The 110,827-nt window shown below is 72.4% G+C and carries 108 protein-coding genes and 4 pseudogenes; 68 read left to right on the forward strand and 44 right to left on the reverse strand.

Features of this window, described 5'->3' with window-relative positions:
- Positions 1–13 precede the first annotated feature (13 nt).
- From BU52_RS05305 to BU52_RS05335, 8 genes are all read left to right on the forward strand, one after another.
- Positions 14–664, forward strand: coding sequence for an HAD family hydrolase (locus tag BU52_RS05305; RefSeq protein ID WP_037928991.1), 651 nt, complete (start codon positions 14–16; stop codon positions 662–664).
- Between the two features lie 60 nt (positions 665–724).
- A complete protein-coding gene (locus BU52_RS05310; protein ID WP_107061086.1) occupies positions 725–1,954 on the forward strand; it encodes an MFS transporter in 1,230 nt (409 codons plus the stop codon).
- Positions 1,905–3,077 (forward strand): acetoin utilization protein AcuC, encoded by a 1,173-nt coding sequence (locus BU52_RS05315; protein WP_078903133.1) that lies wholly within the window; start codon positions 1,905–1,907, stop codon positions 3,075–3,077. The genes BU52_RS05310 and BU52_RS05315 overlap by 50 nt, the downstream gene beginning before the upstream one ends.
- A gap of 90 nt (positions 3,078–3,167) precedes the next feature.
- Positions 3,168–3,983 (forward strand): phosphatase, encoded by an 816-nt coding sequence (locus tag BU52_RS05320; protein WP_037929673.1) that lies wholly within the window; start codon positions 3,168–3,170, stop codon positions 3,981–3,983.
- Positions 3,984–4,112: 129 nt separating this feature from the next.
- The gene (locus tag BU52_RS05325) at positions 4,113–4,325 is read left to right on the forward strand and encodes a helix-turn-helix domain-containing protein (RefSeq protein WP_157847821.1); all 213 of its coding nucleotides are present in this window, start codon (positions 4,113–4,115) and stop codon (positions 4,323–4,325) included.
- 154 nt (positions 4,326–4,479) lie between these two features.
- A complete protein-coding gene (locus tag BU52_RS33265; RefSeq protein ID WP_003948845.1) occupies positions 4,480–4,578 on the forward strand; it encodes a 30S ribosomal protein bS22 in 99 nt (32 codons plus the stop codon).
- Positions 4,579–4,768: 190 nt separating this feature from the next.
- A complete protein-coding gene (locus tag BU52_RS05330) occupies positions 4,769–5,830 on the forward strand; it encodes an NAD-dependent epimerase/dehydratase family protein (protein WP_037929003.1) in 1,062 nt (353 codons plus the stop codon).
- A 14-nt stretch (positions 5,831–5,844) separates the two neighbouring features.
- Complete coding sequence (locus BU52_RS05335; RefSeq protein ID WP_037929006.1) at positions 5,845–6,921, forward strand: lysophospholipid acyltransferase family protein; 1,077 nt, start codon at positions 5,845–5,847, stop codon at positions 6,919–6,921.
- 190 nt (positions 6,922–7,111) lie between these two features.
- On the opposite strand, the gene BU52_RS05340 is transcribed toward BU52_RS05335, so the two are convergent.
- The 3 genes from BU52_RS05340 to BU52_RS05350 all read right to left on the reverse strand — a co-directional run bounded on the left by BU52_RS05340 (position 7,112) and on the right by BU52_RS05350 (position 10,734).
- On the reverse strand, positions 7,112–8,359 hold the full coding sequence (locus BU52_RS05340; RefSeq protein WP_037929009.1) for a DUF5667 domain-containing protein: 1,248 nt from the start codon (positions 8,357–8,359) through the stop codon (positions 7,112–7,114).
- A 253-nt stretch (positions 8,360–8,612) separates the two neighbouring features.
- On the reverse strand, positions 8,613–9,383 hold the full coding sequence (locus tag BU52_RS05345) for an ECF subfamily RNA polymerase sigma factor, BldN family (RefSeq protein ID WP_078903125.1): 771 nt from the start codon (positions 9,381–9,383) through the stop codon (positions 8,613–8,615).
- Between the two features lie 439 nt (positions 9,384–9,822).
- Positions 9,823–10,734 carry an HAD family hydrolase gene (locus tag BU52_RS05350; RefSeq protein WP_051857947.1) on the reverse strand — a complete coding sequence of 304 codons (912 nt, stop codon included), beginning with the start codon at positions 10,732–10,734 and terminating at the stop codon, positions 9,823–9,825.
- Positions 10,735–10,838: 104 nt separating this feature from the next.
- Between BU52_RS05350 and BU52_RS05355 the strand changes: the two genes are divergently transcribed.
- The 5 genes from BU52_RS05355 to BU52_RS05375 all read left to right on the forward strand — a co-directional run bounded on the left by BU52_RS05355 (position 10,839) and on the right by BU52_RS05375 (position 16,518).
- Complete coding sequence (locus BU52_RS05355; protein ID WP_037929014.1) at positions 10,839–11,117, forward strand: glutaredoxin family protein; 279 nt, start codon at positions 10,839–10,841, stop codon at positions 11,115–11,117.
- 289 nt (positions 11,118–11,406) lie between these two features.
- On the forward strand, positions 11,407–12,171 hold the full coding sequence (locus BU52_RS05360) for a redox-sensing transcriptional repressor Rex (protein ID WP_037929017.1): 765 nt from the start codon (positions 11,407–11,409) through the stop codon (positions 12,169–12,171).
- Positions 12,168–13,868 (forward strand): glutamyl-tRNA reductase, encoded by a 1,701-nt coding sequence (locus BU52_RS05365; RefSeq protein ID WP_037929020.1) that lies wholly within the window; start codon positions 12,168–12,170, stop codon positions 13,866–13,868. The genes BU52_RS05360 and BU52_RS05365 overlap by 4 nt, the downstream gene beginning before the upstream one ends.
- On the forward strand, positions 13,865–14,824 hold the full coding sequence (gene hemC / locus BU52_RS05370; RefSeq protein ID WP_037929023.1) for a hydroxymethylbilane synthase: 960 nt from the start codon (positions 13,865–13,867) through the stop codon (positions 14,822–14,824). Before BU52_RS05365 ends, hemC begins: the two co-directional genes overlap by 4 nt.
- Positions 14,821–16,518: a bifunctional uroporphyrinogen-III C-methyltransferase/uroporphyrinogen-III synthase gene (locus BU52_RS05375; protein WP_037929028.1), complete on the forward strand. Its 1,698-nt coding sequence runs from the start codon at positions 14,821–14,823 to the stop codon at positions 16,516–16,518. Before hemC ends, BU52_RS05375 begins: the two co-directional genes overlap by 4 nt.
- A 63-nt stretch (positions 16,519–16,581) precedes the next feature.
- On the opposite strand, the gene BU52_RS05380 is transcribed toward BU52_RS05375, so the two are convergent.
- From BU52_RS05380 to BU52_RS05390, 3 genes are read right to left on the reverse strand one after another with little or no spacing between them, the layout of a single operon-like run.
- Positions 16,582–17,181 (reverse strand): nucleotidyltransferase family protein, encoded by a 600-nt coding sequence (locus BU52_RS05380; RefSeq protein ID WP_037929030.1) that lies wholly within the window; start codon positions 17,179–17,181, stop codon positions 16,582–16,584.
- A gap of 46 nt (positions 17,182–17,227) precedes the next feature.
- Positions 17,228–17,434 carry a DUF397 domain-containing protein gene (locus BU52_RS05385; protein ID WP_037929032.1) on the reverse strand — a complete coding sequence of 69 codons (207 nt, stop codon included), beginning with the start codon at positions 17,432–17,434 and terminating at the stop codon, positions 17,228–17,230.
- Positions 17,431–18,264, reverse strand: coding sequence for a helix-turn-helix domain-containing protein (locus BU52_RS05390; protein ID WP_037929039.1), 834 nt, complete (start codon positions 18,262–18,264; stop codon positions 17,431–17,433). Before BU52_RS05390 ends, BU52_RS05385 begins: the two co-directional genes overlap by 4 nt.
- Positions 18,265–18,469: 205 nt before the next feature.
- Between BU52_RS05390 and BU52_RS05395 the strand changes: the two genes are divergently transcribed.
- The 4 genes from BU52_RS05395 (at position 18,470) to BU52_RS05410 (ending at position 21,463) form a co-directional block, all read left to right on the forward strand.
- Complete coding sequence (locus tag BU52_RS05395; protein ID WP_200881155.1) at positions 18,470–18,736, forward strand: putative ATP-grasp-modified RiPP; 267 nt, start codon at positions 18,470–18,472, stop codon at positions 18,734–18,736.
- A gap of 3 nt (positions 18,737–18,739) precedes the next feature.
- Complete coding sequence (gene tgmB, locus BU52_RS05400; protein WP_037929042.1) at positions 18,740–19,720, forward strand: ATP-grasp ribosomal peptide maturase; 981 nt, start codon at positions 18,740–18,742, stop codon at positions 19,718–19,720.
- Entirely contained in the window at positions 19,717–20,919 is a 1,203-nt protein-coding gene (gene tgmC / locus BU52_RS05405; RefSeq protein WP_037929049.1) for an ATP-grasp peptide maturase system methyltransferase, read from the forward strand. Before tgmB ends, tgmC begins: the two co-directional genes overlap by 4 nt.
- Before the next feature lie 115 nt (positions 20,920–21,034).
- Positions 21,035–21,463 (forward strand): ATP-binding protein, encoded by a 429-nt coding sequence (locus BU52_RS05410; RefSeq protein WP_037929051.1) that lies wholly within the window; start codon positions 21,035–21,037, stop codon positions 21,461–21,463.
- A 101-nt stretch (positions 21,464–21,564) separates the two neighbouring features.
- Here the strand turns inward: BU52_RS05410 and BU52_RS05415 are convergent, their stop codons facing one another.
- The 7 genes from BU52_RS05415 to BU52_RS05445 form a co-directional block, all read right to left on the reverse strand.
- A complete protein-coding gene (locus BU52_RS05415) occupies positions 21,565–23,319 on the reverse strand; it encodes a LysM peptidoglycan-binding domain-containing protein (RefSeq protein WP_037929054.1) in 1,755 nt (584 codons plus the stop codon).
- Between the two features lie 258 nt (positions 23,320–23,577).
- A complete protein-coding gene (pdxR, locus tag BU52_RS05420; protein WP_037929056.1) occupies positions 23,578–25,065 on the reverse strand; it encodes a MocR-like pyridoxine biosynthesis transcription factor PdxR in 1,488 nt (495 codons plus the stop codon).
- Between the two features lie 14 nt (positions 25,066–25,079).
- Positions 25,080–25,808, reverse strand: a complete 729-nt coding sequence (locus BU52_RS05425; RefSeq protein WP_051857950.1) for a B3/B4 domain-containing protein — start codon at positions 25,806–25,808, stop codon at positions 25,080–25,082.
- Position 25,809: 1 nt separating this feature from the next.
- Positions 25,810–26,415 carry a LysE family translocator gene (locus tag BU52_RS05430; protein ID WP_037929058.1) on the reverse strand — a complete coding sequence of 202 codons (606 nt, stop codon included), beginning with the start codon at positions 26,413–26,415 and terminating at the stop codon, positions 25,810–25,812.
- Positions 26,416–26,623: 208 nt separating this feature from the next.
- Positions 26,624–27,016: a hypothetical protein gene (locus BU52_RS05435; RefSeq protein ID WP_037929060.1), complete on the reverse strand. Its 393-nt coding sequence runs from the start codon at positions 27,014–27,016 to the stop codon at positions 26,624–26,626.
- Positions 27,017–27,026: 10 nt separating this feature from the next.
- Positions 27,027–27,794 (reverse strand): hypothetical protein, encoded by a 768-nt coding sequence (locus BU52_RS05440; protein ID WP_051857953.1) that lies wholly within the window; start codon positions 27,792–27,794, stop codon positions 27,027–27,029.
- A 104-nt stretch (positions 27,795–27,898) separates the two neighbouring features.
- Positions 27,899–28,693, reverse strand: coding sequence for an alpha/beta fold hydrolase (locus tag BU52_RS05445; protein ID WP_037929065.1), 795 nt, complete (start codon positions 28,691–28,693; stop codon positions 27,899–27,901).
- Between the two features lie 119 nt (positions 28,694–28,812).
- Here BU52_RS05445 and hemB point away from each other — a divergent pair, with 119 nt between their 5' ends.
- Positions 28,813–29,808, forward strand: a complete 996-nt coding sequence (hemB, locus tag BU52_RS05450) for a porphobilinogen synthase (protein ID WP_037929068.1) — start codon at positions 28,813–28,815, stop codon at positions 29,806–29,808.
- A gap of 6 nt (positions 29,809–29,814) precedes the next feature.
- On the opposite strand, the gene BU52_RS05455 is transcribed toward hemB, so the two are convergent.
- Positions 29,815–30,552: a DUF4232 domain-containing protein gene (locus tag BU52_RS05455; protein ID WP_037929071.1), complete on the reverse strand. Its 738-nt coding sequence runs from the start codon at positions 30,550–30,552 to the stop codon at positions 29,815–29,817.
- Positions 30,553–30,764: 212 nt separating this feature from the next.
- Here BU52_RS05455 and BU52_RS05460 point away from each other — a divergent pair, with 212 nt between their 5' ends.
- Positions 30,765–32,144, forward strand: a complete 1,380-nt coding sequence (locus BU52_RS05460) for a helix-turn-helix domain-containing protein (protein WP_051857955.1) — start codon at positions 30,765–30,767, stop codon at positions 32,142–32,144.
- A 99-nt stretch (positions 32,145–32,243) separates the two neighbouring features.
- On the forward strand, positions 32,244–33,458 hold the full coding sequence (locus BU52_RS05465) for an aminotransferase-like domain-containing protein (protein WP_037929074.1): 1,215 nt from the start codon (positions 32,244–32,246) through the stop codon (positions 33,456–33,458).
- Positions 33,459–33,826: 368 nt separating this feature from the next.
- Here BU52_RS05465 and argS read toward each other — a convergent pair whose 3' ends face one another.
- Positions 33,827–35,584, reverse strand: a complete 1,758-nt coding sequence (gene argS, locus BU52_RS05470; protein WP_037929079.1) for an arginine--tRNA ligase — start codon at positions 35,582–35,584, stop codon at positions 33,827–33,829.
- Between the two features lie 150 nt (positions 35,585–35,734).
- Here argS and lysS point away from each other — a divergent pair, with 150 nt between their 5' ends.
- Entirely contained in the window at positions 35,735–37,477 is a 1,743-nt protein-coding gene (gene lysS / locus BU52_RS05475; protein WP_037929081.1) for a lysine--tRNA ligase, read from the forward strand.
- Between the two features lie 66 nt (positions 37,478–37,543).
- Here lysS and BU52_RS05480 read toward each other — a convergent pair whose 3' ends face one another.
- From BU52_RS05480 to BU52_RS05490, 3 genes are all read right to left on the reverse strand, one after another.
- Positions 37,544–38,857 carry a DUF2637 domain-containing protein gene (locus BU52_RS05480; RefSeq protein WP_037929092.1) on the reverse strand — a complete coding sequence of 438 codons (1,314 nt, stop codon included), beginning with the start codon at positions 38,855–38,857 and terminating at the stop codon, positions 37,544–37,546.
- Between the two features lie 87 nt (positions 38,858–38,944).
- The gene (locus BU52_RS05485; RefSeq protein ID WP_037929095.1) at positions 38,945–39,808 is read right to left on the reverse strand and encodes a DUF3558 family protein; all 864 of its coding nucleotides are present in this window, start codon (positions 39,806–39,808) and stop codon (positions 38,945–38,947) included.
- A 119-nt stretch (positions 39,809–39,927) separates the two neighbouring features.
- Positions 39,928–40,749 carry a hypothetical protein gene (locus BU52_RS05490; protein WP_037929098.1) on the reverse strand — a complete coding sequence of 274 codons (822 nt, stop codon included), beginning with the start codon at positions 40,747–40,749 and terminating at the stop codon, positions 39,928–39,930.
- Between the two features lie 216 nt (positions 40,750–40,965).
- Here BU52_RS05490 and BU52_RS05495 point away from each other — a divergent pair, with 216 nt between their 5' ends.
- Entirely contained in the window at positions 40,966–42,159 is a 1,194-nt protein-coding gene (locus BU52_RS05495; RefSeq protein WP_037929100.1) for an RtcB family protein, read from the forward strand.
- A 202-nt stretch (positions 42,160–42,361) separates the two neighbouring features.
- Here BU52_RS05495 and BU52_RS35530 read toward each other — a convergent pair whose 3' ends face one another.
- The 3 genes from BU52_RS35530 to BU52_RS05505 all read right to left on the reverse strand — a co-directional run bounded on the left by BU52_RS35530 (position 42,362) and on the right by BU52_RS05505 (position 43,709).
- Positions 42,362–42,499 (reverse strand): hypothetical protein, encoded by a 138-nt coding sequence (locus BU52_RS35530; protein ID WP_167343497.1) that lies wholly within the window; start codon positions 42,497–42,499, stop codon positions 42,362–42,364.
- Positions 42,499–43,275 carry an SDR family NAD(P)-dependent oxidoreductase gene (locus BU52_RS05500; protein WP_037929101.1) on the reverse strand — a complete coding sequence of 259 codons (777 nt, stop codon included), beginning with the start codon at positions 43,273–43,275 and terminating at the stop codon, positions 42,499–42,501. The genes BU52_RS35530 and BU52_RS05500 overlap by 1 nt, the downstream gene beginning before the upstream one ends.
- A 98-nt stretch (positions 43,276–43,373) precedes the next feature.
- Positions 43,374–43,709: a YnfA family protein gene (locus BU52_RS05505; RefSeq protein ID WP_037929102.1), complete on the reverse strand. Its 336-nt coding sequence runs from the start codon at positions 43,707–43,709 to the stop codon at positions 43,374–43,376.
- Positions 43,710–43,804: 95 nt separating this feature from the next.
- On the opposite strand from BU52_RS05505, the gene BU52_RS05510 reads away from it, so the two are divergent.
- Positions 43,805–44,287: a MarR family winged helix-turn-helix transcriptional regulator gene (locus tag BU52_RS05510; RefSeq protein ID WP_037929691.1), complete on the forward strand. Its 483-nt coding sequence runs from the start codon at positions 43,805–43,807 to the stop codon at positions 44,285–44,287.
- Here the strand turns inward: BU52_RS05510 and BU52_RS35890 are convergent.
- Positions 44,284–44,478: pseudogene (locus BU52_RS35890) on the reverse strand (winged helix-turn-helix transcriptional regulator); the annotation flags it as partial. The gene BU52_RS05510 and the pseudogene BU52_RS35890 sit on opposite strands and share 4 nt — an antisense overlap.
- Between BU52_RS35890 and BU52_RS36175 the strand changes: the two are divergent.
- The 8 genes and pseudogenes from BU52_RS36175 to BU52_RS05555 all read left to right on the forward strand — a co-directional run.
- A pseudogene (locus tag BU52_RS36175) lies at positions 44,465–45,064 on the forward strand (zinc-binding dehydrogenase); the annotation flags it as partial. The pseudogenes BU52_RS35890 and BU52_RS36175 overlap by 14 nt on opposite strands.
- 88 nt (positions 45,065–45,152) lie before the next feature.
- Positions 45,153–46,247: an LLM class flavin-dependent oxidoreductase gene (locus BU52_RS05525; RefSeq protein ID WP_037929105.1), complete on the forward strand. Its 1,095-nt coding sequence runs from the start codon at positions 45,153–45,155 to the stop codon at positions 46,245–46,247.
- The gene (locus tag BU52_RS05530) at positions 46,244–46,852 is read left to right on the forward strand and encodes an FMN reductase (RefSeq protein WP_037929107.1); all 609 of its coding nucleotides are present in this window, start codon (positions 46,244–46,246) and stop codon (positions 46,850–46,852) included. Before BU52_RS05525 ends, BU52_RS05530 begins: the two co-directional genes overlap by 4 nt.
- Before the next feature lie 73 nt (positions 46,853–46,925).
- Positions 46,926–47,657: a response regulator transcription factor gene (locus BU52_RS05535; protein WP_037929112.1), complete on the forward strand. Its 732-nt coding sequence runs from the start codon at positions 46,926–46,928 to the stop codon at positions 47,655–47,657.
- On the forward strand, positions 47,658–49,100 hold the full coding sequence (locus BU52_RS05540) for a HAMP domain-containing sensor histidine kinase (protein WP_051857957.1): 1,443 nt from the start codon (positions 47,658–47,660) through the stop codon (positions 49,098–49,100).
- Between the two features lie 697 nt (positions 49,101–49,797).
- Positions 49,798–51,063 (forward strand): ArgE/DapE family deacylase, encoded by a 1,266-nt coding sequence (locus tag BU52_RS05545; protein ID WP_037929114.1) that lies wholly within the window; start codon positions 49,798–49,800, stop codon positions 51,061–51,063.
- Positions 51,064–51,134: 71 nt separating this feature from the next.
- Positions 51,135–51,842: an AAA family ATPase gene (locus BU52_RS05550; RefSeq protein WP_037929116.1), complete on the forward strand. Its 708-nt coding sequence runs from the start codon at positions 51,135–51,137 to the stop codon at positions 51,840–51,842.
- Positions 51,843–52,012: 170 nt separating this feature from the next.
- Positions 52,013–53,902 carry a sigma-70 family RNA polymerase sigma factor gene (locus BU52_RS05555; RefSeq protein ID WP_051857958.1) on the forward strand — a complete coding sequence of 630 codons (1,890 nt, stop codon included), beginning with the start codon at positions 52,013–52,015 and terminating at the stop codon, positions 53,900–53,902.
- Here BU52_RS05555 and BU52_RS05560 read toward each other — a convergent pair.
- Positions 53,896–54,513 (reverse strand): VOC family protein, encoded by a 618-nt coding sequence (locus BU52_RS05560; protein WP_037929120.1) that lies wholly within the window; start codon positions 54,511–54,513, stop codon positions 53,896–53,898. The two genes, BU52_RS05555 and BU52_RS05560, sit on opposite strands and share 7 nt — an antisense overlap.
- A gap of 67 nt (positions 54,514–54,580) precedes the next feature.
- Positions 54,581–56,089 carry a SulP family inorganic anion transporter gene (locus BU52_RS05565; RefSeq protein WP_037929122.1) on the reverse strand — a complete coding sequence of 503 codons (1,509 nt, stop codon included), beginning with the start codon at positions 56,087–56,089 and terminating at the stop codon, positions 54,581–54,583.
- A 398-nt stretch (positions 56,090–56,487) separates the two neighbouring features.
- Between BU52_RS05565 and BU52_RS37095 the strand changes: the two are divergent.
- Positions 56,488–56,805 (forward strand): annotated as a pseudogene (locus BU52_RS37095) (sigma factor-like helix-turn-helix DNA-binding protein); the annotation flags it as partial.
- Positions 56,806–56,877: 72 nt separating this feature from the next.
- Here BU52_RS37095 and BU52_RS05570 read toward each other — a convergent pair.
- Positions 56,878–57,759 (reverse strand): NAD(P)-dependent oxidoreductase, encoded by an 882-nt coding sequence (locus tag BU52_RS05570; protein ID WP_037929124.1) that lies wholly within the window; start codon positions 57,757–57,759, stop codon positions 56,878–56,880.
- Positions 57,760–57,855: 96 nt separating this feature from the next.
- On the opposite strand from BU52_RS05570, the gene BU52_RS05575 reads away from it, so the two are divergent.
- Together BU52_RS05575 and BU52_RS05580 are read left to right on the forward strand one after the other, a co-directional pair.
- Entirely contained in the window at positions 57,856–58,194 is a 339-nt protein-coding gene (locus BU52_RS05575; RefSeq protein WP_037929125.1) for a winged helix-turn-helix transcriptional regulator, read from the forward strand.
- A gap of 115 nt (positions 58,195–58,309) precedes the next feature.
- Positions 58,310–58,720: a four-helix bundle copper-binding protein gene (locus BU52_RS05580; RefSeq protein ID WP_037929129.1), complete on the forward strand. Its 411-nt coding sequence runs from the start codon at positions 58,310–58,312 to the stop codon at positions 58,718–58,720.
- Positions 58,721–58,743: 23 nt separating this feature from the next.
- Here the strand turns inward: BU52_RS05580 and BU52_RS05585 are convergent, their stop codons facing one another.
- From BU52_RS05585 to BU52_RS05600, 4 genes and pseudogenes are all read right to left on the reverse strand, one after another.
- Complete coding sequence (locus BU52_RS05585; protein WP_037929132.1) at positions 58,744–59,292, reverse strand: DUF4396 domain-containing protein; 549 nt, start codon at positions 59,290–59,292, stop codon at positions 58,744–58,746.
- 165 nt (positions 59,293–59,457) lie between these two features.
- On the reverse strand, positions 59,458–60,093 hold the full coding sequence (locus tag BU52_RS05590) for a DUF305 domain-containing protein (protein ID WP_037929135.1): 636 nt from the start codon (positions 60,091–60,093) through the stop codon (positions 59,458–59,460).
- 118 nt (positions 60,094–60,211) lie between these two features.
- Positions 60,212–60,622, reverse strand: a complete 411-nt coding sequence (locus tag BU52_RS05595) for a DUF6153 family protein (protein ID WP_037929136.1) — start codon at positions 60,620–60,622, stop codon at positions 60,212–60,214.
- Positions 60,623–60,719: 97 nt separating this feature from the next.
- A pseudogene (locus BU52_RS05600) lies at positions 60,720–61,073 on the reverse strand (alpha/beta hydrolase); the annotation flags it as partial.
- Between BU52_RS05600 and BU52_RS35545 the strand changes: the two are divergent.
- The gene (locus BU52_RS35545) at positions 60,994–61,248 is read left to right on the forward strand and encodes a hypothetical protein (RefSeq protein ID WP_167343496.1); all 255 of its coding nucleotides are present in this window, start codon (positions 60,994–60,996) and stop codon (positions 61,246–61,248) included. The pseudogene BU52_RS05600 and the gene BU52_RS35545 sit on opposite strands and share 80 nt — an antisense overlap.
- 46 nt (positions 61,249–61,294) lie before the next feature.
- On the opposite strand, the gene BU52_RS05605 is transcribed toward BU52_RS35545, so the two are convergent.
- Complete coding sequence (locus BU52_RS05605; RefSeq protein ID WP_037929139.1) at positions 61,295–61,714, reverse strand: arsenate reductase ArsC; 420 nt, start codon at positions 61,712–61,714, stop codon at positions 61,295–61,297.
- A gap of 123 nt (positions 61,715–61,837) precedes the next feature.
- On the opposite strand from BU52_RS05605, the gene BU52_RS05610 reads away from it, so the two are divergent.
- The 3 genes from BU52_RS05610 to BU52_RS05620 are packed head-to-tail and all read left to right on the forward strand — an operon-like array spanning position 61,838 to position 64,337.
- Positions 61,838–62,146, forward strand: a complete 309-nt coding sequence (locus tag BU52_RS05610) for an ArsR/SmtB family transcription factor (RefSeq protein WP_037929142.1) — start codon at positions 61,838–61,840, stop codon at positions 62,144–62,146.
- Positions 62,143–63,255, forward strand: a complete 1,113-nt coding sequence (gene arsB, locus BU52_RS05615) for an ACR3 family arsenite efflux transporter (protein ID WP_037929146.1) — start codon at positions 62,143–62,145, stop codon at positions 63,253–63,255. Before BU52_RS05610 ends, arsB begins: the two co-directional genes overlap by 4 nt.
- Positions 63,252–64,337, forward strand: a complete 1,086-nt coding sequence (locus tag BU52_RS05620) for an ArsO family NAD(P)H-dependent flavin-containing monooxygenase (RefSeq protein ID WP_037929151.1) — start codon at positions 63,252–63,254, stop codon at positions 64,335–64,337. Before arsB ends, BU52_RS05620 begins: the two co-directional genes overlap by 4 nt.
- Here the strand turns inward: BU52_RS05620 and BU52_RS05625 are convergent.
- A complete protein-coding gene (locus BU52_RS05625) occupies positions 64,252–65,367 on the reverse strand; it encodes a flavin-containing monooxygenase (RefSeq protein ID WP_051857961.1) in 1,116 nt (371 codons plus the stop codon). The genes BU52_RS05620 and BU52_RS05625 overlap by 86 nt on opposite strands.
- 46 nt (positions 65,368–65,413) lie before the next feature.
- Here BU52_RS05625 and BU52_RS05630 point away from each other — a divergent pair, with 46 nt between their 5' ends.
- Positions 65,414–65,761 carry an ArsR/SmtB family transcription factor gene (locus tag BU52_RS05630; RefSeq protein ID WP_051857963.1) on the forward strand — a complete coding sequence of 116 codons (348 nt, stop codon included), beginning with the start codon at positions 65,414–65,416 and terminating at the stop codon, positions 65,759–65,761.
- A gap of 25 nt (positions 65,762–65,786) precedes the next feature.
- Here the strand turns inward: BU52_RS05630 and BU52_RS05635 are convergent, their stop codons facing one another.
- Complete coding sequence (locus BU52_RS05635; protein ID WP_037929156.1) at positions 65,787–66,152, reverse strand: ArsR/SmtB family transcription factor; 366 nt, start codon at positions 66,150–66,152, stop codon at positions 65,787–65,789.
- A gap of 74 nt (positions 66,153–66,226) precedes the next feature.
- On the opposite strand from BU52_RS05635, the gene BU52_RS35550 reads away from it, so the two are divergent.
- The gene (locus BU52_RS35550; RefSeq protein WP_167343499.1) at positions 66,227–66,397 is read left to right on the forward strand and encodes a hypothetical protein; all 171 of its coding nucleotides are present in this window, start codon (positions 66,227–66,229) and stop codon (positions 66,395–66,397) included.
- A gap of 30 nt (positions 66,398–66,427) precedes the next feature.
- Positions 66,428–67,816: an NAD(P)-binding domain-containing protein gene (locus BU52_RS05640; RefSeq protein WP_037929159.1), complete on the forward strand. Its 1,389-nt coding sequence runs from the start codon at positions 66,428–66,430 to the stop codon at positions 67,814–67,816.
- Positions 67,817–67,910: 94 nt separating this feature from the next.
- Here the strand turns inward: BU52_RS05640 and BU52_RS05645 are convergent, their stop codons facing one another.
- Positions 67,911–68,348 carry a hypothetical protein gene (locus BU52_RS05645; protein ID WP_003992141.1) on the reverse strand — a complete coding sequence of 146 codons (438 nt, stop codon included), beginning with the start codon at positions 68,346–68,348 and terminating at the stop codon, positions 67,911–67,913.
- 488 nt (positions 68,349–68,836) lie between these two features.
- On the opposite strand from BU52_RS05645, the gene hemL reads away from it, so the two are divergent.
- The 7 genes from hemL to ccsB all read left to right on the forward strand — a co-directional run bounded on the left by hemL (position 68,837) and on the right by ccsB (position 76,638).
- Complete coding sequence (hemL, locus tag BU52_RS05655) at positions 68,837–70,153, forward strand: glutamate-1-semialdehyde 2,1-aminomutase (RefSeq protein ID WP_037929166.1); 1,317 nt, start codon at positions 68,837–68,839, stop codon at positions 70,151–70,153.
- Positions 70,154–70,194: 41 nt separating this feature from the next.
- The gene (locus tag BU52_RS05660; protein ID WP_051857990.1) at positions 70,195–70,842 is read left to right on the forward strand and encodes a histidine phosphatase family protein; all 648 of its coding nucleotides are present in this window, start codon (positions 70,195–70,197) and stop codon (positions 70,840–70,842) included.
- Between the two features lie 155 nt (positions 70,843–70,997).
- Positions 70,998–72,272 carry a polysaccharide deacetylase family protein gene (locus BU52_RS05665; RefSeq protein WP_037929172.1) on the forward strand — a complete coding sequence of 425 codons (1,275 nt, stop codon included), beginning with the start codon at positions 70,998–71,000 and terminating at the stop codon, positions 72,270–72,272.
- Positions 72,273–72,350: 78 nt separating this feature from the next.
- Complete coding sequence (locus BU52_RS05670) at positions 72,351–73,010, forward strand: TlpA family protein disulfide reductase (RefSeq protein ID WP_037929178.1); 660 nt, start codon at positions 72,351–72,353, stop codon at positions 73,008–73,010.
- 1 nt (position 73,011) lies between these two features.
- Positions 73,012–73,785, forward strand: a complete 774-nt coding sequence (locus BU52_RS05675; protein WP_037929182.1) for a cytochrome c biogenesis CcdA family protein — start codon at positions 73,012–73,014, stop codon at positions 73,783–73,785.
- A 4-nt stretch (positions 73,786–73,789) separates the two neighbouring features.
- Positions 73,790–75,529, forward strand: a complete 1,740-nt coding sequence (gene resB / locus BU52_RS05680; protein WP_037929184.1) for a cytochrome c biogenesis protein ResB — start codon at positions 73,790–73,792, stop codon at positions 75,527–75,529.
- Positions 75,526–76,638 (forward strand): c-type cytochrome biogenesis protein CcsB, encoded by a 1,113-nt coding sequence (gene ccsB, locus BU52_RS05685; RefSeq protein WP_037929187.1) that lies wholly within the window; start codon positions 75,526–75,528, stop codon positions 76,636–76,638. Before resB ends, ccsB begins: the two co-directional genes overlap by 4 nt.
- 18 nt (positions 76,639–76,656) lie before the next feature.
- Here the strand turns inward: ccsB and BU52_RS05690 are convergent, their stop codons facing one another.
- Complete coding sequence (locus BU52_RS05690; RefSeq protein ID WP_037929189.1) at positions 76,657–77,115, reverse strand: nucleoside deaminase; 459 nt, start codon at positions 77,113–77,115, stop codon at positions 76,657–76,659.
- A gap of 108 nt (positions 77,116–77,223) precedes the next feature.
- Here BU52_RS05690 and BU52_RS05695 point away from each other — a divergent pair, with 108 nt between their 5' ends.
- The gene (locus tag BU52_RS05695) at positions 77,224–77,988 is read left to right on the forward strand and encodes a CDP-alcohol phosphatidyltransferase family protein (protein ID WP_037929192.1); all 765 of its coding nucleotides are present in this window, start codon (positions 77,224–77,226) and stop codon (positions 77,986–77,988) included.
- A gap of 27 nt (positions 77,989–78,015) precedes the next feature.
- Here the strand turns inward: BU52_RS05695 and BU52_RS05700 are convergent, their stop codons facing one another.
- Positions 78,016–78,615, reverse strand: coding sequence for a TetR/AcrR family transcriptional regulator (locus BU52_RS05700; protein ID WP_037929198.1), 600 nt, complete (start codon positions 78,613–78,615; stop codon positions 78,016–78,018).
- A 173-nt stretch (positions 78,616–78,788) separates the two neighbouring features.
- Here BU52_RS05700 and BU52_RS05705 point away from each other — a divergent pair, with 173 nt between their 5' ends.
- Positions 78,789–80,546, forward strand: a complete 1,758-nt coding sequence (locus BU52_RS05705) for a serine/threonine-protein kinase (protein ID WP_037929204.1) — start codon at positions 78,789–78,791, stop codon at positions 80,544–80,546.
- Positions 80,547–80,561: 15 nt separating this feature from the next.
- Here BU52_RS05705 and BU52_RS05710 read toward each other — a convergent pair whose 3' ends face one another.
- Complete coding sequence (locus tag BU52_RS05710; RefSeq protein WP_037929207.1) at positions 80,562–80,897, reverse strand: PLD nuclease N-terminal domain-containing protein; 336 nt, start codon at positions 80,895–80,897, stop codon at positions 80,562–80,564.
- A 67-nt stretch (positions 80,898–80,964) separates the two neighbouring features.
- Here BU52_RS05710 and BU52_RS05715 point away from each other — a divergent pair, with 67 nt between their 5' ends.
- The 3 genes from BU52_RS05715 to mqnP are packed head-to-tail and all read left to right on the forward strand — an operon-like array spanning position 80,965 to position 83,806.
- Positions 80,965–82,422, forward strand: a complete 1,458-nt coding sequence (locus BU52_RS05715) for a menaquinone biosynthesis decarboxylase (protein ID WP_037929209.1) — start codon at positions 80,965–80,967, stop codon at positions 82,420–82,422.
- On the forward strand, positions 82,419–82,889 hold the full coding sequence (locus BU52_RS05720; RefSeq protein ID WP_037929212.1) for a hypothetical protein: 471 nt from the start codon (positions 82,419–82,421) through the stop codon (positions 82,887–82,889). Before BU52_RS05715 ends, BU52_RS05720 begins: the two co-directional genes overlap by 4 nt.
- Positions 82,886–83,806, forward strand: a complete 921-nt coding sequence (gene mqnP / locus BU52_RS05725) for a menaquinone biosynthesis prenyltransferase MqnP (RefSeq protein ID WP_200881156.1) — start codon at positions 82,886–82,888, stop codon at positions 83,804–83,806. The genes BU52_RS05720 and mqnP overlap by 4 nt, the downstream gene beginning before the upstream one ends.
- Before the next feature lie 2 nt (positions 83,807–83,808).
- On the opposite strand, the gene BU52_RS05730 is transcribed toward mqnP, so the two are convergent.
- Positions 83,809–84,411 (reverse strand): rhomboid family intramembrane serine protease, encoded by a 603-nt coding sequence (locus BU52_RS05730; RefSeq protein WP_037929216.1) that lies wholly within the window; start codon positions 84,409–84,411, stop codon positions 83,809–83,811.
- Between the two features lie 139 nt (positions 84,412–84,550).
- Here BU52_RS05730 and BU52_RS05735 point away from each other — a divergent pair, with 139 nt between their 5' ends.
- From BU52_RS05735 to mqnE, 3 genes are all read left to right on the forward strand, one after another.
- Positions 84,551–85,189: a UbiX family flavin prenyltransferase gene (locus BU52_RS05735; protein WP_037929217.1), complete on the forward strand. Its 639-nt coding sequence runs from the start codon at positions 84,551–84,553 to the stop codon at positions 85,187–85,189.
- 84 nt (positions 85,190–85,273) lie between these two features.
- The gene (locus BU52_RS05740) at positions 85,274–85,732 is read left to right on the forward strand and encodes an Lrp/AsnC family transcriptional regulator (RefSeq protein WP_037929219.1); all 459 of its coding nucleotides are present in this window, start codon (positions 85,274–85,276) and stop codon (positions 85,730–85,732) included.
- Positions 85,733–85,789: 57 nt separating this feature from the next.
- Positions 85,790–86,953: an aminofutalosine synthase MqnE gene (gene mqnE, locus BU52_RS05745; RefSeq protein ID WP_037929222.1), complete on the forward strand. Its 1,164-nt coding sequence runs from the start codon at positions 85,790–85,792 to the stop codon at positions 86,951–86,953.
- Between the two features lie 106 nt (positions 86,954–87,059).
- Here mqnE and BU52_RS05750 read toward each other — a convergent pair whose 3' ends face one another.
- On the reverse strand, positions 87,060–89,273 hold the full coding sequence (locus BU52_RS05750) for an MMPL family transporter (protein WP_051857991.1): 2,214 nt from the start codon (positions 89,271–89,273) through the stop codon (positions 87,060–87,062).
- A gap of 157 nt (positions 89,274–89,430) precedes the next feature.
- Here BU52_RS05750 and BU52_RS05755 point away from each other — a divergent pair, with 157 nt between their 5' ends.
- The 7 genes from BU52_RS05755 to BU52_RS05780 all read left to right on the forward strand — a co-directional run bounded on the left by BU52_RS05755 (position 89,431) and on the right by BU52_RS05780 (position 94,307).
- A complete protein-coding gene (locus tag BU52_RS05755) occupies positions 89,431–90,036 on the forward strand; it encodes a TetR/AcrR family transcriptional regulator (RefSeq protein ID WP_037929223.1) in 606 nt (201 codons plus the stop codon).
- Between the two features lie 244 nt (positions 90,037–90,280).
- Positions 90,281–90,931 (forward strand): UdgX family uracil-DNA binding protein, encoded by a 651-nt coding sequence (locus BU52_RS05760; protein ID WP_107061095.1) that lies wholly within the window; start codon positions 90,281–90,283, stop codon positions 90,929–90,931.
- Positions 90,932–90,947: 16 nt separating this feature from the next.
- Positions 90,948–91,472: a GNAT family N-acetyltransferase gene (locus BU52_RS05765; protein ID WP_037929225.1), complete on the forward strand. Its 525-nt coding sequence runs from the start codon at positions 90,948–90,950 to the stop codon at positions 91,470–91,472.
- A gap of 97 nt (positions 91,473–91,569) precedes the next feature.
- Positions 91,570–91,881 (forward strand): DUF4229 domain-containing protein, encoded by a 312-nt coding sequence (locus BU52_RS05770; RefSeq protein WP_037929228.1) that lies wholly within the window; start codon positions 91,570–91,572, stop codon positions 91,879–91,881.
- Positions 91,882–92,047: 166 nt separating this feature from the next.
- On the forward strand, positions 92,048–92,134 hold the full coding sequence (locus BU52_RS36960; RefSeq protein WP_327148552.1) for a putative leader peptide: 87 nt from the start codon (positions 92,048–92,050) through the stop codon (positions 92,132–92,134).
- A gap of 68 nt (positions 92,135–92,202) precedes the next feature.
- Positions 92,203–93,504: a dicarboxylate/amino acid:cation symporter gene (locus tag BU52_RS05775; RefSeq protein WP_037929230.1), complete on the forward strand. Its 1,302-nt coding sequence runs from the start codon at positions 92,203–92,205 to the stop codon at positions 93,502–93,504.
- A gap of 104 nt (positions 93,505–93,608) precedes the next feature.
- Positions 93,609–94,307 (forward strand): TetR/AcrR family transcriptional regulator, encoded by a 699-nt coding sequence (locus BU52_RS05780; RefSeq protein WP_037929232.1) that lies wholly within the window; start codon positions 93,609–93,611, stop codon positions 94,305–94,307.
- Here BU52_RS05780 and BU52_RS05785 read toward each other — a convergent pair.
- Together BU52_RS05785 and BU52_RS05790 are read right to left on the reverse strand one after the other, a co-directional pair.
- Positions 94,277–95,137, reverse strand: a complete 861-nt coding sequence (locus BU52_RS05785) for a MaoC family dehydratase (protein ID WP_037929234.1) — start codon at positions 95,135–95,137, stop codon at positions 94,277–94,279. The genes BU52_RS05780 and BU52_RS05785 overlap by 31 nt on opposite strands.
- 7 nt (positions 95,138–95,144) lie before the next feature.
- On the reverse strand, positions 95,145–96,455 hold the full coding sequence (locus BU52_RS05790; protein WP_037929236.1) for a 3-oxoacyl-ACP reductase: 1,311 nt from the start codon (positions 96,453–96,455) through the stop codon (positions 95,145–95,147).
- A gap of 73 nt (positions 96,456–96,528) precedes the next feature.
- On the opposite strand from BU52_RS05790, the gene BU52_RS05795 reads away from it, so the two are divergent.
- Both BU52_RS05795 and BU52_RS05800 read left to right on the forward strand, forming a co-directional pair.
- On the forward strand, positions 96,529–97,815 hold the full coding sequence (locus tag BU52_RS05795) for an acetyl-CoA C-acetyltransferase (RefSeq protein WP_037929713.1): 1,287 nt from the start codon (positions 96,529–96,531) through the stop codon (positions 97,813–97,815).
- Between the two features lie 241 nt (positions 97,816–98,056).
- Positions 98,057–99,979 carry an AMP-dependent synthetase/ligase gene (locus BU52_RS05800; RefSeq protein WP_037929239.1) on the forward strand — a complete coding sequence of 641 codons (1,923 nt, stop codon included), beginning with the start codon at positions 98,057–98,059 and terminating at the stop codon, positions 99,977–99,979.
- A gap of 1 nt (position 99,980) precedes the next feature.
- On the opposite strand, the gene BU52_RS05805 is transcribed toward BU52_RS05800, so the two are convergent.
- Positions 99,981–100,634, reverse strand: a complete 654-nt coding sequence (locus BU52_RS05805; RefSeq protein ID WP_037929242.1) for a class I SAM-dependent DNA methyltransferase — start codon at positions 100,632–100,634, stop codon at positions 99,981–99,983.
- 259 nt (positions 100,635–100,893) lie between these two features.
- The gene (locus tag BU52_RS05810; RefSeq protein ID WP_003992177.1) at positions 100,894–101,097 is read right to left on the reverse strand and encodes a cold-shock protein; all 204 of its coding nucleotides are present in this window, start codon (positions 101,095–101,097) and stop codon (positions 100,894–100,896) included.
- Between the two features lie 308 nt (positions 101,098–101,405).
- Between BU52_RS05810 and BU52_RS05815 the strand changes: the two genes are divergently transcribed.
- From BU52_RS05815 to BU52_RS05825, 3 genes are all read left to right on the forward strand, one after another.
- Positions 101,406–102,254, forward strand: coding sequence for a menaquinone biosynthetic enzyme MqnA/MqnD family protein (locus BU52_RS05815; RefSeq protein ID WP_037929249.1), 849 nt, complete (start codon positions 101,406–101,408; stop codon positions 102,252–102,254).
- 81 nt (positions 102,255–102,335) lie between these two features.
- Positions 102,336–104,255 (forward strand): serine/threonine-protein kinase, encoded by a 1,920-nt coding sequence (locus tag BU52_RS05820; protein ID WP_037929716.1) that lies wholly within the window; start codon positions 102,336–102,338, stop codon positions 104,253–104,255.
- A 146-nt stretch (positions 104,256–104,401) separates the two neighbouring features.
- The gene (locus tag BU52_RS05825) at positions 104,402–108,877 is read left to right on the forward strand and encodes an FtsK/SpoIIIE domain-containing protein (RefSeq protein WP_037929252.1); all 4,476 of its coding nucleotides are present in this window, start codon (positions 104,402–104,404) and stop codon (positions 108,875–108,877) included.
- Here BU52_RS05825 and BU52_RS05830 read toward each other — a convergent pair.
- Positions 108,846–109,340 carry a DUF3592 domain-containing protein gene (locus BU52_RS05830; RefSeq protein WP_037929255.1) on the reverse strand — a complete coding sequence of 165 codons (495 nt, stop codon included), beginning with the start codon at positions 109,338–109,340 and terminating at the stop codon, positions 108,846–108,848. The genes BU52_RS05825 and BU52_RS05830 overlap by 32 nt on opposite strands.
- A gap of 12 nt (positions 109,341–109,352) precedes the next feature.
- A complete protein-coding gene (locus tag BU52_RS05835) occupies positions 109,353–110,819 on the reverse strand; it encodes a hypothetical protein (RefSeq protein WP_037929258.1) in 1,467 nt (488 codons plus the stop codon).
- Between the last annotated feature and the right edge of the window lie 8 nt (positions 110,820–110,827).

The raw sequence follows: 110,827 nt of genomic DNA on the forward strand, positions 1-110,827 counted from the left end.
CTAGGGTCGAGGAATGCGCTATGACCTCGTCATCTTCGACAACGACGGCGTGCTCGTCGACAGCGAGCCGATCTCCAATCGGCTTCTGGCCGCCTACCTCACCGAGCTCGGCCACCCGACCTCGTACGAGGATTCCATCCGTGACTACATGGGTTCCGCCATGCATCGCGTGCACGATCTCGTCGAGGAGCGGACCGGGCGGCGGTTGCCGGCGGACTTTGACGAGGTGTTCCACCGGCGGGTCTTCGCCGCCTTCGAGCAGGAGTTGAAGCCGGTCGTCGGCGCCATGGTCGTACTGGAGAAGCTGGCCGCGGACGGGGTGCCCTACTGCGTCGCCTCGTCCGGCAATCATGAGCGGATCAGGGTGGGGCATCGCACGACGGGTCTCGAGCGGTGGTTCGACGACGAGCGGATCTTCAGCTCGCAGGATGTGGGCCGTGGGAAGCCGGCACCCGATCTGTTCCTGTACGCGGCCGAGCGGATGGGTGTGGCGCCGGAGCGGTGTGTGGTCGTCGAGGACAGTCCGCTGGGTGTGCGGGCTGCGGTGGCGGCCGGGATGGATGTGTACGGCTTCACCGCGATGACGCCTGCCGAGAGGCTCGGCGGGGCCACGCGACTCTTCGACGACATGCGGGAGTTGGGCAGCCTGCTCGCGCGAAACTGAGCGTCGTTCATCTTCGACCGGATCTACCCACCAGTACCCCCGGGCTCTACGCTCGCCGCCATGACTGATGTGCTGCGGCGCGGCAGGGTCTCGCTGGCGTTCGCCTTCCTGGTGCAGGGCGTCGCCTTTGCCCTGCTGGTGACGCGGATCCCAGCCATCCAGGAGCGGTACGGGGTCTCCGACGCGCTGCTGCCCGTCTTCCTCGCCGCCGTCCCGATCCTGGCCGGCATCGGCAGTGTGACGACGGAGCGGCTGGTGAAGCGGGTTCCGCCCAGCCGGGTGCTGCGGTGGTCGCAGCCGGTCGTGCTGCTGGCGCTGCTGGGGGTCGGGGCGGGCGGGCAGATGGCCGTCCTCGCCGGGGCACTGGCCGCCTTCGGGCTGGCCGTCGGGGCGCTGGACGCGTCGATGAACATGCTGGGGGTGAGTCTCCAGCGCGCCTACGGGCGCAGCATCATGCTCAGTTTTCATGCCGCGTACAGCCTGGGCGGGATCGCCGGGGCGTCGCTCGCGTGGGTGGGGGCGCACGGGGAGCTGGCGCTGTGGGTGTCGTACCTGCCGGTGGTCCTGGTGCTGCTGCCGGCCGCGCTGGCCGGGAGCCGGTGGTACGTCGACGGCGGTGACCGGCCGGCCGCGGAGGACACCGGGGGCGACGGCGCGGCCGTGGGCCTCAGGTGGCTGGTGCCGCTGTGTCTGGTGATGACCGTGGCGTACATCGGGGACTCGACGGTCTCCAACTGGAGCGCGAAGTACCTCCAGGACGTGCTGGGCGGTTCGGAGGAGCTGGCGACCGTCCCGTACAACGTCTACATGGTCACCACGCTCCTGGGGCGGACGATCGGGGACGTGGGGGTGCGGCGCTTCGGGGCCGTGGCGGTGGTGCGGGCGGGGACGCTGGTGGCCGCCGTGGGGTTCGCCGTGGTGGCCGGGGCGCCCGGTGCGTGGGTGGGGATGCTGGGCTTCACGCTGCTGGGACTGGGGCTGTGCGTCCTGGTGCCGCAGACGTTCGCGGCGGCGGGGCGGCGCGCCGACGAGCACGGCGGGCCGAGGGCTTCCGATGCGGCCGTCGCCCGGCTGAACGTCTTCAATTACGTGGGCTTCCTCATCGGTTCCCCGTTGGTGGGGGCACTCGGTGATGTCTGGAGCTACCGCGGGGCGATGCTTGTGCCGATGGTGTTGGTCCTGGTGACGCTGGTGTGCGCCCGGTCGTTCGCGCCTCAACCGGACCGATACGGTGGCGGTCATGAGCGGCCGCACACAGCTGATGTGGGACGAGGCAGTAACGGGCTATGACTTCGGCCGGGACCATCCGATGGACCCGGTCCGGCTCGCGCTGACCCGGAGTCTGGTCGGTGCCCTCGGGCTCGACCGTGAGGTGGACGTGGTCGCCGCGAAGGCGGCCGGGGAGTCGACGCTGCGGCTGGTCCACCGGGAGGACTACATCGAGGCGGTGCGGGCCGCGTCGGCCGATCCGGCTGTGGCGGACCAGTCGTACGGGCTGGGCACGATGGACGATCCCGCGTTCGCCGGGATGCACGAGGTGTCGGCGCTGATCGCGGGCCAGTCGGTGGGTGCGGCGGAGGCGGTGTGGCGCGGGGAGGCGCCGCACGCGGTGAACTTCGCGGGCGGACTGCACCATGCGATGCCGGGTGCCGCGTCCGGCTTCTGTGTGTACAACGACGCCTCGCTGGCCATCGCCCGGCTGCTGGAGCTGGGCGCCGAGCGGGTCGCGTACGTGGATGTCGACGTGCACCACGGGGACGGGGTGCAGGCGGCGTTCTGGGAGGACCCGCGCGTGCTGACGATCTCGCTGCACGAGCACCCGCGGACGCTGTTCCCGCAGACCGGGTGGCCGGAGGAGACGGGAGCCGGCAGCGCGGAGGGCAGCGCGGTCAACGTCGCCCTGCCCGCGGGGACCGGGGACGAGGGGTGGCTCAGGGCGTTCCACTCCGTCGTGCCGGAACTGATCGCGGACTTCCGGCCGCAGGTGCTGGTGACGCAGCACGGGGCCGATACGCATTTCGAGGATCCACTGGCGCACCTGGCCGTGTCGCTGGACGCGCAGCGGGCGGTGCAGATGGCGTGTCACGAACTGGCGCACACGTACGCCGACGGGCGGTGGGTGGCGCTGGGCGGTGGCGGGTACGCGGTGGTGGAGGTCGTGCCGCGGTCCTGGACGCATCTGGTGGGCATCGCGGCGGAGCGGCCGGTGGAGCCCACGACGATGATCCCCGAGGAATGGCGGCAGCAGGTCTACGCCCGGACCCGGCAGCCGGCGCCCCGGCGGATGACGGACGGGCGGTGGCCGGTCTCGTGGGCCGCCTGGGACGAGGGGTACGACCCGGCGGACCGTCTGGACCAGGCGGTCCTCGCGGCGCGGCGCGCGGTGTTCCCGCTGCGGGGGCTGCTGCCGTAGGAGGCCGGCGTCCCGGGTCGTTGGGCCAACCGTGCGGTGTTCGCGCCGTTCCGGCCGCGGCCCGTCCGGGTGTCCCGCACCATCACTTCCGTGCTGACCTCCGACGGCCTTCGTGCGCATCTGCTGGCTGCCCGGCTCGCGGGGATGGTGGGTACGACCCGGGAGGAGAGCCTGCGGAGCTACCGGCTGTTCGCCGCGGGGGATCCGCGCCTGCTGATCGGGTTGGCTCCCGAAGGGGTGTGGGGCGAGCGGGATCTGATCACGTTGATGGCGGACAGGTGCGGGGTTTCGGCCGATCCTCGGCACACCTTCGGCCATGATGTGATCGACCCCGGGCGCACCCTGGCGGCCCTGGACGCCTGTGCGGAACGGCTGGCGGCCGCCGCCCGGCGTCGTGCACCGGTGCTGCTCGGGACCGGTCACCCGCACCGGCTGCTCGGTTTCTACGCCGCTCTGGCAGACGGCTTGTCGTCGGCGGGATGTGCCGTCCTCACCCCGGCGCAGGGTCGCCGTGTCGACATAACGACCCGGTTCGGTCTACGCACGTGCAACCTCGACTACGTACGAGGAGTCGGGCTCGTCCGGGGCGCGACCTCGCAGCGCCCCGGTTGTGAGCCGGGCGCACACACGCACTCCCCCCTCCCGGTTCGGATCGCGCTCGCCGCGGCGGCCGACGCCGGCGGGCCGCTTCCCGAGATGGTGATCGGAGATCACGGCTGGGTCTGCGGGGCAGGTCAGCTGGGGTTCGAGACCGTCGGACTGGCGGATGTGAACGACCCGGCCCCGTTCGTCGGGGAGGCCGAGGGGGCCGTATCCGTCGTGGTTCCACTTGATGACGGCGTGCGGTCCGATTACTACCTGCCGCTGACCCGCTACGTACTCAATCGAGCGTGTCTGTCACAGTAGGCCGCCGATGGGTGCACCTCTTCCCCACTCGCATCACCCGCCCCTACATTGGGGAGTGAGCACGCAGCGACGAAGAGTCACCGGAAGGGGAAGCCGGTGGCCGTCGAGTGCGGAAGGTTCAGGTGTGTCATGGCTGCAGCTGGCGAAAGGCCTCTGAACGAGGTTCAGTTCCTTACCGTGGCGGAAGTCGCCTCGGTGATGCGAGTGTCGAAGATGACCGTGTACCGGCTGGTGCACAGTGGTCATCTGCCCGCGATCCGGGTGGGACGGTCGTTCCGCGTCCCGGAGCAAGCGGTTCACGAGTACCTCCGCGAGAGTTACGTGGGGGTGGACTCCGCCTGACGGCGTGCCGGGGAGTCCCGTGCCGGGCACTCGTGGGCCTCCCCGGTCACCTCGATTACGACCTCAGCGCTCGGGCGGGTAGGCTAGCCCCTCGTAGGTCGTGTGGGCCCATGGCGCCCAAACACCGAGTGATGAGAAGTGAGCGAGGGTAGTCGTGGGCTCTGTTATCAAGAAGCGGCGCAAGCGGATGGCCAAGAAGAAGCACCGCAAGCTGCTCAAGCGCACGCGCGTTCAGCGTCGCAACAAGAAGTAAGCGGCAGCGCGACAGCGTGTCCAGTGGCCCCCCACCGCAGTCCGGTGGGGGGCCACTGCCATTCGTACGGTCCGGGGCGGCGTTCGTACGTCCGGGGATGTCGTCACGTCAAGCATCCGGCCGGTACCACAGAGCGACGACGACCCGATAGGTTGGCCGTCGGGAGCAGGGCGAGAGGAAGGCGCTGATCTTGGGAAAGGTCGTGCTCGTGACCGGGGTGGCCCGTCAGCTGGGGGGCCGTTTCGTCCGGCGGATCCTGCGGGATCCGGAGGTGGACCGGGTCGTCGGCGTGGACGCGGTCCCGCCCGAGCATCACCTGGGCGGCGCCGACTTCGTCCAGGCGGACATCCGGCAGCCCACCATCGCGCGGGTCGTCGCCGAGACGGGTGCCGACACGGTCGTCCACCTCGATGTCACGGGCACGCCGCTGGTCAGCGGCAGCCGGACCTCGCTCAAGGAGACCAACGTCATCGGCACCATGCAGCTGCTGGGTGCCTGCCAGAAGTCCCCGAGCATCAAACGCCTGGTCGTGAAGTCCAGTACGAACGTCTACGGCTCGGCGCCGCGCGATCCCGCGGTCTTCACCGAGACGACCCCACCCAAGTCGCTGCCCAGCGGCGGCTTCGCGAAGGACACGGTCGAGGTGGAGGGCTACGTGCGGGGCTTCGCGCGCCGCCGCCCTGACGTGGCCGTGTGCGTGCTCAGGTTCGCCAACATCCTGGGCCCGGCCGCGGACAGCCCGCTGGCCTCGTACTTCTCGCTGCCTGTGCTGCCGACCGTGTTCGGCTACGACCCCCGGTTGCAGTTCGTGCACGAGGACGACGTCATCGAGGTGCTGCGGATCGGCTCGCACGAACCGAGGCGTGGCACGCTCAACAGCGGCACCTTCAACATCGCGGGCGACGGCGTGCTGCTGCTGTCGCAGTGTTCGCGGCGGCTGGGCCGGCCGACCGTGCCGCTGCTGCTTCCCGCGGTCACCTGGGCGGGCTCGCTGGTGCGTACGCTGGGGATGACGGACTTCTCGCCCGAGCAGATCCGGCTGCTCACCCACGGGCGGGTGGTGGCGACGGACCAGATGCGGGAGACGCTGGGTTTCACCCCGAAGTACTCGACTGCTGAAACGTTTGCGGACTTCGCGCGCAGTCGTGGTCCCGGGCTGCTTCCGCCGGAGGCCCTCGCGGGGGCCGTCGACCGGATCGCCGCGCTGCCCCTCCCGGGCAGCGGTCACTCCCCGACGCAGAGCGCCAACTGAGGAGCGCAGCAACGATGGCGGACGCCAAGGTCATTCCGTTCGACGACGACCACCGCCCCCGCGGCGGTGCCGCGCAGCGCCCGTCGCGCCGCCGAAGTCCGGGGAGCCGGCGCCAGGGCCCCGCGCAGGCCGCGGCGGTGGGGGAGGTCCAGCCACTGCCGGGCGTGGCGTCCGTGCGTGAAGATGATCCGGTGACCGGAGAGGACGAGCAGCCCCAGCCCCAGGAGCAGACCGGCGACGGCTCCGGAGCCGGCGGCCTGGAGCGGCGGGTGGCGAGCGGTCTCGCCTTTCTGCGCCGCCGCCTCACCGGGGACTACGAGGTCGACGACTTCGGGTACGACGAGGAGCTCACCGACCAGGTCCTGATGTCACTGCTGCGTCCGGTGTACGAGAAGTACTTCCGGGTCGAGGTGAAGGGCATCGAGAACATCCCGTCGGAGGGTGGCGCCCTGATCGTCGCCAACCACTCCGGGACGGTGCCGGTGGACGGTCTGATGATGCAGGTCGCCGTGCACGACCGTCATCCGGCCGACCGTCATCTGCGGCTGCTCGCGGCGGACCTGGTCTTCGTGCTGCCGGTGGTCAACGAACTCGCCCGGAAACTCGGGCACACGCTGGCTTGCGCGGAGGACGCCGAGCGCCTGCTCGCGCGGGGTGAGCTGGTAGGGGTGATGCCGGAGGGGTTCAAGGGCATCGGGAAGCCCTTCGGCGAGCGGTACAAGCTCCAGCGCTTCGGGCGGGGCGGGTTCGTCTCCACCGCGCTGCGGCAGCGCGCGCCGATCATCCCCTGCTCGATCGTGGGGGCGGAGGAGATCTACCCGATGATCGGCAATGCGAAGACGCTGGCCCGGCTGCTGGGCTTTCCGTACTTCCCGCTGACACCCACGTTTCCGTGGCTCGGGCCGCTGGGGGCGATTCCCCTCCCCACGAAGTGGACCATCCAGTTCGGGGAGCCGATCCCGACGGACGGCTACCCGCCGGAGGCGGCGGAGGACCCGATGCTGATGTTCAACCTGACCGACCAGGTCAGGGAGCAGATCCAGCACACGCTGTACAAGCTTCTGGTGCAGCGGCGGTCGGTGTTCTTCTGAGGGTGCCTGGTCCGGGTGCGCGGCGGTGGGACGACGGACGGAGTCGGGCGCGGCTGTCCGAAGCCTGCGCGGCAGCGCGAGGGCGGCAGACGGGAGGGGTCAAGCTTCTGGTGCAGCGGCGGTCGGTGTTCTTCTGAGGGTGTCGTACGGGCCGGGGCGCCCCTCGGGTGAGAGGGGCGCCCCGGCGGGTCTACTCCGCGTCCTCCGCGTCGATGCCCAGACCCGGGAGCAGGCCGGGCAGCAGCGGCGGAAGCGTCACGTCGGGGGCGGGGGACCCGGTGGCGTCGCCCGTGGGCGGCGGTGTCGTCGAGAGGCCGCCGCTCTCCTTGGGCGGGTCGAGCAGTCCGCCGGTGTTGCCGCCGAGCAGGCCGTCGTCCTCACGGTCGGCGTCGGCGGATCCGGACGGCGCGGTGTCGCGGGAGCCGCTCTCCCCGGAGGCGCCGTCGCTGCTGCCGGGGGACTGCGAGGGGCGGGACCCGGACGGGTCGCCGGACGCCGACGCGGAGCCGCTGCGCCGTGTCCCGTCGCCGACCTTGTCGCTCGGGGGCTGCGGAAGCAGGGACTGCAGCGGGGCGACGTCCTGGTCTATGGCGTCGAACACCGACGTCACCTGCTCGCTCACGTCTCCGAGCTGAACCGGCAGCCTGTCGCGCAGCGTGCCCCAGGCTCCGCGGTGTGTGTGGGAGAAGGAGGAGAGCGCCTGCATCGGGCCCAGCGAGTCCGGGTTCCGCTCGTACGCCTCGCGCAGCAGCCGGTGGCCCTCGGAGGCGTCGTGCCGCATGCTCGAGAGGGCGCGGCGGATCTCGCCGAGGGACTCGTGGTCGAGGGGGCCGCTGCGGGCCCGCTCCATCAGCCGGCGGGCTTCGCCGAGGCGGGTGGAGGCGTGGTCGAGGTGGACCCGGCCGCGCTCGTCGCTCCCGTCGGCGAGGCCGAGTTTGACGTCCTCGATGCCGCGCTTGAGTCCGTAGAGGGAGTCGCCGGGCAGGGCGTCGGAGCTGGCGGCGGCGACTCCGCCGAGGGCGCCGGCGGCGACACCGATGGTGAGTCCGCCCGCGGTGAGCCCTTTGGCCAGCCGTGACCGTGGCCGCAGTTTGCCCAGCGGGGTCGCCCGGTGTGTGCCCCGGGCACGGCGCGAACGCTGTCCGGGTACGGCCTGGTCCGCCGCTTCTCCCGCTGCGGTGCCCTCCTGGAGCATGGCCTCGAACGCGGCCACCAGCTGGGCCCGCTGGACGACCTTGACCTCGGGGTCCAGTTCGGGTTTGGGCAGCGCGCCGAGTCCGGACGCCAGTGCGAGCAGCCGTGTCTGCTCGCGCTCGGCGGCGGGCGGGGCCGGTGCCGAACCTTCGGACTGCTCGGCCGCCGTGCCCCGGTCGGACTCTTCCTCCAGGGCCTGGGCGAAGGCGTTCGCCCGCCGGTGCGCCGATACGTTCGCGATCACTGACGGCACCTCCTCTCGTCATGACGGTCGACTCCCCAGGGGGTCCTGAGGGTTCCTCACCCCGACCAAGGTCACACGATCGGGTGATCGAAGTGGGTCGGGGGGTGACCACAGGGAGCCTGTATCCCGCACAACGAGCGGCGCGGCACTTGGGTTACGGACGCCCGATGGCCGAATGAGGGAGCCAACCGGGTTTCACATACCGTGAGTTGGAGGTCGCGGAACGTGTTCCGGTCGGCCGGGGTCGTTCGGGTCAGCGGGCGTCTTCCGGGAGCAGCCGGGCGAGGGTGCGGACGGCCCGGTACTGCAGGGTCTTGATGGCACCCTCGTTCTTGCCCATGACCCGGGCGGTCTCGGCGACGGACAGACCCTGCAGGAACCGGAGCGTGACGCATTCCTGCTGCTGGGGGTTGAGTCGTCGTACGGCATCGAGGAGGGCGGCGTTGGACAGGGACTCCAGGACGGAATCCTCGGGGGAGCGCTCGACCTCGTTGGCGTCGAGCATCTCGCCGGTGGTGACCTCGAGACGGAAGCGGCTCGACTTGAAGTGGTCGGCGACGAGGTTGCGGGCGATGGTCACGAGCCAGGCGCCGAAGTCGCGCCCCTGCCAGGTGAACGTGCCGATGCGGCGCAGTGCCCGCAGGAACGTCTCGCTGGTGAGGTCCTCCGCGGTCGCCTTCCCGCCGACGCGGTAGTAGATGTACCGGTACACGGTGTCGCTGTACTGGTCGTAGAGCCGCCCGAAGGCCTCGGCCTCGCCCGCCTGGGCGCGCTCCACGAGGTCCATCATCCGGGCACTGTCGCTGTCGGCGGCGGGGCGGCGGGTGGTGGCGGCGGGGCGCCCCCGTCTGCCGACGGCGGCGGTGCCGTCGGCGAGGGCGTAGCACGGGCCGGCGGGGGCGATGGCGAATGCGGGGACGGTGTGCGCGGTGGGGACGACACCGCGCAACATGTCTCGGGCTGTCGCGACTGTCGCGCGCAGCGTAGCCAGGCCCGAGGCGTCAACCCCGACGTGTGGGTACACGGGACTCCCAGAGGCAGAGCTTCCATCACGTGCAGTACGTAGTACGTGCAGTGCGGGACCGTTCACCCGTCGTAGCGACGGGTTGGTACCGGATTGCGTCTGAGGAGAATAACGCTTCGTGCAGGCCCTGCTACACCGAGTTGCTCAAATCATCGATTACGTCGCTTCCGTAACCGGTTGAGGCGTGTTCAGAGGTGCCGTGGTGACCGGTTGTTGACCGAAACGTTTCGCATTTGGGTTGGTAGACGGGCGAGTTGTGGCCGTGTGCGGCCCATGTGACTGGCCAGGGGCGTTATGGGGTACGGGAGTTGGAATCGGTGTGTCGGGGGCGTGGTGGGGGTGTCGCTGGGGGCGGTCGGGGTGCGTGTGATTGACGGGTGATCCGGGGGGTGGCCGCCGGGCGGGGGCACGACTGCCCGCAGCCACGCCGGCCGTATGGTCAGCGGCGTTTGCGGTGGAGGGCGATGGCGGCCGCCGTGCCGCCGGCCACCGCGCCGACGCCCGCTGCCGCGGGGATGCCGACCTTGGCGGCCTTGCGGCCGGTGCGGTAGTCGCGCAGGCGCCAGTCCATCCGGCGGGCGTGCTTGCGGAGCTTGGCGTCCGGGTTGATCGCGTAGGGGTGGCCGACCAGCGACAGCATCGGGATGTCGTTGTGCGAGTCGCTGTACGCCGCGCAGCGGCTCAGGTCCAGTTCCTCCGCGAGGGCCAGCGCGCGGACCGCCTCCGCCTTGGCCGGACCGTGCAGGGGCTCGCCCACGAGTCTGCCCGTGTACACGCCGTCGACCGACTCCGCGACCGTCCCCAGCGCACCGGTCAGCCCCAGCCGGCGGGCGATCACCGTGGCGATCTCCACCGGTGCCGCCGTGACCAGCCACACCCGCTGCCCGGCGTCGAGGTGCGCCTGGGCCAGCGCCCGGGTCCCCGGCCAGATCCGCTCGGCCATGTACTCGTCGTAGATCTCCTCGCCGATGGACTGCAGCTCGGCGACGCGGTGGCCCTGGACGATGGACAGCGCCGAGTCGCGGGCCTCCTGCATGTGCTCGGGGTCCTCCACCCCGGCCAGCCGGAACCACGCCTGCTGCCAGGCGAACCGGGCCAGCTCGCGCGTCTCGAAGAACTTGCGCTTGTACAGCCCGCGGCCGAAGTGGAACAGGGCCGCGCCCTGCATCACCGTGTTGTCCAGGTCGAAGAACGCGGCGGCCCGTTCGTCGCCGGGTACCGGGAACTCGGGTTCGCGTTCGGCAAGGTCCTGGGTGGACTTGCGTGCTGCCTCCGCCGAGGCCTCGCCTGCCAACACGCTCCGCGCCGTGGCGGAGCGCCTACGGGGAGTGAGCCATCCGAGAGCGGCCATGGCGTGAGCATAGCCAGTCCGTCAGGTGCTTCCGGAACGGCGAGGTTCGAACGTCGTGAACTTCCCGGGACGGCCTAGTCGGGGCGCGCGCGACAATGGCCCGTATGAGCCCTCTCTTCCGCCGCAACACTCCGGCCGCCCCGCGGGACCGGCTCGTCACCCTCGTCCGCAAACCCGGCTGTCATCTGTGCGACGACGCGCAGGTGGTGGTGGAGAAGGTGTGCGGGGAGCTCGGCGTTCCGTGGGAGCAGAAGGACATCACCCAGGACCCGGAGCTGCACGACAGGTACTGGGAGCAGATCCCCGTGGTCCTGATCGACGGCAGCCAGCACACCTTCTGGCGGGTGAACGAGGACCGTCTCCGCAAGGCGCTCGGTGACTGACCAGCCAGTACAAAGTGGCTGGAAAGTCGCTTAGGATCGATGGTGGCTTGGTCTCGGGGGCGGGATTGACAGAGGAGAGTGTGCGGTTTTGCCCCCAGAAGAAAAGGAACGGTGGTGCGCGCGCGCCGGTTCCATCCGAGTGCGCCGGGGGCGCGTGACCCCGGTCACGTTGGCCGGGCAAATCGGACACAATCTTTGTGCACGCGTTCACAAAGACATAGCCTGCATTCGACGGGGCGGTCCGGGGACGTATGACCGCCTGAAGCCCCGCTCTACCCGCAGGAGCACCGTGGCAACTGGCCGAACTCACCGACCGGCGACCCGTAGCCGAGGGATTCCCGAGGCCACCGTCGCCCGCCTTCCGCTGTACCTCCGCGCCCTCACCGCGCTCTCGGAGCGCTCGGTGCCCACGGTCTCCTCGGAGGAGCTGGCGGCCGCCGCGGGGGTCAACTCCGCGAAGTTGCGCAAGGACTTCTCCTACCTGGGCTCCTACGGGACCAGGGGCGTCGGCTACGACGTCGAGTATCTCGTCTACCAGATCTCCCGCGAACTCGGCCTGACCCAGGACTGGCCGGTTGTCATCGTCGGGATCGGCAACCTCGGTGCCGCCCTCGCCAACTACGGCGGGTTCGCCTCCCGCGGGTTCCGGGTGGCCGCGCTGATCGACGCCGACCCCGCGATGGCCGGACGGCCCGTCGCCGGCATCCCGGTGCAGCACACCGACGAGCTCGAGGCGATCATCCGGGACAACGGTGTGTCGATCGGCGTGATCGCGACCCCCGCCGGTGCCGCCCAGCAGGTCTGCGACCGGCTCGTGGCCGCCGGCGTCACCTCCATCCTGAACTTCGCGCCGACCGTGCTGTCCGTCCCGGACGGCGTCGACGTACGCAAGGTGGACCTCTCCATCGAGCTGCAGATCCTCGCCTTCCACGAGCAGCGCAAGGCCGGTGAGGAGGCCGCGGCCGGCACCGCCGCCGTCCCGGCCGCCACGCGCGAGCAGTCCGCCACCGACCAGGGGCCCGACGGGGACGTACCCGCTGTGATGCCGGCATGAGTCTCCTCGTCGTCGGACTGAGCCACCGCAGCGCGCCGGTCAGCGTGCTGGAGCGGGCCTCGCTGGGCGTGGACGCGCAGACCAAGCTGCTGCAGGACACGGTCGCCGCGGAGCCCGCCACCGAGAGCGCGGTCCTCGCCACCTGCAACCGGATCGAGCTGTACGCCGACGTGGACAAGTTCCACGCCGGTGTCGCCGAGCTGTCCACGCTGCTCGCCCAGCACAGCGGGGTCGGCCTGGAGGAGCTCACTCCTTATCTTTATGTGCACTACGAGGACCGGGCCGTCCACCACCTGTTCTCGGTGGCCTGCGGGCTGGACTCGATGGTCGTGGGCGAGGGGCAGATCCTCGGCCAGATCAAGGACTCGCTGGCCCGCGCGCAGGAGACGCACACCGCCGGACGGCTGCTGAACGACCTGTTCCAGCAGGCGCTCCGGGTCGGCAAGCGCGCCCACTCCGAGACCGGGATCGACCGCGCCGGGCAGTCGCTGGTCACCTTCGGTCTGGAGCAGCTCTCCCTCGGCGCGCCCGTCGAGGGCTGGGCCCGCGGCAAGAAGGCCCTGGTCATAGGCGCCGGCTCGATGTCCTCGCTGGCCGCGGCCACCCTCGCGCGGGCCGGTGTCGCCGAGATCGTCGTGGCCAACCGGACCTCCGACCGCGCCGAGCGGCTCGCCCAGATCCTCACCGAGGGCGACGACACGAACGTGCTGGCCCGCGCGGTACCGATGACCTCGGTGCCGTTCGAGCTGACACGTGCAGACGTCGTCGTCTCCTGCACCGGCGCGACGGGCCTCGTCCTCACGGCCGACGCGGTCGCGGCGGGCGTCGAGAGCCGTACCGGCGGGGAAGCGCCGGTCGTCGACCTCGACGAGGAGGTGTCGTCGGCTCCGCTGCCGCCGACCTCCGTGGGCACCGAGGAGGGCTGCCCGCTCGACCTGTCCGCCGTACGGCCCGGTTTCTCCGTGATGGGCGAGGCCGCCGTCGCCGGCATGGACGCGGCGACGCTGGAGCAGCACGCCGCGTGGGCCGCGGGCACGACCGTCGACCGCCGCCGGACCGGCCGCGGCGGCCCCGAGGCGGACGCCGAGCTGATCGGCGCGCTGGCCGCGACGGCGTCCACGGCCGGCCGGATCCCCGAGCGGCGCCGGCCGGAGCCCGTGGCCGAGCCGCCGCGCCCCGAGCCCGTGCTCTTCCTGCTGGACCTCGCCATGCCGCGCGACATCGACGCGGCCGCGCACCGGCTGGCCGGTGTCCGGCTGGTCGACATCGAATCGCTCGCCGAGGTGTCCGCGGACGCTCCGATGGCTGCCGATGTGGACCAGGTCCGGCGTATCGTCTCCGACGAGGTCGCCGCGTTCGGGGCCGCACAGCGGGCGGCGCACATCACGCCGACCGTCGTGGCCCTGCGCAGCATGGCGGCCGGTGTGGTGGCCGGAGAGATCGCCCGTCTGGAGGGGCGGCTTCCCGGCCTGGACGACAGACACCGCGCGGAGATCACCCAGACCGTGCGGCGGGTGGTCGACAAGCTGCTGCACGCGCCGACGGTACGGGTCAAGCAGCTCGCGGCCGAGCCCGGCGGCGCCGGGTACGCCGACGCGCTGCGCACCCTGTTCGACCTCGACCCCGAGACGGTGGCCTCCGTCTCCCGCGCCGAGGAAAGCACCGAGAAGAACGCAGAGAACCGAGGGCCGGGATGACTGAGAAGGCACTGAGGCTGGGGACCAGGCGGAGCAAGCTCGCCATGGCCCAGTCCGGGCAGGTGGCGGATGCCGTGAGCCAGGTGACCGGACGGCCCGTCGAGCTCGTCGAGATCACCACGTACGGCGACGTCTCGCGCGAGCACCTCGCGCAGATCGGCGGCACGGGCGTGTTCGTGGCCGCGCTGCGGGAGGCCCTGGCGCGCGGCGAGGTGGACTTCGCGGTGCACTCGCTGAAGGACCTGCCGACCACGCAGCCCGACGAACTGGTCGTGGCGGCCATCCCGGTGCGCGAGGACCCGCGCGACGTGATGGTCACGCGAGACGCGCTGAAGCTCACCGACCTGCCGCGCGGCGCGCGCATCGGCACCGGTTCGCCGCGCCGCATGGCGCAGCTGAACGCGTACGCGCGCAGCCACGGCATGGACATCGAGACCGTCCCGATCCGGGGCAACGTCGACACCCGCATCGGGTACGTCCACCAGGGCGAACTGGATGCCGTGGTGCTGGCCGCCGCCGGGCTGAACCGGGTCGGCCGCAGCGACGAGGTGACCGACTTCCTGTCGGTCGACACGGTTCTGCCCGCTCCCGGCCAGGGGGCACTGGCGGTCGAGACCACCGCGGACAACGCGGACCTGATCGCCGCGCTCGCCGAGCTCGACGACCCGTTCACGCGGGCCGCCGTGACGGCCGAGCGGTCTCTGCTCGCCGCCCTGGAGGCCGGTTGCAGCGCACCCGTGGGGGCGCTGGCCGACCTTCTCACGGGCGGGCAGACTGTCAAGGAAATGCGCCTGCGCGGCGTCGTCGGCTCGGTCGACGGTGCCACCCTGGTGCAGCTGTCCACCACCGGTCCCGTGCCCGAGACGCACGAGGCTGCGATGGCGCTCGGTCGCGAACTCGCCACCGAGATGCTCGCGCAGGGCGCGGCCGGTCTGATGGGGGAGCGAGCACATTGAGCCCCACCGCCTTTCCCGCCCCTCCGGAACACGGGCACGTCACCTTCCTCGGTGCCGGACCCGGGGATCCGGGACTGCTGACCCTGCGCGCCGTGGAGGCGCTGGCGCACGCGGACGTCCTCGTCGCCGAGCAGGACGTGCTCGATGTCGTGCGCACGCACGCCAGGCAGGGCGTCGCCGAGGTGCACACCGAGGCCGATGCCTCGGTTCCGGGCACGGGCACGCCCCAGCTGACGGTCGTTGACGGCGCGTCAACCCCCGCCGGTGTACCCGCGATGCGGGACGCCGCACATCTTGTCATGGAGGCCGCGCGGGGCGGCAGGCGGGTCGTGCGCGCGGTGTCCGGCGACCCCGGTCTCGACGCGTACGCCGCCGACGAGATGCTGGCGTGCGCCTCGGCCGGGGTGCCGTTCGAGGTCGTCCCCGGTGTCGCGGCCGCGGTCGGCGTGCCCGCGTACGCCGGTGTGCCGCTGCGGGACGCCGAGGGCGCGGACGTGCGGTTCGTCGACGCGCGTACGGCGTCCGACCGGTGCTGGACGGAGGTCGGGGCGTCGGACGGCACGGTGGTCGTCTCCACCACGCTCGACTCCGTGGCCGCAGCCGCGGGCGAACTGGTGTCCGCCGGACGTAAGCCCGATACGCCGATGACGGTCACCGTCGGCGGTACGACGACCCGGCAGCGCACCTGGACGGCGACGCTCGGGACGATCGCGCAGACGCTGAAGCAGGCGAAGGTGCTGCCCTCCCCCGAGGGCGCCCGGCCGGTGATAGCCGTGGTCGGTGAGCGTTCCGCCGCCGCCCAGCGCGACCGGCTGGCGTGGTTCGAGTCCAAGCCGCTGTTCGGCTGGAAGGTGCTCGTCCCGCGCACGAAGGAGCAGGCGGCGTCGCTCTCCGACCAGCTGCGGTCGTACGGGGCCGTGCCGCACGAGGTGCCGACGATCGCCGTCGAGCCGCCGCGCACGCCCCAGCAGATGGAGCGGGCGGTCAAGGGCCTGGTGACGGGCCGCTACGAGTGGATCGCCTTCACGTCGGTCAACGCGGTCAAGGCGGTGCGGGAGAAGTTCGAGGAGTACGGACTCGACGCGCGTGCCTTCGCCGGCATCAAGGTCGCCGCGGTGGGCGAGCAGACGGCGAACGCGCTGGTCGCCTTCGGCGTGAAGCCGGACCTGGTGCCGAGCGGTGAGCAGTCGGCGGCGGGGCTGCTGGAGGACTGGCCGCCGTACGACCCGGTCTTCGACCCGATCGACCGCGTCTTCCTGCCGCGCGCCGACATCGCCACGGAGACCCTGGTCGCCGGCCTCATCGAGCTGGGCTGGGAGGTGGACGACGTCACGGCGTACCGGACCGTGCGCGCCTCGCCGCCCCCGGCGGAGACCCGCGAGGCGATCAAGGGCGGCGGCTTCGACGCGGTGCTGTTCACGTCGTCGTCGACGGTCCGGAACCTGGTCGGCATCGCCGGCAAGCCGCACAACGTGACGGTCATCGCCTGCATCGGCCCGGCGACGGCGAAGACGGCCGAGGAGCACGGCCTGCGCGTCGACGTGATGGCTCCCGAGCCGTCGGTCCACAAGCTGGCGGAGGCCCTGGCCGACTTCGGCACCCGACGCCGGCTGGCGGCGCTGGAGGCCGGTGACCCGGTCACCCGGCCGAGCGAGCGGCGGCCGGGGGCGCGCAGGCGCCGGTCGACGACCTGAGGTCGTAGCCGTGAGGTGGCGGGGCGTGCCGTGACGGCACGCCCCGCCACCGTGCATTGCGGTTCAGGACACGGGCCATCCCAGTACGGTCAGCTCGGGCCACTGTCGGCGCCAGCGTGCGGCCTTGGCCTCGTACACGGCGCGCGGCGCGAGGACCGGGTTGGGGCGTACGACGAGCCGGAACACGTCGGAGAGCCCGTGCGGCGCGTAGACGCGCCACCGGCCATCGGGTTCCAGCCGTACGCCCAGGCAGCAGGTGGTCGCGGCGAAGCTGTCGATCGCCGCCTCGGTGGAGGTGTGCGGGGGGCACGGGACGCCGAACTTCTGCTCGTACCAGAGGTGGACGCGGGCCTCGTTGCGGACCTCGACCTCGGCCGGGAGGTCCGCGAAGGCTGCGGCCGCGGCGCGGATCACCGCGTCCTCCGCCTCCCAGGACAGGTCGCGGTCGTCGAAGTAGAAGACGTCGTAGTCCTTGATCCCCTCGGTGGGAGGTCTGCCGGTGACGACGTTCCACACGGTCTGGAAGAGGCAGCCCGCCGTCAGGTACCAGCCGGGCAGGTCCAGTGCCGCGGTCCGGTCGAGCACCTCCAGCAGGGTCTCGTTGCGGGACAGGGTGGTTTTCAAGGCGGCGAGTTGCTCGTCCAGCGGAAGTCGACCGGTCACCGCGCATGCCTACCATGGCGATGACCGGCCGGTTCACTCGGGCACGTCAGCCATGAGAGGCGTATGGCAGGAAGGCGGCCCAGGTGGTGGGGGTGAGGGCAAGGCGGTGGCCGTCCGGAATCTTGGAGTCGCGCACATGGATGATCGCCGGGGTGGTGGCGACCTCGACGCAAGACGGACCGTCGTCCGAGCTATAGCTGCTCTTTATCCACTCCAGCTTGCCATCGGCTCCGTCAGAGGGCTTGAGGGTCATGACTCTCCCAGCGCTTTCTCGATGAAGGCCAGCGACTCTCGTGGTGCGAGAGCCTGCGCCCGGATGATTCCATAGCGCATGTCGAGGACCGTGGTCTCTTTCGGGTCGGTGATCACGCGGTTGGTCAGCTGGATTTCGCTCAGACCCACGGACGCTCCGTCCTTGAGCTTGAGCAGTCGGAAGGGGCCGCCGAGGCCGGAGTTCTCCTCCCGGCTCAGGGGCAGCACCTGTAGGTCGACGTTCCGCAGCCTGGCCACCTCCGAGAGCCGGTCGAGCTGGTTGCGCATCACCATCTTGCCCCCGATCAGGCGGCGCAGCGTCGCTTCACACAGCACGAAGCTGAAGAGGGGGCGGGCTTTTGGGGCGCAGAAAATCTCTTGGCGATCCAGCCGAGCGGCTACCCGCTGCTCCAACTCCTCTTCTGCGAACTGCGGTCGTCGAGAGCTGAACACGGCCCGTGCATACGCCTCGGTCTGCAAGAGTCCGTCGATGACGCAGTTGTTGTAGGAGCAGATCTCGACGGCTTCGGCTTCCAGGCGCTTCACGTCTCGCACCTTCTTCGGGTATCGGGCTTCCGCCACGTCCCCCTTCATCGCTGCGATCTTCCCGCCCGCGCCCAGGACTTCGTCCGCCGCGTCCAAGTACTCCGGCCGGGGAATCCGCCGCCCCCGCTCCACGCAGGAGACCAGCTCCTCCCCGTACCCGATCGCCGCCCCGAACTCCGCCTGGGTGAGGCCGGCCGCCTCCCGCCACAGCTTCAGCTGCCGGGTGACCGTCCGCATCACGGCCCCGGCCTCTTCGTCGTCCCGCCCCGCTTCCCACCCGCTCATGCTTGCCGTCCTCCCGTCGCGCGCCCTCCCCGGACCAACTCCGGCCGCCCGCGCCCGGTCACCCCGGGCAGAGCGGACAGAAACCGGACAGCCGGCGTACAACCACCGGCCGTACGAGCTGCCCGTACGCACAGTTTGCGCACGTGTGAGCACACTGAGTGGCGAGAATCTGGAACTCCGCATCGCGGACAGAGGAAGGACCCCCATGACGACACTCGCCCCTGAAACCCCCTGGGCGCTGCGCATGGTCACCGACCGGCTGCCGGTCGGGCCACCGCCGTACGCGACCGTGATGCTCGACCCCGTCACACAGATCGCCCGCTACACCGACACCGCCGGGCGTCCGGTCGAGATGGGCAAGCACGGGACGTCGAGGACGACCGGCACCGCGTCCGTGTCGGGCGGCGGTGACGGGAACGGCCCGCAGCCCCAGACGCAGGACGACAGCACCACCGACTACGAATCGGACTGACCCATGGCCTCCACCGTCCTGGTCGTCACCGCCCTGGAGGACGTCACGGCGGACCGCGTCGTCGCCGCGTTGAACGCGCGCGAGGTGCCCGTCGTCCGCGTCGACCCCGCAGACATCGGGACCGCCCTGACGTTCGGCTTCCGCATCGGCGCGGACCGTCCGGCATGGCGCGGACGACTGCGTACGGCGAGCCGGGAGGTGGAGCCGGGGGAGGTGGCGGCGGTGTACTACCGCCGCCCCACTCCGTACTGCACCCGGTTCGCGCATCTGCCCCGGCAGCAGCGGGACTTCGCCGCCGCCGAGGCGCGGCACGGGCTCGGCGGCGTCCTGAACGCCCTGTCCGGCGCCCGGTACGTCAACCACCCGACCGCGGTGGCCCGCGCGGAGTCCAAGCCCGCCCAGCTCCGCAGGCTCGCCCGGCTCGGGCTGAGGATTCCTCCGACGCTGATCACCAACGACCCCAGGGCGGCGCAGGAGTTCGCCGCCGTCCACGGCCCCGTCGTCTGCAAGACGTTCCGCGGCCTGCCCGCAGGCGACGACGGACGCGCCGGGGCGATCTGGACCCAGCGGGTCGACCCGGGGACCTTCGACGACACGCTCGCCGTGACCGCCCACCTGTTCCAGGCCGAGATCCCCAAGACCGGTGACGTGCGCGTCACCGTGGTCGGCCGTCGTGTCTTCGCCCAGCAGATCGCCGCACCGGACGGCGCGCTGGACTGGCGCCGGGGCGACTGGGACGCCCTGCTCCACGCCCCGATCACCGTGCCGCCGCCCGTCGAGGCGGCGCTGCACGCCTACCTGGCCTCGTTCGGTCTGGTCTTCGGCTGCTTCGACTTCGCGCTCACCGGTGACGGGGACGACCCGGAACACTGGACGGCGATCGAGTGCAACCCGAACGGCCAGTGGGGCTGGCTTCCCGACGCCGACGACATCACCGAGGCGTTCGCCGACCTCCTCACCGTGGAAAGGAAGGGCCGTTCATGACACTGCCCGTCGACCTCGACACTGATGCCGCGCGGCTGCGCGCCGTCATGGCGGAGGACCTCGCCGCATGCGGGGCGCTGGACGATCCGGGTTGGCGGGCGGCGGTGGAGGTGGTGCCCCGGCACCGGTTCGTGCCCGGCTTCTACCTGCCCGCCGACGGGCGGGACGGGCAGGGGCTGACCCTGTGGCAGCCGGTCACCGCCGCGCTCGACCAAGGGCGCTGGCTGGCCGCCGCGTACTCCGACACCACACTCATCACGCAGTTCGACGGCGACGAACCCGACTGGGAGCACCCGGCCGAGCGTCACGGCGGAGCCCCGACCTCGTCCTCCACCCTGCCGTCGCTCGTGGTGCGGATGTGGGCCGATGCCGACGTGCGGGAGGGGCACACGGTGCTGGAGATCGGCACGGGGACGGGATACTCGACCGCGCTCGCCTGCGAACGCCTCGGATCCGCCGGCGTCACGAGCGTCGAGGTGGACCCGCACCGGCTGGAGCGGGCCGCGAGCGCGCTGCACGACTGCGGTTACGCGCCCACCCTCGCGGTCACGGACGGACTGTACGGATACTGGCCCGAGGCCCCGTTCGACCGGATCGTCGCGGCCTGCTCCTTCCGCGCCGTGCCCCCGGTCCTCATCGCCCAGACCCGGCCGGGCGGGAAGATCCTGCTGACGCTGTCGGGCTGGCTCTACGGGTACGCCCGCGTCCTGCTCACCGTCGCCGGGGACGGTACCGCCGAGGGGCGTCTGCTGGGCGGCACGGTCTCCTTCATGTCGGCGCGTACGCACGCGGCGCCGGCCTTCGGCAACCCCGCCCACTGGGCGGCGGGACTGCCGGGGGAGGCGCGGGTCGCCCGGCACGGGCCCGAGCGGATCACCGCCGCGACCGAGGAGGCCTTCCACCTGCGTTTCCTCGCACAGAGCGCGGTGCCCGGCGCGCAATTGACCACCGTCGGCGACGTCGTGCACCTGGTCGACGTGATCAGCGGGTCGACCGCCACGCTGACCCCCGACGGTGAGGGCGGCTGGCGCGTCCGGGAGGGCGGACCGGTCAGGCTGTGGGAGAGCGTCGAGCGGGTCGTCGACGTCCACGACGCCGCCGGACGGCCGGGGCCGGAGACCTTCACCCTGTGCGTCCACGACGGCGGGCAGCACCTGCGGCACCCGCGGATGCCCTGCCTGCCGTTGCCGACGCCCTGAGGGGAGACCTGACGCACCGGGCAGCCCGGACGGGACCGGGCGCCCCACGGACAGCCGGTGCCCGCACGGGCCACTCGCCTTCACGAATGGTGCGCGTATCGCCACTCTGGGTGACGTGAATCAGAGAACCGCCGCATCGCGCTCCCCGCTCCACCAGTACTCCGTACTGCTCTCCGCCACCCGCCGGGGCGCACGGCTCGCCCGTCTGCTGGCCGCCGAGCAACTGGCATCCTGGGGACTGCCGTTGGACCCGGCCCGGGTGGTCGTCGCGGAACTCGCGGCCAACGCCGTTCTGCACGGGCGTGTGGCAGGGCGCGGCTTCCGGCTCGGTCTCACTGTCACGGTGCCCGACACCCTCCGTGTCGAGGTGACCGACCCCCGTGGTGACCAACTGCTCACGCATGAGAGGGCGGTCGTCGGGGCGGAGCCCGGCGAATCCGGATACGGCCTCCTCCTGGTCGGTGAACTGGCCGACCGCTGGGGCGTGCGAACAGGCCCCGTGCCGTGCAAGACCGTGTGGGCGGAGCTGGACCTCGGCCGGTGAGTCCGGCCTCAGTGGGCCGAGCGCTTGAGGCGGAGCGTCCCTTCCGGGGGCGCTCCGCCTCGTCGTTCTTCGCGGACGGCTCCGTACCTCGGGGAGGCGTCCTACTTGGACTTCGACTTGGGGGTGAAGACCAGCAGGCGGTCCAGGAGGAGTGAGGACAGGGCCGGGTGGGTGAGGGTCTCGGGCTGCATGTAGGCGCGTGCCACCGCCTGCATGCGGCTCATGTCGACGGGCCGGTCGGCGCCGTACTGCGCGCAGAAGTCGGCGCCGGCGGAAGGGAGTTCGGTGACGTGCGGGCCGGTCGGTCCGGCGTCGCCGGCCCGGCTGAAGGTCCAGGCGTAGAGCCTGTCCGCGTCCGGGCTGTCGGGGAGGTAGTCACGGGCGGTGCCCCGCAGGTCCCGGTGGTTCTTGGCGGTCACCGAGACGGCGGCCTCCTCGTCGGCGTAGAGCGAGATGCTGGAGTAGCTCGCCTGCCGGGTGGCCACGTGGTTGGTGCCGTAGGCGACGACGAAGGAGCCGTCCGGGAGACTGAAGCTCGGGCTCAGCGGGTCGTCGGCGTCGTTGGACAGGGCGCCGATCCCGGGCGTGGGGGGATCGATCACCTTGTTGGACTGCAGCCCCGGGTACGACTGCTCGAACCCGCGCTCCGTGACCAGGTCGCGTGCCTCGAAACCCGGGTGGGCTTCGATGATGCGCTGCCGCAGCTTCTGCAGGGCGGGATTGAGGTCGAGTTCCGTGGCCCCGGTCCCGGCGGTGCGCAGCCGGGGCACGGGCAGCGGGGCGGGGGCGTACACCGGTTTCGTCTGGTCGGCGGAGGTGCCCTTCGGCCGTACCCGCAGGATCTGGAGCGGGGGCGCGGCGCGGTAGGCGTCGAGTGCCTTCTCGAAGCCGGGATGAGGCGCGGCCGTGCGGATGCCGAGCAGGAACTGGTCGGCGTCCTTGCCGAGGCCCAGGCGGAACATGGCCGGGGGAACGGTCGCGTCGTTGATCGCGCCGCCGAGCCCGGACGCGGCCAGCATCTCGTGCACCTCGGCCCGCGTGCGCTCGTGCCCCGTCATCACGAGGGCGAACGGCTGCCCGTAGGGGGTGGGGCCGGCCGTCTTCACGGTTCCTCTGTTGACCGGGTCGCCGACCGCGGGCCACAGGACCGGGCCGGTGTGCAGGGACCCCCTCACCATCGTGAGGTCGAAGGAGAAGTAGTCCTCCGGCGGCGGGGTCGTCCCGATCAGGACCACGGCCTCGTCCTCGCGCAGGCGCCAGGTCACGGGCGGGTTGGTGTTGGGCGTCTGTCCGGGCACCTCGGGCAGGTTGGTGACGATGTAGGGCGACTGGGGGTTCGGCCACATGCCGCTGAACAGGACGCCCTCGCAGTACCTGCGGTCCAGGTCGAACACGGCTTCGCTGCCGGACTGGGAGGCGTAGCCGGACCGCGCCAGCTGGCGCTGGAACCGCGCGACGTGCGGGTCGGTCTTCCGGTCCGGGGTGGCGGCGCCCGCCGGTGCGGACGCGGGGGTGTGGATCGCCGTTCCGGCGAAGATCCGGTTCCCCTTGCCGTCCGACGGGAAGCCGTGGGCCCGCGCGGCCTTCTCGATGCCGTCACGGCTGGCGCGGTAGAGGTCGGGCCACTTGGCTCCGGACCCGTAGATCTCCTCGGCCATGGACCACAGGGTGTCGCCGTCGGTGACGGTGCGGACGTTGTCCCTGCCGTTCCCCGCGTCCTTGGCCGGGGCCGGCTGTGGGGCGGTCAGTGCGGTGGGCGCCGGGGTGGTGGTCGTCGCGGGCTGGGCGAGGGCCGTGGTCGCGGGGCAGAGGGCCGTGCAGCCGGCCGCGATACCGCTGACGGCCGTGACGGCCATGCGGCGGTGTCGGCGTGACGCTTTCGAGGGTCGTATCGGAAGTTTCTGCACACAGAGCTCCAGGGGGTGAGTGCGGAGCGTTTTCGCATGTCACGCTAGGTGCTCGCGCTTGGCTGTGCATGTGCCGTTCACCCGGACGGGTGGGGCGCTGCGGTCCGCACCACGCGAGGGCGGGGGCGGGCCGTCGCTCAGTCCGCCGGTGTCCGCCGGCGTACGGCAGGAAGCGTGCCCCGGCCCGCGGCCGTGTCCTCGGGGGCGTCAGGACAGCGCGCGCAGGGCCCGGCCCAGCAGGGCCACTGCTTCGGTGAGGGTTCCGGGCGGGTCGGCCGCGTAGCCGAGGACCAGGCCCTGCGGGCCGGGGAGTTGGCGGTGCCAGGACAGGGGGTGGCACTTCACGCCGTGGGCGAGTGCGGCGGCGGCGAGGTCGGTGTCGGGCACGTCCGGCGCGTAGGTGACCGTCAGGTGCAGCCCGGCCGCCGCGCCGTGGACGACCGCGCCCGGGAGATGTTCCCCGACGGCGTCGATCACGGCGTCGCGGCGGCAGACGTGGCGGGCCCGGAGCAGCCGCAGGTGCCGCTCCAGTTGGCCCGATTCCATCAGCCGGGCGAGGACCAGCTGCGGCAGCACGGCGTTGCCCAGGTCCGCGAAGCGTTTCGCGCCGGTGAGCGCCTGAAGGTGGTGGGGCGGCGGGATCAGCCAGCCGATCCGCAGCGCGGGGGCGAGCAGTTTGGACACGCTGCCCATGTAGTACACCCGGTCGGCGAGCAGCGAGCGCAGCGCGGGCACGGGCGGGCGGTCGTAGCGGTGCTCGGCGTCGTAGTCGTCCTCCAGGATCAGCCCGCCGTCCGCGGCCCAGCGCAGCAGCTCACGGCGGCGCTCGCCGCTCGTCACGACGCCGGTGGGGAACTGGTGGGCGGGGGTGAGCAGGACCGCCGGGGCGCCGGTGGCGCGCAGCGCGTCGACGCGCGGTCCGTGGTCGTCCACCGGGACCGGTGGGGTGGCCATCCCTTCGTTCCCCAGGTGCTGGCGGGTGCCGAGCGCGCCGGGGTCCTCCACCGCGACAGCGGTGATGCCGTCCGCCAGCAGCACGGGGCGCAGCAGGGTGAGCGCCTGGGCGGTGCCCGCGACGATCAGGATCCCGTCCGGCTCGACCCGGATGCCGCGGCTGCGTGCCAGCCAGTCGGCGACGGCGCGGCGCAGCCGCGGTGCGCCGCGGGGGTCGCCGTACCCGAGGTCGGCGGCGGACAGCTCGGCGAGCACGGCCCGTTCGGCGCGCAGCCAGGCCGTGCGCGGGAACGCGGAGAGGTCGGGCCGGCCGGGGGTGAGGTCGATGCGGGCGTCGGCGGCGCGCAGCACGTCGAAGACGTCGGCGCCGGGCTCGCCGGTGAAGGGGGACCGCGGCACGGCTCGTCGGGAAGAGGGCTGTCCGGGGGCAGGGGGTGCGGCGACCACCACCGTGCCACCGCGCCGGCGGCCCTCGACGTGCCCGTCCTCGGCGAGCCGCCGGTACGCCTCGGTGACCACGCCCCGGGAGACGCGCAGTTCGGCGGCGAGCACCCGGGTGGCCGGCAGTCTGCTGCCCACGGTGAGCCTGCGGTCGGTGATCGCCTGCCGCAGCCGTTGTGCCAGCCAGTCCGCCTTGCCGCCCGCGGGCGCGTCGCCGGGCCGCAGTTGCAGGAAGTCGGAGCCGTGCGCCCGGGTGACTGCGTCCGCCGCCGTACCCTCCACCTCGCTCACCGTACCCATGGTGCCATGCGCCGTCACGGCGCCCGGGTGCCGGACAGCGGTTCGTCGGCGAAGGCGAACTCGCGTGCCGTGGCGGTGAGAAGGGCGGTGGCCGGGGTCGTCCGCCAGTGCGCGGTGAGTTCCCGGGCGATCGTCTCCAGAACCTCCGCGACGGTGTCCGCACCGCCGTCGTGCACGGCTTCCGCGACCACGAGGATCCGGCCGGTGCGCTCACTCACCGCGGAGTGGCCGCTCTGCCGGTGGGTCCAGCGGCGGGCGTGCGCCCGTCCGGCGGAGTCGGCGTACGTCACCTCGCCGGGGGCCGGGTGCTCGGTGGCGCCGCCGAAGGCCGTGTACTCCTCGTCACCGCGGGCGTGACGCACCTCCAGCAGGGGGCCGGTGACACGGTCGGCGTCGAGGACCGCGACCGGGACGGCGTACGCCGCGGAGATCGCGTTGCACAGGTCGACCACCGGGTGGATGCGCGGCAGCGTCCCCTCCTTGCGCAGCCGCCTCAACAGCGACTCCGAGGCGCACCGGTACTGCGTCGGCTTCAGCCCCATCCGGGCGAAGACCCGCCGCCAGGCCAGCACTTCGGGGAACCGGCCTTCCAAGGCGCCGTCCAGCCGGGCCCGGGCGCGGGCGGTGTACTCCGCGACGCGCGGGCCGGTGTCGGCCACCGGGCCGACGCCGGTGGTGTGGAGCGCGCCCGCGGCGAGGCGGGGGTGCTCGGACCAGATCGCTTCGGCGTGCCGGAACCGCATGTCACGCCACCGCCATCCGTGCGCTCAGTCCCACGAAGCAGACGGCGAACACCCGGCGCAGACCGGTCGTGACCCGGGGCCGGGCCACCAGACGGTCGCGCACGGCCGCGGCGCCCATGCCGTACGCGGCGAAGACGACGAAGGTCAGAGCCATGAAGACCGCGCCGAGCCGCAGCATGAGGCCGGTGGAGCCGGGCGTGCCGGCGGGGACGAACTGGGGGAGGAACGCGACGAAGAACATGGTCAGCTTGGGGTTCAGCAGGTTGAGGAGTACCCCGGAGGTGATCACGCGGAGCGCCGGGCGCGGCGCGGCGTCCGTCTCGACGGTCAGCGCGTCCTTGTCGCGCAGCGTCGCCCACGCCATGTACAGCAGATAGGCGACGCCGAGGTACTTCACGACCGCGTAGGCGACGGCGCTGGTGTGCAGCAGCGCGGCGAGGCCGGTGATCGTCGCCAGCAGGTGCGGTACGACACCGAGGGTGCTGCCGAGCGCGGCGATCACGCCGGCCCGGCGGCCGTGGGACAGACCGGCGGCGAGGGTGTACACCACACCGGTGCCGGGGGTGACCACCACCACGAGGGTGGTCAGCAGGAACGCGAGACTCAAGGGAACCCTCCGCGAGATCGACGGTTCCCTCAGCCTGCTGCACTCATGGTCCGGAGGGGAGAGCCAAAAAGGGACGGTCCGAGTGGTCCAAACGGTCGGGTCGGCCGGAGAACCCCGGCCTGCGGGGCGGTGGGGGTGACGGCACCTGTACGGCACGGGGACGGGCCCCCGGCGGTGGGTGCCGGGGGCCCGTGGTGGGAAGGGTGCGTCAGACCAGGCCGACGGACAGGAGCCCGCCGCCCGCGGCGACCGCGAAGGCGAGGCCGCGCTGCCCCGCGGTGACCGCTGCGGGGTTGCCCCGCGTCGCCAGCACCATCACGGCGTTCGCGGCGAACGCCGGGAGCAGGATGCCGAACAGCGCGAACGTACCGACCGCCCTGAGGGTCAGCTCGACCGGTGCGATGACGGCGCCCGCCACCATCGCGACCGCGGCGATCGCGTACAGCGTCCCCGAGGCGAGCGTGATGTCGTCCCGCTTCAGAGGGGTGGGACCGCGCCCCTTGGCGTGGCTCCAGTGGCGCCGCTCGGTGCCCATCCGCGCCAACACCATGATCACCACTTCGACCGCCAGGGCGGTCACGGCGACGTGCTCGATCGTCATTGCACTCACCTCACTTGCTGCACGCGGACGAGATGGCGGAGATGCCGATGAACGCCTTCACGGCCTCGCGCTCCTTGGAACCGACGTGCTTGCCGTTCACGAAGCGCCAGATGATGTTCGCCGTCTTCTTGGCGCCGTAGCGCTTGAACAGGGCCACCGCGCGGGCGACCTTGATGCTGGAGCCGGCCGGCGCGAAGCTGATCAGGACGGCGGCGACGGCGGCACTGCACTTGACGACGAACTTCGTCTGGTCCCACCATCCCGCCGCGGCCGTCATCGGCTTCTTCCCGCCGGGGGCGGCAGCGGCGGAGGCCGGGGAGAGCTGGGCCAGCGTGGCGGTGCGCACCTCTTCCTTGGAGAAGACGGGCAGCAGCGCGGCTTGGGCCTCACCGTCCCCGGGGTAGGCCGCTTGCACGAGCTGTTCGGCGCTCGGCTGCGCCGTGAGCGCGGCGAGGCGCGTACGCAGGGTATCCGCGTCCGGAGCCGGCCTGGTCAGGGCCACCTCCAGTGCGGCGGCGAACTGCTCCTCGGTGACACCCAGTCGGGCTATCCCCTGGGCGAGCGTCGCGCCCTGCTCCTGCTCCGCCGCGGTGAATCCCGGGTCGTCGACGACCGGGACGCCGTTCGCCGCAGCGGTCTGCCGTGCCGCGGGATCCGCGGCCTGGGCGCCGGTGGCAGTGGCGAAGAGGGCGCCCGCGGTGACGGCGGCGACGATCATGGCGCTGGTACGCCGTGCGGCACCGTGTCGCTGAGTGTTCGTGTTGATTCTGGTGGTCATGCCAGAGTCCCCGTACTTGTATTCAGTTGAGAGGTGATGTCCACCTCTGGTCGGGAACGAACTTAGCTACCGGCCGGTAGTCACGGGAAGGATCTTGAGGAAGATCAGAGGCTTCCTCCGGTCGGCCCCGCCTCCGGCGCGAGGGCCTCGGACACGGCCCGGGCGAATGCCTCGGGGTTGTCCAGCATGATGTTGTGCCCGCAGTCGGGGATCGCGGTCAAGAGGACCCCGGAGGCGCGGAGTTCGGCGGATCCGGGGAACGTGCCGTCTGCCTCGGGGTGGAGGAACGCCCGGGGGATCGGCAGGGTGAGCAGGAGTTCGCGCATCGTCGGGATGGTGCCGCGGACCAGGTGGGTGGCGCTGCGGTGCAGGGCCTCCAGGCCCGCCAGGCGCATCGTCGACCACCAGTGCGCGCCCACGCGGTCGCGGACCTCGCGCCAGGCGCCGGACACGAACTCCTCCTCCGTGTACGCGGCGATGCCGCTGCTGCCGGACGTGCCGGGGACGCGGGGCAGCGGGTCGAGGTTGGCGTCGACCAGGACCAGGCGGGAAACCAGCTCCGGGTGGCGGGCGGCGAGCACGACGGCGACCGAGCCGCCCATGCTGTGGGCCACGAGTTCCGCACCGGCGACGTCCGCGGTGCGCAGGGCGGCGGCGAGCGCGTCGGCGTGGTCCTCGAGGGTGTACGCGAACGTGGTGGGGCGGTCGCTGTGGCCGTGACCTAGCAGGTCGACGAGGAGGGAGCGGTGGCCCGCGAGGAGCGGGTGGACGGCGGTCGCGGTGAAGTAGGCAGGAGAGGTGGCGCCCAGACCGTGGACGTACACGCGGGCCGGGTCCCGGCCCGGCAGCTCGACCCAGCGGATGTGGTCGCCCTCGGCCGTGACGGCGGCGCTGTGCACGGTGTCATTCCCCTCGGTGGCGTGATCACGACAGACAGGAAACGGTACACACGCACGGGGCCCGGCCGCCGACTGGGCGTCGGCAAAGGCACGGGTGGGGCGGGCGTAGCGTAGGTGGTATGACGACGTACGGATCCTTCCCCGGCACGCGGCCGCGGCGTCTGCGGACCACTCCCGCCATGCGGCGCATGGTCGCCGAGACCAGGCTGCACCCCGCCGACTTCATCCTCCCCGCCTTCGTGCGCGAGGGGACGGCCGAGCCGGTGCCCATCGCGGCGATGCCCGGGGTCGTGCAGCACACACGGGACAGCCTGAAGAAGGCGGCGGCCCAGGCCGTGGCGGCCGGTATCTCCGGGATCATGCTGTTCGGTGTGCCGGAGGACTCGAAGAAGGACGCCCTCGGCACGCCGGGGACCGACCCGGACGGGATCCTCCAGGTCGCCCTGCGCGACGTGCGGGCCGAGGTCGGGGACGACCTGCTCGTCATGTCGGACCTGTGTCTCGACGAGACCACCGACCACGGGCACTGCGGTGTGCTGGACGAGCACGGCCGCGTCGACAACGACGCCACGCTCGAGCGGTACGCCGAGATGGCGCAGGTGCAGGCCGACGCGGGCGCGCACGTGGTCGGGCCCAGCGGGATGATGGACGGTCAGATCGGTGTCGTCCGTGACGCCCTCGACCAGATCGGGCGGGAGGACGTGGCGATCCTCGCCTACACCGCCAAGTACGCCTCCGCCTTCTACGGGCCCTTCCGGGAGGCCGTCGCCTCCTCGCTCCAGGGCGACCGCAAGACGTACCAGCAGGACCCGGCCAACCTCCGTGAGTCGATGCGCGAGCTGGCGCTCGACCTGGAGGAGGGCGCCGACATGGTGATGGTGAAGCCGGCGGGCCCGTATCTGGACATCCTCGCGCGGGTCGCGGACACGGTGGACGTGCCGGTGGCGGCGTACCAGATCTCCGGTGAGTACGCGATGGTCGAGGCCGCCGCCGAGAAGGGCTGGATCGACCGGGACCGGGCGATCCTCGAGACGCTGACCGGCATCAAGCGGGCCGGCGCGCGCAACATCCTGACCTACTGGGCCACCGAGGTGGCCCAGAAGCTCGAGCGCTGATCCCGCTCAGTACGTCAGGGCGTCGTCCATCGACTGCTGCCAGTACGTCACCGTCAGCGTGCTGTCGTAGTACACGCCCTTGGCCGGCAGGGACGGGGTCGCGGCCGGGCCGCCGCTGCTGTTCGGGGTGTGGCCCTGGAAGCCGACGGTGAGCGCCCGGCCGGTGGTGCCGCCGTCGCCGCTGCCGTCGGCGGCCGACAGGAGGACGCCCGCGTACGCCGACCGGCCCGGGTCGATGCCGACCACGGCCTGCGGCTTCGACGCCTCGACCGGCTGCGGCACCCACTGCATCTCGTCGAAGCGGAGCACGGGGTAGTAGGTGAGGTCGCAGGGCTTCGAACCGGTGTTCCTGACCGTGATCAGCATGTGGTTGAGGGGGCGCGGGACCGGCCGGGCGGTGACGGTGGTGTTGGAGCCGTTGCAGGCGACGCGGGTCTGCGGATCGCCGGAACCGCCCGACGTGCCGGTGCCGCGGTCCGCGCCCCGGTGCGTGTCCTTGCCGCCGCTCCTGCCGCCGCCGGTGTCCGCGCCGGCCGGGGAGGGCCTGCTCGGGCCGGTGCCGTCCGCCGGCGGGGCCGAGGGCGCTTCCGTGGGCGTGTTCGTGGGCGTGCCGGCGGACGCCGTCGCGTTCGGCCGGGACGCGCCCTCGTCCTTCGTGCCCGTACCGTCCTGGCAGGCCGTCAGGGAGAGGGCGGCGAGGGTGATTCCGGCGGCGGCGAGCAGGCGGAGGCGCGACGTACGCATGGCGGATTCCTTGTCTTCGGTACGGGTGCGGCGTGGCCGTCCGGCCGGTTGCCGGGAGCGGCGTGCTTGGATGACCAGAGCGTGTGGTGGGATCCGTCCCGGCCGCCACATCCGACGGAGGATTCGGGACGCTGGAACGCTCAAACCGCTGTGACCTGGGAGAACGACCGCTCCCTGGAACGGCGGAATGGGACACGGGGGAGGGAGAACCGGTGTCGGAAGGCACGCCCGCGGTGGAGTTCGCCGCGCTCCTGCGGGAGTTGAAGGACCGGTCCGGGCTGAGCTACGGGGTCCTCGCCAAGCGGCTCCACATGAGTACGTCGACCCTGCACCGGTACTGCAACGGGGACGCGGTGCCCACGGACTACGCGCCGGTGGAACGGCTGGCCCGGCTGTGCAAGGCGGACCCCGGGGAACTGGTCGAACTGCACCGGCGGTGGGTGCTGGCGGACGCGGCGCGGGGGCGCAGGTCCGAGCCCGCGGCGACGCCGGCGGCACCGGCCCCGGAGGAGCGGGCCGAGCCGGGCACGGGGGCCGGCGATCCAGTGACCGAGGTCCCGGTGACCGCGGACCCGGAGGCCGGCGATCCGGCCGGCGATCCGGTGAGCGGGGTGCCGCAGGCGGGAGGCGTCGGCGCACCGCGTCCCGGGTCCCGTCCCCGGCGCCGTACCCGTACCGCCGTCCTGGCCGGGACCGCCGTCGCCGCCGTGCTGGCCGGGGTCACGCTCGTCGTGGGCCTGCCGGACGGCGGCACGGGCGGTGAGGGCCGCCGGGGACCGGTCGGAGCGGCGACCGTCGGGGGCGAGGACGTCACCTCCTCGCCGTCCCCCTCGGTCACGTCCTCCGCCTCCGCCTCCGCCTCCGCCTCCGAGTCCCCGTCCGTCCCCGGTTCCCCCGACGCGAAGGGCGAGCACACGAGCGACCCGCCGGCCGCCGGGTCCGCCGCCCCGCCGGGCACTCGGCCCGGGGACGGCGCCGTACCGCTCACCGTGCGCACCGACCCGTACGTCTGGGAGAGCCCCTGCTCGCAGCGGTACCTGATCGACAAGGCGCCGGGCGAGGTGCACCCGCCGCCGATCGAGGACGACGCGACGGCGTGGGTCGCCGCGGAGCGCGCCGTGTCGTCGGGGGAGCAGTACGTGCGGCTCACCGTGCAGGGGACCGGCGCGCGGACGGTGGTCGTGGAGGGCATCACCGTGCGGGTCGCCGGCAAGCGGGCGCCGCTCGCCTGGAACGACTACGCCATGGGCTACCCCGGCGTCGGCTGCGGCGGCGGCGTACCGACGCGTGCCTTCACGGTCGCCCTGGACGCGGCGCGGCCGGCCCTGACGCCGAAGTCGGGGCACCGCGACTTCCCGTTCAAGGTGAGCGAGTCCGACCCCGAGGTCTACTACGTCACCGCCGACGCCTCCGCGTACGACGTGAGCTGGTACCTGGAACTGAAGTGGTCCAGCGGCTCCCGCAGCGGCACGCTCGTCGTGGACGACGGGGGCCGCCCCTTCCGCACCAGCGGCAACAACGGGCGTCCGGCGTACGAGTTCCCGCTGGGCGGCGAGAGGTGGGTACCGGAGGGGACGACGACGTTCGACTAGCCGGCCGGCTGTCCGATGCGCGGAAAGCCGCGTGTAGAGGACACACGGTTTCCTAGGCTGCCGGGCACGCGCCGTCCCCACAGCCCGAGGAGCCCTGCCATGACCGTCACCGAGCCCGAACCCGCCCGATCCCTCGCCCCCACACCGCCGCTCGCCGCGCGGGCCCGCACCGTCGGGGGCTCACCCGTACGGGACATCCTGGCCGTCACCGCCCGCCCCGAGGTGATCAACTTCGCGGGCGGGCTGCCGGCGCCGGAACTGTTCGACGCCGAGGGCATCGCGGCGGCGTACCGGACGGTGCTCGCCGAGACACCGGCGCGGGCGCTGCAGTACTCCACGACGGAGGGCGAACCGGCGCTGCGGGCCGCGCTCGCCGCCCGCACGGCCGCCCGCGGCCTGCCCACCGCCCCCGACGACCTGCTCGTGACCACCGGCTCCCAGCAGGCCCTCTCCCTCCTCGCCACCGCGCTGCTGGAGCCCGGTGACACGGTCCTCGTCGAGCGCCCCTGCTACCTCGCCGCGCTCCAGGCCTTCGGGCTGGCCGGGGCACGCGTGGTGGCCGTCCCCGGCGACGGGGATGGCCTCGACCCGGACGCGCTGGACGCACTGGTCGCGCGCGAACGCCCCAAGCTGCTCTACACCGTGCCCACCTTCCAGAACCCCACCGGCCGCACCCTGCCCGCCGCGCGACGGGCCGCCGTGGCCCGGGTCGCCGCCCGGCGCGGACTGTGGATCGTCGAGGACGACCCCTACGGCGAACTGCGCTACGACGGCGAACGGGTGCCGTGGATCGCCACCCACCCCGGCGCCGAGGACCGCACCGTGCTGCTCGGCAGCTTCTCCAAGGTCATGGCCCCCGGCCTGCGCCTCGGCTGGCTGCGCGCACCCGCCGGACCGCGCCGCGCCTGCGCCGTCGCCAAGCAGGCCGCCGACCTGCACACCCCGACCGTCAACCAGCTCGCCGCGGCCCGCTACCTGGCGGACAACGACCTGGACGCCCATGTCCGGCGCGTCGCCGGCGTCTACGGCGAACGGCGCGACGCCATGCTCGCCGGACTGCCCGCCGCGCTGCCGGACGGCTCGACCTGGACCCGGCCCGAGGGCGGCATGTTCCTGTGGGTGCGGCTGCCCGACGGCAACGACACCACCGCGCTCCTGCCCCGCGTGGTCGAGCGGGACGTGGCCTACGTCCCCGGCGCCCCCTTCTTCGCCGGTGAGCCGGACCCGGCCACCCTGCGGCTGTGCTTCGTGACGCAGACACCTCAGGAGATCGCGGAGGGGCTGCGGAGGCTGGGCGCGGGCCTGCGCGACTGAGGCGCGCCGCCGCGCGGGCCGGCGTACGGTCGCCTCGAAGCACTCCAGCTCCCGCTTGTCGGCGCGGTGGCAGCAGGCCCGAACGACCGTGCCCGGCGGGTGTCCGCGCCGTTGCCGCAGAGCACGTTCATCGGGTCCTCGCCCTCGCAGGAGGCGCCCCGGCAGCGGGGCGGCGGCAGGACGGCCCCGGAGGACGGGGACGTACGGACCGATCCGGCGAGCGGCACCCGCCCAGCACACGGGCCGTCGCGGCCGCCGAGGTCGCGCCGCTCGCGGTAAGCGTCGACCACTGCGCCCGACCCGGACAACGCCGCGGCCCGTCCTTCCGTCGGGGGAGAGGACGGGCCGCGCGCGTCATGGCGGTCCGCTCAGAGACGCTCGGGCGTCCGGATGCCCAGCAGGGCCATGCCCTGGTGGAGCGTGCGGGCCGTGAGGTCGCAGAGGAAGAGGCGGTTGGCCACCTGCTCCGGCGAATCGGCCTTCAGGACCGGGCACTTGTCGTAGAACGACGTGTACAGCGACGCCAGCTGGTACAGGTACGCCGCCAACTTGTGCGGGGCGTACTCCGCGGCGGCATCGAAGACCGTGTCACCGAACGCGTCCAGGTGCAGGCCCAGCGCGCGCTCCGCCGGGTGCAGGTCCAGCTCCGGGTGCGCCGACGGGCGTACGTCTCCCACCTTGCGCAGGATCGACTGGATCCGGGCGTACGCGTACTGCAGGTACACCGACGTGTCGCCGTTGAGCGACACCATCTGGTCCAGGTCGAACTTGTAGTCGCGGTTCGGCGACGTCGACAGGTCCGCGTACTTCACGGCTCCGATGCCGACCTGCGCCGCCCGCTCCCTGATCTCGTCCTCGGTGAGGTCCCGCGCCTTCTCCCGGACGACCTCCGCGGCCCGCTGCACCGCCTCGTCCAGCAGGTCCTCCAGGCGTACGGTCTCGCCCTCACGGGTCTTGAACGGCTTGCCGTCCGCGCCGAGCACGGTGCCGTAGCCCATGTTGTGCGCGGTGACGTCGTCGTTCAGCCAGCCGGCCCGGCGGGCCGTCTCGAAGACCATCCGGAAGTGGAGCGACTGGCGCACGTCGACGACGTACAGCAGCGTCGTCGCGCGCAGGTCGACGACGCGGTTGCGGATCGCCGTCAGGTCGGAGGCCGCGTAGCCGAAGCCGCCGTCGGCCTTCTGCACGATCAGCGGGACCGGCTGGTCGTCCTTGCCGCGGATGTCGTCGAAGAACACCACGAGCGCGCCCTCGGAGCGCACCGCGACACCCATCTCCTCCAGGAGCCGGGCGGTCTCGGGCATGCCCTCGTTGTACGCGGACTCGCCGACGATCTCCTCGTCGCGGATCTCCATGTCGAGCTTCTCGAAGACGGAGTAGAAGTAGACCTTCGACTCGTCCACGAACTGCTGCCACAGTTCGAGCGTCTCCTTGTCACCGGACTGGAGGGCGACGACCCGCTTGCGGGCCCGCTCCTTGAAGTCGTCGTCGGAGTCGAAGAACGCGCGCGAGGCCTTGTACACCCGGTTCAGGTTCGACATGGCCTGCTCGCCGTCGACCTCCGACGCCGGTGCCAGCTCGCCGGGGTGCTCGAACAGGTACTGGATGAGCATGCCGAACTGGGTGCCCCAGTCGCCGATGTGGTGCCGGCCGATCGTCCTCTCGCCGGTGAAGTCGAGCATGGAGCGCAGGGCGTCGCCGATCACCGCGGACCGCAGGTGACCGACGTGCATCTCCTTCGCCACGTTCGGCTGGGCGTAGTCGACGACCGTGACGCCCGCGTCCTCCTTCAGCGGCACGCCGAGGCGCTCGCCGTCCGCGAGCCGCGCGGCGAGGTTCTGGGTGATCGCCCGGTCGGCGAGGGTGATGTTGAGGAAGCCGGGGCCGGAGACCTCGACGTCCTCGATCAGGTCACCGGTCGTGAGGTGCAAGACGACCTCGGCCGCCAGCTCCCGCGGGTTCGCCTTGGCCCTCTTGGCCAGCGCGAGGATGCCGTTCGCCTGGAAGTCCGCCCGGTCACTACGTCGCAGCAGCGGGTCCGCGCCGGCGGCCTCCGGCCGGGTGGCCGAGAGGGCGGACGCGAGCTGCTGCTGGACGGAGTCGGTGAGGGACGTGACCGAGGCCATGGAGGCTGCCGTTCTGCTCGGGTTCGTGGACTACTACGGAAGCCGAGTATCCCACGCGGTGAAAAGCGGTTTTCGCGGATGCGGGCCGTCCTGGGAGAATGGGGCGGTCAGCCGTGCGACCGTACCGGCTGCCCGAGCAGAGAGAAGGACGTGCCGATCGTGGCTCAGAGCACCGAGACCACCGACTGGGTCTCCCGTTTCGCGGATGAGGTCATCGAGGAGTCGGAGCGTCGGGCCGCGGGCAAACCTGTTGTCGTCGCGTCCGGACTCTCCCCCTCCGGCCCGATCCACCTGGGCAACCTCCGCGAGGTCATGACCCCGCACCTCGTCGCCGACGAGATCCGCCGCCGCGGCCACCAGGTCCGGCACCTGATCTCCTGGGACGACTACGACCGCTACCGCAAGGTCCCGGCCGGTGTCGCCGGCGTGGACGAGACGTGGGCCGAGCACATCGGCAAGCCGCTCACCTCCGTCCCCGCCCCCAAGGGCTCCGCGTACCCGAACTGGGCCGAGCACTTCAAGGCCGCCATGGTCGAGTCGCTGGCCGAGCTGGGCGTGGAGTTCGACGGGATCAGCCAGACCGAGCAGTACACCTCCGGTGTCTACCGCGAGCAGATCCTGCACGCCATGAGGCACCGCGGCGACATCGACGCGATCCTCGACCAGTACCGCACCAAGAAGGCCCCCGCGAAGAAGCAGCAGCAGAAGCCGGTCGACGAGGCCGAGCTGGAGGCCGCCGAGGGCTCCGGCGCCGCCGCCGAGGACGACGGCAGCTCCGGCTCCGCCGGCTACTTCCCGTACAAGCCGTACTGCGGCAACTGCGAGAAGGACCTGACGACGGTCACCTCCTACGACGACGACTCCACCGAGCTGAACTACGCCTGCACCGCGTGCGGCTTCTCGGAGACCGTCCGGCTGAGCGAGTTCAACCGCGGCAAGCTCGTCTGGAAGGTCGACTGGCCCATGCGGTGGGCCTACGAGGGCGTGATCTTCGAGCCGAGCGGTGTCGACCACTCCTCGCCGGGGTCGTCGTTCCAGGTGGGCGGGCAGATCGTCGGCATCTTCGGCGGCGAGCAGCCGATCGGGCCGATGTACGCCTTCGTCGGCATCAGCGGCATGGCGAAGATGTCGTCGTCCCGGGGCGGCGTGCCGACCCCGGCCGACGCGCTGCAGATCATGGAGCCGCAACTGCTGCGCTGGCTGTACGCCCGGCGCCGGCCCAACCAGTCCTTCAAGATCGCCTTCGATCAGGAGATCCAGCGCCTGTACGACGAGTGGGACCGGCTCGACGCCAAGGTCGCCGACGGCAGCGTCCTGCCCGCCGACGCCGCCGCGCACTCCCGCGCGGTCCGCACGGCGAGCGGTGAGCTGCCGACGACGGCCCGCCCGCTGCCCTACCGCACGCTGGCCTCGGTGGCCGACATCACCGCCGGTCACGAGGACCAGGCCCTGCGGATCCTCAGCGAGCTCGACCCCTCCGACCCGCCGGCCTCGCTGGACGAGGCCCGTCCGCGGTACGACAAGGCCGAGGCGTGGATCAACACCCACGTCCCCGCCGACCAGCGCACCATCGTCCGCGCCGAGCCCGACGCCGACCTGCTGAAGTCGCTCGACGAGCGGGACCGGCAGTCGCTGCGGCTGCTGCTCGACGGCCTCGCGGACAACTGGTCGCTGGACGGGCTCACCCACCTCGTCTACGGCGTGCCCAAGGTCCAGGCCGGCTTCTCGGCCGACGCCACGCCCAAGGAACTGCCGGCGGAGATCAAGACCGCCCAGCGGTCCTTCTTCGCCCTGCTGTACCACCTGCTGGTCGGGCGGGACACGGGACCGAGGCTGCCCACGCTGCTGCTGGCCGTGGGGCAGGAGCGGGTGCGGGCGCTGCTCGGGGAGTAGCCGCCGGCACGACGACAGGGGGCGCCCGGTGTCCGGCCGGGCGCCCCCTGTCGTCGTGTGCGCGCCTTACGCGATGTGGTCCTCTTCCAGTTCCGCCGTGTGGCGCGCCTGGAAGCGCTCGGCGAGGACCTTCAGCTCGCTCGGGCTCAGGGTCGTGCCGTAGGTCGCCTGGATGTTGTCGCCGAGGACGCGGGGCGTGGGGTAGCTGCCGTCTATCGACTGCCGGAACACCTGGTAGAAAGCCTCCTCGCCCGGGTCGGCGGCAGGGGTGCCGCCGCCCTCCCCCAGCTCGCGGGTACGGCCGCCGGGAACCACGGGAATCGGGAAGCCGCCGGTCTCCTCCGGGGAGGGCTCCTGGAGCGGCGGCTCCTCCTGGTACTGCTCCTGGTACTGCTCGGCCTGCCGCTGCTCCGCGTACCAGCGGGCGTACTCCTCGTCGGGGTCGTAGGTGGGGTCGTAACCGCCGTGGTACTCGACGGTCTGCGGGTCACGGGCCTGCAGCCACGGATTGCCCGCGGTCTCCTCCCGGTGCCCGGGATTCCGGTGGCCCTCGAGTTCCCGGCGCTGCTCGCCGGGAGGCGCGGCCACCGAGCCCACCCGGGCCCCGGCGGCACGACCGGCCGCGGCCGTGTCCGCGCGGCCGCCCACGGATGTCTCCGCGGCCCCGGGCGCCGGGGGGAGCAGTGCGGGCTCTATGCCCGCCGCCGCCAGACCCGCCGGGGCCGTGTCGGCCAGGGGGACGCCGTACTTGGCGAGGCGCAGCGGCATCAGGGACTCGACCGGGGCCTTGCGGCGCCAGGCGCGGCCGTAGCGGGAGCGGAGACGGGCCTGGTACACCAGCCGCTCCTGCTCCAGCTTGATCACCTGCTCGTAGGAACGCAGCTCCCACAGCTTCATCCGCCGCCACAGCAGGAACGTCGGGCCGGGCGAGAGCAGCCAGCGGGTGAGACGGACACCCTCCATGTGCTTGTCGGCGGTGATGTCGGCGATCCGCCCGATCGCGTGCCGGGCCGCCTCCACGGAGACCACGAACAGCACCGGGATCACGCCGTGCATGCCCACACCGAGCGGATCCGGCCACGCCGCCGCGCCGTTGAAGGCGATCGTCGCCGCCGTCAGCAGCCACGCCGTCTGCCGCAGCAGCGGGAACGGGATGCGGATCCAGGTCAGCAGCAGGTCCAGCGCGAGCAGGACACAGATACCGGCGTCGATACCGATCGGGAAGACGTAACTGAAGTCACCGAAGCCCTTTTGCAGGGCGAGCTCACGGACGGCCGCGTACGAACCCGCGAAGCCGATCCCGGCGATGACGACCGCACCGGAGACGACCACGCCGATGAGAACCCGGTGCATCCGTGTCAGCTGCAGTGGCCCGGCCACCCGTACTCCCCTCCCAGTGCGTGTTGTTGCGCGCAACAGAGTGGCACATGTGTGCGGGAGACGGATGGCCGGTTCTGATTCAGGGGGTCAGCCCTTGGCGGCGGACGGCTTCGAGGCCGACGGCGACGCCTTGCCCGACGCCTTGCCCGACGGCTTGCCCGACCCGGAAGCGGACGGCGAACTGTCCGCCTCGCCCGCGCTGTTCGCCTTCGTCACCGAGGCCACCGCCTCCTTGGCGGCCTTCTGCGCGTCCTTCAGCAGGTCGTCGGCGTCCGGCGCCTTGTCACCGGCCAGACCCGCACCGTTGTAGTCCAGGGTGACGACCGCGTTCTCAACGCGTACCACCACCGTCTGCTGCTTGAAGGTGCCTTCCTTCTTCTTCAGGTCGTAGCGCACCGTCGTCGCCTCGTCACCGGTCCCGGAGAGCGGCTCCACCTTGGTGCCCTTCGCGCCCTCGGCGGACTGGGCGTCCCGCACCTGCTTGGCGTAGTACTCCTTGGCCAGCTTGTCGCCCGGCCCACGGGTGGTGTCCGAGTCGAAGCGCAGCAGCGACACGTTCAGCCAGCGGAACTGCGACCCCTTCACACCGTTGTTGTCGAGGCTGCTCCAGGAACAGCTGGCACGCGTGGAGAGGTCGTCCGAGCTGCCCTCCTTGCCGGCCTTCGCCTCCGGAGCCAGATCCTCCAGGGTCTTCTTCGACAGCACCCCACAAGCCTCGGGGAGCTTCTTGTACGCCGCCGCCTGCACGGTCGGGGACGGGCTCGCGGACGTCGACGCGGAGGCGCCGGCGCCCTTGTCCTTGCCGTCGTCGGAGCCGGAGTCCGAGGAGCAGCCGGCGGCGATCAGCATCACCGGGACGGCCGCGGCGCAGACAAGGACGCGGGTGAGACGCTTCGCTCGCTGGTCAGCCGGGTCTCGCTGTGCTCGTCGCTGCATGGTTCCTTCACTCATGACGCTCGTGTTCCCTGCGGTCTGAACGGGGTCCGAGGGGTCACGGTACGCGGTGAGCCACCCGCGCGGTCCCTCTTCGCCCGCTTCGCGCACGGGGACGCAGGGGCGGCGAACGGTGCTCAGCCGCTCAGTGAATCGGCCAGCTCGGACGCCAGTTTCCGTGCCCTGTCCTGCATTTCCTTGCTGTCCGGCACGGCGCCGACGGTCATCGGCTGCTCCGCGTACTCGACGGTCACGATCACATTGGACGTGCGGAACGCCACAGTCACCGTGCGCTGCCGGGCGGTCGAACCGGAGCTGTCCAGCTCGTCGTCGAGGAACGCCTCGTCGCCCAGGTCCTCCAGAAGACGCGGCTGGAGCTCGGTCGGGCCGGCGGACGGCGAGGCGGCGGAGGAGGAGGCGGAGGACGAGGCCGAGGAGGACGGCGTCGAACTCGCCTCACCGGACGGGCTGATGGAGGGCGTGCCGGACTCCGTGGTCGTCACCGTCGGCTCCGGGAGCCGCGCCGCCACCTGCTTCGTCGCGAAGAGCTGCCCGGCCTGGGCGTCGTCGCTGACGGCGTTGTCGTAGGAGACGACCCGTTCCAATTCGACCAGCAGGTGGTCGGTCGCTTCGGCCGACTCCACCTTCCAACGGCAGCCCACCTTGCGGTCGGTGTCGTAGGTGAGGGTCGCCTCGCCCGCGTACGCCTTCTCGCGCTGCGCCTCGTCCGCCATCTCCCCAAGCCCGGGGAGGAGTTGGCCGAGCGTGGTGTCGTCGACCGCACCGCAGGGCTCGGGGAGTGTGGCGTACCGTCCGGGCTGGGCCGCCTGGGTCGCCGTACCGGCGCTCCCCGGGTTGGAGTTGTCCGACTGGCCGCCGTCCTCGGCACTGCCGGTGCAGCCGGCCAGCACGGCCGCCAGGAGCGCGGCGACGCCGGGTACGTACGCCCTCCGCTGCACGGTCGGGCTCCTCTCGACGGTGGGTGCGGGACGGTGCCCGCCGGGTCCTCCCAAGTGTCCCCGCTGGTTAATCGCTTGCCGCAGGGGGGCGCTCTTCGCAGACAATGTGTATCGCACGCACTGCCGTGGACGCCGGTCCGTCATCCCTTTCGTCGACCTTGGCGCCGGTTTTGCGCTTCGATACTTCTGTTGGTTTTCCGGGGGAATGGGGACGTTGTGTCGTACGTGGAAGTGCCCGGCGCGAAGGTGCCGATCCGCATGTGGGCGGACCCGGCGACGGTGAAGGAGGGCGCCCTCCAGCAGCTGCGGAACGTCGCCACCCTGCCGTGGATCAAGGGCCTGGCCGTGATGCCGGACGTGCACTACGGAAAGGGTGCGACGGTCGGGTCGGTCATCGCGATGCGCGGTGCGGTGTGCCCGGCGGCGGTGGGGGTCGACATCGGCTGCGGGATGTCGGCGGTGAAGACGTCCCTGACGGCGAGCGACCTGCCCGGCGACCTCTCGCGGCTGCGCTCGAAGATCGAGCAGGTCATTCCGGTGGGCCGTGGCATGCACGACGACCCGGTCGACCCCGGCCGGCTGCACGGCTTCGCGACGGGCGGCTGGGACGACTTCTGGACCCGGTTCGGCGGGGTGGCGGACGCGGTCAAGTTCCGTCAGGAACGCGCCACGAAGCAGATGGGAACGCTCGGCGGAGGGAATCACTACATCGAACTTTTGTTCGATGATGTCGGCTCCGTGTGGCTCACCCTGCATTCCGGTTCCCGGAACATCGGCAAGGAGCTCGCCGAGCATCACATCGGCATTGCGCAGAAGCTGCCGCACAACCAGGGCTTGGTCGACCGCGACCTCGCCGTCTTCATAGCGGACACCCCGCAGATGGCGGCGTACCGCAACGACCTCTTCTGGGCGCAGGAGTACGCGAAGTACAACCGCTCGATCATGATGGCGCTCCTGAAGGACGTGATCCGCAAGGAGTTCAAGAAGGCCGGACCCACCTTTGAGCCGGAGATCTCCTGCCACCACAACTACGTGGCGGAGGAGCGGTACGAGGGCATGGACCTGCTCGTGACCCGCAAGGGCGCCATCCGCGCGGGTGCGGGTGAGTACGGGATCATCCCAGGCTCCATGGGTACCAGCTCGTACATCGTGAAAGGGCTCGGCAGCGAGAAGGCGTTCAACTCGGCGTCGCACGGCGCGGGTCGGCGAATGAGCCGGAACGCGGCGAAGCGGCGGTTCACCGTGCGGGACCTGGAGCAGCAGACGAGTGGGGTGGAGTGCCGGAAGGACTCCGGTGTACTGGACGAAATTCCGGGAGCGTACAAGAACATCGACCAGGTGATGGAGCAGCAGCGTGATCTCGTCGAGGTCGTGGCGAAGCTGAAGCAGTTCGTGTGCGTGAAGGGTTGAGGCGCGGGGCCCTGAGATCCAGGGCCCCGCGGTCGATCACTGACTCGCTGTGCTCGCCGCCAATCCGTTTCGTGGGCGCCACCGGCGGATGAGGCAACTCTTCTCCGTGCGGCCGAGCACCGAGGCGGCCTCTGTGAGCCGCTGCGCGTACGAACGGAGCGTGACCCTCAGCCTCGTGGGATTACGGGACGACCTCTTCGGGCTACTTCGCGTGGGTCACCGCGTAGATCATGACGAAGGCCACGATGTGGATGCCGAAGAGGAAGTAGGCGAGGTAATACCAGACGTAGCGTTCGCGCTTCTTCTCCAGGGCCAGGCGGCGTTGTTCGGGGTCGGGCATCAGGGCTCCCGGTGGACCTTGGTGTTGGACGCCTGGGCGCGCGGGCGGACGACCATCAGGTCGATGTTGACGTGGGGCGGGCGGGTCACCGCCCAGGTGATGGTGTCGGCCACGTCGTCCGCGGTGAGGGGCTCCGCGACGCCCTGGTAGACCCTGGAGGCCTTCTCCGCGTCGCCGCCGAAGCGGGTGAGGGCGAACTCCTCCGTCCTGACCATGCCGGGCGCGATCTCGATGACGCGCACCGGGCGGCCGACGATCTCCAGGCGCAGGGTCTCGGCGAGGACGTGGGCGCCGTGCTTGGCGGCGACGTAGCCCGCGCCGCCCTCGTAGGTGGCGTGGCCGGCGGTGGAGGAGACGACGACGACCGTGCCGTCGCCGCTCGCGTCCAGCTTGGGGAGCAGGGCCTGGGTGAGGTGGAGGGTGCCGAGGACGTTGGTCTCGTACATGGTGCGCCAGTGGTCCGGGTCACCGGTGGCGACCGGGTCGGCGCCGAGTGCGCCGCCGGCGTTGTTGACGAGGACGCCGACGGTCCTGAAGGCGGTGGCGAACTCGTCGACGGCGGCGCGGTCGGTGACGTCGAGGGGGTAGGCCGTGGCCGCGTGGCCGGCGGCGGTGAGCTCCTCGGCGAGCGCCTCGATGCGGTCCTTGCGCCGGGCGGTGAGGACGACGCGGTATCCGGCCTCGGCGAGCCGGCGTGCCGTGGCGGCCCCGATTCCGCTGCTCGCGCCCGTGACGACGGCGATGCGGGACGCGGCGGGCGGTGCGGCGGTGGCCATGGGCTGCTCCTCGGCGATCGGGGCGGATCGGGCACGACACGCACTCCCCGCCGTGCCCGGCCAGCATAAGCGGGGCCGATGGGGTGATGGCGGGGGCATCAGCCGTTGCGCGGGGCCCACATGATCACGGCCATTCCGGCGAGGCAGACCAGTGCGCCGGTGATGTCCCAGCGGTCCGGGCGGTAGCCGTCGGCGACCACACCCCACAGGATCGAGCCGGCGACGAAGATGCCGCCGTACGCCGCGAGGACGCGGCCGAAGTGGGCGTCGGGCTGGAAGGTCGCGACGAAGCCGTAGGCGCCGAGGGCGAGGACCCCGCCGGCCGCCCACAGCCGGCCGCGGTGTTCGCGCACGCCCTGCCAGACCAGCCAGGCGCCGCCGATCTCGAGCAGCGCGGCGAGGACGAACAGGGCGGCGGAGCGGAGGATGAGCATGCGTGCAGCTTCGCATCCGGGTACGTCACCTGATGGACGGCGCCTGGTACGGGCCGTGGGTGGGATACATCCGCAGGAGCGGAGAGGAGTCGCGCATGCCGGAGACCGGGCGGGCCGGGCTGCTGGCGGAGCTGGCCGTGGTGTCCCGGCGCTCCATGGCGGCCCACGCCCTGTTCAACCAGGCGCTCTCCGACCACCTGGGCCTGCACCCCACCGATCTGCAGTGTCTGAACCTGCTGACGCTGGAGGGCGGCCCGGTGGCCACGGGCCGGGTCGCGGAGCTGACGGGGCTGACGACCGGCTCGGCGACGCGGCTGGTGGACCGGCTGGAGCGGGCGGGGTACGTGGTGCGGGAGCGGGACGCGGGGGACCGGCGGCTGGTGCTGGTGGCGGTGGTGCCGGAGCGGGCCACCGAGTTCGGGCGGGTGTGGGAGCGTCTCGGCGGCGGCTGGTTCGCGCTCTTCGAGGATCTGGACGATGCCGAACTGGCCCTGTTCATCCAGCACATGAGGCGTACGACGGAGTTCAGCGCGGAACAGGCGGCCCGGCTGCGGTCGGGGCAGGTCCCGGAGGGTTAGCCGGTCTCGGCGTCGTGGCGTTCGCGGGCGCGGTGCACCTCGTCGAAATGGGTCTCCGCCCAGTCCTTCACGGCGTTGAGGAGTCCGCTGAGGCCGGTGCCGAGCGGGGTGAGCTCGTAGTCGACGCGGACGGGGACGGACGGGGTCACCGTGCGGGTGAGGAGACCGTCGCGTTCCAGCGAGTACGTGGTCGTCCCGGCGGACGCGGTGGCGCGGGCACCGCGCGCGGCCGACGCGGCGCACGCGGCGACGCTGCCGCTGAACGCGCTCACGGCCGCGCAGGCCCTGGATCTGCTGGCGGTCCCCGAGGGCGGGTCACTGCTGGTGACGGGTGCCGCGGGCGCGGTCGGCGGGTACGCCGTCCAGCTCGCCGCGCACCGGGGGATCGCCGTCACCGCCCTGGCCCGGGAGGACGACGAGGAGCTCGTGCGCTCGCTCGGCGCCGCGCGTTTCACGGGCGGCGCGGTGGGGGCGCGGAGCGTCGACGCGGTGCTGGACGCGGCGGTGCTCGGGGAGCGGGCGCTCGCGTGGGTGCGGGACGGGGGTGCCTACGCGGGTGTGATCCCGCACGCGGAGCCGGCGCCGGAGCGCGGGGTGCGGGTGGCCGCCGTGGAGGTGGCCGCCGACGGGGCCCGGCTGGCGGAGCTGGTGCGGCTGGTGGACGAGGGAGTGCTGACGCTCCGGGTCGCGGAGACGTATCCGCTGGCCGACGCGGTGAAGGCGCACACGCGGCTGGCGGAGGGCGGGGTGCGGGGGCGGCTGGTGCTGGTGCCGTAGAGGGTCCGGCCGGGGGTGGAATAGGGAGGGGCGGGGCGTCGTTCCAGGGGTATAGTTGAAGCGTAAACAACCTGGAGGGTGAGTGGCCATGCAGTTCGGGATCTTCAGCGTCGGGGACGTCACTCCCGACCCGACCACGGGGCGCACCCCGACCGAGCGCGAGCGGATCAAGGCCATGGTCGCCATCGCGCTGAAGGCCGAGGAGGTGGGACTGGACGTCTTCGCGACCGGTGAGCACCACAACCCGCCGTTCGTGCCGTCCTCGCCGACCACCATGCTCGGCTACATCGCGGCCCGCACCGAGCGGCTGGTCCTCTCCACCTCCACCACCCTGATCACCACCAACGACCCGGTGAAGATCGCCGAGGACTTCGCGATGCTCCAGCACCTGGCCGACGGCCGGGTGGACCTGATGATGGGCCGCGGGAACACCGGCCCGGTCTACCCCTGGTTCGGCCAGGACATCCGCCAGGGCATCAACCTCGCCGTCGAGAACTACGCCCTCCTGCACCGGCTGTGGCGCGAGGACGTCGTCGACTGGGAGGGGAAGTTCCGCACCCCGCTGCAGGGCTTCACCTCCACGCCCCGCCCGCTGGACGGCGTCCCGCCGTTCGTCTGGCACGGGTCGATCCGCTCGCCGGAGATCGCCGAGCAGGCCGCCTACTACGGCGACGGCTTCTTCCACAACAACATCTTCTGGCCCGCCGATCACACCAAGCGCATGGTCGAGCTGTACCGGGCCCGGTACGCCCACTACGGGCACGGCAGGCCCGAGCAGGCGATCGTCGGCCTGGGCGGCCAGGTGTTCATGCGGAGGAACAGCCAGGACGCGGTGCGTGAGTTCCGGCCCTACTTCGACAACGCCCCGGTCTACGGGCACGGGCCGTCGCTGGAGGAGTTCACCGAGCAGACCCCGCTCACCGTGGGCTCCCCGCAGCAGGTCATCGAGAAGACGCTGTCGTTCCGCGAGTACGCCGGTGACTACCAGCGCCAGCTCTTCCTGATGGACCACGCGGGCCTGCCGCTGAAGACCGTGCTGGAGCAGCTCGACCTGCTGGGCGAGGCGGTCGTGCCGGTGCTGCGCGAGGAGTTCGCCAAGAGGCGCCCGGCCGGCGTGCCGGACGCGCCGACCCACGGTTCGCTGCCGGCCGGCGCCAGGAAGAAGGAAGGAGCGCGGGCATGAGGCTCGTCGTCGTATCGGCCGGACTGAGCGTGCAGTCCTCCACCCGGCTGCTCGGCGACCGCCTGGCCGCCGCGGCCGCCGGGCGGACCCCGGCCGACGTCCAGGTGATCGAGGTGCGCGACCTCGCCGTCGAGATCGCGCACACCTTCACCAACGGCTTCCCGGGCCGGGCGCTGACCGCCGCCTTCGAGACGGTCGCGGCCGCCGACGGGCTGATCGTGGTCACCCCGGTGTTCTCGGCTTCCTACAGCGGGCTGTTCAAGTCGTTCTTCGACGCGCTGAGCGTCACCGACGAGGGCGCCCTCGCCGGGAAGCCGGTGCTGATCGCCGCCACCGGCGGTACGGCGCGGCACTCGCTGGTCCTCGACCACGCGATGCGCCCGCTGTTCTCCCACCTCCGGGCCGTCGTCGTCCCGACCGGCGTCTACGCCGCCTCCGAGGACTGGGGCGCCGAGGGTCTTGACGGGCGTGTCGAGCGGGCGGCCGGGGAGCTGGCGGCGCTGGTGCCGGGGCTGTCCACCGCCCGTCCACAGCCTCGGCGGGACTCCTTCGAGGACGTCACCCCGTTCGAGGAACGGCTCGCCGCGCTGCGGCCCGCCGGGTGAGATACGGGTAAGAAGCCGGCCCCGGTGCCGTCCGCCGGGGCGGGGAGTCCCGGGCGGTTGGCACACTGGGCGCGTGCCGCACACCGTTCTGCTCGCCGAAGACGACCGCGCCATCCGCAACGCGCTGGAGCGCGCCCTGACCCTGGAGGGCTACCGGGTCACGGCCGTCGCCGACGGTGTCGAGGCCCTCGCGCAGGCCCACCGCAGCCGGCCCGACGTCCTGGTGCTGGACGTGATGATGCCCGGCATCGACGGGCTCCAGGTGTGCCGGGTGCTGCGTGCCGAGGGCGACCGCACGCCGGTGCTGATGCTGACGGCGCTGGTGGAGACCGCCGACCGGATCGCCGGACTGGACGCGGGCGCCGACGACTACGTCGTCAAGCCGTTCGACGTCGAGGAGGTCTTCGCCCGGCTGCGTGCCCTGCTGCGGCGGGCGGCCCCCGTGCCGCCGCCGCCCGTGCCGGCCGCCGAGCCCGAGGAGGAGCCGGCGCCGGGTCCCCCCGGACGGTTCCTGGAGGCGGCCGGGCTGCGCATGGACCCGCAGGCCCGCCGGGTCTGGCGCGGCGGGCGGGAGCTGGAGCTGACCCGCACCGAGTTCGAGCTGCTGGAACTGCTGATCCGCAACGCGGGCGTCGTCCTGGAGCACGCCACCATCTACGACCGCATCTGGGGCTACGACTTCGGCCCCGGTTCCAAGAACCTCGCCGTCTACGTCGGTTACCTGCGCCGCAAGCTCGACGAGCCCGGCGCGCCGCAGCTGATCCACACGGTGCGCGGGGTGGGTTACGTGCTGCGGGAGGGCTGAGTGCGCGCGGGCGGTGCGTACGGGTCGCCGGCCGCGCGCCGGCGGCTGCGGCTGCTGTCGCTGGGGACCACGTTCGCGGTGGCGTTCGCGGCGGTCACCGCCACGGTCACCGTGCTGGTCGGCATCCTGTCCTACAACGCCGCCGCCCGGCTGGTGCGCGTGGACCAGCAGTCCGTGTTCGACGAGGTCGTGCAGGACCTGCGCGGCGAGGTCCGGCAGAACCGGATGACGCCGCACGACTTCTCCTCCGCCGCGCCCGGCCACGACCTGGTACGGCCCGCCCGGACCGACGTGCAGGTCCTCGGCCCGGACGGCAGCGTCTTCGACCCGGGCGATCCCGGGCTGCCGGTGGTCGGCGAGGACCGCCGGATCGCCGGTGCCGGCACGGCCGGGCAGGTGGTCGTGCACGCGGACGTCGACGTCGGCAGCGACGTCTACCGGGTCGCGACCGTCTCCCTCGGCGGTGCCCGGGGCGCGGTGCAGGTCGCGCAGGAGTTCAGCAACACCGAGGACCTGCTGCGGGCGCTCCAGCGGCGCACGCTGATCCTGATGGCGGCGGTGGTGGTCGGGGCCGGGCTGTTCGGCTGGTGGCTGGCCCGCCGCATCACCCGCCGCCTGGTCGTCCTCACCAACACCGCCGAGGCCGTCGCCCGCACCCGGCGGCTCGGCATCCAGGTGCCCGTCGCCGGATACGACGAGGTGGGGCGCCTCGGTCGCGCCTTCGACCGGATGCTGGGCCGGCTCGCCCAGTCCGAGGAGGACCAGCGCCGGCTGGTCCAGGACGCCGGGCACGAACTGCGGACGCCCCTCACCTCGCTGCGCACCAACATCTCCCTGCTGCGCCGCATCGACGAGCTGCCGCCCGGTACCCGCGAGGAGCTCGTCGCCGACCTCACCCAGGAGGCCCGCGAGCTGACCGACCTCGTCAACGAACTGGTCGACCTCGCGGCCGGGCAGTCCGACACCGAGCCGCCGCAGCGGGTCGACCTCGCGGACCTCGCACAGGACGTGGCGGGACTGGCCAGGCGGCGCACCGGGCGGGAGATCGTGGTGCGCGCGAGCGGCGACACCACGACCCACGGACGGCCCGGGATGCTCACGCGGGCGCTGTCCAACCTGGTCGAGAACGCGGTCAAGTTCGACCGGGACGGCGGCGCCGTGGTCGAGATCCGCGTCGCGGGACCGGCCCGTCCGGGCACCGTGCGGGTGGAGGTGCGCGACCGGGGTCCGGGCATCGCCGAGGACGACCTGAGCCGGGTCTTCGACCGCTTCTACCGCGCCGCCGACGCGCGGTCCCTGCCGGGGTCGGGGCTCGGGCTCTCCATCGTCCGGGAGGTCGCACTGGCCCACGGCGGTGCGCCGTACGCCTACCGGCGGGAGGGCGGGGGGACGGTGACCGGGTTCACGGTGGGAGGCGGGGCGACGCCGCCACCGGCCGGGTGAAGGGCGTTTCCCGGGTGCCGGGTGCCGGGTGCCGGGTGTAGAGGGCTGGGCGGTCGGGCGGTGGGGCGGCTGTGCGGTGGTGTGCGGCCCGGCGATGGTGCGGGGTGGAGGTGGGCCGCGCGGCCCGGCGTCTGCGGGGTGCCCCCCAGCGCCCGCCCGTGACGTCCTGGGGGAGGGACGACTGCCCGCGGTGGGGCGGCTGTGCGGTCGTGTGCGGCCCGGCGATGGTGCGGGGCGGAGGTGGGCCGCGCGGCCCGGCGTCTGCGGGGTGCCTCCCCTGGAGGGGGTGCCCCCCAGCGCCCGCCCGTGACGTCCTGGGGAGGCACGACTGCCCGCGGTGGGGCGGCTGTGCGGGCGTGCGCGGTCCGGCGATGGTGCGGGGCGGAGGTGGGCCGCGCGGCCCGGCGCCTGCGGGGTGCCTCCCCTGGAGGGGGTGCCCCCCAGCGCCCGCCCGTGACGTCCTGGGGGAGGCACGACTGCCCGCGGTGGGGCGGCTGTGCGGCCCGGTGTCGGTGCGGGCATGGGTGGGGCGTGCTCCCCAGGATCCACGGGGTGCCGTCGCCGCGTGCGGCTGTGCGGCTGTGCGGCTGTGCGGCCGGGTGGCTGGTGGCTGGCCGGAGGCGTAAGCGGGTATCGGGGTGTGCAGGTATGCGGGCGGGGGCGGTGCCGTGCCGTCCCCGGTGAGGGGAGGGGCGGCATGCTGACCGACGAGGAGGCCGCGGCGCTGGCGGCGGTGGACGAGGCGGCGCTGGGGCGGACGCTGCTGGAGCTGATATCCGTGCCGAGCGTGACCGGGAGCGCCGCCGAGTCGGAGCTCCAGCACCAGCTGGCCGGGCGGCTGGAGTGGCTCGGGATGGACGTCGACCTGTGGCCGCTCGACCTGCCCGCGCTGCGCGACGACCCCGGCTTCCCGGGGACGGAGGCGCCCCGGGACGAGGCCTGGGGACTGGTCGGCACGACCCCCGACGGCGGCGACGGGCCCACGCTGATCCTCCAGGGCCACGTCGACGTCGTACCGCCCGGTGACCTCGACGCATGGGAGGGGGATCCGTACGTGCCGCGGGTGACCGGGGACCTGGTGCACGGGCGCGGGGCCTGTGACATGAAGGCGGGGCTCGCGGCGCACCTCGCCGCGCTGGCCGCGATACGGACGTCCGGGGTGCGGCTACGCGGCCGGGTCGCCGCGCACTTCGTCGTCGGCGAGGAGGACGGCGGACTCGGCGCCTTCGGCACCCTGCGGCGCGGCCACCGCGGCGACGCCTGCGTCATCGCCGAGCCCACCGCCGGCACCCTGATCACGGCCAACGCGGGCGCGCTGACGTTCCGCGTCGCCGTGCCCGGCAGGGCGGCGCACGGCAGCGCGCGGGAGCAGGGGGTCAGCGCCGTGGACGCGTATCTGCCGCTGCACCGGGCGCTGGCCGAGCTGGAGACCGAACGGAACCGGGACCCCGACCCGCTGCTCGCCGAGTACCCCATCCCCTACGGCCTGTCGGTGGGCACCCTGCGCGCCGGGGACTGGGCGAGCAGCGTGCCCGACCTGCTGGTCGCCGAGGGCCGGTTCGGCGTACGCCTCGGCGAGGACCCGGCGGACGCGCGCGCCGCGCTGGAGCGGTGCGTGGCCGACGCGTGTGCCGCCGACCCCTGGCTGCGGGACCATCCGGCGACGGTGAGCTGGCCGGGCGGGCAGTTCGCGAGCGGCCGGCTGCCCGAGGGGCACGCCCTCGCGGACACGGTGGCCACGGCGCACGCCGACGCGACCGGCGGCCCGCGGCCGCGGGTGCGCGGCGCCACGTACGGCAGCGACCTGCGGCACTACACCGGCGCCGGGATCCCGACGCTGCAGTACGGTCCCGGGGACATCGCGGTCGCCCACGGTGCGCGCGAGCACGTCTCACTGCGGGAGACGGTGCGGGCCGCGCGGACGCTGGTGCTGACGGTGCTGCGGACCGTCGGCACCAAGTGAGGGGCGGATCAGCGCCGGGGCGGCGCGCGCGAAACTGACCCCGGCCCTTCCTCCGTGGCAGACTCGGGCCCGTGATCATCGAACGTGCGTACGCACACAGGGGCTCGTACGACGAGGGGGAGTGGCCCTGGTCGGTCCCCTGCGTACGCGAACTCCTGCGCGACGGTCTGCGTTTCACCGCCCCGGTGACCTTCGTCGTGGGGGAGAACGGCTCGGGCAAGTCCACCCTGGTCGAGGCCCTCGCCGAGGGCTTCGGCCTGGACCCCTGGGGCGGCTCCCACGAGTGGCGTTACGCCGGCCACCGCGCCAAGTCCGTCCTCGGCGCACACGTCCGCTTCGACGCGGCCCCCCGTGGCCGCCGGATGCTCGCCTCGTGGCCGGCCCGTCAGGGCTTCTTCCTGCGCGCCGAAACGGCCCTCGACGCCCTCGGCCGGGAGGGTCTCGACCCCGACGCGCGCAGTCACGGCGAGGGCTTCCTCGCGGCGTTCCGGGACAAGTTCCTGCGCCCCGGCCTGTACGTCCTGGACGAGCCCGAAGCGGCCCTGTCCTTCTCCTCCTGCCTCGAACTGATCGGTCACATCGATCGGTTGGCGCGCGCCGGGGCACAGGTCATCTGTGCCACCCACTCGCCCCTGCTGACCGCGCTGCCCGGCGCGGACATCATCGAGGTCGGCGAGCACGGCATGCGCCGCACCACCTGGCAGGACCTCGCCCTGGTCGACCACTGGCGCCGTTACCTCGCCGACCCGGGGGCGTACCTGCGCCACGTGCTGGAGTGACGCCCGCCCGGTTCCGTCACCCGCTTTCCGTTATCCGGCCCGGGCCGGTGGCTCTCCTGTGGTGACAGGGCCAGGACAGTACGGTCCAGGACCGAGAAGGAGCGTGGACGAGCGTGGCAGCGAGCAGCGGACCCGGCAGGGAGACGGTCGAGGCGGCACAGCGTGGCGACATGCGCGCCCAGGACGAACTCGTCGCCGCCCACCTCCCGTTGGTGTACAACATCGTGGGCCGGGCCCTGAACGGGCATCCGGACGTCGACGACGTGGTGCAGGAGACCATGCTCCGCGCCCTCGCCGCGCTCGGCTCGCTGAAGGACCCCGCCGGCTTCCGGTCCTGGCTGGTCGCCATCACCATGAACCAGCTCCGCCACCACTGGCGCGACCACCGTACGGCGCCCGCCAGTTCGGCGCTGCACGACGCCTACGACGTCGCCGACCCGGGCGCCGACTTCGTGGACCTCACCATCGTGCGGCTCGGCCTTGAAGGCCAGCGGCGCGAGGCCGCGGAGGCGACCCGCTGGCTGGACCCCGACGACCAGGCCCTGTTGTCGCTGTGGTGGCTGGAGGCGGCGGGCGAGCTGACGCGGGCGGAGGTGGCGGCCGCGATGGAGCTGTCGCCGCAGCACACGGCGGTGCGCGTGCAGCGGATGAAGGCGCAGCTGGAGACGGCCCGGCTGGTGGTGCGGGCGCTGGCCGCACGGCCGCGCTGTGTGCTCCTCGACGACGTGGTGGCGTCCTGGGACGCCGTCCCCTCGGCCCTGTGGCGCAAGCGCATCGCCCGGCACGCCCGGGACTGCACGGTCTGCGCGGGCTTCCAGTCGGGCCTGGTCCCGGCCGAGGGCCTGCTGGTCGGCCTGGGCCTGGTCCCGGTGGGTGCGAGCCTGCTCGCGGCCTCCGCCCTGTTCACCGCCTTCGGCGCGGGAACGGCGGACGCGGCGCCGGTGTCCTGCGCCGGGGAGGCGCCGGGCCCCTGGGCGGGGTACGACGGGCCGGGCACGGCGCCCGGCGCGGGCGATCCCGGCGGGATGTCCGCGGGGATGACGGGGCCGGGGGGACCGGGAGAGGTGCCCGGGGGCCGGAGCTGGGAGTGGGGCGACCCGGGCGACGTGCCGGCGGGCGTCGGCGGCGCGGGCGCCCAGCCGGCAGGTTCCGGTGCGGTGGGGGCGGACCTGGGCAGCGGGGTGCAGGCGCGCCCCGGCGGTGAGCCGGGCGGCGGCCGGGGAACGGCGTACGGGGAGGCTACGGGACCGGCGTCCGGCGGACCCGGCACCGTGGCCCCCGGACCGGGCACGGTGGTGGGCCACCGTACGGGCCTTCGCGCGCGTGGCCGTGAACGCAGGCGGCGGGGCAGGACGGTCGCGGCCGTGGCCGCGGTCCTGCTGGTCACCGGCGGCGTGATGTCCGGCATAGCCGTGCTGACCCCGGACGGCGACGCGGACCGGGTGCGGGCGGCGTCCGGGGACGGCCCGGGGTCCACCCCGTCCACCACCGCCGCGTCCGCCCCCTCCCCCGCGGCGTCCTCCCCGTCCCCCTCCTCCTCGCCCTCACCGTCGGCCAGGACGTCCAGCACGCCGAAGCCCTCCGCCACGCCCAGCCCGCAGAAGCCCACGGCGACGTCCGCGCCCGCACGCACGTCCGCACCCGCGAAGCCGACGGTGCGGCCGGAACCGGACCAGCCGGCCGCACCCCCGGCCGGCGGCCCCGCGGCCCAGGTGCTCAGCCTCACCAACACGGAGCGCGCCAAGGCGGGTTGCGGACCCGTGCGATCCGACGACCGCCTCGCCAGGGCCGCCCAGCTGCACAGCGAGGACATGTCCGCCAACAACTACTTCTCCCACACCGGCCAGAACGGCAGCAGCTTCGTGGACCGGGCCAAGGCGCAGGGCCACCCGAGCCCCGGCGCCGAGAACATAGCCCAGGGCCAGAGTTCCGCCGCGAGCGTCATGGACGCCTGGATGAACTCCCCCGGCCACCGCGCGAACATCCTCAACTGCTCGCTCAAGACGCTCGGCGTCGGAGTGACCGACGACTGGACGTGGACCCAGGTGTTCGGTTACTGACCCGCGGCCTCCCAGACGAAGCCGTCCGGGTCGCTGAACGGGCCGACGGGACTGGAGACCGCGATACGGTGTGATCCCGTGCCCTCGGCGGGGACGCCCGCCACCTTGGCCAGGGCGCGGCGCTTGTACAGCGACAGCTTGACGGTGTCCGGACCGGTGGCGAACTCGACGTACTTGCCGCCGAAGGCCTTGCCCACGGTGAGGCCCCGCTCGACGTAGAACCGCTTGCTGGCCTTGACGTCCTCGACGCCCAGCAGGAGCACGATCTCGTCGACGTCCCGGGTCACCGGTGCGGTGTCCTTCTTCGACGACGTCGCCAGCTGCCAGATCGTGCCGTCCGGTGCCCGGACCACGCCGCCGTAGCCCCACAGTGACCTCTCGGCCGGTTTCAGGCTCGTGGCGCCGGCGTCGAGGGCGGCGCTGTGGAGCGCGTCGACGTTGCCCGGCTGGGACACCACCAGCGAGAGCGTGAAGCCGCGGAAGCCGCTCGTGGGGGCCTCGGAGCCGCGCACGCGCACTCGCGAGCGGTCCAGCGCGAAGGCCTCGGAGTGGAAGCGCGCGGCGGCCGCAGGGTCGGCCACCTCCAGGGTGACGGAGTCGATGGAGTTCATGCCGTCGACGGTAGGGGCGACCCGACCGCCACCGCTTCTCGAAAACTGACCGGTCGGACGGCGGGCGTCAGTGGCTGCCCGTGAGCTCACCGCTGAGCGTCCTGTGGATCCGCGCGCTGGGCTCGTTCAGCCCGACGATCTCGACGGTCTTGCCGCGCCGGGCGTACCTGGTCTCGACGGCGTCCAGCGCGGCCACGGACGAGGCGTCCCAGATGTGGGCGGCGGACAGGTCGATGACGACCCGGTCGGGATCGGTGCCGTACGCAAACCGGCCGACCAGGTCGTTGGACGACGCGAAGAACAGCTCGCCCGTGACCCGGTAGACGACCGTGCCCCCGTCCGGGTCGGTGACGGCGGTGACCTCGGCCAGACGGGCGACCCGCCTGGCGAAGACGACCATCGCGGTGACCGAGCCGACGACGACGCCGATGGCGAGGTTGTGGGTGGCGACCACACACACGACCGTGACCACCATGACCGTGATCTCCCCGGCCGGCATCCGCCTGAGCGTCTTCGGGGCCACGGAGTGCCAGTCGAACGTGGCGAACGACACCATGATCATGACCGCGACCAGCGCCGCCATCGGGATGTCCGAGACGACCGGGCCGAAGACGATGCACAGCACCATCAGGAACGTGCCCGCCAGGAACGTGGACAGCCGGGTGCGGGCACCGGACACCCGCACGTTGATCATCGTCTGGCCGATCATCGCGCAGCCGCCCATCCCGCCGAAGAAGCCGGTGACGATGTTGGCGACGCCCTGACCGACGGACTCGCGGGTCTTGGAGGAGCGGGTGTCGGTGATGTCGTCGACCAGCTTGGCCGTCATCAGCGACTCCATCAGCCCCACCAGGGCCATGGCGAGCGCGTACGGCGCGACGGTGGTGAGCGTGTCGAGTGTGAACGGCACGTCAGGCAGCCCCGGCACCGGCAGCGAGGACGGCAGTTCGCCCTTGTCGCCCACGGTCGGCACCGCGATGCCCGCCCCGATCGTGACGACGGTGAGGATCACGATGGACACCAGCGGCGCAGGGACCGCGGTGGTGAGCCTGGGGAAGAGGACCATCAGCGCCAGCCCGGCGGCGAGCAGCGGATAGACCGGCCAGGGCACGTCCGTCAGCTCCGGCACCTGCGCCATGAAGATGAGGACAGCCAGGGAGTTCACGAAGCCGACCATCACGCTGCGTGGCACGAACCGCATCAGCCTGGCCACCCCGAGCGCGCCGAGGACGATCTGGAAGACACCGGCGAGGATCACGGCGGCGACCAGATAACCGAAGCCGTGCTCACGGTTGAGCGGGGCGATGACGAGGGCGACGGCGCCGGTGGCCGCGGAGATCATGGCCGGGCGGCCGCCGACGACCGCGATGGTCACCGCCATCGTGAACGAGGCGAACAGACCGACCGCCGGATCGACCCCGGCGATGATCGAGAACGAGATCGCCTCGGGGATCAGCGCCAGCGCGACCACGAGACCGGCCAGCACCTCGGTGCGCAGCACCCTCGGGTTGGAGAGCCAGGACGGGCGCCGGGAGCCGCGCAGCCGGGCGGACGGTGAGAGGGCGGAGGTGGGCAAGACGGGAACACCTGTCGTGCTCGGGCACACCCGGCATCGGCGCGGGCGCGCGGGAGGACATGGGGGGGAGGGGGGAGGGCACGGAGGCCCGGGCGGAACGGACGGCCCTGGGTCAGTGGGCGGCGGCGCGGCGGCGTGCGACCGCGCCGGACGTCACCGGGGGGCGAAGGGTCACGGCGGGCAGACAGCGGCGCCGGGCATCGCGGACATGCGCACGCTCTCTCCTGCGGACAACGGTCTTGGCCGGGGGCTTCGTCGGCCCCGACACGGCTGACCCGGGCAACTCTACCCGCGTGTGACACCCCGGTGGCCGTCGCCGCCGTCCGCAGGGCGCGGGCGGAATCCCGGTCCGCTCGCGTCCGGGCCGCGCCCGGACGCGAGGATCAGGCGCATGGCCCGACGGCCGCTCCTCCGCCCGCGTCCGGCTGCCGTCCATCGCCCGCCGCGCCGTCGTCGGCAGCCACCGGTACGGCGGCCGCCCGGCCCCGGCTCTGCTGGGGGCCGGACCGGCAGGCTGCCCTGGAGCGGTCCCGGCCGGAGGCCTGCCCGGTTTCGACGGCGGGGTCGCCCTGCTCGACCTGTCGGCCGCGCTGCCGGACGCGCGACGGGAGGCGTTCGTCCTCACCCAGCCGGCCCGGCCGCCCCACGCGGAGGCGGCCGCGCTCAGCGACTGCCCGGTGGCTACGGTCCGCTCCCGCGTGGCCCGTGCCCGCGCGCGGCCCCGGCGGAGCCTCTGGAGGAGGCGGAGCGGCAGGGGCCCGTCCGCGCGGCTCCCCGGGCCGCGCCGGTCACCGCACGAGCAGGTCGATCACACCCGTCAGGTCCTCCTCGCCGCCGCCCTCGGCCAGCCGGCGGCGCATCAACGCGAAGTAGGGACTGAGCAGTTCCGGGCTGACGCCCTGCTGCTCGGCGGTCCTCAGGAAGGTCGGGGTGCCGGCCACCTGCATGGCGAGGCTGGAGACGACCCCCTTGGTGTAGTCCCCGCTGCGCAACCGGTCGGCGGTCTGGTGCACGGCCGGGGCCATCGCGACGAGCCAGTCGGCGAGCAGGGGGGCGAGGGACGCGGGGTCGACGTCCTCCTCGCGGATCAGGGCGAAGGCGTGCGCGGCCCCGGCGAACATCCCGTACATGGCGCTGAGCAGGGCCACGTCGTGCAGGGCCGCGAACCCCGCGTCCTCGCCGACGTAGGTGGTGCCGGCCGGCACGCGCAGCGTCTCCCCGTGCTGCTCGAACAGCTCCCGTGAGCCGCTGTAGAAGACGTAGCCCCCGGCCTCGGGGACGCCGATCATCGGGGGGACGGCCATGATGCCGCCGTCCAGGTAGCGGGCGCCGCGCTCGTGGGCCCACTCGGCGCGGGCACGGGCCTCGGCCGGGGTGCCGGTGGTCAGGTTGACCAGGTCCCTGCCGGTCAGGTCGGTGCCCGCCAGCGTCTCCCCGACCGAGGCGTCGTCGAGCAGGCAGACGACGACGAGCGTGCTCGCCGCGACCGCGTCGGCCGCGCTGTCCGCGACCCTCGCCCCCTCGGCGGCGAGTGGTGCGGAGCGGGCCGGGGTGCGGTTCCAGACGGTGAGCGGGTGGCCGGCGGCGAGCCACGCACGGGCCAGCGCGCTGCCCATCGTGCCGAGGCCCAGCAGGGTGACGGACGTCTTCTCGACGGTGTTCTGTGCCATGCCCACTAGGCTGGGAGCCGGCCCGGAGGTGATCAAGTAGGTACTTCGGAGTGGGTGGTTACCCCGGGGTGAGCGAGCAGGTCGGAGGGGTGGGGCATGACGACACTGAACCGGCCCTGCGCGCCGGACGGACACGTCTGCGGGATCGACACCGCGATGGAGGTGATCGGCGGCAAGTGGAAGGTGCTGATCCTCTGGGCGCTCCACGAGCATCCCCACCGCCGCTTCGGGGAGCTGCGCCGGCTGCTCCCGGGAATCACCGAGAAGGTGCTCGCCTCCCACCTGCGCGAGATGGAAGCGGACGGCGTCGTGCGCCGCGTCTCCCACGACGAGGTGCCGCCCCGCGTCGAGTACTCGCTGACGGACGCCGGCAAGCGCCTCAACGAGGCTCTCGAACCCCTGGCCGCCTGGGGACGCGAACGTCGGACGGGCTAGACGGTTCCTCAGGGGACGCGTCCGTTTGCGGTGCGTGAACGCGGTGCACCCGGCAGGTCGAAAGGCACCGGGCGCCGCCCGGTCCCCTGCCCGACAGCGGAGGAGGAACCGCACCATGACCACCACCGTCAACGACATGCTCCGCACCTACCCGGCCGACCTGGGCGGGGTGGACCGGGAAGCCATGGTCCGGTGCATCGAGGAGTGCATCGCGTGCGCGCAGGCGTGTACCGCGTGCGCGGACGCCTGCCTCGCGGAGGGCATGGTCGCCGACCTGACCAAGTGCATCCGCACCGACATGGACTGCGCCGACGTCTGCAACGCCACGGCCTCCGTGCTGTCCCGGCACACGGGCTACGACGCCGACGTCACCCGGGCCGTCCTGCGGGCGTGCGCCACCGTCTGCGGGGCGTGCGCCGACGAGTGCGCCCGCCACGCCGACATGCACGAGCACTGCCAGGTCTGCTCCGAGGCGTGCCGGCGCTGCGAGCAGGCGTGCAACGACCTGCTCGCGGCGCTGGGCTGAGACGGTGGCGGCACCGCCGCGGGTCAGTGGTGGGCGTGGACGACGGCGTGGCCCCTGCCCCGGCCGATCATCCACTTGTTGACCGGTGTGGTGAGCGCGAACGCCACGGCGAAGCCGCCGAGCAGCGCGTACCAGAACAGTCCGTCGGTCAGGTGCGCGTCCAGCGCTCCCGGGGTCAGCGCGATGATCGCGTTGTCGACCAGTTCCATCACCGCGATGGAGACGGTGTCGGCGGCCAGCGCCACCTTGACCGCGGCCTTCAGGGACAGTCCGGCGCGCACCACCGCGACGAGGGTGAAGGAGTAGCCGAAGACGAAGGCCAGGGTGATGGCCAGGACCATCGTCGCCACGTTGCCCCACATCAGGGCGGTGCCGATGACCATGCCGAGGATCTCGCCGATGGCGCACCCGGTCAGGCAGTGCAGCGTCGCCTTCATCGCCGTCGCCCAGGTCGCGCCGTGCGCGTGACCGCCGTGGTCGTGACCGCCGTGGTCGTGACCGCTGTGGTCGTGACCGCTCGCGAGGGCCGTGTGGTCCTGTGCCGTACCGGCGCGGTGCGTGCTGTGGTCCATGACCTTCTCCCCATTCGACGTTCCGCGAGGACCTGTGCGGCCCCACACCCCGGAACCATATACCCCTGGGGGGTATTCCGGAAGGCCGGGTGAACGTGCCGAGGCCGGGTGAACGTGCCACGGGGCGGGCACCACCGGTGCCCGCCCCGTGCCGACGCGATGAGGTCAGTTCTTGCCGAGCAGCTTGTTCATCTGCTCGATCTCCGCGCTCTGCGACGTGATGATGTCTCCGGCCATCTTCTTGGCCGGTCCGTGGGCGCCGTCGGCCCGCTCGGCCTCCGCCATCGAGACCGCGCCCTCGTGGTGCTTGATCATCAGCTCCATGAAGGCGGTGTCGAACGCCTCGCCCGAGGCGTTCTCGAGCCCGGTCATCTCCTCGTCCGTCATCATGCCGCCCATGTCGCCGTGCATGGAGTGGTCCATGGCGCCCTCGGCGGGCACCTCCTCGCCCCACGACGTGAGCCAGCCGGAGAGCGTCTCGATCTCCGGGTCCTGGGCCTTCTTGATGTCCGCGGCGAGCGCCTTCACCTCGGCCGACTGCGCCCGCCCGGGCGCGAGGTCGGCCATCTCGACCGCCTGGCGGTGGTGGGGGATCATGCCCTTCGCGAAGGCGACGTCGGCGGCGTTGTGCCGCCCCTGCGACGCCGGGGCGGACGCGGAGGGGGAGTCGGCGGCGTTGTGGCCGCCGTGTCCTGCCGCGCTGTCACTGTCCCCGCCGCCACAGGCGGCCAGGACGAGGGCCGCCGCACCCGCGGCGACGACGGCGGCACTGCGGCGGACGAGTGAATGCTTGCGGATCATGGTGGTGCAACTCCTCGACGCGCGCCGTTCCCGGCGCGCGAGCTGGAACGGATGTCGGAGCACGCGGAACCACGGCACCCGGCACCGGAGAACCGGGCACGGAGCCGGGCGGGCCGCTCTATATCCGCAGGAGCTGCAGTTCGGACAGGTCGGGCGGGGCCCGGCCGTCATGGCGCGCCCCCGCCTGCGCCGCGGCGGGCGAAGGGGCGGGGGGAGCGGCCGGCAGGGTGGTGCCGGTCAGCGCGGGGGGCGTGTACGCCGAACCCACTCCGGCGGCCGCACACGTCCCGTCGGCGTGCCCGAGGTGACCCGATCCGCCGTCCGTGTGCGAACAGCCCCCGCTCGCGTGCGGAACACCCTCCGCCGCGGCCGTCACCATGGCGTGGCCGGAACTCGTCCGCGCCGACGCCGGCGCCCCTTGGGGGACGAGACCGTGCATGCCCAGCACGCCGGTCAGCACCGCCATCACCAGCAGCACGAACAGCCGCCCGGACGCCGGGCGGCTGCTTGATCGGGTGCTCCTGGTCACGGGCCCATGGTACGGACCTCGTGCGGGAGCGGCAGGTCTGACCGTCCGATGCGGTGACCGCGCGCGCTCCACCGTTCCGCCCCGCCGTCCGGGAGGCTCAGCGGGCCAGCAGGTCCGAGATCGCCGCCGTGACCTCGTCGGGTGCCTCCTCGGCCATGAAGTGCCCCGCCCTGGTCAGCCGGCGGTCCAGGTCCGGCGCCCACGCCTTCCACACCCCGGCGGCGTCGTAGCCCAGCCGCGCGCCCCAGTCCTGCTGGACGACCGTCACGGGCATGGCCGGCTGCGACCCCGCGTCCAGGTCCGCCTGGTCGTGCACGACGTCGATGCCCGCCGAGGCCCGGTAGCCGGCGACGATCGACTTCACCGCCGCGGTGCTCGCCCGCACGTACTCGGCCCGCACCTCCCGCGGCACCGCGGCCGGGTCGACGGACCAGGCGTCGAGGAGCGAGCCGCCCTGGGCGCGCCCCCTCCTCCTGCTCGACGAGGGCCGGGCCGACGAGGCCCGTGCCGCCGCCGCCCTGCGCGGCGCCCGTGCGGAACACGCCGGCGCCGCGAGCGGCATGCTGACCCTGGGCCCGGTGGCGCGCTACCTGGCCGAGGCGCAGGCGTGCGCCGCGGCGGGGTGAGCGACGCCGCGGACACACACCCCTCGGCCGCCGTCCGCGCCCGGGGTCACGCCTCCCGCTGCGCGTCGATCTCGGCGACGAGGGCTTCGATACGGGCCTTGATCTCGTCCCGGATGGGACGGACGGCGTCGACGCCCTTGCCGGCCGGGTCCTCCAGGGCCCAGTCGAGGTACCTCTTGCCGGGGAAGACGGGGCAGGCGTCGCCGCAGCCCATGGTGATGACGTAGTCGGACGCCTGGACGGCCTCGGTCGTGAGGACCTTCGGCCGCGCGCCGGCGATGTCGACGCCGACCTCCCTCATCGCCTCGACGGCGGCGGGGTTGACCCGGTCACCGGGGACGGAACCGGCGGAGCGGACCTCGACGCGATCGCCCGCGAGGTGCTGGAGGAAGCCGGCGGCCATCTGGGAACGGCCGGCGTTGTGGACGCAGACGAACAGCACGGAGGCGAGCGGAGCGGAGGACATGGGGTCTCCCATCACGGAACGGTGGCAGGGATGCGGGGGAGGGGCGCGCGGGACCCGGCGCCGCGGACCACATAGGTCAGTCGTGACTGGTATCAGCCTGAGGTGATGTGACAGTATCAGCCCATGATGACGTCAGTCGACGCTGACCTGATCCGGGTGCTGGCCGACCCGCTCAGGCTCCGGATCGTGACCCTGCTCGCCCGCGAGACGCTCTGCACCACCCACCTCGTCGAGGAGACCGGCGCGCGGCAGACCAACCTCTCCAACCACCTCCGGGTACTGCGCGAGGCCGGAGTCGTGGAGACGGAGCCGTGCGGGCGCTTCACCTACTACAAGCTGCGTCCCGACGTCATCGCCCAGCTCGCCGGGCAGTTCGCCGACCTGGCCGAGTCCGCCCGTGCCGCCGCAGAGAACAAGAGGGCCTGCCCGTGACCGCCACCGAGCCCACCGCTTCCTCCGCTCAGGCCGGGGGCGGGGACGACTCGATCGTCCGGAAACTCTCCACCCTCGACCGCTACCTGGCGGTATGGATCCTCATCGCCATGGCCGTCGGTCTCGGGCTGGGACGGGTTGTCCCGGGGCTGAACGACGCCCTGGCGAAGGTGGAGATCGGCGGTATCTCCCTGCCGATCGCCCTGGGCCTGCTGATCATGATGTATCCGGTCCTGGCGAAGGTCCGCTACGACAGGCTGGACGCCGTCACCGGCGACCGGAAGCTGATGATCTCCTCCCTGGTCATCAACTGGATCCTCGGACCCGCCGTCATGTTCGCCCTGGCGTGGATCTTCCTGCCGGACCTGCCCGAGTACCGGACCGGTCTGATCATCGTCGGCCTGGCCCGCTGCATCGCCATGGTCATCATCTGGAACGACCTCGCCTGCGGCGACCGCGAGGCCGCGGCCGTGCTCGTCGCGCTCAACTCGGTGTTCCAGGTCCTGGCGTTCGGCCTGCTGGGCTGGTTCTACCTCGACCTGCTGCCCGGCTGGCTCGGCCTCGGCGACGGCGAGCACCTGGACATCTCGACGGGGGAGATCGCCCTGAACGTGGTCATCTTCCTCGGCGTCCCGCTGCTGGCGGGCTTCCTGACCCGCCGGGTCGGTGAGAAGAAGATGGGCCGCGAGTCCTACGAGCAGCGCTTCCTGCCGAAGATCGGGCCGTGGGCGCTGTACGGGCTGCTGTTCACGATCGTCATCCTCTTCGCCCTGCAGGGTAAGACCATCACCTCTCAGCCGCTGGACGTCGCCCGGATCGCGCTGCCGCTGCTGGTCTACTTCGCGGTCATGTTCTTCGGCACCTTCCTCCTCGGGAAGGGCCTGGGGCTCGCCTACGACCGCACGACCACGCTGGCCTTCACCGCGGCGGGCAACAACTTCGAGCTGGCCATCGCGGTCGCCATCGCCACCTTCGGCGTCACCTCCGGCCAGGCCCTGTCCGGCGTCGTCGGACCGCTCATCGAGGTCCCGGTGCTGATCGGCCTGGTCTACGTCGCGCTCGCCTGGCGCAAGAAGTTCAGCACCGACGCGGTGACCACGGCCCCGTGACCCGGCACGTGGACGTGGTGGTGGTCGGCGGCGGCCAGGCAGGGCTCGCCGCCGGCTACCACCTGCGCCGCCGGGGCCTCGACTTCACGATCCTCGACGCCGATCCGGCGCCGGGCGGGTCCTGGCGGCACATGTGGGACTCGCTGCACCTGTTCTCCCCGGCCGACCACTCCTCCCTGCCGGGCCGGCTCATGCCCGTCCAGCCCGGTGAGACCTACCCGGACGCCGGGCACGTGGTGGACTACCTCACCGACTACGAGAAGCGCTACGACCTGCCCGTCCGGCACGGCACCCGGGTCGACGCCGTGCGCCGTGACGGGGACCGGCTCCGGGTGGAGACCGACTCCGGCACCTGGCGGGCCCGCGCCGTCATCAGCGCCACCGGCACCTGGTCGCGGCCCTTCGTCCCCGCCATGACGGGCGGCGGCGACTTCACCGGCCGGCAGACGCACACCGTGAACTACCGCCGTCCGGCCGACTTCGCCGGACAACGCGTCCTCGTGGTGGGCGGAGGCAACTCCGGCGCCCAGATCGCGGCCGATCTCGCTCTGGACGGCCACGTCGAGACGACGTGGGTGACACGGCGTCACCCTCGCTTCCTCCCCGACGACATCGACGGCCGCGTCCTGTTCGACGTCGCCACCGCACGCCGCCGCGCCCTCGACGAAGGCCGCGGTGACACCGGCGGAGTCGCCTCGCTCGGAGACGTCGTCGCCGTCCCGCCCGTCCGTGCCGCCCGCGACGCCGGACTCCTGCGGGCCCACCCGATGTTCCGCCGGCTCACCGCCACCGGCGTCCAGTGGGCCGACGGCAGCCGGACCGACGCGGACGCGATCATCTGGTGCACCGGATTCCGGCCCGCCCTGGCGCACCTCGCCCCGCTCGGGCTGCGCGGCCCGCGCGGCCACGTCGAGACGTCCGGGACGGAGGCGGTCGGCGAGCCCCGCCTGCACCTGCTCGGTTACGGCGACTGGACGGGACCCGCCTCCGCCACCCTCATCGGCGTGGGCCGCCCCGCCCGCGAGGCCGCCCACCGGATCGCGCGTCTGCTGGACGTCCGACGAGTCGGCGCGAGCGACTGAGCCGCGACAGCACGTGCGCGGCGTCGCGCCCCACGCCCCGCAGGGTGTTGGAGGAGAAGCCGCGCTGGAACTCGATGCCGACGAACCCGAGCCCGCGGACGGTGGCGATGCCGCCGCGGTGGCGGGGCCGGCCGTCGGTGTCCAGGACGCCACTCCCGTTCAGATAGGGATGGGTGAGGCGGTATCCGGTGGCCCAGACGACCGTGTCGACCGGTTCCTCGGTGCCGTCGGCCCATACGACACCGTCCGGCGTGAGACGGGCGAACATCTCGCGCCGCTCGACACCGTGCGCGTCGAGGGCCTCGCGGTAGCGCCCGTCGTCGAGCACGGACACCGGGGCCTTCCGCAGCAGCCGGCCCAGCGGAGCGATGTCGAACCCGGTGCGCCGGAACCACCAGTGGACGTCCCGGCCCAGCGGGCGCTGCCTCATCCAGCCGATCGGCCGACGGGTCGCCAGCGTGGTCCGGGCGACCGCGCCGAGTTCGGCCGCGATCTGGACGGCCGAGTTGCCGCCGCCCACGACCACGACGCGCCGGCCGGTGAACGGCTCGGGGCTTCGGTAGGCGGCGGCGTGCAGCGACTGCCCGGCGAACTCCTCGCCTCCGGGTACGGCGGGCGTGTACGGGCTGCGGAAGGCGCCGGTCGCGGCCACGACCGCACGCGCCGTGAACTCGGCGCCGTCGTCCGCACGCACCACCCAGGCGCCGTCGCGGGGCAGCACCGAGGTGACCGTGGTGGAGGTGCGGATGTCGGCGTCGAGCCGGCGGGCGTAGACGCGCAGGTAGTCGACCACCTCGTCCCTGGCCGGGTAACGGTCGCCGTCGCCGGGGAAGCGCAGGCCGGGCAGCGAGGAGTACCGGGCGGGGGAGAACAGGGTGAGGCTGTCGTAGTAGTGCGGCCAGGACCCGCCGGGCTGATCGGCGGCCTCCAGGACGAGGGTACGGCCGAAGCCGTGGCGCGTGGCGAGGGCGGCGGTGGCCAGACCGGACTGGCCGGCGCCGAGGACGATGAGGTCGGCGTGGTGCTCCATGAGAGTCTTCTCCTGTACACGTCGTCGTTTCGGGAAGTGACGAAATATGGGCAGTGGATCAGTCGAAGAGGCGGTGGGCGGCGGTGCGGGTGAGGGGGTCGACCCGGCGACGGCCGACTTCCTCAAGGCTCTGGCGAGCGAGACCCGTCAACGGGTCATGCAGCAGTTCGCGGGTGGTCGCGAGCTGACCGTCGGGGAGATCGCCGAGCGGTGCGGTCTCAGGCCGTCAACGGTGTCCGAGCATCTCAGCCTGCTGCGCCGCGGCGGCCTGGTCCTCTCCCGCAAGGAGGGCAAGCAGGTCTTCTACCGCGCCGACGGCGCGACCATGGCCCATCGCCTTGACGCCCTCAAGGACTATCTGCTGCGCTGCTGTCCGCCCGGCTGTGGCAGCTGACCGCAGAGCCCGACTCGTGCGGCCGTCAGCCGCGCAGGTCGAGCAGGGCGGCCATGGCCGCGACCACGGACGGGGCGACCTGGTAGTAGACCCAGGTGCCGCGCCGCTCGGAGGTGAGCAGGCCGGCCTCGCGCAGCTTCTTGAGGTGGTGGGAGACGGTCGGCTGGGAGACGCCGACGTCGGCGATGTCGCACACGCACGCCTCGCCGCCCGGGTGCGAGGCGATCTTGGAGAAGAGCCGCAGACGCACCGGGTCCGACAGCGCCTTGAACATGCCGGCCATCTTCTCGGCGTCCGCCGGGGACAGTTCCCCGGCCGTGATCGGCGGGCAGCACGGCACGGCGTCGCCCCCCTGCAGGACGGGCAGCTCCACGACCTCTGATTTCGACATGCGTCTATGTTGACACTCGTCGATACGGGTGGCAAGCTCCGGCGTATCGACAAGCATCGAAGCAAGGAGCCGTCGTGACGACCGCCCTCCGTACCGTGCTCACCGCGGCCCGGGCCCGCCGCACCGCCCGCCACCTGGCCGGCGTCCGCTTCTGCGACAGCTGCGCCCAGGTCAGCGACAGCGCCGCCCGAGCGGCCGAACGCCGACAGCACACCCAGCTGGCCGCCTTCACCCACGCGCGCTGACCCCTTCGCCCACAGAGGAGACCGAGCACCATGAGCACCTTGCAGCTTCCCGTCATCGTCGTCGGAGCCGGCCCCACCGGACTCGCCGCCGCCGCCCACCTGGTCGGACGCGGCATCGAACCCCTCGTGCTCGAGGCGGGCGAACGGGCCGGCGCGGCCGTGCGCGAGTGGAGCCACGTGCGGCTGTTCTCCACCTGGTCGGAGGTCGTCGACCCGGCCGCCGAGAAGCTCCTCGCACCGACCGGCTGGACCAGGCCCGACCCGGCGACGTACCCGTCCGGCGGTGACTGGGCCGAGCGGTACCTCCAGCCGCTCGCCGACGTCCTCGGCGACCGGGTCCGCACCGGAACCACGGTCACCGGTGTCTCCCGGGCCGGGCGCGACCGGGTCGTGGACGCCGACCGCGAGGCCCAGCCGTTCGTCGTGCACGTCGCCCACGCGGACGGCCGGGAGGAGCGGATCCTCGCCCGCGCGGTGATCGACGCCTCCGGCACCTGGACCACCCCGTCCCCGGCCGGCGGCAGCGGCCTGCCCGCCCTCGGCGAAAGGGCGGCGGCCGACCGCATCACGTACCGCGTGCCGGACCTGAAGGACCCCGCCGTCCGCGCCCGGTACGCGGGCAGGCGCACCGCCGTCATCGGCTCCGGCGCCTCCGCCTTCACCGCGCTGGCCTACCTCGCCGAGCTGGCCGAGTCCGAGGACGGCGGCGGCACGCACGCGGTGTGGATCCTGCGCCGGGGCATCTCCGGCTCCACCTTCGGCGGCGGCGAGGCCGACCAGCTTCCCGCCCGGGGCGCGCTCGGCCTCGCCGCGAAGGCCGCCGTCGACAAGGGGCACGCGGACGCGGTCACCGGCTTCCGCACCGAGGAGTTCGCACGCGACGGCGACGGACGCCTCGTCCTCGTCGGTGAGGACGGCCGCCGCCTCGACCCGGTGGACGAGGTGATCGTGCTGACCGGGTTCCGCCCCGACCTGTCCTTCCTCTCCGAGGTCCGCCTGGACCTCGACGAGCGACTCCAGGCACCGGCCGACCTCGCCCCGCTGATCGACCCCAACCAGCACTCCTGCGGCACCGTGTACCCGCACGGCCACCGTGAACTGGCCCATCCCGAGCGTGACTTCTACCTGACCGGCATGAAGTCCTACGGCCGCGCCCCCACCTTCCTCGCCATGACCGGCTACGAGCAGGTCCGCTCCGTCGTCGCCGCGATCGCCGGCGACCTCGACGCCGCCGACCGCGTCGAACTCACTCTCCCGGAGACCGGAGTCTGCGGCGGCGCGGGCCTGTTCGACACCCCCGGCGCCGAGCAGGCCGGTGGCGGCTGCTGCGCGGCGCCCGAGCCGCAGCTCGTCCAGCTCGCCGCACCCGCGGCGGCGACCGCCGACGAGGCTCCGGCGGGAGGCTGCTGCGGCTCATGACCGGACGCGGCACGCGCGGGGACGGGGCCGCGACCGGGACGGGGGACCGGCCGCGGCCCCGCGCCGTTCCGCCCGCCTCCCGGAGAGCCCCGGGTCAGGGCCACACCAGGCAGTACGCCTGATGCCCCGCCTCGTGCAGCCGGTGGCTGAAGTCCTGCCACTCGTGCAGGAGTTGGTACACGTTGAACGCGTCCCGCGGACCGCCCCGGTCCGGGACCGTCGACCAGATGAACGCCGCCGCGCCGACCGCTTCCTCACCTATGCCGCGCAAGGGGTCGACGACCGTCATGGGGAGCTTCACGACCGCGTAGTCGGGGTGCAGGACGACCAGTTCCAGGGGCGGGACCTTGTGCAGGGGGACGCCCTCGATACCGGTGAGGACCATGGCGGCCATGGTCTCCGGCTTGATCTTGGTGAACATGCCGTTCATGCCGAGTTCGTCGCCGCCGAGCTCCTCGGGGCGCATCGAGATCGGGACGCGGGCCGCGGTGGCGCCGTCCGGCGCTCCGAAGTACTTGTACGTCACCCCCACCCGACCACCATTCCTGCTCCCCGCCCCTCTCAGAGGGCCGGTCCGCTCCGGCTCGCCGTGTGCCCGGCGCGTCTCATCCGTGTCCTCCGCCTCGCGTCGGTGCCTTCCCCGCCGGGCACGTCGAGGACCCAGGTCATCGGTCCCCTCGCCCAGTCCGCCACCGCGATGCATATCTCCACCCGACTGCTTTTCTAGGACGCGTGGCCCCCGCCGCGCAACCCGATCATCGTGTCAGTGACCTCCCCCACGGCCGCCCGCCGAAACGTGCGGTGAAACATTGTGTCCGCGGGTCCTTCGCAGCCTCAGGCCGTCCGGGCCGTGTGAGCTGTGTGTATCAGACGCCAGTTTCGCAGATCACGGCGGAGCGGGGGCCGTGATCGGGCGCCGGAGGCCCTCAGCGGCCGCTGGCCTACCCTTGAACAGGTCATACGCACCCGCAGCCCGGCGAGAGGCCGGGACGTCGGAGAAGGTCGGAGAAGTCGCAGGTCATGAGCGAACTGCCATATTCGTACGAAGCCCCCGCCTCGCAGGCGCTGTTCGACCGTGCCGCGGCCGTCACCCCCGGTGGTGTGAACTCACCGGTGCGCGCCTTCCGCGCCGTCGGCGGCACGCCCCGGTTCATGGTGTCCGGGAACGGGCCCTGGCTGACCGACGCCGACGGGCGGGAGTACGTCGACCTCGTCTGCTCGTGGGGCCCGATGATCCTCGGGCACGCGCACCCCGAGGTGATCGCCGCCGTGCAGGAGGCCGTCGCCCGCGGGACGTCCTTCGGCACGCCCGGTGAGGGCGAGGTCGCGCTCGCCGAGGAGATGGTGGCGCGGATCGAGCCGCTGGAGCAGGTGCGGCTCGTCTCCAGCGGGACCGAGGCCACCATGTCGGCCATCCGGCTCGCGCGCGGCTTCACGCAGCGCACCAAGGTGGTCAAGTTCGCCGGCTGCTACCACGGCCACGTCGACTCGCTGCTCGCCTCCGCCGGATCCGGCGTGGCCACGTTCGCGCTCCCCGACACCCCCGGCGTCACCGGGGCGCAGGCCGGCGACACCATCGTGCTGCCGTACAACGACCTCGACGCCGTGCGTGCCGCGTTCGCCGCGCACCCCGGTGAGATCGCCTGCGTGATCACCGAGGCCTCGCCCGGCAACATGGGCGTCGTACCGCCGCTACCCGGCTTCAACCAGGGGCTCAAGGACGCGTGCGCCGCGAACGGCGCGCTGTACATCTCCGACGAGGTCATGACGGGGTTCAGGACCAGCCGTGCGGGGTGGTACGGCGTCGACGGGGTGCGGCCCGACCTGATGACCTTCGGCAAGGTGATGGGCGGCGGCTTCCCGGCCGCGGCCTTCGGCGGGCGCGCCGACGTCATGGCCCACCTCGCCCCCGCGGGGCCCGTCTACCAGGCCGGCACCCTCTCCGGGAACCCCGTCGCCACCGCCGCCGGGCTCGCCCAGCTGCGGCTGCTCGACGACGCGGCGTACGAGAAGGTGGACGCCGTCTCCGCGCGGATCCAGTCGCTCGTCACCGAGGCGCTGACCAAGGAGGGCGTGGCGCACACGCTGCAGAACGCCTCCAACATGTTCTCGGTGTTCTTCACCGACCGCCCCGTGCGGAACTACGAGGACGCCAAGGCTCAGGAGTCGTTCCGCTTCACCGCGTTCTTCCACTCCCTCCTCGCCGACGGCGTCTATCTGCCGCCGTCGTCCTTCGAGTCCTGGTTCGTGTCCGCGGCCCACGACGAGCGGGCCGTCCAGCGCATCGCCGACGCCCTCCCGGCGGCGGCCCGAGCGGCAGCGGAGGCGACCGCGTGAGCACCCCGGAGAAGAAGGAGGACGTCACCGTCGTCCACCTGATGCGGCACGGCGAGGTCGCCAACCCCGACGGCGTCCTGTACGGCCGTCTGGCCGGCTACCACCTCTCCGAGCTGGGCCGCCGCATGGCCGACCGGGTGGCCGAGCACCTCGCCCCCCGCGACGTCGTGCACGTCGGCGCCTCCCCGCTGGAGCGGGCGCAGGAGACGGCCGAGCCCATCGCCAAGGCACAGGGCCTGGACATCGTCACCGACGACCGGCTGATCGAGGCGGAGAACGTCTTCCAGGGCAAGACCTTCGGCATCGGCGACGGCGCGCTGCGCCGCCCGGCCAACTGGAAGCACGTCGTCAACCCGTTCAAGCCGTCCTGGGGCGAGCCGTACGTCGACCAGGTCATCCGCATGATGGGCGCGCTGAACGCGGCCAAGGACGCGGCGCGCGGGCACGAGGCGGTGCTGGTCAGCCACCAGCTGCCGATCTGGATCGTGCGGTCCTACGTCGAGAAGCGGCGGCTGTGGCACGACCCGCGCAAGCGGCAGTGCACGCTCGCCTCGCTGACCACGTTCACCTACCGGGGGGACAGGATCGTCTCCGTCGGCTACAGCGAGCCGGCCCGTGATCTCGTCCCCGCGCATCTGCTGGCGGGCGCCCGGCCGGTGAAGGGCAAGGGCAAGGCCTTCGGGGCATAACGTCCGGAGGGGGTGAAAGGTGACGCCCCCGCGCAGCATCCTTGCGAAACCTCCGCAAGCGGCGGGAACCCCCCTCTTCGTCGCGTCCTCTGAAGGAGTGACCACCAGAGGACGCGACGAAGGGGGACGCCATGCGTGCTCTCTCCCGCAGGGGAATGCTCGGGCTCGGCGCGGGTGCCGCCGCCGCCGTCTCGCTCGCCGGCTGCGGCGGCACGGGACCGGACGGTTCGGTCCCCGCCCGCGGCTCGCGTTCCCGGGGCGCCGGCCGGTCCGCGACGCCCGGGCCGAAGCCGACGAAGACGGCCCGTCCGATCGGTGACGGTTCCACCTCGTTCACCGGCAAGCAGCCCCACCAGCCGGACGAGCCGGTGCCGCTGGAGCCGGGGCAGACGCCCCCGCAGTTCGTCGTCTTCTCCTGGGACGGGGCCGGGGAGGTCGGCAACGGGCTCTTCCCGCGCTTCCTGGACCTCGCGAAGGAGCACGGCGCGTCCATGACCTTCTTCCTCTCAGGCGTGTATCTGCTGCCCGAGTCGAAGAAGCGGCTCTACGACCCGCCGAACAACCCGCGCGGCGCCTCCGACATCGGCTACCTCAGCGACGAGCACATCAAGGACACGCTGAAGAACGTCCGCCGGGCCTGGCTCGAGGGCCACGAGATCGGCACGCACTTCAACGGCCACTTCTGCGCCGGTTCCGGCAGCGTCGGCAACTGGACGCCGCGGCAGTGGCGCAGCGAGATCGAGCAGGCCACGTCGTTCGTGAAGGAGTGGCGGACCAACTCCGGCTGGACCGACCTGGAACCCCTGCCGTTCGACTACGACAAGGAACTCGTCGGCGGCCGTACGCCCTGTCTGCTCGGCCAGGACAGGCTGCTGCCCACCGCCCGCGACCTCGGCTGGCGCTACGACGCCTCCTCGCCCGGCGGACGGCAGGTCTGGCCGGCGAAGAAGCAGGGCCTGTGGGACCTCCCGCTCCAGCAGATACCCTTCCCGGGCCGCTCCTTCGAGGTCCTGTCGATGGACTACAACATGCTCGCGAACCAGTCCCTCAACACGACCAGGGCGCCCGCCCACAACTACCCGGGCTGGCGCGAGCAGGCGGCCGGAGCGTACATATCCGGCTTCAAGAGGGCGTACGAGACCAATCGGGCACCCTTCTTCGTCGGCAACCACTTCGAGCAGTGGAACGGCGGCATCTACATGGACGCCGTGGAGCAGGCGCTCACGCACATCGCGCGGGAGAAGGAGAAGGGCGGCGACGTGAGGCTCGTCTCCTTCCGGCAGTTCACCGACTGGCTGGACGTGCAGCGCCCCGAGGTCCTGGACAGGCTCCGCACCCTGGACGTCGGGCAGAAACCCGCCGGTGGCTGGCGGACGTTCGGGAAGGACACCGCCGGCGCCTCCGCGACGGGCTCCGCCGACCCCGCCTGAAATGCGGGTTCCCGGCCCGGGGGGAGCGCGCAGGGGGGTGCGCAAGATCCCCGGAAACGGGCATGCGAAACTTTTCACATGAGTGCCGCCAGCCGCGCCCCCCAGCGCTCGAACCGAGCCCCGCAGAGCTCGCACCGCGCCGCCCGCGCCCCTCGCGTCCGCCGTCGCGCCGCCCTGGCCGCCGGTGCCGCCGCGGCCGCGCTGCTCGTCACCGCGTGCGGATCCGGCGGAACGTCCGGCGGGGGCGGCAACACCAACTTCGTCACCGGCACCGACGGCGTCTCCACCGTCGCCGAGGGCAAGCGCGTCGCCGCACCCGACCTGTCCGGGGAGACCCTCGAGGGCAAGCGGCTCGACGTCGCCGACTACCGGGGCAAGGTCGTCGTCCTCAACGTCTGGGGCTCCTGGTGCAACCCGTGCCGCGCGGAGGCCAAGCACTTCGCCAAGGTGGCCGGGGACTACGCCGACGAGGACGTGCAGTTCGTCGGCATCAACACCCGGGACGGCAGCACCACGCCCGCCCTCGCCTTCGAGAAGGACTTCGGCATCCCCTACCCGAGCCTGTACGACCCCACGGGCAAGCTGCTGCTCCGCTTCGACAAGGGCACCCTCAACCCGCAGGCCGTTCCCTCGACGCTGGTCCTGGACCGTGACGGGCGGATCGCGGCCCGCTCGCTGGCCGCGCTCGACGAGGAGCGGCTGCGGAAGATGCTCGAGCCGGTCGTCGCGGAGAAGTGACGTGACGGCCCTCCACACGCTCGCCGCCGAGACGGGCTACAACGGCACCGTGCTCAACGGCGCCCTGCTGGTCGCCCTTCCCATCGCCGTGCTCGGCGGGCTCGTCTCCTTCTTCTCGCCCTGCGTCCTGCCCCTGGTCCCCGGCTACCTCTCCTACGTCACCGGTGTCTCCGGAACCGACCTGGCCGAGGCCCGGCGCGGCCGGATGGTCGCCGGGGCGTCCCTGTTCGTCCTCGGTTTCACCGTCGTGTTCGTCTCCGGCGGCGCCTTCTTCGGCTACTTCGGACAGACCCTCCAGGAGCAGTCGGGCGTCCTGTCCAAGGTGCTCGGCGTCTTCATGATCCTCATGGGCGTCTTCTTCATGGGCCTGATGCCCTGGCTCACCCAGCGCGAGTTCCGCTTCCACAGGCGGCCCGCGACCGGGCTGGTCGGCGCGCCCGTCCTCGGCGCCCTCTTCGGCATCGGCTGGACCCCCTGCATCGGCCCCACCCTCGCCTCGGTACTGACCCTCTCCGCCCAGCAGGAGAGCGCCGGCCGCGGCGCCATACTGACCGTCGCGTACTGTCTGGGACTGGGTGTGCCCTTCGTCCTCGCCGCCGTGGCCTTCCGCAAGGCGCTGGGCGCCTTCGGCTGGGTCAAGCGGCACTACGTCTGGGTCCTGCGCGTCGGCGGCACGATGATGATCGTGACCGGTGTGCTGCTGCTGACCGGCGCGTGGGACAGCCTCGTGGCGGAGATGCAGACCTGGTCCAACGGCTTCACGGTGGGGATCTGACCCGATGAGCGACACCACGACGGACAACACCACGACGGCCGGTGACGACCAGGACCTGGGCGCCGCCGGCTCCCAGCTGTCCACCGCACCCAAGGAGGAGCCGCCGCACCTGCCCTCCCTGGGTGTCATCGGCTGGGCCCGCTGGTTCTGGCGCCAGCTCACCTCCATGCGGGTGGCGCTGCTGCTCCTGCTGCTGCTGTCGCTCGCCGCGATCCCCGGCTCGCTCATCCCGCAGAACGGCATCGACGAGACGAAGGTCGCCGACTTCCGCGAGAAGCACGACGTCCTCGCGCCGCTCTACGACAAGCTCGGACTCTTCGACGTCTACAGCTCGGTGTGGTTCTCGGCGATCTACATCCTGCTTTTCATCTCCCTCATCGGCTGCATCGTGCCCCGCACCTGGCAGTTCGTGGGCCAGCTGCGCGGCCGCCCGCCCGGCGCCCCCCGCCGGCTGGACCGGCTGCCCGCCCACACCACCTGGCGCACCGCGGCCGGACCCGAGGAGGTCCGCGAGGCGGCCCTCGCCCTGCTGAGGAAGCGCCGCTTCCGCGCTCACCTCGCCGGTGACGCCGTCGCCGCCGAGAAGGGCTATCTGCGCGAGGTCGGCAACCTGCTCTTCCACGTGGCGCTGATCGTGATGCTGATCGCCTTCGCCTGGGGCCAGCTGTTCAAGTCCGAGGGCAACAAGCTGATCGTCGAGGGCGACGGTTTCTCCAACGCGCTCCCGATGTACGACGACTTCAAGTCCGGCAACCTCTTCTCCGTCGACGACCTGGAGCCGTTCAGCTTCGACGTGAAGGAGTTCACCGGCACCTACGAGCGCACCGGACCGAACAAGGGCACCCCGCGCACGTACCAGTCGGAGGTCACCTACACCGAGGGAGCCCGGGGCGAGGAGAAGACGACCGTCATCAAGGTGAACAAGCCCCTGGAGATCGGCGACGCCAAGGTCTACCTCGTCAGCCACGGCTACGCGCCCGTCGTCACCGTCCGCGACGGCAAGGGGAAGATCGTCTTCCAGGACGCCGTGCCGCTGCTGCCGCTCGACGCCAACGTCACGTCCTCCGGCGTGGTCAAGGTCCTCGACGGCTACCGCAACCCCGAGGGCGAGAAGGAGCAGCTCGGCTTCAACGCCTTCTTCGTGCCCACCTTCGGCGGCTCCGCCAGCGGCACGATGCTCTCCCAGTTCCCCGCGCTGGACTATCCGGTGCTCGCGCTGTCCGCCTACCACGGCGATCTGAAGGCCGACTCCGGCATTCCGCAGAGCGTGTACCAGATGGACAAGACCAAGATGAAGGAGTTCAAGGACGCCAAGGGCGAGCTGTTCAAGAAGCTGCTCACGCCCGGCGAGACCATGACGCTCCCGAACGGCGCCGGCTCGGTCACCTTCGAGAAGGACGTCAAGGAGTGGGCCGGCTACCAGATCGTCCAGGAGCCGGGCGGCGGCTGGGCACTCGGCGGTGCCGTCGCCGCGATCGGCGGCCTCGCCGCCTCCCTGTTCGTCCAGCGCCGCCGCGTGTGGGTCCGCGCGGTGCGCGGCGCCGACGGCGTGACCGTCGTCGAGATGGCCGGCCTCGGCCGCAGCGAGTCCGCGAAGGTGCCCGAGGAACTCGGCGACCTCGCCGGTCTCCTCTACGACGAGGCACCGGGCGTGCCCGAGGCGGACTCCGCCGACCCGTCCCCGCCGACCTCCCCGTCCACCGATTCCGAAGCCGTCTCTGCCGAAGGGGCTGAGCAGCAGTGACTCTCGCCGCCGCGACCAACGAGAACCTCGCGGAGATCAGCAACGTCCTGATCTACTCCGCGATGGCGGTCTACACCCTCGCCTTCTTCGCGTACATCACCGAGTGGCTCTTCGGCAGCCGCAGCAAGGTCGGCCGTACGGCCGCGGCCCTCACCCCGAAGGCGGCCCCGGCGAGGACGGCGCCGGCCGTCACCGTCAACAAGGCCGGCGGCACCGCCGTACTGGAGCGGCCGAAGGTCGTCGTACGGGCCGCCGCCGGGTCCCGCGACGTGCCCGACGGGCCCGGCGCGCACGGCGGTGACGAGAAGGGCGACCTCTACGGGCGCATCGCCGTCTCCCTCACCGTGCTCGCGTTCCTCCTCGCGTCCGGCGGCGTGCTCACCCGCGCGCTCTCCGTGGAGCGGGCGCCGTGGGGCAACATGTACGAGTTCAACATCACCTTCTCCACGACCGCGGTCGGCGTGTACCTCCTGCTGCTGGCGCTGAAGAAGAACGTGCGCTGGATCGGCCTGTTCCTGACCACCTCGGTCCTCCTCGACCTCGGTCTCGCCGTCACCGTCCTGTACACCGCGAGCGACCAGCTGGTGCCCGCCCTCCACTCGTACTGGCTGTACATCCACGTCTCCACGGCGATCCTGTGCGGTGCGGTCTTCTACGTCGGCGCGATCACCACGGTCATGTACCTGTTCAAGGACGCGTACGAGAACAAGCTCGCGAACGGCGGCAGGCCCGGCAGCTTCGCGAGCTCGTTCCTGGAGCGGCTGCCCGCCTCCTCCTCGCTGGACAAGTTCGCCTACCGGGTCAACGCGGCGGTCTTCCCGCTGTGGACGTTCACGATCATCGCGGGCGCCATCTGGGCCGGGGACGCCTGGGGCCGCTACTGGGGCTGGGACCCCAAGGAGACCTGGTCCTTCATCACCTGGGTCGCCTACGCGGGCTACCTGCACGCCCGCGCCACCGCCGGCTGGAAGGGCCGCAAGGCCGCGTACCTGGCGCTGGCGGCCTTCGCCTGCTGGCTGTTCAACTACTACGGCGTCAACATCTTCGTCTCCGGCAAGCACTCCTACGCCGACGTCGGCCTGGACGCGCTGCGGTCCGTGGGCCTCTGACGCACCGGCCCCGCGCGTTCACCGGCCGATGTCCTCGCTCCACAGCTGTGGGTGACGGGCGGTGAACGCGCGCATCATCGCGGTGCACTCCGGATCGTCCAGCAGCACGATCTCCACCCCGTGCCCGGCCAGCCAGTCGTGGCCGCCGTGGAAGGTGGCCGCCTCGCCGATCACCACCCGGGAGATGCCGAACTGCCGGACCAGGCCCGAGCAGTACCAGCACGGGGACAGGGTCGTCACCATCGTCGTCCCGCGGTACGACCGCTGCCGTCCCGCCGCGCGGAAGGCGGCGGTCTCCGCGTGCGCCGACGGATCGCCGTCCTGGACGCGTCGGTTGCGGCCTCGGCCGAGCAGGGTCCCGTCGGCGCCGTACAGCGCGGCGCCGACGGGAACGCCGCCCTCGGCGAGACCGGCGCGGGCCTCCTCCACAGCGGTGGCGAGCCAGGCACGGGCGGTCACCGGATCGATCGACTCCATGCGGCCAGTGTGCCCCGACCACGGCCCGCGCCGGGTGCGCCGCACCGCCTCTGTACGCTGACCCGATCACCGCCGCGCGGACGGCAGTTGGGCCTGGGAGGAACAGACATGGGTGCTCCGGTACTGGAGGAGCTGCGGGAGGTCTGCCAGCCGCAGGCCAAGATGGAGAGCCGCAACGGCGAGCACTGGGCCGGCCGGCTCTACATGCGGAGGATCTCCCTGCGCACCACCCGCCACCTGGTGCGCACCCCGGTCACGCCGGACCAGCTGACCTGGACCATGGTGGTGTGCGGAGTGGCCTCCGGCGCAGCGCTGATGATTCCCGGCCCGACCGGCGCGATCCTCGCCGTGATCCTCATGCAGCTGTTCCTGCTCTTCGACTGCGTGGACGGCGAGGTCGCCCGCTGGAAGAGCCAGAACAGCGCGGCCGGCATCTACGTCGACCGGCTCGGCGCCTATCTCGCGGACGCGGCGCTCATGGCGGGCGCCGGCTACCGCGCCGCCGAGTCGGGCGTCGGCGGCTGGCTGTCGGTCGGCATCGCCACCGCCCTCGGTGTCGTCCTGCTCAAGGCATCCACCGACCTGGTGGACGTGGCCCGCGCCCGCCGCGGCCTGCTGGTCGCCGACGACGAGTCGACCCGCCCGCGTTCACAGGGCGTGGCGACGGTCCGCCGCATCGCGGCCGCCTTCAAGATCCACCGGGTGACCAACGGCATCGAGGCGTCCCTGGTCCTCCTCGTCGCGGCCGTCGCCGACGCGGTCACCGGCGGCGTCGAACCGACCCGCTGGGCCCTGGCCGCGCTCGCCGTCATCACCTGGGTGATGGTCCCGGCCCACCTCCTGTCGATCCTGTCGTCCTCCCGCCTGCGCTGAGCGGAGCGGGTGGGCCCGGCTCCGGGCTCACCGCGGTCGCGCGCTCACCGACCGCCAGATCCGGTCCGGGAGGACGTCCGCCGCCTCGTCGAGGTCGACGTCGCCGAGGGTCAGCCAGCGGCGGCTGACGCCGATGACCGGGCCGAGGATCAGGGACTCCAGCACGGACGGTGGCAGGGGTGCGACCTCGCCCGACTCGACGTGCCGGCGCACCCACGCGGACAGCGGTGTCAGGCGGGCCTCCTGGGCGTCACGGAGCTGCTTCGCCCGGTGCATCCCCAGCTCGTCCGCGCGGGAGGAGTGCAGGAGGAGGCCCGCGTCGCGGTGGTCCCGGATGAAGGCCAGGTACGTCCGCACGAGGGACCGGATGCCGGTGCGGGCCGAGTCCGACCGTTCCAGGGCCGTGACCATCTCGGCCAGCAGCCGTTCCAGCCAGCGCGTCAGCAGGGCGGTCACCAGGCCGTCCATGCTGCCGAAATGGTGGTAGAGGCTGCCCGGACTGACGCCACTCGCGCCGGTCACCGCGTTGACGGTGAGGCCCTGCCCGCCCGACTCCCCGTAGACACGCAGCGCCGCGTCGAGGAGCTGTTCGGCGGTCACCTCACCACGGTGCTGCTTCGGGCTCATCGCAGGGTGGCTGTACCTTCCCGGATTTCTGGAGTGAATTTCTAGAATCTCCTTCCAATTCTAGCCCGCGCTGCTCCAGACTGATCCGTGCCGACGTGCGTCCCGCCCGTCGCGGGGGGAACGGGCGGGACGCCACCGGTGACGCGACGACAGAACACGACAACGGGGCAGGCGTGATCGAGCTGGGCGGAAGCGGCGCCGAGCCGCTGGAGGACGAGGACCCGCGGCGGATCGGACCGATCCCGCTCGTCGGACGGCTCGGGGCCGGCGGCATGGGCCGCGTCTATCTCGGCGTGCACGAGGGGCGGTACGCGGCGGTCAAGCAGCTGCTGCCGTCCGTCGTCGCCGAGGACAAGGACTTCCTGCGCCGCTTCGGACACGAGCTGGACAACCTGGCGCGCTTACCCGAGGACGCCACCGCCCCGCTGCTCGCCGGCGACCGCACCGCCAGGCCCCCGTGGTTCGCCACCGCCTACGTCCCCGGCCTCACCCTGCGCGAGGCTCTCGAGGCCCATGGGGGGCCGCTGCCCGCCGACGCCCTGTGGCTGCTGTTGCGCGAGGCCGCCGCCGGGCTCGCCGCGGTGCACGCGCTGGACATGGTGCACCGGGACATCAAGCCGTCCAATGTCATGCTCACCCTCGACGGCCTCACCCTCATCGACTTCGGCGTGGCCCGCGCCGCCGAGCAGAGCCAGCTCACCCGCACCGGCATGGTGGTGGGCACTCCCGCCTACATGTCCCCGGAACAGGCCTCGGGGGCCCGCAGGTCGACCGGGGCCGTCGACGTCTTCGCGCTCGGCTCGGTCCTCGCGTACGCGGCGAGCGGCCGGCCGCCCTTCGGTGACGAGTCCGGGCACGGCGTGCTGTACCGCATCGTGCACGAGGAGCCCGACCTCGACGCCGTACGGGCCCTGGACCCCGAACTCGCCGAGGTCGTCGCCGCCTGCCTGGACAAGGACCACGAGGGCCGGCCCACCGCCGCCGAACTGGCCGACCGTGCCGGCCGGCACGGTCCGTTCACCCCGCCCCTGTGGCCGGAGGCGGTCACCGCGCTGCTCACCGGACGGGCCGCCTTCGCGAAGCGGACGCCGGTCGTGCCGCCCCCGGCGGAGGAACCGGAGGCGCCCGAGGGGTCCGAGCCGTCGCCGGACCAGGGGGGCGAGAAGCGGGGCCGCCGGACACGGCTGATCCCCGTGGTCGTCCCCGTCGTCGTCACGACGGGCGCCACCCTCGCCTTCACGCTCCTGCCCTACACGTTCGACGCCGGCGACGGAGCGGGCCCCACCCCCGCCGCGTCGGTCACGGTCTCCGCCGGCGCGGCCGCCCCGGGGTCCGCCGGCGGGTCCGCGAAGCCGTCGGCCCCCGCGTCCTCCTCGAAGGAGACGGAGGAGCCGCCCACGTCCGGCTCGCCGCAGTCGCCGCCCGCGGCCGGGGCGAAGGGCGCCGGCTCGGACACGGACGGCGGAGGCGCGAAGGACGACGGTTCGGACGGCGCCGGCGGCGGGGACGACTCCGCGCAGGACACGGACACGGGCACGGACGCGGGCACGGTGACCGAGGCCCCGTCGACGAGCGGCTTCGCCCTGCGCAACGGGTGGAGCGGACGGTGCCTCACGGCAACCGGGGGAGCCGGCTACGGCTACGTCTCCGCGGGCGACTGCACCTCAGGGGCGGCCGATTGGAGCCTGCGGAGCGTCTCGTCCGGCACCTACCGGATCGTGCACCGGGCGTCCGGCAACTGCCTGTCCGCCTACGGGTCGATGCACAGTGCGACCTGCGGCGCGGACACCGCTCAGGTGTGGCGTCTCGGTTCGGGCGGCACCGTGGTCCTCACCAGCACCGGCAGGTGTCTGGAGCACTCCCGGCCGAGCAACCAGATCATGGTGCGGGCGTGCGAGGGGACGGCGTCCCAGAGCTGGACCAGGAGCTGACGCGCCCGGGGACGGTCAGGCGGGCCCGCCGCGGTCGCCGTCCCCCGGCTTGTCGTCCTTGTCCTTGTCGTCGTCCAGCGACTTCAGGAAATCGGGGTTGTCGTCCGGCGCCACCCACTGCTGCCGGCCGCCGCCGCGGCTCCAGGCGGAGCCGACGGCGCCGCCCGCGGGGTGCCGCTTCTTGCCGGCGATCAGCCATGAGATCGAGCCGACCAGGGGGAACAGCAGGACGAGGATCGCCCACAGCGGCTTGGGGATGTGGCGGATGTCCTCGTCCTTCGTGCTGATGCAGTCGATGAACGCGTACACGCTCAGTGCCAGTGGCACGAGGAACATCAGCACCCGCAGCATGGGGCCTCTCCAGCGAAAGCGGTGGGTGGTACAGGGCCAGCGTAACCGCTCGGGGATACTTGACCGCATGGCTTACGACGATCTTCGCTCCCTGCTCAGGGCGCTGGAGCGCGAGGGCGACCTCAAGCGCATCAAGGCCGAAGTCGACCCCTACCTGGAGGTCGGTGAGATCGTCGACCGGGTGAACAAGGCCGGCGGTCCCGCGCTGCTCTTCGAGAACGTGCGCGGCTCCGGCATGCCCCTCGCGATGAACGTGTACGGCACCGACCGCCGGCTGCTCAAGGCGCTCGGGCTGAAGTCGTACGCGGACATCTCCGGCAAGATCGGCGGACTGCTCCGGCCGGAGCTGCCGCAGGGCTTCGTCGGTGTGCGCGAGGCGTTCGGGAAGCTCGGCGCGATGACGCACGTACCGCCGAAGAAGGTGAAGTCCCAGGACGCGCCCGTGCACGAGGTGGTGCTCACCGGCGACGACGTGGACCTCGAACAGCTCCCGGCGCTGTTCACCTGGCCCAAGGACGGCGGCTCCTTCTTCAACCTGGGGCTGACCCACACCAAGGACCCGGAGACGGGCATCCGGAACCTGGGCCTGTACCGGCTCCAGCGCCACGACAAGCGCACCATCGGCATGCACTGGCAGATCCACAAGGACAGCCGGAACCACTACCAGGTGGCCGCCCGGCGCGGCGAGCGGCTGCCGGTCGCCATCGCCTTCGGCTGCCCGCCGGCGGTGACGTACGCGTCCACCGCGCCGCTGCCCGGGGACATCGACGAGTACCTGTTCGCCGGGTTCGTGCAGGGCAAGCGGATCGAGATGGTCGACTGCAGGACGGTGCCGCTGCAGGTCCCGGCGCAGGCAGAGGTCGTGATCGAGGGCTGGCTGGAGCCCGGCGACATGCTGCCCGAGGGGCCGTTCGGCGACCACACCGGCTTCTACACCCCGCAGGAGCCCTTCCCCGCCCTGCGGATCGACTGCGTGACGATGCGGAAGCGCCCCCTGCTCCAGTCGATCGTCGTGGGGCGGCCGCCGACCGAGGACGGGCCGCTGGGACGCGCGACCGAGCGCTTCTTCCTGCCGCTGCTGAAGATCATCGTGCCGGACATCGTGGACTACCACCTCCCCGAGTCCGGCGGCTTCCACAACTGCGCGATCGTCTCGATCGACAAGAAGTACCCCAAACACGCCCAGAAGGTGATGCACGCCATCTGGGGCGCCCACATGATGTCGTTGACCAAGCTGATCGTGGTCGTCGACTCCGACTGCGACGTCCACGACCTGCACGAGGTCTCCTGGCGCGCCCTCGGCAACACCGACTACTCCCGTGACCTCACGGTCGTCGAAGGGCCCGTCGACCATCTCGACCACGCCTCGTACCAGCAGTTCTGGGGTGGCAAGGCGGGCATCGACGCGACGAGGAAGTGGCCCGAGGAGGGGTACACGCGCGACGGGGGCTGGCCCGACATGGTGGAGTCCGACCCCGGGACGGCGGCGAAGGTCGACCGCCGCTGGAAGGAGTACGGACTGTGAGTCCCCTCGCCGCCGGTGGCCCGGCGCTCTTCATCGGGACCGACACCGACTACGTGGCCCTCGTGCGCCCCGAACTCGACCCGGCCGACGAGGGGGTCCGCCGGGCCGCCGAGGAGGCGGGGATCACGCCCGAGGAGCTCGCCGGCCCCGGTGACACCTGGGCGGTGCTCTTCGAGCGGGGCGGCGACGGCGACGGCTTCGAACTGCCCGGCGTGCGTGACGCGGAACCCGCCGACCTCGCGCGGCGGCTGCGCGACGGCCTCGCCGCCGCGGACGCGCCGTTCACGGTCGACGGCGGTTCGGTGCTGCGGCTGGAGGCCCGCCCGGCCGGTGCCGGCACCTGCGCCTTCACCGCCCACGTCACCCCGCCCGACGAGGCCGGCACGCCGCTGACCGTGGAGACGGGCCCGCTGCCCGTCCCCGCCCTGCTCGCCGACCTCGACACGTTCCTCGGGAGCCTCGCATGATGACCACCGCCGACGGGATCGTGGATTCCGGCCCGGCGTCGCGGCCGGGACGCACCAGGGCGTTCCTGCGCCTCGTCATGATCGAGCACTCGGTGTTCGCGCTGCCCTTCGCCTACATCGCCGCGCTCACCGCGATGTACGAGTGGGACGCGAACATCCACTGGGGCCGGCTGCTGCTGGTCACCCTCGCCATGGTCGGCCTGCGGACCTTCGCGATGGCCGCCAACCGGATCATCGACCGCGAGATCGACGCCCGCAATCCGCGCACCGCGCACCGCGAACTGGTCACCGGAGCGATGTCGGTCAGGCACGCCTGGACCGGCGCCCTGATCGCCCTCGTCGTCTTCCTGGGCGCGGCGGCCCTGCTCAACCCGCTCTGCCTCGCCCTCGCGCCCGTCGCCGTGATCCCGATGGTGGTGTACCCGTACGGCAAGCGGTTCACCGACTTCCCGCAGGCCATCCTCGGTCTCGCCCAGGCCATGGGCCCGGTCGGCGGCTGGCTGGCCGTCACCGGAGCGTGGTCGTGGGAGGCGGTGGTCCTCGGACTGGCGGTCGGCATCTGGATCGGCGGCTTCGACCTGATCTACGCCTGCCAGGACGTCGACACCGACCGCGAGATCGGCGTGAAGTCGGTCCCGGCCCGCTTCGGCATCCCCGCCGCCGTGTGGGGCGCCCGCGTCTGCCACGCCGTGACCACGGCCCTCTTCGTCTGGTACGGCCTCCTCACCGACGCCGGTGCCTTCTTCTGGGTGGGGCTGCTGATCGTCGCCGCGGCCTTCGTCTACGAGCACACCATCGTCCGCCCGACCGACCTCTCCCGCCTGAACAGGGCGTTCTTCAGCGTCAACGGCTTCATCGGCATCGCCCTGTTCGTGTGCGCGCTGCTGGACCTGCTGGTGCGGGGGCTCACGCCGTAGCGCTACAGCGGCAGCTCCCGGGGCGCGGGGCGGCGACGGAGGACGAACGCCGCCGCCACGCCTGCCGCCAGGCCGATCAGATGGCCCTGCCAGCTGACGCCCGACTGTGTGGGGGCGAGGCCCGCCAGGATCGAGCCGCCCCAGACGGCGGCCACCAGCACACCGGCCAGGACGCCGAGCGGACGGCGCTCGACGAAGCCGCTGACCAGCAGGAAACCGAAGAGGCCGAAGATCAGGCCGGAGGCGCCCGCGGTGTTGGTGTGCGCCGGGGACAGGAGCCACACACCCAGACCGTCGGCGACGACGATCAGCGCGCACACGGCGAGGAACCTGCGTATGCCGCCGAGCGCCGCCAGGAAGCCGAGCACCAGCAACGGCACGGTGTTGGCGGCCACGTGGGCGAAGCCGAAGTGCACGAAGGCGGCCGGCAGGACGTCGGCCAGCTCGGAGGGGACGCGCGGCACGATGCCCAAGGCGTCCAGGGCATGGCCGGTGGCCACGTCGATCACTTCGAGCAGCCACAGCAGCGCCACCCAGCCCGCCATCAGCTTGCCCGCGGTCACCGCCCGGTCGCCCCACGACCACTCGGGGTGCGTGCCCGACATCGTCCACCCCCGCCGTCGGCCCGTTCTGTCCTCTGAGAACGCCCGGCCCCCCTTGGCCGGTTCCCGCCCTGTGACTCCGGATAGGCTCGGTGTCGTGAACCCAGTCAAGCCAGGAGACACGCGGCGTACGCCTTGGATCGTGGGGGTCTCCGGGGCCTCCGGCACCCCGTACGCCGCCTCGGTGCTGCGTGCGCTGCTCGCCGCCGGAGAGAGCGTCGACCTCGTCGTCAGCCGGGCCTCGCGGCTCACCCTCCTGGACGAGACCCAGATCGCCTTCCGTGACGCCCACTGGCAGGACGACCTGCGGCAATGGCTGTCCCGTGGGGCGGACGGAAAGCCGGACACCTTCACCGCCGACCTCGACGACGTACGGTACTGGGCCGCCGGTGACCTCGCGGCCGGGCCGTCCTCGGGGTCGTATCCGAGCAAGGGCATGCTGATCGTGCCCGCCTCCACGGCCTGTGTGGCCGGGGTGGCGCTCGGGCTGTCCAAGGACCTGTTGCAGCGGGCGGCGAGCGTGACACTGAAGGAGGGACGCACGCTGGTGGTGGCCGTGCGGGAGACCCCGCTGAACGGCCAGACGCTGCGGCACCTGGTCACGCTGGACGACGCGGGCGCGATCGTGGTGCCCGCCTCACCGGCCTTCTACGCGGGCGCGACGCACATCCAGGACCTGGTGGACTTCGTCGCCGGGCGCGTACTCGACGCGGCGGGCGTCGAGCACCGGCTCTACCGCCGCTGGAAGGGCGAACTCGGCGGCGGCTCCCGTACCGACTGAGCGGGCCGCCACATCGTCGGACACGACACGGCACCACCCTTTTCAGACACTCTCGCACCTCTTCAGGGGAAGGCTTCGATTCGCATGGACGCGGTGGACAGGCAGCTCATCCAGGCCCTCAGAGAGAACGGCCGGGCCTCCTACGCGGAGCTGGGGCGCCTCGTCGGCCTGTCGGGACCCAGCGTCACCGACCGCATCAACCGGCTGGAGGCGGCCGGTGTCATCACCGGCTACCGCGCCACCGTGGACGCCGCCTCGCTCGGCCTCGGCGTCACCGCCCTGATCGGCATCTCGCTCTCCGACGCCGCCGACCACGAGGACGTGGCGCAGCGGCTGAAGGACCTCACGGAGATCGAGGACTGCTGGTTCATCGCCGGCGACGACTCGTTCATGCTCAAGGTGCGGGCGACCGACGTGGACGGCCTGGAGAAGATCATCCGCCGGCTCTCCGGCACCAAGGGCGTCTCCCGGACCCGCACCACGATCGTGCTCTCCACGAAGTGGGAGAACCGCGTCGGTGAGCTGCCCGAAGAGGTCGGCTGACCGGGGCGTACGGTTGACGGGGTCCGCCTGGAGAGGTCGAGGGAAAGAGGGAACGGCATGGACGTCGGGCTCAAGCGCGAGCTGGAGGAGAAGGTCGGGGCGGGCGAACGCCTCACCCGTGAGGACGGCATCGCGCTGTACGAGTCGGACGACCTGGCGTGGCTGGGCGGACTGGCGCACGAGGTGCGCACGCGGCTGAACGGCGACGTCGTGCACTTCAACGTCAACCGCCACCTCAACATGACGAACGTGTGCACCGCCTCCTGCGCGTACTGCTCCTTCCAGCGCAAGCCGGGGGAGAAGGACGCGTACACGATGCGCATCGAGGAGGCGGTGAAGCTCGCCACGGCGATGGAGTCGGAGAACCTGACCGAGCTGCACATCGTCAACGGGCTGCACCCGAACCTGCCGTGGCGCTACTACCCGCGCTCGCTGCGAGAGCTGAAGGCCGCGCTGCCGGACGTCTCGCTCAAGGCGTTCACGGCCACCGAGATCCACCACTTCGAGACCATCTCGGGGCTGTCCGCCTCCGAGATCCTCGACGAGCTCATCGACGCGGGCCTGGAGTCCCTGACCGGCGGCGGTGCGGAGATCTTCGACTGGGAGGTGCGGCAGCACATCGTCGACCACCGCACCCACTGGGAGGACTGGTCGCGCATCCACCGCCTGGCGCACGAGAAGGGGCTCAAGACCCCGTGCACCATGCTGTACGGGCACATCGAGGAGCCCCGCCACCGCGTGGACCACGTGCTGCGGCTGCGTGAGCTGCAGGACGAGACCGGCGGCTTCCAGGTCTTCATCCCGCTGCGCTACCAGCACGACTTCGTGGACATGAAGGACGGCAAGATCCGCAACCGGCTCCAGGCGCGGACGCAGATGGCGACGGGGGCGGAGGCGCTGAAGACGTTCGCCGTCTCCCGGCTGCTGTTCGACAACGTGCCGCACGTCAAGGTCTTCTGGGTGATGCACGGCGTGCAGACGGCGCAGCTCGCCCTCCAGCACGGCGCGGACGACATGGACGGGTCGGTCGTCGAGTACAAGATCACGCATGACGCGGACGACTTCGGCACGCCGAACAAGCTGACGCGTGAGGATCTGCTGGACCTGATCCGGGACGCCGGCTTCCGGCCGGTGGAGCGCAACACGCGGTACGAGATCATCCGCGAGTACGACGGCCCGGACCCGGCGCGCCGGGAGTCCCCCCAGCCGATGCGGGTGTGAAGGGGGGCGAAGGGGCGGAGGCCCCTTCGCCTTCCCCTCAGCCGGCGAAGCCGGTCACCGGATGGTGGTCGGACAGGTTCCCCCCACCCCGGGAAGCGTCCGGTGGTTACGTACCGCCGGCGCCAGTGCCGGTGCTCATGGCGGTGGTCCGCACGGCAGGGGCGACGGTGGGTGCGGAAGGCGTCCCCGGGGTGCCCGGGCGGGTGGGCCACAGGGCGTGGTCGCCGAGCAGGCGGACGACGGCGGGGACCAGGAGCGGCCGGATGAGGAAGGTGTCCAGCAGGATGCCGAAGGCCATGGCGAAGCCGAACTGGAACAGTTCGCGGATCGGCTGGGTCATCAGGACGGCGAAGGTCGCGGCGAGGATGAGACCCGCGGAGGAGACGACGCCGCCGGTGCGGGTGAGGGCCGCGCCGATGGCTCCGGCCGGGGGCAGGGTGCGCAGTTCCTGCTTGAAGCGGCTCATGATGAAGATGTTGTAGTCGACGCCGAGCGCGACGAGGAAGACGAAGATGTATGCGGTGACCCGGTTGCCGATGCCTTCGTCGCCGAGGACGGTCACCGTGAAGAACGTGGTGGCGCCCAGAGTCGCCAGGAACGACAGGACGAGGGTCGCGGCCAGGTAGACCGGTGCGAGCAGCGAGCGCAGCAGGAGCACGAGGACCGCTGTGACCACGATCAGGACCAGGAGCACGATGAGGGCCGTGTCGCGGCCGAGGGCGGAGCGGATGTCGGCGTTCTGCGCCGTCTCCCCTGCGATGAGCACCGTGGCGTCCCGCACCCCGGCCGCGTCGGCCGCGGCTCGCGTGACCTGCTTGAGCGGTTCGATCGTGTCGAGCGCCTCGGAACCGTACGGGTCGAGATCGAGGACGACGTCGTAGAAGACGGTCCTGCCGTCCTCACCGAAGCGGGGATCTCCGACCCGGCTGACATCGTCGGCGTGGGTGAGCGCGGCGGCGATCCCGGCGGGTGCGGGGCCGGCGCGGAGGTCGTCCGGAGAACGGACGACGACGGTGCTGGGCGCGATCTCGCCGGGCCCGAACTCCTCCTGGACGAGGTGCTGTCCGCGCTCCGACTCGGTGGCGGCACGGAAACCGCTGAGGGTGTTGAAGCTCTCCTGGTAGCCGAGCAGCCCCGCGCTCATCACCACGAGCAGCACGACGACGGCCGAGGCGATCCGCACCGGGGCCCTGGCGACGACAGCGGCGACGCGATGCCAGATGCCCGCGCCGCGACTGCGTTCGGCGGCCTTGTCCACGCCTCCGGGCCAGAAGACGCTTGCGCCCAGCAGGAGGACCAGGGCGGGGATGAAGGTGAACGCCACCAGCGCCATGACGGCCACCCCCAGGGCCAGGTACGGCCCGAAGCCGTGCAGCGCGGGGGAGGCGGCCACGAGCAGGGCGAACATGGCGAGCACGATGGTGGAGGCGCTCGCGAGCACCGACTCGGCGGTCCGGTGCACCGCGGTCCGCATGGCGCGTGCGCGGTCCGGTTCCCCGGTCAGGGCCTCGCGGTAGCGGGCGGTGATGATCAGTGCGTAGTCGGTGCCCACGCCGAACAGCAGCACGGTCATGATCGAGGCGGTCTGGGAACTGACCGTGATGATCCCGGCGTCCGCGAGGAGCGCGCCGGTTGTTTCCGACACCCGCATCGCCACGCCGACGGCGAGGAGCGGCACGAGCGCCATCAGGGGCGAGCGGTAGATGGCCAGGAGGATGGCCAGCACGAGCGCGATGGTGGCCAGCAGCAGGACCTTGTCACCACCGCTGAAGACCTTCACCGTGTCGGTGGCGATCCCGGCGGGACCGGTCACGGCGACCTCGGTCGGCCCGGCCCGCTCGGCGGCGAGGGCCCGCACCTCGTCGACGGCGTGCTGGAAGGACTCGTCCGAGGGGCTTCCCGTCATGGGCACGATGACCAGCTGGGCGCCGCGGTCCCGCGAGACGAGTCCGCCCGCGGCGTCGGGAGCGGTCACCGTGGAGACCACGCCGGCGACCTGGCCGGGCCGGCCGGTTCCCGAGAGGGCCGCGGTGATACGGGCCACGGCCCGCCCGGCGCTCCGGGCGGCGTCGGCACCCTCACCGCGCACCACGATGACGGCCGGTGTCGCGTCCTGGCCCGGAAGCCGGTCGCGGACGAGGTCGCGGGCCCTCATGGAATCCGAGGCGGCGGGCGGCAAGTTGGCGGAGGCGTTGTCCTGGACGGACTCCAGAGCCGGGGCGACCCCGGCAAGGAGCCCCGCGATCAGTACCCAGAACGCCACCACCACGGCGGCGCGTTTCCTCGATCCGAGGAGGAGTCGGAGCAGACGGAGATTCATCGGTTGCATCGAGGAGCCTTCGGCCGGAAGCGTGGGACGGAATGTTAGGGACAGGGTGTCTCTAAGATTCGCCAAGCTAACACGACCCCCCACCGCGGCCCGGCTCGGGGGTAGATTGGCGCGGGACGGTGCGGCACCCGGAGGCGAAGCGGAGACCATGCCCAAGATCGAAGCCGGCAGTGTCCGGGAGCACCGGGCCCAGCGGCTCGCCCGGCTGATCGACGCGGCAGAGGCCCTCCTGGACGAGGGCGGCGTCGAGGCCCTCACCGCGGGCGCGGTCGCCGCGCGGGCCGGCATCGCCCGCAACAGCATCTACCGCTACTTCGACTCCATCGATGACCTGCTCGAACTCGTGGTCTCCCGGGAGTTCCCCGCCTGGACCCAAGCCGTGGAGCAGGCCATCGCGGCCGAGACGACGCCCGAAGCCCAGGCCGCCGCCTATGTCAGGGCCAATCTCGAACAGGCCGCTCGCGGCACCCACGGCTGGCGTGCCGCGCTCTCACGCGGCTCGCTCTCCCCGTCGGCGCGGGAACGAGTGAGGAGCCTGCACACCTCACTGCGCGAGGCGCTCGCCCGGGTCGTGCGCGAACTGGGCCGTCCGCAGCCGGAGCTGACCGTCGCCGTGCTCCAGGCCGTGGTCGACGCGTGCATCCGCAGGATCGACCAGGGTGACGAACTGACGACCGTGTCCGACTTCGCGGAGGATGCCACACACCGGCTGCTCGCGCCCACGACCGGACAGGACTTCCCCGGCCACACGTGACGCGCCGCCCGTGAGCCACCCGTCCGTCCGCGGTGAAAGCCCGTCCCGGCGAGGTGAGCCGCCGGGAGCCATGGGGATCTCCGGTCGGTTCTCCGGCATGCCGGGTGCCGCCCTTGCTCCCGCTGCGGCGTTCGGCTCGCTCGCCGTGCCCGGCCGCACCGCGGCGCGGTCGCCGGATGTGCGGCTCCGCCGCGTGGCCGCGACCGGCACGAGGCCGAAGCCGCACGATGGGTACCCGTGCCCCATGGTGACCAGCCGTGCCCCAGAGGACGCCTACACCGCCGAACCCTTCGTCCCCTCCCGCGGCGGCCTCCCCGCCCTGCGCAGGGCGGCCGCCGACTGCCGGGGCTGTCCCCTGCACCGCGACGCCACGCAGACCGTCTTCGGCGCCGGGAGCACCGACGCCCGCGTCATGCTCGTCGGGGAGCAGCCCGGTGACCAGGAGGACCGGCAGGGCAAGCCGTTCGTCGGGCCCGCCGGGAAGCTGCTCGACCGGGCGCTGGCCGAGGCGGGTGTCGACCCCGGCGAGGTTTACGTCACCAACGCGGTCAAGCACTTCAAGTTCACGCGGGCCGAGCCCCGCAAGCGCCGCATCCACAAGGCGCCCTCCCTGCGGGAGACGACCGCCTGCGCGCCGTGGCTCGCCGCCGAACTCGCCGTCGTCGAGCCGGAACTGATCGTCGTGCTCGGCGCGACCGCCGGGAAGGCGCTGCTCGGCTCCTCGTTCCGGGTCACGCAGGTGCGCGGCACGGTGCTGGAGGAGGAGATCCACGGGCGCCCCGAGCGGCTGGTGCCCACGGTCCATCCCTCCGCGGTGCTGCGGGCGGACGACCGGGAGGCCGCGTACCGGGGGCTGGTGGCCGACCTGAGAACAGCCGCGGACACCCTGGGGTAAGGGATAGCATGGCCACATGCCCCTTACCTTTACGTTCGATCCCGTCGTCACCCCCGACCTGCGCGACGGCATCCTCGACCTGTGGACCGACGTCACCAACGCGGGCGGGGCGGTCGGCTTCGTGCCGCCGGCGACGCGGGACGAGATCCGTCCCGCACTGGTGCGGCAGTTCGTGTCGATGGCGGAGGAGCGCTCACGACTGCTCGTCGGGCACGACGAGGACGGCCGGGTGGCCGCGACGGCGTTCCTCACGTTCAACACCCACCACCTGATGACCCACTGGCTCTGGCTCTACACGGTGATGGTCCACCCGCGCCACCAGGGCAAGGGCTACGGCCGTGACCTGATGGCCGCCGCCGAGCGGGCGGCCCGCACCCTCGACGGCATCGAGGCGATACGGCTCTCCTGTCGCGGCGGACTCGGGCTGGAGCGCTTCTACGCCTCCTGCGGCTACAAGGAGGTCGGCCGGATCCCGGGCGCGATCCGCGTGGCCCCCGGCGACGACCGGGACGACGTCCTCCTGCTGCTGCCGCTGACCTGAGCCGCCGTACCCCGCTGAAAGATCCTCCATCGGCCGTGCTTCACTGGACGTTGTCCCTTTGGGGTGTTCTGACCGTACGCATGGAAGAGTGGATGAGATGCTCCGCTACACGCTGATGCGCCTCGGGATCTTCGTGGGCTGCCTCGTGGTCGTCTGGGGTCTCGTCTACTCCGGCCTCGCCCCGCGTGGTCTGGGCGACTCCAACGGCCTGTGGGTCGTGCTGCTCGCGCTGGTGCTCTCGGCCCCGATCAGCTTCGTGGTCCTGCGCAAGGAGCGGGACCGGGCCTCCGAGCGGATCGTGCGGCGCGTGGACCGGGTCAAGGCCAACCTCGAGGCCAACCGCACCATGGAGGACACGGGCGACGACGCCGCCCGTTCGCAGGGGCAGGCGCAGGGGCAGACCTCGTAACGTCCGTCACACCCGCGCACCGCGCTTCGAGCGCCCCGGTTTCCGAAACCCCAGGAAACCGGGGCGCTTTGCGTTGTATGGATGGATCTGCTCCGGAGCCTCTCAAAGCAAGGCTTTGAGGATCTCAAAGTTCAGGTGTTACGGTCTTCGGGTGAAGTCAGCAGCCGTGTTCCCCACGCCCCGGAGTGTTCCGCTCGTGGCGCGCCTGCACGTGGACCTCTGCCGGGTCACCTCCGCGAACTGTCGTCCCTGACGCCGCGCGCCACCCGAGTCCCACGTCACCCTTCCTCACGCGTCCCCACAGACGGATCACAACGGAGCATGTCCGTGTCCACGAACACGCAGTCCAAGCTGCCCCTGCGCGCGCCCTTCTGGGCCCAGATACTCGCCGGCCTCGTCCTGGGCGTCCTGCTCGGCTGGCTGGCCCGAAGCCAGGACCTCTCCTGGCTGGTCACCACCCTGGAGAAGGTCGGTGGCACCTTCATCGGCCTGCTGAAGCTCGCCGTCGCCCCGCTCGTCTTCTTCGCGATCCTCGTCTCCATCACCAACCTGCGGAAGGTCAACAACGCGGCCCGGCTGGCCTCGCGGACCCTCCTCTGGTTCATGATCACGTCGCTGATCGCGGTGGCGATCGGCCTGGTCATCGGCCTGGTCACCAACCCCGGCGCGGGCACCGGCCTCACCCCGGCGGACGGCGCCGAACCGGAGAAGACCGGCTCCTGGATCGACTTCCTCACCGGCATCGTGCCGACCGACGTCATCACGCCGTTCACCGAGCTGAACGTCCTGCAGATCGTCTTCATGGCCGCCGTCGCCGGTGTCGCCGCCCTGCAGCTCGGCGAGAGGGCCCAGCCGATCCTCACCCTGAGCGAGTCCGTCCTCGAACTCCTCCAGAAGGCCCTGTGGTGGGTCATCCGCCTGGCCCCGCTCGGCACCGTCGGCCTCATCGGCAACGCCATCGCCACCTACGGCTGGGACCTGATCGGCAAGTACGCCACCTTCACCGCCGACATCTACGTCGGCTGCCTCCTCGTCCTCTTCGGCGTCTACCCGGCGCTGCTGGCGACCGTCGCCAAGGTCAACCCCGTGCAGTTCTTCAAGGGGGCCTGGCCCGCGATCCAGCTGGCCTTCGTCTCCCGCTCCTCCGTCGGCACCATGCCGCTCACCCAGAAGGTCACCGAGCGCCTCGGCGTGCCGAAGGAGTACGCGAGCTTCGCCGTCCCGTTCGGCGCGACGACGAAGATGGACGGCTGCGCCGCGATCTACCCGGCCATCGCCGCGATCTTCGTCGCCCAGATCTTCGACATCCAGCTCGGCGTCGGGGACTACCTGCTGATCGCCTTCGTCTCGGTCGTGGGCTCCGCCGCCACGGCCGGCCTCACCGGCGCGACCGTCATGCTGACCCTCACCCTGTCCACCCTCGGCCTGCCGATGGAGGGCGTGGGCCTGCTCCTGGCCATCGACCCGATCCTGGACATGATCCGCACCGCGACCAACGTCGCCGGGCAGGCCCTGATCCCGGTCGTCGTCTCCGCGCGTGAAGGGCTGCTCGACCGGGACGCGTACGACACCGTCCACGCCTCCCCGGTCGACGAGCCCCGGCAGGTGCCCGTCGCCGCCTGAGCCGCCGTCCGGACGCCGCCCGCGCCGCCCCTGTAAGGCGCCGCGGGCGGTGGTGTGTCCGAGGGCGGGCGGAGCATGCGGAGCGGGCCCGTACGCTAAGCCGTATGGGTGCCGTGAAGACGAAGCGGATGCCGCGTGCGGTCCGTGAACAGCAGATGCTGGACGCCGCCGTACGGACCTTCGGTCAACGGGGGTACATGGCCGCGTCGATGGACGAGATCGCCGAACTGGCGGGCGTGTCCAAGCCGTTGGTGTACCTGTACCTCAACTCCAAGGAGGACCTCTTCACCGCCTGCATCCGGCGGGAGGCGAAGGCCCTCACCGAGGCGGTCCGCGCCGGCGCCCGGCCGGGCCTGCCCGCCGACCGCCAGCTCTGGTCGGGGCTGGCGGCGTTCTTCACGCACACCGCCCGGCACCCCGACGGCTGGGCCGTCCTGCACCTCCAGGCGCGCACGCACGGCGAGGTGTTCGCCGCCGAGGTGGCCGCGATGCGCACGGAGATCGTGGCGTTCGTGACGCAGCTGATCCTCGAGGCCGCCCGCGAGGCCCACCGGGACCCGGATCTGCCCGAGCGTGAGGTGTCCGGCCTCGCGGAGGCCCTGGTCGGGGCCGCCGAGGCGCTGGCCGACTGGGCCAACGCCACGCCCGGCGTCACGGCCCGGCAGTCGGCGGCCACCCTGATGAACTTCGCCTGGGCGGGACTGGGCAACCTGATGGAGGGCCGCCACTGGACGCCGCCCGACGACGAGGCCGGCGTCGGCGCCGGCGAGGCTCAGACCGGGCGGACCTCACCGGTCAGGTGAACCCGGTCGCCGGGGCCGCGCAGCTCGAAGCGCCCGCCCCGGGCCGCGTAGGTCACCGTCCCCGGCAGGAGAACCGGCGCACGGAATCCGGCCCGTATGTCCGTCGCCTCGGGGGTGCCGTGCGCGGCGAGGCAGCGGGCCACGGTCCACATGCCGTGCGCGATGGCGCGGGGGAAGCCGAAGACCCGGGCGGTGAGCGGATGGAGGTGGATCGGGTTGCGGTCGCCGGACGCGGCGCCGTAGCGCCGGCCGACGTCGCCGGCCAGGCGCCACTCCTCGACGGCCGGCAGGGGCGGAAGCTTCCCCTCCGCGTCCTTCGGGGCCTGTGACGCGGTGGTTGTCCGGTGCCGGGCCAGATAGGTGCTCCGCGACTCCCACACGACGTCCCCGCCGGCCCGCATCCGCGTGACCACGGCGGCCTGGGTGCCGCGCCGGTGCGGGGCCAGCCCGTCGATGTGCACCGTCAGGTCGTAGACACCGGCGGACGGGGTCGCCCGGTGCCGGGTGATGCGTATCGACGTGTGGACGAGGCCGAGGAGCGGCAGGGGGAAGTCCCGCTCGCTCATCAGCCGCATGGCCAGCGGGAACCCCAGGACGTGCGGATACGTCACCGGCAGGGCGTCCTCGCCGGTCGGGAAGCCGCAGACCCGCTCGTAGGCGGTGAGCCGGGCGGGATCGACGCGCAGGCCGGGCAGGACCAGCCGGGTGCGCGGATGAGCGGCGTCGGGGCGGGGCCGTTTGAAGGGCGACAGCAGGGCGCCGCGGGCCAGGAGCGGTGCGAGGGCGGGAGTCCGGGGGAGCTCGCGCGTGGGCACGGGTGCGGAGGCCATGGAACGCTCACGCCCCCAGCAGGCTCTGGCCGCAGACCCGGACGACCTGGCCGTTCACCGCGCCGGAGGCCGGGTGGGCGAGCCAGGCGGTGGTCTCGGCGACGTCGGCGGGAAGTCCGCCCTGGGCGAGGGAGTTCATCCGGCGACCCGCCTCACGGATGAACAACGGTACGGCGGCCGTCATCTCGGTCTCGATGAACCCGGGTGCGACCGCGTTCACCGTCACGCCGTGCCCGGCGAGCGCGCGCGGGGCGAGGGAGCGGACCATCCCGGTGACCCCGGCCTTGCTCGCCCCGTAGTTGGTCTGGCCGGCGTTCCCGGCGAGGCCCGCGATGGAGGAGGTGGCGACGATCCGGCCCCCGCGCCTCAGGGCGCCCGCGGCGAGCAGCGCGTCGGTCGTGCGCAGCACGCTCGCCAGGTTCACCTCCAGGACCGGTGCCCAGCGCTCGGCGGGCATGTTGGCCAGCCGCCGGTCACGGGTGATGCCCGCGTTGTGGACGAGTACGTCGATGCCGTCGGGGAGGGCCTCGGCGATCCGGGCGCCCGCGTCGGCGGCGGTGATGTCGAGGGCGAGCACGCTGCCGCCGAGCCGTTCGGCGACGCGGCGGGCGTCCCGCTCGGCCCGCGGCACGTCGAGGACGACCACGTGGGCGCCGTCCCGGGCCAGGGTCTCGGCGACCGCCTCGCCGATGCCGCGCGCGGCGCCGGTCACCAGGGCGGTGCGCCCGGCGAGGGGGCGGTCCGCGTCGTACGGGCCGACGGTGTCGTCGTGGGGGCCGACCCCGATCACCTGGCCGCTGACGTAGGCCGATCTGGGCGAGAGCAGGAAGCGGAGGGTGGACGCGGCGGCGCGGGCGTCGGTGAGGCGGACCAGGTTCACGGTGACGCCGCGGCCGGTCTCCTTGCCGAGGGAGCGGGTGAAGCCCTCCAACGCCTGCTGTGCGGCGGCCTGATGGTGGTCGGCGGGGTCGAGCGGGGCGCCGAGCACCACGATCCGGCCGCTCGCGGCGACGGACCGCACGACGGGGTGCAGGGCCGCGTGCACCTCGGCGAGCCCTGCGACGTCCCGGATCCCGCTCGCGTCAAGGACGACGGCGGCGGTCCGGCCCGTGGTCCCGTCCGGGCCGGGTCCGGTGCGGGCGAGGACGGGGGCGAGGTCGAGGCCGGTCGTGCCGGCGGTGAGGTGGAGCAGACCGCCGTCCAGCTCCGGCCGGGCGGCTGACCAGCGGCGCAGCGGGGCGGGCCGGGGGAGACCCAGGCGGCGCGTCAGGAAGCGGCCCGGCGCGGTGCCGGTGAAGCTCAGGTAGCGGTCGGCCATGAGGGCTCCTCCGTGCTTACTCTGGAGTAAGGTTACCGGAGGTAATCCTATGGCACGTGAGGAGCAGGTCGAGATGAGCACCCTGAAGCCGACGGCCGTGCGGCGCGTCGCGGTCGTCGGCGGCGCCCGCGTCCCCTTCGCCCGCTCCGACGGCCCGTACGCCACCGCCTCCAACCAGGAGATGCTCACCGCCGCGCTGGACGGTCTCGTCGCGCGGTACGGCCTGCAAGGGCCGGGCGCCGTCGGGGAGTTCGTCGCCGGGGCGGTCCTCAAGCACAGCCGTGACTTCAACCTCGCCCGCGAGACGGTCCTCGGCTCGGCGCTCGACGCCCGCACCCCCGCCTACGACATCCAGCAGGCCTGCGGTACCGGGCTGCAGGCCGTCGTCGCCGCCGCCAACAAGATCGCCCTCGGACAGACGGAGGCCGCGATCGCCGGCGGCGCCGACACCGCGAGCGACGCCCCCCTCGGCGTCAACGACGACCTGCGCAAGGTGCTGCTCCAGGCGCGGCGCGCGACGTCGCCGGCCGCGCGCCTCAGGGCGCTGGCGAAGGTACGCCCCCGCCATCTCGTCCCCGACATCCCGCGCAACGCCGAGCCGAGCACCGGCCTCTCCATGGGCGAACACGCCGCCGTCACCGCCCGTGCCTGGGGCATCACCCGGGAGGCCCAGGACGAACTCGCGGCGGCCAGTCACCAGCGGCTCGCGGCGGCGTACGAACGCGGCCTGCTGAAGGACCTGGTGGTGCCCTTCCGGGGCCTGGCCCGCGACCAGAACCTGCGCTCCGGCTCGACGGTGGAGAAACTCGCCGCGCTGAAACCGGTGTTCGGCCTGGAGCACCCCGGTCCGACCATGACCGCGGGCAATTCGACCCCGCTCACGGACGGCGCGGCGCTGGTGCTGCTGGCGAGCGAGGAGTGGGCCCGGGAACGGGGCCTGGAACCGCTCGCGTACCTCACCGCCCACGAGAGTGCCGCCGTGGACTTCGTGCGCGGTGACGTCGCCGACGGCGAGGACGGCCTGCTGATGGCCCCGGCGTACGCGGTCCCCCGCATGCTGGAGCGGACCGGTCTTGGCATGGCGGACTTCGACCTGGTCGAGATCCACGAGGCGTTCGCCTCCCAGGTGCTCGCCACCCTGGCCGCCTGGGAGAAGCGAGGTCTGGCGCCCGTCGACCGCGCGCGGCTGAACGTCGCCGGCTCGTCCCTGGCCACCGGCCACCCCTTCGCCGCGACGGGCGCCCGCATCGTCGCGACGCTGGCCACCCTGCTCGCCGAACGGGACGCACCCGGCCGGGGACTGATCTCCGTCTGCGCGGCGGGCCGACAGGGCGTGACGGCGATCCTGGAACGGCCGTGAACGGCCGTGAACGCCGTGCATGCCCCGTGACACGTACGTGAGTGACCCTCACGCGACCCCCGACACTGCACATGCCCGGCCCGGGACCCTTCCCGTCCCCGCACAGACCCGCCACGTCCGGCCCGTACGATCCCGGCACCCACCGGTGGCCCCCCGCGGGACCCACCGGTGAACGCCTCGGCGTGCGAGGCACGTACGTCGTGGCAGCACGCAGTTCCCCTGCACGCCCCAGGAGCCGCCCGTGTCCACCGCGCATTCCTCCACCGCTCTCGACGACGACGTCTACGGAGCGCCCGTCCTCGTCGAGCCCGAGACCCGGCGGCTGGACGGGGCCGTACGGGAAGCGTCCGTACCGCCGTTCGCGAAGCCGGTGCGGCACGGATCCCTCGCCGACCTGCCGTTCGACAACGCGGGCGCGGCACCGGACGCGGTGGTGCTCAGCCGGAGGTCGGCCGACGGCGGCTGGCGTGACGTTTCGGCGCGGGGGTTCGCCGCCGAGGTCATGGCCGTCGCGAAGGGACTGATCGCCGAGGGCCTGGCGCCGGGCGACCGGATCGCCGTCATGGCCCGCACCGTCTACGAGTGGACGGTCCTCGACTTCGCCGCCTGGGCGGCCGGACTGGTCACCGTCCCCGTCTACCCCACCTCGTCCGTCTTCCAGGCCCGCTGGATCCTGCACGACTCCGGCGCGGTCGCCCTGATCACGGAGACCACGGCGCAGGCCGCCGCCCTCGGCCCCGAGCTGCCGCACCTGCCCGACCTGCGACGGGTGTGGACCATGGACAAGGGCCACGTCGACGCCCTGGCGGAGGCGGGAGCACACCTCCCGGACGCCGAGGTGGAGGTGCGCCGGGGCATGCTGGTCCCCGACACCCTCGCCACCCTCGTCTACACGTCGGGCACGACCGGCCGCCCCAAGGGCTGCGCCCTCACCCACGGCAACTTCTTCGCGGGGGTGGACAACGCGATCGAGCTACTCTACCCCATCTTCAAGGCCCGGACCAGCGAAGAGGCCTCCGTGCTGCTCTTCCTGCCGATGTCCCACGTCTTCGGCCGCATGGTCGCCGTCGCCTGCGTGCGCGCCCGGGTGCGCCTCGGACACGCGCCGAGCCTGGCGGCCGAGGACCTGCTGCCGGACCTGGCGAGCTTCCGGCCCACCTGTCTGCTGGCCATCCCCTACATGCTGGAGAAGGTCTTCAACACCGCCCGGGCGAAGGCCGAGTCGGGCGGACGGCTCTCCACCTTCGACCGCGCGGTGTCGGTGGCCCGCCGCTACGGCGAGGCACTCGAGGCCCGGCAGACCGGCGCCGGCCCCGGCCCGTCCCGCTCCCTGAAGGCGGCGCGCGCCCTCTACGACCCGCTCGTCTACCGCAAGCTGCGCAACGCCATGGGCGGCAGGGTCCGCTACGCCATCTGCGGCGGCTCCCCGCTCGGCCGCCGTCTCGCCGCGTTCTACGCCGGTGCGGGCATCGAGATCTTCGAGGGCTACGGCCTGACGGAGACCACGGGCGCCTCGACGGTGACCCCTCCGCTGAAACCCCGCCTCGGCACGGTGGGCTGGCCGCTGCCCGGCACGCGGATCCGGATCGCGGCGGACGGCGAGATCCTGCTCGGGGGAGAGCACGTGCTGCGCGGCTACTGGGACCCGCAGGCGGGCGGGGTCGTCCCGGCGGCCCCCGACGGCTGGCTCCCCACGGGCGACCTGGGCGAACTGGACGACGAGGGCTATCTGACCATCACGGGCCGCAAGAAGGAGCTGATCATCACCGCGGGCGGCAAGAGCGTCGCTCCGGCACCGCTGGAGAACTGGCTCCGCTCACACCCGCTGATCTCCCAGGTCATGGTGGTGGGCGACAACCGCCCGTACGTCTCCGCCCTGATCACCCTCGACCTCGACGGCGTCACCCACTGGCGCCGCATGAACGGCAAGCACCCGGTCCCCGCGAAACTGCTGGTGGACGACGAGGAGCTGCTGGCGGTCCTCCGGCGCGCCGTCGACGAGGCCAACAAGATGCTCTCCCGCCCGGAGTCGATCCGCCGCTTCACCGTCCTCCCGGTGGACTTCACCGAGGAGGCGAGCCACCTGACGCCGTCGATGAAGCTGCGGCGCGCGGAGATCCTGCGGGACTTCGCGGAGGAGGTGGAGGGTCTGTACGGGGGATAGGTCACCGCGTCGCGCGGGCGATCAGGAGTGCCTGGGGGGTCGACTCGCCCTGGTCCGTGTCGGCCGCCCGCACCGTCTGCTGGACGAGGGTGAAACCGGCCGCCCCCAGGAGCGCGGCGACGCGTTCCGGGCGCATGCGCCGGAAGTCGAGGGTGACCGGGTGGCCCCAGGGATGCTCGTGGCGGCGGGGTTCGTCGCCGCACTGGAAGGCGAGCAGCAGGTGGCCCCCGGGCGCCAGGACCCGGCGGAACTCGGCGTACACGGCGGGCAGCTCGTCCTGCGGGGTGTGGATGGTGGAGTACCAGGAGACCACGCCCTCCAGGCTCCCGTCGGGGAGGTCCAGCTTCCGCATCGAGCCGCGCTCGAAGCGCAGGCCGGGGTGCTCGCGACGGGCGATCGCGAGCATCCCCTCCGACAGGTCGAGGCCGAAGACGGAGAGTCCGAGGGAGGCGAGGTGCGCGGTCACCTCACCGGGGCCGCACCCCAGGTCGGCCACCCGGCCGTGCTTGCCGACCAGCTCGGCGAAACCGGCCAGCAGCGCCCGGTCCAGCGGCCGCACGGCGAGCTGGTCACGGAACAGGGCGGCGTAGTCCTCGGCGATGGCGTCGTAGAAGGCGCGGGTGGCGGCTGTGTGATCGGCGTCGGCGGCGGTCATGGGCGGTGACCCTACCCGTATGCGCGCATTCCGGGGACCGGACGGGTGAATGCGGGACCGGACGAGGAGAATGCCGCCCGGTCGCGGTGATGTGCCCCATTCATGCGCTGATGGAGCCCGGTGCGGAATTCGCGCGGAAGGTGCCGCGGGTGGGCGAAGAATTCGCCGGGAATTCAGCAGGGTGCCGAAAAGGCAGGAGCCCCGTCGCCTGACGGCGCGGGGCTCCTTGGGTACTGCTAGTCGTTCCCGGATCGGAGGATCAGACCGGGGTGACGTTCTCCGCCTGAGGGCCCTTCGGACCCTGCGTGACGTCGAAGGACACCTGCTGGTTCTCCTCGAGGGAGCGGAAACCGCTCGCGTTGATCGCGGAGTAGTGGACGAAGACGTCGGGGCCGCCGCCTTCCTGGGCGATGAAACCAAAGCCCTTTTCGGCGTTGAACCACTTCACGGTTCCGGTAGCCATAAGCCCTCCTTGGGCCCAAAGGGTTGCCCTGCTCCAGAACCAGCAAGTGTGAAGACCAATTCCGCACAACTGCATCCGTCTGAGAACGACGAGAGCCCGCGGTCACATGCTCCGCAGGCTCTGTACTGCAAGGGAAACCAAACTGCAACTTGCGAAGAAGCCTAGCACGCGGGAGCCCGAATGCAAGAGAGGGAAAGATCACGTCACTCGAATGTTTGCATGTCTCCCGTGGCGCACCCGTCCGGTCGTTCAATGTTGTACGAGGGGGTGCGGACCCTCCCGCTCCGGCCGAGGGCTAGCCTCACGATGTGGACAATCCTCGCACCCGGCCGCGCGTCGGCCACATCCAGTTCCTGAACTGCCTGCCCCTGTACTGGGGGCTCGCGAGAACGGGCACGCTCCTCGACTTCGAGCTGACGAAGGACACCCCCGAGAAGCTCAGCGAGCAGCTGGTGCAGGGCGACCTCGACATCGGGCCCATCACCCTGGTCGAGTACCTCAGGCACGCCGACCGGCTCGTCGCCTTCCCCGACATCGCCGTCGGCTGCGACGGCCCGGTGATGTCCTGCGTGATCGTCTCGCAGGTCCCGCTGGAGCGGCTGGACGGCGCCCGGGTGGCCCTCGGGTCGACCTCCCGCACCTCCGTGCGCCTCGCCCAGCTCCTCCTCGCCGAACGCTACGGCGTACGGCCCGACTACTACACCTGCCCTCCCGACCTGGGCCTGATGATGCGGGAGGCCGAGGCGGCCGTACTCATCGGGGACGCGGCCCTGCGCGCGAACATGCTCGACGGCCCCCGCTACGGCCTCGACGTGCACGACCTGGGCGCCCTGTGGAAGCAGTGGACGGGCCTGCCCTTCGTCTTCGCCGTCTGGGCGGCCCGGCGCGAGTACGCCGAGCGTGAGCCGGTCATCACCCGCAAGGTGCACGAGGCCTTCCTCGCCTCCCGCAACCTCTCCCTCGAGGAGGTCGGCAAGGTCGCCGAGCAGGCCGCCCGCTGGGAGGACTTCGACGAGCGGACGCTGGCCCAGTACTTCACCACCCTCGACTTCAGCTTCGGTGCCCCGCAGCTGGAGGCGGTCGCGGAGTTCGCCCGCCGGGTGGGACCGACGACGGGGTTCCCCGCGGACGTCACGGTGGAACTGCTGCGCCCGTGACCCCGGGCGGGGGGCGCGGGCGGCGCACTACCCTGCTGGAGGGCTCCGGCGTAGGGGCGTGACGGGGGAGGGGTGGACGCCATGCGGCCGCTCGATGCGGACGAACCCACGGTCGTGGGGCCCTACCGGCTGCTCGGCCGGCTCGGCTCCGGCGGGATGGGCCGGGTCTACCTGGGCCGCAGTGCCGGGGGCCGCACCGTCGCGGTGAAGATCGTGCACCCGCACTTCGCGCTGGACGAGGAGTTCCGCGCCCGGTTCCGCCGCGAGGTCGACGCCGCGCGCCGGGTGGGCGGCGCCTGGACGGCGTCCGTCCTGGACGCCGACCCCGGGGCCCGGGTGCCGTGGGTCGCCACCGCCTACGCGGCCGGTCCCTCCCTCGCGGCGGCGGTCACGGACGCCGGACCGCTGCCCGAGCACACCGTACGGACCCTGGGCGCGGGTCTGGCCGAGGCGCTGACGGCCGTGCACCAACGGGGCCTGGTGCACCGGGACGTGAAGCCGTCCAACGTCCTGCTGACCCTCGACGGCCCCCTGCTGATCGACTTCGGCATCACCCGCGCCATGGACGGCACGGCCTCCCTGACCTCCACCGGCGTCTCGATCGGCTCACCCGGCTACATGTCCCCGGAGCAGATCCTCGGCAAGGGCGTGACGGGCGCGGCGGACGTCTTCTCCCTCGGCGCGGTCCTGGTGTACGCGGCGACCGGACGGCCGCCCTTCCCCGGCGACTCCTCGGCGGCGCTGCTGTACAAGGTCGTGCACGAGCCGCCCGAGCTGGGTGCGGTGGACGGCGAGCTGCGCGACCTGACCGAGGCCTGCCTGGACAAGGACCCGTCCGCCCGCCCGGCCCCGGCCGAGGTGGCCCGCCGTCTCGCCCCGGAGGGCGGCGCGGCCCGCATGGTGGCGGGCGGATGGCTGCCCGGGCCCCTGGTGGAACAGGTCAGCCGGGCCGCGGTGCGCCTGCTGAACCTGGACGCGACGGGGGAGGGGCCGTCGGGGCCGGTGGGGTTCAGCAGGCCATCGGTGGGCGGGACGCCGGCGGGCGACCCCCGGGAGCCGGCGGCCCCGCCGGCCACGGGGCCGCCGGGGGCGGCGGGTGGCGGGCAGGGCGGCCCGTCGCAGGCCGGTGCTCCGGGGACGGTCGCCGCGGGTGGTGTGCACGGCGGTCCGTCGGCCGCGGGGTCGCGGGGCGCGGCGGATGGGGGGCACGGTGGTCCGTCGCGCCTCGACGTCCCGGCAGCCGGCGCTGCGGCCACCGGTGCCTTCGGCCCGCCCCCGGTCATGCCGGCGCCACGGGAGCCGGGCGCGGCCGTCCTCCCCGAACCGCGTGACACACCGACCGACCGGCCCACGGCCGGCCCGGACAACGGTCCACCGGCCGCGCCTCCGCACGCGAGCCCCCACCCGCCCACCCAGCCCGCGGCATCCCACCGCCCCGGCAAGCTCTCCGTCTCCGTCGCCGCCACGGCCGCCCCCGGCCCCAGCGGCAGGGGCCGGCGTGTGAGCTGCACCGTCGCCCTAGCCGTCGCGGGCGCGTTGGCCGCCGTGACCGTGGGCTCCGTGTTCGTGTTCGACCTGCTGCCGGGCGGCTCCTCCCGCGACCGGGCGGGTTCCGGCGACGAGGCGAAGACGCCGCAGGCGCCCCTCACCGTCCCCACCGGCTACCTCGGCACCTGGGAGGGCCAGGCCGGCTCCCGCGAGACGATCGCCATTCCGCTCGGCACGTTCCGGGTGACGCTCCGCCAGGCGAAGGTGGGCGAGCGGGTGGGCACCCTCCGGCACACGGACATCTTCGGTGGCGTCTGCGACGACGTCCTCACGCTGAAACAGGTCACGGAGAAGCAGCTCGTCACGACCTCCGTCGGCGCGAAGACCAACCGTGACGTCTGCGACCAGGCCGCCCACACCGTCCGTCTCACCCCGGTGGGCGACGACCTCGTGTACGAGTCGGACAGCAAGCCCTCCGGACGCCCGAAGGCCCGCCTGTCGAAGGTCGGTTAGGCCGTCCGCCGCTCCTCCCGGTCGCTGTCCGCCGCCCGGGACTCACTAGTGTGTCCCGTCGGCGAGAGCGTCGCGCCGCCGGCCGTCCGACGCCCGGCTGAAGCAACGAACGTGGCCACAGGGGCCGACGGGGAGGGTGAACCGCCATGCAGATGCTGGTCACGGTCGTACGGGAGGGCGGTGAGCCGCAGGACGTCGTCGTCACCACGGACGACACCGCCACCGCGGCCGATGTGGCGCAGGCACTGGCGAGCGCCCTCGGGCAGCCCGGTCATCCGGCCGGCGTGCCCGGTAACGTCGTGGCCCTGCCCGGCGCGTCGGGGCTCTCCCCGTACGGTCACGGTGCGGCCCCGGGGGTGCCGACCCTGTGGGCCGACGGCGAACGCTGCGACCCGGCCGCCCCGGTGACGGCCGTCCTGCAGGACGGCATGCGGGTGTCGGTCGACGACTCGGTGGGCCCGCTGCTGCGCCGGGGAGAACCGGTCGGGCAGTACGAACTGAGAGTGGCCGGCGGCCCCGCCTCCGGCCGGGTGGTCCGGCTGGGAGTCGGTACGGCCACCGCCGGTTCCGCGCCCACCTGTTCGCTGCCCCTGACGGACACCTCGCTGCCGCCGGTCGCCCTCCGGCTCACGATCGACATGAAGGGCGGCACCACGCTCGCCCCCGAGAACGGCGCCGAGGTGCTGCTCGACGACGAGCCGGTCACCTCCGGCGCGCCCTGGCCGCTCGGTGGTGTCGTCCGCGTCGGCGACTCGCTGCTCGTCCTGGACCGGGTGGCCGAACCCGACGCCCACCTGTCCGCGATGAGCGAGGGCGGCCTCGCCTACAACCGCCCGCCCCGCCTGTCCCCGCTGCGGCCCCGGCGCCGGCTCGTGGTGCCCGTACCGCCCACCAAGGGCGACCGGGCGCGCTTCCAGTTCATCCTGGCGTTCATGCCCATGCTGTTCGGCATCGGCATGTACTTCCTCACCCAGCAGATCTACATGCTGCTGTTCTGCCTGATGAGCCCGTTGATGATGGCCGCCCAGTGGCTCAGCGAGAACCGCGAGGGCAAGAAGAAGCACAAGACCTCCGTCAAGCAGTACAAGAAGGACCTCGCCGCCCACGAGGCGGAACTCGCCGTCCTCGCCAAGGAGGAGCAGCGCGCCCGCCGCGCGGACGGCCCCGACCCGGCCGAGATCCTGCTGTTCGCCACCGGACCGCGCCGCCGTCTGTGGGAGCGCCGGCTCACCGACCCGGACGCCCTGCAGCTGAGGGTCGGCACCGGCCACCTGCCGTCCGACGTCGAACTCGTCCCGGGCCGCGGCGGCTCCCTGTACGAGGAGGAGCGCCCGGAGCCGCCCGTCCTGCCGGACGTGCCCGTCACCCTGCCCTTCGCCGAGCTCGGCGTGGTCGGTGTCGCCGGGGACCGGGCCCGCGCCCTGGCCACCGCCCGCTGGCTCGCCGTCCAGGCCGCGGTGCTGCACAGCCCGCGGGACCTCTCCCTCGTGACGCTCGTGTCCACGCCGAGCGCCGGCGCCGACTGGCACTGGGCGCACTGGCTGCCCCACGCCGGTCCCGACCAGGGACAGGACTGCGTCGCGCTGGTCGGCTTCGACTCCGAGGGAATCACCCGCCGCGTCAACGAACTGCTGAACGAACTGGCACGGCGCAAGGCGTCCCGCGAGCAGAACACCATGACGGGACAGCTGTACCCGGACCCCACCGTCCTGCTCGTCCTCGACGGGGCCCGGCTGCTGCGCCGCGTACCCGGTGTGCCGCAACTCCTCGCCGAAGGACCCCGGTACGGCATCCTCGCCCTCTGCGTCGACGAGGACGAGCGCCTGCTGCCGGAGGAGTGCAAGGCCGTCGTCGCCTGGTCCCCCGACGCCGCGCACCACGTCCGGGTCCGCGGCCACGGCTTCGAGGCCGCGGGGGACGTCCTGGCCGACCAGGTCACGCCGGAGTGGTGCGAACTGCTCTCCCGCTCCCTCGCCCCCGTCCGCGACGTCAGCCGGGACGACGCGGGCAGCGCCCTGCCCACCTCCGCCCGGCTGCTGACCCTGCTCGGCATGCCGGACCCGGCCGGGACGGACATCGAGCGGATCTGGCGGGCGGGCGGCTCCACCACGGCGGCCCCCGTCGGCATCGCCGCGGACGGACCCTTCGTCCTCGACATCCGCCGGGACGGACCGCACGCGCTGGTCGCCGGTACCACCGGCGCCGGCAAGTCGGAACTGCTGCAGACGATCATCACCTCGCTGGCCGTCGCCAACCGGCCCGACGCCCTCAACTACGTGCTCATCGACTACAAGGGCGGCAGCGCCTTCATGGACTGTGCCCGGCTGCCGCACACGGTCGGCATGGTCAGCGACCTGGACGCCCACCTCACCGAGCGGGCCCTCGCCTCGCTCGCCGCCGAACTGCACCGCCGGGAGAAGATCCTCTTCGACGCCGCCGCCAAGGACATCGAGGACTACAACGACACCCGCAAGCTCCGCCCCGAGCTGGAGCCGATGCCGCGACTGGTCCTGGTCATCGACGAGTTCGCCTCGCTGGTCGCCGAACTCCCCGACTTCATCGCGGGCCTGGTCGACATCGCCCGCCGGGGCCGTTCCCTCGGCGTGCACCTGGTCCTGGCCACGCAGCGGCCCGCCGGTGTGGTCAGCGCGGACATCCGCGCCAACACCAACCTGCGGATCGCGCTGCGGGTGACGGACGCCTCGGAGTCCATCGACGTCATCGAGGCGCCGGACTCGGGCGCCATCGCCAAGTCCACACCGGGCCGCATGTACGTCCGCTCCGGGGCGCAGTCCCTGGTCGGGGTGCAGTCGGCGCGCATCGGCGGCCGCCGTCCCGCCACGGGCGGCACCGGCCCGAAGGCGACCCTGCTGCCGCTGCCCCCGACCGCCTACGGCCGTCCGCTGCCCAAGCGGGCCGAGGCCGAGGACGACGGCACCATGGTCACCGACCTCGCCGTCCTCGTCGACGCGGTGCGCGACGGCGCCCGGCGCATGGGCTTCGGCGAACAGCGCAGCCCCTGGCTGCCGCCCCTGTCCGAGCACGTCACCCTCGACGAACTCGCCGCGTTCGGTGGGCAGCCGGCGGAGACCGGGCCGACGGACGTGGCTCCCATCCCGTACGGCCTGATCGACCTGCCGGCCAAGCAGTCCCGTACGCCGCTGTCCCTGGACCTCGTGCACGGCGAGCACACGATGCTGCTCGGCGGCGCCCGCTCCGGCCGCTCCACCGCCCTGCGGACACTGGCGGGCTCGCTCGCCCGCGGCACCTCCCCGCACGACGTGCACCTCTACGCCATCGACTGCGGTTCCAACGCGCTGCTGCCGTTGATGCGGCTGCCGCACGTCGGCGCCGTGGTGACCCGCGACGAGCCGGACCGGGTCCGGCGCCTCATCGAGCGCCTGCTGGCGGAGATCGCCCGGCGGCAGCAACTCCTCGCCATGGAGGGCGCGTCCAGCGCCGCCGAACAGCGCGCGACGGCCGCCCCGGAGGACCGCCTTCCCTGGATGGTGCTCCTGCTCGACAGCTGGGAGGGCTTCGCCTCCGCCTTCGAGGCCTACAACTACGGCCAGTTGCTGGAGGCGGCCCAGCGCATCTTCCGCGAGGGTTCCGCGGTCGGCCTCAAGGTCGTCATGACCGCCGACCGCAGCGGACTGAGCGGCCATGTCTCGTCCGCCTTCGCCGACCGCCTGGTGCTGCGTTTCGCCGACCCGAACGACTACTCCACGGCCGGACTCCAGCCCCGCGAGGTCCCCAAGAACATGCCTCCGGGACGGGCCCTGCGCCTCACCGACACGGGCGTGGACGAGACCCAGATCGGCCTGCTCACGGACGACCCCGCCGGTCAGGCACAGGTGCGGGCACTGCGCGAGATCGCGGAGGAGGCGGCGGCCCGGCACGGCCGGGTACCGGCCGGACGACGCCCCATGCGGGTGGACGCCCTGCCCTCGCGCATCACCGTGCCGGAGGCTCTCGCCCTCGACCCGGACTTCACACCGCCGTCGCCGCTCTGGGCGCTGATCGGCGTCGGCGGCGACGAACTCCAGCCCGTCGGCATCGACCTGGAGGAGAACGGCCCCGGCTTCGTCATCGCGGGCCCGCCCAAGTCCGGCCGGTCCACCCTCCTGGTCGCCGCCACACAGACGCTGCTGCGCTCCGGCACCCCCGTGGTGCTGGTCACCCCGCGCCGTTCACCGCTGCGCGAGCTGGAGGGCCGGGACGGCGTCCTGGGCCTGCTGAACGCCGACAGCCGCGAGGACGACCTGGACGAGCTGGTGGACAAGGCGTCCGGCGGCTCCTACGTCGTGATCGTCGACGACGCGGAACTCCTCTACGACACCCGCCTCGACGAGGCCCTGGAGACCGTCGTCCGCAAGGGCGCCGACGGCGGCATCGGCCTCATCGCGGCCGGCGCCACCGACAGCCTCTCGGGCCAGTACCGCGGCTTCGCCGTGGAGGCCCGCAAGTCCCGCAACGGCATGCTGCTCACCCCCCAGAGCCCGTCGGAAGGCGAACTCTTCGGCATCCGCCTGCCGTCCAACAGCGGCGGGGGAGCAGCGGGCAGCGGGCTGTTCGTGACGGGAGGGTCGTTCATGCCGGTGCAGGCGGTGATGAACGGGTAGGGGGATCGCGGAGCAGCCGCCGGCGGCGGACCATACCGACAACCGCACCCGTGAGGAGAAACACGGCGATCGCCGTGCTGCCGTATGCGGGCAGATTGGCGGGAGGGTCCGTAACCCAGGCGTGGGGGAGGCTGCGGTGGGGATCGTCGGGGTCGTAGGTGACGAGCAGCGTGTCGCCGGGTTGCACATCGGGGAGCATTCCGGCGTAGTCCCACAGCTTCTCTTGGGTTTCTGACCTGTCCCCTTGGAGGAACTGCACCTTCACGTACTTGGGCTTGCTGTCGGCCTCGGTGACCCGTGCAGCGACGGTGACTCCGTTGTCGCGCAGATCGTGAACCAGAGAGCGGGACGGAAGCCAGAAGGCGAGAGCCAGACCGGCGCACAGCAGGGCTCCCCCGAGGACCCCGATGATGACGCGTGGCTGGGGGACCGGAGGGTAAGTCTGCGCTTGGCTGCTATCCATAGTTGAGCCGCCTCATGAGAACCACCCGCTCACCGTCTTCCTGACGTCCGACGCAGCAGCAACAACGGCTCTCCCGCCGTCCTTCACGGTGTCCGTGACCGCGTTGACGGCCCTCTTTCCGGCTTCGCTCTTGATGATGTACGAAATGCCGTAGCCGGTGCCGAAACCAATCACCACCCCAGCGCTGATGCCCCACCCGAGGGGTCCACCGGCCAGCGCGACTCCGGCCACACCAAGCCATGTGCCACCAGCCCCGGCCGCCATCCCGCCCACGTTGGCCGCGACGGCGACGTCCTTCTCCTCGCCGTGGCCGATGTCCCAGCCGATCGCCCCGACGGTGAGAACCGTGCCGACCAGCGGCAGCTTGCCGCCCGTGTGGAGGGCGCGGCCGAACAGCGTGGCCGAGTTCGGCGGGGCGAGACCGGGAACCCTGCCGATCAGCCAGCTTCCCCCGTCCGCCACGGAGAACTCCATCAACCGTGAGAACGACCCCATGCCGAACCTGGCGAGGACGCGCTCCGCCTCCCGGGCGGACTGCCTGGCGGCCCGCGCGGCCCGCCTGGTGTCCTTCTTGAACCTCCGCCGCTCCTCAGCCGACATGCTGTCGACGCGCCGCTGATACAGCCGGCTCGCCTCGTCGGAGAAGCTCTGCGACCGTTCCCAGAAGTGCCCGGCGTACTTCGCCTGCATGCCGATGACGGACGCCAGCAGGCCCGCCGTGTCGGACCACGTGTCCGCCGGGTCACCGAGCTTCCTCACCGCGATCGTCGTGTGCCTCCACGCGACGGCCCACAGCTCGGCGTCGTCGCCCTGCAGGAGTGCCCGGTTGAACACGGCCGTCGGCTCGCCCCTCCCGATCTCACCGTGGAAGAGGGCGACCGCCTTGGTGAAGCCGGGAGCCGGGGGATCCGCGTCGACCGCGGTGGTGAAGGCGAGGCCGAACAGCTTCGCGTCGGCCTCCGCCGTCGGCGCCTTCGCGGCGGCGACGGTCACCGGCAGCTCCTTCAGCACCGCCGGATCGATCGTCGCGTAGAAGGCCGAGGCGAAGTCCGGGTCCCCCTTGTGCTCGGCCAGCACCGACGCGATCCGGTGGAACTCCGCGCCTGCCGCACCCGGCGGGAGCCCCGCCGCTTCGTCGATCTCCTCGGCGAGCGCCCTGCCCTTCGCCCTCGCCTCACCGATCCCCGAAACGGGCTCACGCACCGGGACCATGGCCCCGGATCCGCCCTGGAACCCCCCTCGGCCCTTTTCCATGGCCGCCGCCAGGGCCTGCCGCCGGCGCAGTATGGGGAGTTCGTCGTCCACCCAGCCGGCGATCCTCCCGATCTCCGTCAGGTGTGTCGTGTCCAGGCCGAGCGCACGGAACCGGGAGAGGTAAACAGTTCTCGCGCCGTGCAGCGCCTTGCTGCCCGATTCCAGGTCCTTGATGGTCCTCAGTAGGTTGTCCGGATTGATGCCGGAGAAGTTCGGGTCGGCCATCACGCGCT

The organism is Streptomyces toyocaensis (genome assembly GCF_000725125.1).
In the GTDB taxonomy this organism is placed as follows: domain Bacteria; phylum Actinomycetota; class Actinomycetes; order Streptomycetales; family Streptomycetaceae; genus Streptomyces; species Streptomyces toyocaensis.

What these genes read in the sequence shown, in the direction of transcription:
- BU52_RS05760 (WP_107061095.1), top strand. Translation starts at nt 90,281, where the DNA reads ATGGTGACCAGCCGTGCCCCAGAGGACGCCTACACCGCCGAACCCTTC.
- mqnP (WP_200881156.1), top strand. Translation starts at nt 82,886, where the DNA reads ATGATGACCACCGCCGACGGGATCGTGGATTCCGGCCCGGCGTCGCGG.
- BU52_RS05820 (WP_037929716.1), top strand. Translation starts at nt 102,336, where the DNA reads ATGCGGCCGCTCGATGCGGACGAACCCACGGTCGTGGGGCCCTACCGG.
- BU52_RS05765 (WP_037929225.1), top strand. Translation starts at nt 90,948, where the DNA reads ATGCCCCTTACCTTTACGTTCGATCCCGTCGTCACCCCCGACCTGCGC.
- BU52_RS05425 (WP_051857950.1), bottom strand. Translation starts at nt 25,808, where the DNA reads ATGCGGTTCCGGCACGCCGAAGCGATCTGGTCCGAGCACCCCCGCCTC.
- BU52_RS05580 (WP_037929129.1), top strand. Translation starts at nt 58,310, where the DNA reads ATGACCACCACCGTCAACGACATGCTCCGCACCTACCCGGCCGACCTG.
- hemC (WP_037929023.1), top strand. Translation starts at nt 13,865, where the DNA reads ATGACTGAGAAGGCACTGAGGCTGGGGACCAGGCGGAGCAAGCTCGCC.
- BU52_RS05730 (WP_037929216.1), bottom strand. Translation starts at nt 84,411, where the DNA reads ATGTCGGGCACGCACCCCGAGTGGTCGTGGGGCGACCGGGCGGTGACC.
- BU52_RS05435 (WP_037929060.1), bottom strand. Translation starts at nt 27,016, where the DNA reads ATGACGATCGAGCACGTCGCCGTGACCGCCCTGGCGGTCGAAGTGGTG.
- BU52_RS05805 (WP_037929242.1), bottom strand. Translation starts at nt 100,634, where the DNA reads ATGACCGCCGCCGACGCCGATCACACAGCCGCCACCCGCGCCTTCTAC.
- tgmC (WP_037929049.1), top strand. Translation starts at nt 19,717, where the DNA reads ATGACACTGCCCGTCGACCTCGACACTGATGCCGCGCGGCTGCGCGCC.
- BU52_RS05785 (WP_037929234.1), bottom strand. Translation starts at nt 95,137, where the DNA reads ATGGCCTCCGCACCCGTGCCCACGCGCGAGCTCCCCCGGACTCCCGCC.
- BU52_RS05780 (WP_037929232.1), top strand. Translation starts at nt 93,609, where the DNA reads ATGGGTGCCGTGAAGACGAAGCGGATGCCGCGTGCGGTCCGTGAACAG.
- BU52_RS05630 (WP_051857963.1), top strand. Translation starts at nt 65,414, where the DNA reads ATGGGCAGTGGATCAGTCGAAGAGGCGGTGGGCGGCGGTGCGGGTGAG.
- BU52_RS05555 (WP_051857958.1), top strand. Translation starts at nt 52,013, where the DNA reads ATGCGCGCCCAGGACGAACTCGTCGCCGCCCACCTCCCGTTGGTGTAC.
- BU52_RS05510 (WP_037929691.1), top strand. Translation starts at nt 43,805, where the DNA reads ATGCCGGAGACCGGGCGGGCCGGGCTGCTGGCGGAGCTGGCCGTGGTG.
- tgmB (WP_037929042.1), top strand. Translation starts at nt 18,740, where the DNA reads ATGGCCTCCACCGTCCTGGTCGTCACCGCCCTGGAGGACGTCACGGCG.
- BU52_RS05670 (WP_037929178.1), top strand. Translation starts at nt 72,351, where the DNA reads ATGAGTGCCGCCAGCCGCGCCCCCCAGCGCTCGAACCGAGCCCCGCAG.
- resB (WP_037929184.1), top strand. Translation starts at nt 73,790, where the DNA reads ATGAGCGACACCACGACGGACAACACCACGACGGCCGGTGACGACCAG.
- BU52_RS05310 (WP_107061086.1), top strand. Translation starts at nt 725, where the DNA reads ATGACTGATGTGCTGCGGCGCGGCAGGGTCTCGCTGGCGTTCGCCTTC.
- BU52_RS05710 (WP_037929207.1), bottom strand. Translation starts at nt 80,897, where the DNA reads ATGCTGCGGGTGCTGATGTTCCTCGTGCCACTGGCACTGAGCGTGTAC.
- BU52_RS05665 (WP_037929172.1), top strand. Translation starts at nt 70,998, where the DNA reads ATGCTCGGGCTCGGCGCGGGTGCCGCCGCCGCCGTCTCGCTCGCCGGC.
- BU52_RS05795 (WP_037929713.1), top strand. Translation starts at nt 96,529, where the DNA reads ATGAGCACCCTGAAGCCGACGGCCGTGCGGCGCGTCGCGGTCGTCGGC.
- BU52_RS05740 (WP_037929219.1), top strand. Translation starts at nt 85,274, where the DNA reads ATGGACGCGGTGGACAGGCAGCTCATCCAGGCCCTCAGAGAGAACGGC.
- BU52_RS05660 (WP_051857990.1), top strand. Translation starts at nt 70,195, where the DNA reads ATGCGGCACGGCGAGGTCGCCAACCCCGACGGCGTCCTGTACGGCCGT.
- BU52_RS05755 (WP_037929223.1), top strand. Translation starts at nt 89,431, where the DNA reads ATGCCCAAGATCGAAGCCGGCAGTGTCCGGGAGCACCGGGCCCAGCGG.
- BU52_RS05465 (WP_037929074.1), top strand. Translation starts at nt 32,244, where the DNA reads ATGACCGTCACCGAGCCCGAACCCGCCCGATCCCTCGCCCCCACACCG.
- hemB (WP_037929068.1), top strand. Translation starts at nt 28,813, where the DNA reads ATGACGACGTACGGATCCTTCCCCGGCACGCGGCCGCGGCGTCTGCGG.
- BU52_RS05625 (WP_051857961.1), bottom strand. Translation starts at nt 65,367, where the DNA reads ATGGAGCACCACGCCGACCTCATCGTCCTCGGCGCCGGCCAGTCCGGT.
- BU52_RS05545 (WP_037929114.1), top strand. Translation starts at nt 49,798, where the DNA reads ATGCTGACCGACGAGGAGGCCGCGGCGCTGGCGGCGGTGGACGAGGCG.
- BU52_RS05355 (WP_037929014.1), top strand. Translation starts at nt 10,839, where the DNA reads ATGAGCCCTCTCTTCCGCCGCAACACTCCGGCCGCCCCGCGGGACCGG.
- BU52_RS05695 (WP_037929192.1), top strand. Translation starts at nt 77,224, where the DNA reads ATGGGTGCTCCGGTACTGGAGGAGCTGCGGGAGGTCTGCCAGCCGCAG.
- BU52_RS05305 (WP_037928991.1), top strand. Translation starts at nt 14, where the DNA reads ATGCGCTATGACCTCGTCATCTTCGACAACGACGGCGTGCTCGTCGAC.
- BU52_RS05700 (WP_037929198.1), bottom strand. Translation starts at nt 78,615, where the DNA reads ATGAGCCCGAAGCAGCACCGTGGTGAGGTGACCGCCGAACAGCTCCTC.
- mqnE (WP_037929222.1), top strand. Translation starts at nt 85,790, where the DNA reads ATGGACGTCGGGCTCAAGCGCGAGCTGGAGGAGAAGGTCGGGGCGGGC.
- BU52_RS05525 (WP_037929105.1), top strand. Translation starts at nt 45,153, where the DNA reads ATGCAGTTCGGGATCTTCAGCGTCGGGGACGTCACTCCCGACCCGACC.
- hemL (WP_037929166.1), top strand. Translation starts at nt 68,837, where the DNA reads ATGAGCGAACTGCCATATTCGTACGAAGCCCCCGCCTCGCAGGCGCTG.
- BU52_RS05530 (WP_037929107.1), top strand. Translation starts at nt 46,244, where the DNA reads ATGAGGCTCGTCGTCGTATCGGCCGGACTGAGCGTGCAGTCCTCCACC.
- argS (WP_037929079.1), bottom strand. Translation starts at nt 35,584, where the DNA reads ATGGCCTCGGTCACGTCCCTCACCGACTCCGTCCAGCAGCAGCTCGCG.
- BU52_RS05640 (WP_037929159.1), top strand. Translation starts at nt 66,428, where the DNA reads ATGAGCACCTTGCAGCTTCCCGTCATCGTCGTCGGAGCCGGCCCCACC.
- BU52_RS05365 (WP_037929020.1), top strand. Translation starts at nt 12,168, where the DNA reads ATGAGTCTCCTCGTCGTCGGACTGAGCCACCGCAGCGCGCCGGTCAGC.
- BU52_RS05395 (WP_200881155.1), top strand. Translation starts at nt 18,470, where the DNA reads ATGACGACACTCGCCCCTGAAACCCCCTGGGCGCTGCGCATGGTCACC.
- BU52_RS05455 (WP_037929071.1), bottom strand. Translation starts at nt 30,552, where the DNA reads ATGCGTACGTCGCGCCTCCGCCTGCTCGCCGCCGCCGGAATCACCCTC.
- BU52_RS05835 (WP_037929258.1), bottom strand. Translation starts at nt 110,819, where the DNA reads ATGGCCGACCCGAACTTCTCCGGCATCAATCCGGACAACCTACTGAGG.
- BU52_RS05385 (WP_037929032.1), bottom strand. Translation starts at nt 17,434, where the DNA reads ATGACCCTCAAGCCCTCTGACGGAGCCGATGGCAAGCTGGAGTGGATA.
- BU52_RS05315 (WP_078903133.1), top strand. Translation starts at nt 1,905, where the DNA reads ATGAGCGGCCGCACACAGCTGATGTGGGACGAGGCAGTAACGGGCTAT.
- BU52_RS05390 (WP_037929039.1), bottom strand. Translation starts at nt 18,264, where the DNA reads ATGAGCGGGTGGGAAGCGGGGCGGGACGACGAAGAGGCCGGGGCCGTG.
- BU52_RS05325 (WP_157847821.1), top strand. Translation starts at nt 4,113, where the DNA reads ATGGCTGCAGCTGGCGAAAGGCCTCTGAACGAGGTTCAGTTCCTTACC.
- BU52_RS05505 (WP_037929102.1), bottom strand. Translation starts at nt 43,709, where the DNA reads ATGCTCATCCTCCGCTCCGCCGCCCTGTTCGTCCTCGCCGCGCTGCTC.
- BU52_RS05610 (WP_037929142.1), top strand. Translation starts at nt 61,838, where the DNA reads ATGATGACGTCAGTCGACGCTGACCTGATCCGGGTGCTGGCCGACCCG.
- BU52_RS05335 (WP_037929006.1), top strand. Translation starts at nt 5,845, where the DNA reads ATGGCGGACGCCAAGGTCATTCCGTTCGACGACGACCACCGCCCCCGC.
- BU52_RS05750 (WP_051857991.1), bottom strand. Translation starts at nt 89,273, where the DNA reads ATGAATCTCCGTCTGCTCCGACTCCTCCTCGGATCGAGGAAACGCGCC.
- BU52_RS05560 (WP_037929120.1), bottom strand. Translation starts at nt 54,513, where the DNA reads ATGAACTCCATCGACTCCGTCACCCTGGAGGTGGCCGACCCTGCGGCC.
- BU52_RS05485 (WP_037929095.1), bottom strand. Translation starts at nt 39,808, where the DNA reads ATGAGTGAAGGAACCATGCAGCGACGAGCACAGCGAGACCCGGCTGAC.
- BU52_RS05605 (WP_037929139.1), bottom strand. Translation starts at nt 61,714, where the DNA reads ATGTCCTCCGCTCCGCTCGCCTCCGTGCTGTTCGTCTGCGTCCACAAC.
- BU52_RS05810 (WP_003992177.1), bottom strand. Translation starts at nt 101,097, where the DNA reads ATGGCTACCGGAACCGTGAAGTGGTTCAACGCCGAAAAGGGCTTTGGT.
- BU52_RS05440 (WP_051857953.1), bottom strand. Translation starts at nt 27,794, where the DNA reads ATGACCACCAGAATCAACACGAACACTCAGCGACACGGTGCCGCACGG.
- pdxR (WP_037929056.1), bottom strand. Translation starts at nt 25,065, where the DNA reads ATGGGTACGGTGAGCGAGGTGGAGGGTACGGCGGCGGACGCAGTCACC.
- BU52_RS05590 (WP_037929135.1), bottom strand. Translation starts at nt 60,093, where the DNA reads ATGATCCGCAAGCATTCACTCGTCCGCCGCAGTGCCGCCGTCGTCGCC.
- BU52_RS05790 (WP_037929236.1), bottom strand. Translation starts at nt 96,455, where the DNA reads ATGGCCGACCGCTACCTGAGCTTCACCGGCACCGCGCCGGGCCGCTTC.
- BU52_RS05690 (WP_037929189.1), bottom strand. Translation starts at nt 77,115, where the DNA reads ATGGAGTCGATCGATCCGGTGACCGCCCGTGCCTGGCTCGCCACCGCT.
- BU52_RS05575 (WP_037929125.1), top strand. Translation starts at nt 57,856, where the DNA reads ATGACGACACTGAACCGGCCCTGCGCGCCGGACGGACACGTCTGCGGG.
- BU52_RS05715 (WP_037929209.1), top strand. Translation starts at nt 80,965, where the DNA reads ATGGCTTACGACGATCTTCGCTCCCTGCTCAGGGCGCTGGAGCGCGAG.
- BU52_RS05775 (WP_037929230.1), top strand. Translation starts at nt 92,203, where the DNA reads ATGTCCGTGTCCACGAACACGCAGTCCAAGCTGCCCCTGCGCGCGCCC.
- BU52_RS05585 (WP_037929132.1), bottom strand. Translation starts at nt 59,292, where the DNA reads ATGGACCACAGCACGCACCGCGCCGGTACGGCACAGGACCACACGGCC.
- BU52_RS05350 (WP_051857947.1), bottom strand. Translation starts at nt 10,734, where the DNA reads ATGGCCGCTCTCGGATGGCTCACTCCCCGTAGGCGCTCCGCCACGGCG.
- BU52_RS05825 (WP_037929252.1), top strand. Translation starts at nt 104,402, where the DNA reads ATGCAGATGCTGGTCACGGTCGTACGGGAGGGCGGTGAGCCGCAGGAC.
- BU52_RS05570 (WP_037929124.1), bottom strand. Translation starts at nt 57,759, where the DNA reads ATGGCACAGAACACCGTCGAGAAGACGTCCGTCACCCTGCTGGGCCTC.
- BU52_RS05635 (WP_037929156.1), bottom strand. Translation starts at nt 66,152, where the DNA reads ATGTCGAAATCAGAGGTCGTGGAGCTGCCCGTCCTGCAGGGGGGCGAC.
- BU52_RS05500 (WP_037929101.1), bottom strand. Translation starts at nt 43,275, where the DNA reads ATGGCCACCGCCGCACCGCCCGCCGCGTCCCGCATCGCCGTCGTCACG.
- BU52_RS35530 (WP_167343497.1), bottom strand. Translation starts at nt 42,499, where the DNA reads ATGCCCGACCCCGAACAACGCCGCCTGGCCCTGGAGAAGAAGCGCGAA.
- BU52_RS05770 (WP_037929228.1), top strand. Translation starts at nt 91,570, where the DNA reads ATGCTCCGCTACACGCTGATGCGCCTCGGGATCTTCGTGGGCTGCCTC.
- BU52_RS05830 (WP_037929255.1), bottom strand. Translation starts at nt 109,340, where the DNA reads ATGGATAGCAGCCAAGCGCAGACTTACCCTCCGGTCCCCCAGCCACGC.
- BU52_RS05415 (WP_037929054.1), bottom strand. Translation starts at nt 23,319, where the DNA reads ATGGCCGTCACGGCCGTCAGCGGTATCGCGGCCGGCTGCACGGCCCTC.